The following is a 115,343-nucleotide window of genomic DNA, read 5'->3' on the forward strand; positions in this document are numbered from 1 at the left end:
GGCCGGTAGCTGACTGTCCAATCCATCGGCATTCCATAAATGACTGCTTCACTTTCCTCAAAGCTTGGATGGCTTCTAATAAAAACATTTCCTGAATAAGCTTCATCAAATCGCATGGACATCACCCTCCTGTCTGAAAAAGCAAGAGGCTGATCCCTCTTGCTTAAACTGTATCATGCTATTCGCTTTTTGTTCAGTTTTCCTAAAGGCTATTTAATTATTTCGGAAACAAACTTCGGTAAAGCGAATGCAGCTTTATGAATTTCTTTCGTGTAATATTTAGAATCCAAGTCAAAGAAACGATCGTCACTTACCTCAATTGGATCATATTTCTTCGATCCGATCGTGAACGTCCACAGCCCGCTAGGATATGTCGGGATGTTTGCAGTATATAGCCTTGTAATCGGGAAAATCTCTTTCACATCATGATAGACATTTTTTATCAAATCTGCCTTAAACCAAGGATTATCCGTTTGCGCGACAAAAACGCCGTCCTCCTTCAAAGCTTTGGATATTCCTGCATAAAACCCTTTTGTAAAGAGGTTGACCGCAGGACCGACAGGCTCGGTTGAATCAACCATAATGCAGTCATATTGATTTTCGCTTTGTGCAATGTGCATAAAGCCGTCGCCAACTTTCACTTCAACGCGTGGATCATCTAGTTTTCCGGCAATTTCCGGCAAGTATTTTTTTGAATACTCGATCACTTTGCCGTCAATTTCTGCAAGTGTTACTTTTTTTACACTTGGATGCTTTAGCACTTCACGGATAACGCCTCCGTCTCCTCCTCCGACAACTAGCACATATTCTGGCTTCGGATGAGTAAACAACGGTACATGGGCCATCATTTCATGGTAGACAAATTCGTCTTTTTGCGATGTCATTACCATTCCATCCAAGAAAAGCATGTTGCCGAATTCTTCTGTCTCCACTACCTCCAATTTTTGGAATTCGGTCTGTTCTGTATGTAAAGTGCGTTTAATTTTCATCGTAATCCCGAAATGTTCTGTCTGTTTTTCTGTATACCAAAGTCCTCCCAAGATTTAATCTTCCTTTCATATGTTTTTCCAATATCTTTCCCTAATTTGAACAGACAACACGTAAACCTCAAAAAAAGTATAGTGGAATCTATCAAAATTGCAAAGAATAAATTTCATTTTTCATAGGTGGAAGTTTAAAAACTTGCGAATCACCTCATACTGAATAACAAAACGAACGGGCTTAAGAGGTGATGGAAATGGAAGCGATGACGCCAAAAGGCATTCGTCTTACCATCAAAACAATCCGGGCATTATTTTTTATTCATTTTTTTGTTTTTGCTGCGGCAGCTATTTGTATTGCGGTTGTTTTGATTGCGGCTAAAGTACAAGGCGCTCCTTCCATTGTTGTGCCGCAATCAACTGTATTGTACGCAAGCAACGGAACGAAAATCGGTGAGGAGCATCACGGCGGCCGCCGTTTTTGGGTGGAGCTTGATGAAATTTCACCCTATTTAATCAATGCGACAATCGCTATTGAGGACAAAAATTTTTATGATCATCACGGTTTTGATTTTAAACGAATAGCAGGTGCTGCCGTTGCCGATCTCAAAGCGATGGCAAAGGTGCAGGGAGCCAGCACAATCACCCAGCAATACGCAAGAAATTTATATCTTGGATTTGAAAAAACGTGGGCTCGGAAAATGACAGAAGCTTTTTATACCATTCGGCTCGAGATGAACTACTCGAAAGAAAAAATTTTAGAAGGCTATTTAAATACAATATATTATGGACACGGAGCCTACGGGGTCGAGGCGGCCTCCCGTTATTACTTCGACAAAAAGGCAAAGGACTTGACGCTCGCCGAAGCCGCTCTACTTGCCGGCATTCCGAAAGGACCGTACTCCTATTCACCGATGGTGAACTATGATTTATCAAAAAAAAGACAAGAGATGATTTTGCAGACAATGGTCAAACAAGGGTTAATTACAAAAAAAGAAAGTGAACTGGCTGCAAAGGAAAAATTAACGTTCAAAACGAACGAAAACACCAAAACAGAAAAGTTCGCCCCCTATTTTCAAGATGAGGTTATGAAAGAAGTAAAAGAAATATTGCAGGACCACCAATTAATTGAAACAGCCGGTCTGAAAATTTTTACTACTCTTGATCCAAATCTGCAAAAAATTGCTGAATCGACCGTAGAAAAAGTCATGAGGAAAGACTCGGATATCCAAGTTGCCTTCTCGGCAATCGATCCGAAAACAGGCGAGGTAAAAGCTCTAATCGGCGGACGGAATTATAAAGAGAGCCCTTTTAACCGCATGACTCAGGCAAAACGTCAGCCTGGTTCAACGATTAAGCCGTTTCTATATTATGCAGCCTTGGAAAATGGATTTACGCCGTCCACAATGCTGAAAAGCGAGCCGACAACGTTCCATTTTCAAAATGGAACAAACACATATTCCCCGGGCAACTACAATGGCTACTACGCAAATGATGAAATTACATTAATAGAAGCCCTTGCTTTGTCCGACAATATTTATGCTGTTAAAACCCATATGTTTATCGGTATGGATCAATTAATAAAAATGGGAAAGCTTTTTGGAATCGGAGAAAATTTTAAAATGGTTCCGTCGCTAGCTTTAGGAACTTCTCCCGTAAGGCCGCTCGATCTCATGAACGCTTACGGCATTTTAGCGAACGGCGGTCAAAAAATAAAACCGATATTTGTCCGTAAAATCATTGATAAAAATGGAAAAGTCTTATATGAGGCAAATGTTGAAAAGGAACAAATTCTAAATGAACAAACAGCCTTTATCACCGCACATTTAATGACCGGCATGTTTGATCGAAAGCTAAACAGTTATACAACTGTTACAGGGGAAAACATTATCGATCAACTATCAAGGCCTTTTGCTGGGAAATCCGGGACGACAAAGACTGACAGCTGGATGATCGGATTTGCCCCGCAGCTCGTAGCAGGTGTATGGACAGGTTATGACAAAGGAAAGACGATTGACATGGTCGAGGAACGAGCCTATTCGAAAAAAATTTGGGCCGGCTTTATGGAAGAAGCGTTGAAACATGAACCTGTAAAACAATTTAAGCCGCCTGAAGGAGTTGTCGGCGTTTATGTCAATCCGGAAAACGGGCTTTTAGCGACGAAAGAATGTCCCGTCTCCCGCCTTGCGTATTATGTGAAAGGCACGGAACCAACAAAATATTGCATGGAGCACCTCGACAATATGGAAGAGCCGAAAAACAGCGGGCGGAAAAAAAAGGATGAACCATTATGGAGAAGGCTTATGCCGTGGTTTTAGACATATAGGCAAAATAAGGGTTTGCGCATAGTCTTGACGCAAGCCCTTATTTATTTTTCAAAGAAGATGCAGCTCCTATGATATACTATAAAAAAGGACGATATATATTCAGATGTCATAACAAGAGGCCAGTCCTTGTAGAAATCGACCGATTACATGTATGCTACAGCTCTTATATTTTTCGAAAGCTTCAGCGAAAAATCTGAGGAAAAATAAACGAATAGCCGATTTCTACTATCCTTTTCATGCTTAAAAACACACGACTGAAAGGATTATCACAGCAATGAACGAATTATTAAAACAGCCGGAATGGAGAATCATCGATCATTCAAGCTTAGGACTCTTTTTTGATGCCAAGCAATCATTCGCTTACGATGATACGTTGTGCACGACAGTCGGGAGCGGCATGTCCCCCGCGACAGTCCGCACTTGGGTGCATCATGATACGATTGTTCTCGGCATTCAAGATACAAGAGCCCCGTTTTTAAAAGATGGAGTAGATTTTTTAAAAAAACAAGGATATAAAGTCATCGTTCGAAATTCCGGCGGGTTGGCTGTTGTTTTGGATGAAGGGATTTTAAACGTATCGATCATTTTACCGGAAAAGGAAAAAGGAATTGACATTAACCGCGGTTATGATGCGATGAAGGATTTAATCTGTTTTCTCTTGAAACCGTATGGCGCAGAAGTCGAAGCAGGAGAAATTGTCGGTTCATATTGTCCCGGGAGCTACGACCTCAGCATTCACGGCAAAAAATTTGCCGGCATTTCTCAGCGCCGTCTTAAGAGAGGCGTAGCGGTTCAAATTTATTTATGCATCACAGGAAGCGGAGCAGCGCGCGCAAACGAGATTAAACAGTTTTATGACAAGGCGACAAAAGGACAAGCCGAACATTTCAAGTACCCAAACGTAAATCCGAGCACGATGGCGTCTTTACATGAATTATTAAAGGTGAAGTTAACCGTCCAGGATGTGGTGCACGACCTTTTTGCAGCCTTACAACATTTGAGCGGCCGCATTTATTCCTCCAATTTAACCGACTTTGAACTGGAATTGTATGAAGCAAACTTCATAAGAATGATAGAGCGGAATGAAAAATTTTTGCCTAATATGTAAATCGGGAAGGGAGAAAGTTATGTTTAAAAAAGTAGCTTCTGATGTTTTAGGATTAAGTGATATCGGCACGGTGATCAAGCCGGAGGATTATGATAAAGTGGACGCGGATGATTATGTCATGCATGAGGATGGGGAAAAAATCTACTTCCTCATTAAGTCGAAAACCGACGAGTATTGTTTCACAAACAAAGCGTTAATCCACGTTGACGGCACAAGCGCTGTCAGCAAAAAACGCACTTTAAAGCGGTATGACTACTATGCCCACCGCGTTTCAAACGTTGTGCTTGAAACGGCAGGGACTATTGATTTAGATGTAGAAATCAAATTCCAAATTGGAAACACGCCTTTTTCCATTGATGTTCATAAAAAACATTTAGAAGAGCTAAAAGATTTGTATAAAGCGTTGATTAAAATAGAAGAAATTTCAAACGATCATGACAATTATATGGAGTATGCAAAACAAAGCCTGCAAATGGCCGCCTCTGTATTCACCAACAACCGCATAAATGAAAGCAATATTTCCGAGCAATTTAAAGAAATTAACGATATTGCGTTCAATTGGCTGATGAATGCGAAAAAGCAATACAATTTAAAAGATTACGGGTTTGTGTTTGACCTTTTTATCCAGCAATAAACACTAAATAAATGCTAAAAAATAAATCAAGTAGAGAAAAACAAACCGTTTCTCTACTTGATTTCGTATGTTTGTTTGAAGTAGCTGGCGAATGCCTGCTACTTTCGGACGTTGCGGCTAATGCCGCAATCCCTTTTTATTTTTTGTATGGCTATTATTCAAAATATTGAATAAGATCAGGCTGCCGCTCTTTGTCCTTTAAAAGACGCAGGCGGAGCGTCTTCCGCTATTCCGCCATTTTTTCCAGATTGCCGTTTCGATCCATTTTAAACGTTGTTGTCGGACGTTCTTCTTCCTCAAAGAGAACTAGCTTTCGAGCGCGGTTCATAATCTTCATAAGTGTTTCATAGTCTTCTTGAACTGTTTTCGATTCTTCCTCAAGCTTGGCAACCTTCTTCTCCAACTCTTCGTTTTTCTTAATCAGTTCTTCATTTTCTTTTTTCAAACGCTCGTTTTCTTGCTGCAAAGCCTCGATATGTTCGCTGTTCCCTTGGTAAGTTCTTAAAAATTCAATTACACTATCCATTGTCAGCTCCACTTTTGAATTGGCTGCGAGCTCTGGATGATTATAATTCTTTGAATTTTGCACCGCATTTACTTCAGTAAAATCACCAGGCGACGCTTCAGGCGGCGTATAAAGCAATCGCTTCTTTGCAGTCTGGCCTTTCCCAAGCGCTCTCATTTTCTGCTTTCTCTGTTTTTTTGCAAGCTGCAAAGCTTTTTCATACTTATGGCGCACAACGGCGTTCCAGCGGAAGCCACAGGCGGCCGACGTGCGGTTCAGCTTATCACCAACTTCTTCAAAAGCGTTTAATTGCGTGCTTCCTTCACGGACATGCCGCAAAACGGTTTCTGCTAATAGCAGATCGTTTTCTTCTGTCCAAGCATCCTGTCTTGTTTTCATTCACTCTCAACTCCCTTATTCTTGAATAATACTATTTGTTCTAGCATCATTTTTCCCAAAAGATTAAAAATATATACAAGGATAGTAGATTTTTACAGAAAAGCGCTGTACTTGATTTCAAAAAAAAGACAAGGTATACTACCCGATAGTGCTTATTCATGAAGAAAGGATTGTTCAAAAGGATGGCAAATGAGTTCCGTGTATGCGACGATTGTAAAGCGCCAAATTTAAAATCGCTTATTCCGAAATTAAAGAATTTGGATCCCGATGCTAAAATTGAAATCGGCTGCCAATCGTACTGCGGGCCCGGAAGAAAGAAAACGTTTGTATTTGTGAACAACCGTCCGGTCGCTGCGTTAACGGAAGAAGAGTTAATAGAAAAAGTGAAAGCAAAGCTTAAAAAATAAGAAACCGCCTTTTAAGGAATGAATGCTTCCTGAGGCGGTTTTTTATTTAAGGTTGTTGAACGACATGGACCCGATTTTCCTTTGTGTCTGTTTAGAATCGCACTTTAAAAAACGAGGTGTTCACCTGAATTTAAACAAGTTATAATATAATCATGTCAAAACGGAAGAGGGAAGAAAATGACCTATGCAAGTGAAAAGCTGCCAGAAGAAAAAGTTTTTAAAGACCCGGTTCACCGTTACATCCACGTTCGCGATAAAATCATTTGGGATTTGATCGGGACAAAAGAGTTTCAACGGCTGCGCCGCATCCGCCAGCTCGGGACAACTTTTTTAACTTTTCACGGTGCGGAGCATAGCCGATTCAACCACTCATTAGGCGTTTATGAGATCGTCCGCCGAATTGTTGATGACGTATTTCGCGGGAGACCGGAATGGAACGAAGATGAGAGGCTGCTAAGCTTATGCGCTGCCCTTTTGCACGATGTCGGACACGGTCCCTTTTCTCATTCGTTTGAAAAGGTCTTCCATCTGGATCACGAAGATTTTACCCAAGCCATTATTTTAGGAAATACAGAAATAAACCGTGTTCTCTCAAATGCAGGGGCGGAATTCCCGAAAAAAGTGGCAGAGGTCATTGCGAAAACATACAAAAATAAGCAGGTTATCAGCTTAATTTCCAGCCAAATTGACGCCGACCGAATGGATTATTTGCAACGAGATGCTTTTTACACAGGCGTTCAGTACGGCCATTTTGACATGGAACGCATTTTGCGCGTGATGAGGCCGAGAGAGGATCAAGTCGTCATTAAATACAGCGGCATGCATGCTGTCGAAGATTATATTATGAGCCGATATCAAATGTACTGGCAAGTATATTTTCATCCAGTAACGAGAAGCGCTGAAGTCATTTTGTCCAAAATTCTCCATCGAGCAAAAGCTCTGTATGAAAATAATTATTCATTCCAAGCAGATCCAGTCCATTTTTATTCGATTTTCAAAGGAGATGTCACAGTCGAAGATTATTTAAAATTAGACGAATCCATCATCCTTTATTATTTCCAAGAATGGCAAAAGGAAAAGGATCCGATTTTAAGCGATCTGTGCAACAGATTTATAAACAGGCGCCTGTTTAAATATGTGGAGTTTCAACCGTCCAATGAACAATTGATGAAGCTGATTGAACTAACAAATTTGTTCAAAAAAGCAGGCATTGATCCGGAATATTATCTTGTTGTCGACTCGTCTTCAGATCTTCCGTACGATTTTTACCGACCGGGCGAGGAAGAAGAACGGCTGCCGATCCATTTGCTCATGCCAAACGGGGAAATACGGGAGCTTTCAAGAGAGTCGGAAATTGTGGACGCCATTACCGGAAAGCGGAGAACGGATCATAAATTATATTTTCCTCTTGATTTTTTAAAAGATTTCTCGGAGAAACGAAACTTGAAAAAACAAATTTTAGAAATTTTGCAGCTAACTGACAAAGATGGATTTATTCTGTAGGTGAGGAGATGAAGGGTGTGTTAACCGAACACGCAAAATTAATGAAAGTGCTGTCCGCTTCGAAAGAGATCATCGGACGAAAAAAACTGCAAAAAATTATATTTATAGCAAAAAAACTTAATTATCCCTTTTATGAAAAATACGAATTCCATTTTTACGGGCCGTATTCAGAAGAGTTGACGCTTCGCATTGAAGAGCTTTGCAACATGGGCTTTATCAATGAAGTAAAAGAAAAAAAAGGCGGCTATTATCAATACAAATATTCCCTTACAAAGTCGGGGCAGGAATTTTTAAGCCATTACGATTTGGACATGCCCGAACTGCAGAATTGCATAAATGAATTAAACGCCCAATCAGCACGTTTTTTAGAACTTGTATCAACCATTTTATATTTTGATCATTTGGACAAGGAAGAAGTGAAGGAAAAAGTATTCACGCTCAAAAAAAAGCAGCGTTATACGGATGAGGAAGTGGAGGAAGCTTATCAATTTATTCAACGATTGCAAGATCACAAATTCAGTGCAAAAATCAGCTGAATTTTCCCCTAAAAAAATGAAGAAAATCCTTTTTATGTATTTCAACCTTTTTATAGTATACTGTAAGCAAAGGAAATCGTTAGAATAGGAGGGCGCATTTTTGCCGTTTTTATATTACGATTTAGAAGTTATACCGTTTGTCATTATTGCTTTGATCGTCGGCTTCACTATCCATGAATTTTCACATGCATTTGTTGCCTATAAGTTCGGAGATCCGACAGCGAAAAATCAAGGGAGGCTGACCCTTAATCCGATCTCCCATTTAGATCCGATCGGTACTCTTTTAATATTTTTGGCAGGGTTTGGTTGGGCAAAACCCGTTCCGGTGAATCGTTTCTATTTTAAAAATCCCCGCTTATCCGGGGTATTAGTATCTGTAGCTGGTCCATTGAGCAATTTATTCATTGCCTTTCTCGCTTTTTTGCTGCTGAACTTTCTCTTTTCGTTTGGATTATTTGCTGGCTTATCTTATGATGGAGCCAGAATGGTTGAACAATTTTTTAATATTCTTATATCATTAAATATTATGTTGTTTATCTTTAATTTATTGCCGTTTCCGCCGCTTGACGGTTATCGCATCATTGAAGATTTAGCCCCGCCGGACATCCGCGCCAAGCTTACTCAATATGAAAATTACGGAGTGCTTATTTTTTTAATTATTGTTATCACCCCTTTGGATCAATATATTATTCATCCGATATTTAATTGGGGAAGCCGAGCCGTTATCACTCTTTTTCATTTCGTTTTACAACCGTTCTTTTAAAGGAGGGATGTTTACATGACAGAAAAAAAGAAAAAGGTCGAGTTCCAAATTATTAAAAACGATCCAACTGACGGCCATCGCGGCTTTGGAGCAGGCACCCTTAGCCTGGAAAATGTTTCCCCTGTCTTCATTGACATCGAGGAAAAAACGGCATTTGTAGATATCGGCGCAATGCATGCAAGAAGCCAGGTAGAACGCGGCATTAAATTTACTCATGTGAAAGAAGACGTTCCGAACGGAAAACCGTATTGGCTTGTATGGGTAACAATTGACAGAAAAGAAGATGGGCCATATTATGCCGGGGTTGCTGCCTGTTATATGACTGTTGATCGCGAGGCAAGACGAGGTTATAAATCATTGCCTGAACACGTAAACCGCATGGATAAATCGCTAAAACGGAACATCATTGTCGACCACATGGATGAAAGCTCGAAAAAAGTTCTTTCCGATTTTCTTCGAAACCATGATGAAGGCATGTGGGAGCGCTCAAGCGATGAATTAAAGCAAAGCCTTTCTGTTTAGAAGCGGAAGGTGTTGTTGATTCAGCAAAAAATGTGAAAAGCAGGGAATTTTTGATGGAAAATTCCCTGCTTTTTGTTTATGCAAGCGCCTGAAGGGCTGTGATTATCGCTAATTTATATACATCTTCAGCGTTGCAGCCGCGAGATAGATCGTTCACTGGAGCATTCAATCCTTGGAGAATCGGTCCGATCGCTTCAAAGTTTCCAAGTCTCTGTGCAATTTTATAGCCGATGTTTCCAGCTTCAAGGCTCGGGAATATAAATACATTGGCATCGCCTTTAATTACAGATCCCGGCGCTTTCTTTTCCGCAACAGACGGCACGAAAGCTGCATCAAATTGAAACTCTCCGTCCAATATTAAGTCCGGAGCCATTTCTTTTGCCAATTCAACTGCTTTTGCCACTTTTTCTGTTTCCTGGGATGTTGCTGAACCTTTTGTCGAGAAGCTGAGCATAGCAACGCGAGGGTCGATATCAAACATTTTTGCCGTTTTCGCGCTTTCAATAGCGATCTCTGCTAACTCCTGACTGGTTGGAGCGATGTTGATCGCGCAATCAGCAAATATATATTTTTCCTCACCACGAACCATGACGAATACGCCTGATGTTTTTTTCACGTTTTGTTTCGTTTTAATGATTTGAAGAGCCGGCCGCACTGTATCTGCGGTTGAATGTGCCGCACCGCTCACAAGCCCGTCCGCTTCCCCTTTATAAACAAGCATCGTGCCAAAATAATTTTCATCCAAAAGAAGCTTCCGTGCTTCTTCTTCTGTCACCTTTCCATTACGGCGTTCAACAAAGCTTTGAACAAGCTCTTCTATTCCACTGTAATTGGCAGGATTATATATTTTTGCACCTGCAACAGAAATATTTAAACTCTTTGCTTTTTCTTCAATTTCTGTTTCATCCCCAATTAAAATGGGCTGTAACAAATTTTCCTCTGTTAATCGGGAAACTGCTGTTAAAATTCGCTCATCCAATCCTTCAGGAAAAACAATTTTAATATTTTTTCCCGATATTTTATTTTTCAATGCTGCAAAAATGTCTGCCAAAACAAAGTCAGCCTCCTTAATCTTAAAACATTCTTTTAACATGAATTGTTCCATTCACTTTTAGCATACCCCACCTGCTCTTAAATTTAAAATGAAAAATTTCATCATAGCGCTTTCAACAGCACTTTTTTCTGTCACATAATTGTCATACTGTTTTACCCGGATATTCTCCCCTAAACTGTGGTATAGTAAACTTGTACATAGCCAATATGAGAGGTGACGAAAATGAGTGAAGAAGTTCGTTCAAATGAAGCCGTTGAAACGCTCGATGGTTGGTATTGTTTGCACGATTTCCGCTCGATCGATTGGAGCGCTTGGAAAACTTTATCTAGCGATGAACGCCAGGAAGCTATTCATGAATTTCTGAATTTGTTAGAAAAATGGAGTGCAGTGGAAAAAGACCAACAAGGCAGCCACGCTTTATATACGATCGTTGGACAAAAAGCAGATTTGATGATCATGATTCTCCGGCCAACGATGGAAGAATTGAATGAAATTGAAACGGAATTTAATAAAACAAAACTGGCTGAATATACAAGCCCTGCCTATTCATATGTTTCCGTTGTGGAATTGAGCAGCTACGTAGGCGGCGGAAATGATGAAGATCCGTATCAAAATCCATATATCCGATCTAGACTATATCCTATTTTGCCGAAATCAAAATATGTTTGCTTCTATCCGATGGATAAACGCCGTCAAGGCAATGACAATTGGTATATGCTGCCGATGGAAGAGCGCCGGAGCCTCATGAGAAGCCACGGACTTATCGGCCGCAAGTACGGAGATAAAGTAAAACAAATTATTACCGGTTCTGTCGGATTTGATGACTGGGAATGGGGCGTCACGCTCTTCTCTGATGATGTTTTGCAGTTTAAAAAGCTCGTATATGAAATGCGTTTTGATGAAGTAAGCGCCAGATACGGCGAATTTGGCTCTTTCTTTGTCGGCAACATTTTGCATCCTGAAAAAATTGCAGCATTTTTACATGTATAAACCAGTACTGCTTTCAGTACTGGTTTTTTCTGCTGAAGGGCGCCCATAGTGAGTAAGAAATCCTAGCTGACATGCTTAATGTGTACGGAAAAAGGTCATGTTGTGCAGGAAGTGTAACAAATCACGATTTATCTCTTTCTTACGTGCAACAAAATAAAAGTACGGGGAGATTTGAAGAAAAATTTCAATGGAAAGAATGGGCGAGAGGGTGACTTTTCCCAACACCATGCACCATGCCAAGCGCCATGGATGAATACATATATGCCACTTCTCAAAATATGGGGCTGTCCAGTCAAAATCCACTGAAAATAAAACATCATAAGCATTGATATATCAGTGTTTCTAAAACATTAAAGGGGCGTCTATAAGCCGGAAAATCGACTTATTAGACAGCCCCTCATACTTTATAAGCTTCTTTTTTTCTTTTATACAGAACAAAGATGTCGGAATGGGAATTTTTCCGAATGTCATAAAAAAGGTTTCATCGTCATACATTGGAATGAAAGATTACTATTTAGGCAATGTCTTTTTAAAGAAAAAGGCAGGTGAAAAAATGGCTGTAATTCCCACATACTGAAGAAGATGTAAAGCTATTGGCCAGATTGATGAGAGCTGAAGCAGAAGGAGACGGAGATTTAGGCATGCTTCTTGTAGGCAATGTCGGTGTCAACCGTGTCCTTGCAGATTGTTTAGACTTTAAGGATATACGCACCGTTCGCAGTATGGTGTTTCAAAGCCCCGGAGGCTTCGAAGCCACACAGAAAGGATATTTTTATCAGGCTGCAAGGCAAAATGAAATAGACTTAGCAAGAAAAGTTTTGAAAGGAAACCGCTACAGTCCTGCAGAAACTGCTTTGTGGTTTTTTAAGCCATATGGCGATTGCCCTGCTACATGGTATAACCAATATAACTCAGGACGATATAAATCCCATTGTTTTTATTTTCCTGCACAATCTGCTTGCCCAAGCGTATACAGATTTTAGGAGGTTGAACATGAGCAACAAAAAACAGAACCAACGGCAGCAGCAGGGGTATCCAGTTCCTGCAGTTACTCCTGTACAGCCAACCTATCCGTACGGATTTTACGCGCCCAGCGGGTCTGTTATCGGCGCCCCTCCCTCAGCTCAACCAAGCGGCACCAGCGGTCAAGCTGTACCCGGAATGCTTCCGCTTGAAGAATCCTATGTCGAAAACATTTTGCGCTTAAATAAAGGGAAATTGGCCACCGTATACATGACCTTTGAAAACAATCCTGAATGGCCGGCGAAAGTATTTCGCGGCGTCATTGAAGCTGCCGGAAGAGATCATCTCATTTTAAGCGACCCGCAAACAGGAAGGCGATATTTATTGCTGATGGTTTTTTTGAATTACGTCACTTTCGATGAGGAAATCGTATATACATCCCCTCAAAGTCTCGCTTCTTATCCACCAAGATAAGAAAAACGCTAGACAGAGAGAGGCCGGTAGGAATGCTGCAAGACGCTTACAATTTCTTGATCAATACCCTGCCCTCTTGTCTAGTTCTTGTCAAATAGACAAAAGTCTAAGCATCCTTGCTTCTTTAATGAAGCAAGGTTGTTCAGCTTTTCTATGAGCTTTTATTTTCATTTTGATCTTAACTAGAAAACTTTCAAAAACGACCAATTAAGCTTTTTTATTTTCCCTTCGACTTAAAACGTATAATCGAGATTCTGAAAAAAGCTCCGATTACCTCCCCCATTTCATCTAGGGCATTTTCCGCATCCATAGCAATAATCGAGTAGGAGGGAGCGATTAACTCCCGTCCTCTCACACCACCGTACATACGGTTCCGTATACGGCGGTTCAATTAAGATAATTGACGCAAGTTTTCATAACTTCCGTGAATAGCTGTTCTCTTTATGCCAGTGGTCACTCCACCCTCCAAGAGGTCTCCCACGGGATTCACCGCTTCCTCCCTCAAGTGAGGTACTACGTTTTCTGTGTTCATCATGACTCACTGAATGCCAAGGGCTATTCTCTCTTAATTGTTCGGTCCTTCTTAGTTGTTCTAGACCAACTAATACTATGACCTCTGCTGACTTCTGACGGTTCAGCTACTTATCACTAAGTAGGTTATGAAGCGTACTTCACATATCCACCAGACCTCCCCGGGTAAGTACATGCACTTTCACACCATCTATCCGCCTCATTTACTCGATATGACCTTCGACAGAAAGAGCTTTGTTTTGTTTTGCAAACTCACTCAATCATACCTAGCCTTATATGAGGTTCGTGTTCCTCGGACCGGTGTTTTGCCTCCAGCTTCCTTCAGATTCCGCGTCACCACGGACACCCTTGCGTTAGGCTAACCACTACTTCTGCCTTCGTGGCTCGGGACTTTCACCCTAGAGATTACACCCATGCCGGGCGCACATAAAAAAAACCGGGCGTGAAAATTCAACGCCCAGTTTCTTCTACCAGAATTTAAATCCCGGTGAACTTGGTGCATTTTCAATGATATCGATGACCGGTACTGTATAAGCGATTACAATTAGCACAACAGACAGACCGATCCAAATTTTCCAATTTTCTAGAAGCAATGGTGTTTTTTCCGCATCTTCATGAACTTCACCAACTGGAAATTCTTCCGTTCCTTTTGGAGCAGCCACTGCCAAATTTATAACAATATAAAGAATCATCAAAATGGCAACGAATAAGATGGCTCCGCCAACCGCCATGATAGTTTGATAAGACATCCATTCCAACGCCTGCGGATGGTCTCCATATGTTGTATAAGCGGTCCGCCGAGGAGCTCCAAACAAACCAACTGTATGCATGGCTCCTGACATTAGGAACATACCGATGCACCAGAAAACGGTTTGAATGATCCCTAATTTATTTAATCGCGGTGTTAACGTTCTGCCTGTTAAATGAGGAACCAACCAATAGGAAATACCAAAAAACGTCAACGCTACAGTGGTGGCCACTGTTAAATGGAAATGTCCTGTTACCCATAAAGTGTTATGAACGACTTGGTTCATTTGGTTACTTGCATTAATGATTCCGCCTGCTCCGCCAGGAATAAAAACGAGCATTCCCATAAACGGTGCAAAAAAGCGAACATCTGTCCACGGAAGTTTTTTCACCCAGCCAAACAGTCCGCTGGCCCCTTTTTCTCTTCCGCTTATTTCAAATGTTGCAAACAAAGCGAAAGCTGTCATTAAAGATGGAACAATGACCATAAACGTCAACACAATTTGCAAAAACTTCCAAAACGGAGTGATCCCAGACTCTAGTATTTGATGATGGAAGCCGACTGGGATGGAAAAAAGAACAAACAGTACAAACGCCAGTCTTGCAAGCGAATCGCTGAAAATTTTCCCGCCTATTATTTTTGGAATGATGACGTACCAGCACATATAGGCAGGCAATAACCAGAAATACACTAATGGATGGCCAAAATACCAAAAAAGTGTTCTGCTTAACAGCACATTGATTTTATCGACTAACCCGAAGGACCAAGGAATAAACTGGAATAATACCGTTACTGCTACGCCCAATGTTGCTATGATCCATAAAATCATTGTGGCAACTGCCATAAAGCTTAATAGAGGAGACGGTTTTCCTTCATTTTTCTTTTTCCAGACAGCGTATTGGCTAAACATGCCAGCTCCGCTTACCCAGCTGCCGACTACAACAAGCGTCAGACCGATATAAAACCATGGCGATGCTTTAAGTGGTGCATAAAAAGTGTATAGAACGGTCGCTTTATTTAATAAGATCATAACCGTTGTAATCGCTGTTCCAATCGTCATAAGCCAAAAGCCGATCCAACCCGCCTTTTTGGCAAACGGAGTTAAATCACCTGTCGTCCGACTCATGGAAGCATATAAAAAACCAATGATAAAAAATGTTGTAAAAACAAGTGCCAACAAAACGCCATGAGCAGTCAAAAGCTGATAATACCCGATCCCTGCCGGAAGCTCAAGCGTTCCGCTTCTAACAAAAGCCTGCAATAACCCGGCAATCGCTCCTAAAAACAATGCAATATAACCAACTGCAATATGGGCGAGCGCCAGCTTTCCATCGTTTGGGTGAAGCGCTGTATTTTTCATGCTTTTGTCACCTCAATTTTCGTGCTCATCATTTGGTGCCCAGTACCGCAATATTCGTTGCAAATTATTAAATAGCTGCCGGGTTTATGGAATGTATGTGTAAGCGAATTCACATGTCCCGGGGTCACCATCATGTTGACATTTGTGCCAACGATTTCAAGGCCATGAACAACATCTTTGCTTGTCACGATAATATGAACTTTTGCTCCCTCCGGTATTTTTATGTCATTCGGCATAAAGGCAAAAGCTTGAGAAACTATAACAAGTTCGTATTCGTTGTCTCCAATTTTCTTTAAGCCTGGTTGATTAAACGGCTCTGTCGTATCGACTTTTTGCGGATCCAATGTGGTCAGATCACTCGGCGGATGATGACCTTGTGCAAATGCACTGATGCCCACGATTGTTAAAAACATCACAAGCGTACCTATACCTATTAATAGCCAAACCTTTTCAAGTTTGTGCAAATGCAAGATGATCCCCCTCCTTTATAATCGTTGAATAAATAAGTAGTAAACTCCAAACCAAGAAAGTATTAAAAAAAGAGCCAGCATAAGAACAGATAAAAAAGTGCCAAATAACGAATATTCTTTCTTTTGAGCAATTTCCTGCTCTTTTTTATCGGAGATGAATTCTTTTGCCACCCATAACACCACCTTTTCTTCTTTTAAAAAAATTGTAGTTTAGCTTACGTTAGTCAATCTGTGAAAAAAATCACATTTTCCATAGTACTTTTTGACAGTATGTTGAACAAAAAACATTGCATTCACACTGAATCTTCTATCATTAGGAAGCTAGGAGCCAAAATGAACGGGACACATTTTTGGATGAAGCTCTGGCTATGACCTTTGAATCGGTTAAGAAGGTCACCCTTTCATTTCTTTGCACAAAAAAACGCCTGTCCCGATATAGTAGACAGACGTTTATATTTACATATATTTAACTGCAGCAACAGCAAGAAGAACCCATGCAATTAAAAATGAAATGCCTCCAAGCGGCGTAATTGCACCTAACACTTTGATCTGCGTCACACTTAATATATACAGGCTTCCGGAAAACAGGAGAATACCGATGAGCATCAGCCACCCGGCCCAATTTGCATAGCCTGCCTGCGGATGCTGCTGCAAAAACAGAGCCGTGACAAAAAGGCCTATCGAATGGAACATTTGATATTGTACACCTGTTTGCCATGTCTCCAAATATTTTTGCGGAATTTTCCCTTCCAAACCATGGGCGCCGAATGCTCCTAAAGCTACAGACAAAAAAGCACCGACGGCTCCAAGAATGAAAAATATTTTCATCATCTTCACCCCTTTTTCCCTTCATCTTACCTTATCGTCCGTTTTTTTTAAATGAAGATTTTACAGATGACAAGATTTTGTTAGAAATCAAAAATAGATTCTCCATTTGCATCGTCTTCGACCAACAAACGTTCTTTCATTGTCAGCGTTTTGCTGTTTGCATTTCCGATCATTTTTTCCAGCTCTAATGGAGTTATTTCACTTTCGCTTTTTGGCTCTTGACTAGCTGAAAAATCATAATTTTCCTCTTGTTGATCCAAAATAACATCACATAAAGAACGGATGACAAGAAGCCGGGCTTTTAGATCATGAGGTGTTCCTGCTGCCTTTGCCTTTTTCAGTTCCTCCTCCATTTTTCCTATTATGCTTGAGACCGGTATATTCAACTCCTATCGCTCCTTATTGAAAGATAATGATCTTGCTTTTTTTATCATATTTGATTTTTTCCTTATTGACAAACTTGTCTGCTTCATTCACTTTTCATAACAAACTTGTTACAATAAGTAAGGAATTTTTGAGCACAAGGAGGGCCTGCAGATGGACAATCAATATTTGCAAACAATAAACGGCGATTTATGGTTAACAGAAGATGAAAGAGAAAATTTAAAAATCAGCTATAGAATCAAAGAAGTGCTTTTTTCAAAGCAATCCCCTTTTCAACATGTTATGGTATTGGATTCATATGATTTTGGCCGCATGCTAGTGCTAGATGGAGTTGTGCAAACCACTTCTATTGATGGGCATATATATAATGAAATGATTTCCCATGTCCCGCTCAATCTCCACCCAAATCCGGAAAAAGTGCTGATCATCGGCGGCGGAGACTGCGGTGTTGCCAGAGAAGTGTGCAAATATGATTCAGTGAAGGAAATCGATATGGTGGAAATTGACGAGCTTGTCGTTTCCGCATGCAAGGAGCATCTGCCTGAAGTGTCAGGAAACTTAAGCGATCCGCGCGTAAATTTCTTATTTATTGACGGCGTGAAATATGTAGAAAACAAACAAAATGAATACGATGTGATCATTGTTGACTCTTCTGACCCGATTGGACCGGCAGAACAGCTGTTTTCAAAAGATTTTTATACCAACCTATATAAAGCGTTAAAAGACGATGGCCTCATGGTATGCCAAAGTCAATCGCCTGTTTTCCACTTGGATGTTTTAAAACGGTCTTATAGCCATATTCAATCTTTATTCCCGATTACAAAACTATACACAGCTGTTGTTCCTACATATCCGGGAGGACTATGGAGCTTTACAATCGGATCGAAAAAATATGAAGATGTAAAGTCGGACAATTTTTCGAAAGATACAAAATATGTAAATCAAGCTATTCTCGAAGGGTGCTTTAAGCTTCCTGAGTTTTTGCAGCAAGCATTGAAATAATGGAGCTGGCCCAAAAGTCATTGAAAGTTGGCTTTTTGGGCCTCTATTTGTTTTGACAAAAAAACATACTTTCTAGTAAAAATGCAAGCGTCAAACGAACAATTAAGAAAGAACTGTGTGCTGCAAAATAAAGTACATAATATTGCAATCAGACAAAGACGAGAATTTGCTTAAAGAAACGCAAAAAGTGAGAGGCGATGGTAAAGCACCTCTCATTTAGATAAAATCTCTTTTGCAACTGGGAATTCGCCTATTTGCTCATATTTTTGAAGCAGTTGTTTTGAGATTTGAATTGGATATTCTGCTTTTTCATTTTGGGTAACGCCTAATACCTCAATCAATCTGGAATGAAATTCTTCTAGACTAGGCACTTTACCTTCTTGCATATACTCTTTTTGAATTTTGAGAAGGAAAAATGCGATCTCTGCCCGCTCCTCACCATTTAAATCTTTTTTCAGAGCAACGTAATCAATATTAATAATAAGTCAGGAGATATCTTTTGATTACCAATAATCTTTATTAATAGATTTTTAAAAGCTCTACCTAATAATTTAAGTTATAAATTTCTTTATCTAACCTTTCTACCTGATTCTAAAAAATTTCAATCATTCCGAGCTATTTCTATCATCCATACTCGATCTCCTCCTGTTCTTTTCTTTCAACTGGACGAAAGATCAGAATCACTTCTACAATGGCTTTAGCTCCAATTCTTATAGCTGTGGCTCCAAGCGGCTTCTTCATAGCATCGTATCCGAAAAAAGAGCCTTTTGTCCGACGAGGGTGCACAAATCTATTCTTGAAGAAAAACCGAGGCAGAAAGTGCGCCCCGTCATATTAAAGGCAATCGGTCGTTCCGCAGATTTTCTTTTCAGGGGCTCGACAAGGTACATGTTGAGTTTGGGGTTATAGCTTTATCTCCAACATGTTAAAAATTGCTGGTATTCGCCAGCTACTTTCAAAAATACAAAAGCCAATGAAGAAAAACGAGCTGTTTTCTCCACTTACTTCATTTAGCGACTTTATCAGAAAGTCTAAAATATGATATGTTGCTTATTTTTCAAACAGTTTACAAATAAATGGGATGCCAATCATCAAATGGTATTTTGATAACTTGATGAAACTATTTGTGAAATATACTCACCTACTAAAACAACTAATCCCGCAAAAACTGCGGAAAAAACGGCTTGTTTCATAATAATCATTTCTCCCCCAATTGGGGCAAGATTATAGAATATTTACTATATTTATACTTTCTATACTGGGACGCCAGTTACATATTCAGATAAAATAGCCCCCTACGATAGCTCCTGCAACTGCTCCACCAATTCCACCAAACAAAGAACATAAGTATGTCGCTCCATTTGAAATTCACCTTTAATTATTGCTCGGAAATCAGTTTTAGTTAACCAGAATTCGACTCGGACGAGTGTGCTCTTTTATTATTTTGTTGAAAGAATCTTTTTGCATACTGGAAAAAGGTTATCTTCATCTTTTGCAAATTTTTTTAATAGGTTTTCAGTAACTTCAATTGGAAAACTTTGTTTGTCTTCATCAGTGAGAGAAAGTGTTTCAATGACATACTGATGAAACTCCTGAAGATTTGGAAATTCACCAGTTTTTCTATACATTCTTTCTGTTTTACTGACTAATAAGGTTAATTTATGATACTTAGTTGCATCAATATTTAATTTTAAAAGAACATAGTCTATATCATTTTTATCAATATGTTTGTTTGTTTCAACAAGTTCAACCAATAGTTTCATTACTTTACCCAGTTTTTGTGTTAATTGATATGTTTCTTTATCAAGTCTGTTAATTTGTTCAATTTCTTCTTCAATATGTTTAATTCTATCCTCTAATTCTTTCATTCATACTTCCCCTCCCTACCTATGTGTCTTACACTGGAGCCAAAAATTCAATAGCTTCTCTAATTACGGAGGCTACAATTCTAGCTGTGGTTTTTCCTAGAGGTTTTTTTAATGCTTGATAAACAGCATCTTCTATCTTACCATAGGTTAAATTTTCCACACTTTCTAATTTTCTTAAAGCAGGTTTAACGTAAGTATGCATTAAATTTCCTACTTTAACAGTTGCGTCTTTCCCTAAAGTTTTACCTACAAAATTAGTTATGGTAGTAGTGTTACTAATCGCCCATTTTAAAGCTTTTTTAACTGCATAGCTAGGAACAGAGTTTGTTTGAACGCCGCTAAGTCTAACTGGGTCAGTTACTGTAATAGAACCTGGTCTATCTAATTGATAATTTTTAGCAAAACTATTATAGTCGAGAACTAACTCTTTTTTCTCATTATTTAAAGCATCATAATCATTTTCAGTTGGTAATACAGTAGTTGATTCATTTGTCGCAGCACTTGTTTTATTACCTTCAAATCCTACGAATGTTGTTAATAGTATTGCTGTTTAAGATTAAGATACCTTTTTTTAACATATTTTTCCTCCTTGTAATAAATAAAATTGTTAGGAATGATCGTACTTTGTCAAATCCTCTACTCCGCAAAGAACAAAGCGATGCTTTTGTAGTCTTGAGATATTGGTCATTTGCTTCGAACCTCCTTTCTATTTGAAAGACGTTTTACAAGTCTATATTGCTTCAATATTTCCTAAAAAATCCTTTCATGCGCAAATATGACAGATTCCAATGCAATGACGAGGGTGCACAAATCTATTCTTGAAGAAAAACCGAGGCAGAAAGTGCGCCCCGTCATATTAAGGCAATCGGTCGTTCCGCAGATTTTCTTTTCGAGGGCTTTCGAAAGTCCAAACGGAGTTGGAATTGTGGCCATGGAACACAATCTATTGAAAGCGTCCGGAAAATCATTCACTTTCAACAGAATCTCCAAAAAAAAAGACGGATGAAGAAAAACTTTATGATGTTTCTTCATCCGTTTTATTTTTGGATAGTCCCTTTTTCATGTTTCCACTTATCACGCAAACGGCAGGCAGCAATTAAATGTCATTATCGCTGATGCACCAGTCAATTTCTTCTGATCCGATGGACTTTAAAAATTGATTTGCTTTAGAAAAAGGCCTGCTGCCAAAAAAGCCTCTGTTTGCCGAAAATGGCGATGGATGCGGCGACTCAATGACAAAATGCTTATTCATGTTAATCATTTCTTTTTTCGCCTGTGCATGCCTTCCCCATAAAATAAAGACGACTGGACGCTCTCGCTCGTTTAAACAGCTAATCACTCGATCGGTAAATTGTTCCCATCCTTTTCCTTTATGAGAATTGGCTAGTCCCTGCCTTACCGTCAGCACAGTGTTCAATAATAGAACACCTTGCTTCGCCCATTTGACAAGATGACCGTGGTTTGGAGGCTTGCAGCCGAGATCGTTCTCAAGCTCGATGAAAATATTTTTCAGAGACGGCGGCTGAGCAATCCCCGGCTTTACGGAAAAGCTTAATCCATGTGCTTGATTTGGTCCATGATACGGATCTTGGCCTAAAATGACAACCTTTACTTCTTCATAAGGCGTGTAATGCAAAGCATTAAAAATGTCGTACATATCCGGATAAATCGTATGATGGGCATATTCCTGCTTCAAAAATTCCCGCAGCTCTTTGTAGTATGGCTTTTCAAACTCTTCTTTCAACAGTCCCCACCAATCATTTTTTAAAATCTGCTTCAACGTTTGCCACCCTCTTAGCTTCTACTGATCTATCACTATTTTTAATGTTATGATGATTCGGCTTTTTTTGTCAAAGGGTGACAGCTGTCGCTAATATTTTGCAAAATGTTCCACATGAAACATTAAGGCTTTCGACAGAAGCAAGAGGGCAAAAATCGCAGTAAAGACTGAAATATCAACTTTTTTGCCGTTCCCATTATAAAGTGAGAAGCTTGGTGCCCTAAATGTACGAAAAACATTTGATGCATTTTTATCACGTTTAAACAAGCCGTAATGCTCCAAGATAACGCAAATGTTCTGACGATTCTATTGATTTTCGTCTGTTAGAAACTCGCAGGTAAACGGAATATCCATTCATTTTTAACTATTACCGAATAGCCAAATGAGACAAAGCTCGTCATTGAAAAAATGCTGAAACAGACGGACAAGGCCTACGACATCAAATATGCTGCCCCTCTCGATGCTTTAATGTGGCAGACGCCCATAAGGAAGGCATTTTAGGCGAGGGTCATGATCCTGAGGCACACCTCATCCCAATCATTTGCTAGAAGAGGTTTCTAGCTTGATGTCGATACACACGACGGAAATAATTTTTTTGCTTACTCCTTTATTCAAGTTCACAAAAAAATTATTTATGTTTCTTTTTGATTACAAATTTTTTCGTAATTGCAGCTTTTTTTGAATAGTTCTTTGCATAAGCACATAATTTTATAAAGAGAATGAACAGAAAGGACAGGTTTAAAAACATATGAGCATAAAGAAAATCTATATAGGTATCGCATTTATTTCTTGTTTCTTTTTTATTCTTTCATCACCAGTTGCAGCTGAACAAAAGATTGATGGTCAGCTGATCATAATAAACAAGAGCGTAAATAAACTGGCATTTTTTGAAGACGGAATTCTTCAAAGAGTATTTCATGTCGCAACAGGAAAATATGCTCAGCTAACTCCAGAAGGCATTTTCCCCATTGTCACAAAAATTAAAAACCGCCCTTATTTTAAAGAAAAGATTCCAGGAGGAGACCCGAGAAATCCATTGGGTGATCGCTGGCTTGGTCTTGATGCTTTAGGATATTATGGAAACAATTTTGCCATTCACGGCAATAATAATCCAAGATCGATTGGAACGTATGCAAGCAGCGGATGTGTCCGCATGCATAACGCCGAAATTCGCTGGCTCTTTGAAAAAGTTGAGCTGCATACGCCAGTCATTATTCTAAAATCCAATAAAAGCTTTGACGTTATTGCAAAAGAGCACGGATATTATACTGAACAAGGGGTTCCTGTCACTATTCGGAATGGAAGAGTGCTGTTTGCAAGGGAACAGTTAACGAAATCACCCGAAAATATGTATTCACCGCAGGGAGCTTTTGCTAAACAATAAACCATGGGGCGGAGACGGAGCAAGCAGCTGAATTACTCCGTTCCACTCAAAAGGTTTGCTGAATTAGACGAAATCGGGAAAGTATTGAGCATTTAGTCTCTCCGTTCCATGCGAAGCCAGTTGCAACATCGGGAGTGATCACGCTTCTTCTTGATGTTTCATAAAATCAACAGTTGCGATGATGCCTTGTTCGTAAGGAGTTTTTGGCAGCGGCCCGATTCATTTTTCAAATTTTTCACCCGATAATACGACAGGCGCTTCGACTAAGTACATCATTTCAACCATTTCCTTCATCATCGGGCTGAATAACCCTAAAAAATAAATCATCGATTTCGTGACAACACTTACTTTCTTTTCATATTGAAGCTTTTCCCTCAAGATTTGAATAATTTCCCGTCCGGAAATAACTCCCGCCCCCGGTATATTCCAGTGCTCATGATAGGTATCGTCCCTTAATGCAAGCTCAACTAAAGCTTTGGCACCGTCCGGCAAAAAAATATATTCCCTCGGTATATTTAAATCCCCGATAAATTGAGATCGTTTATTTTGGACAACTTTTTTTAACGTATGATGCAACAATGTTTTTTCCCCACATGGACCGTAAAAATCGGGGAAGTGAGCGATCAAGTAGTCTACTCCGCTCTTTTCCACCATTTCAGCAAGCCGCAATCGTATTTTTCCTTTTTTAGTATGAGGATTTTTCGGATCAGTCTCGGACATTGTTTTTCCATTTGACCGTCCATATGCATAAATATTATCAACGACAACAAGCTTAGCTTTTTCTTTTTTTGCTGCCGCCAGCACATTTTCCATGATGATCAATAGATCTCTCTCCCACTGCGGATACGGTATGTTAATGGCATGGAAAATCCATTCCGCACCTTCGCATGCTTGCAAGATGCTGGATCGATGGAGGGCATCTCCAGCGACAATGCTGACGCGATCGTTCAAACGGTGAAACATTTTTTTCATTTTTTCTGTATTGCGGGCTACGGCGACAACCTCAATATTCTCTCTATTCAGCAATTCATGAACTAAATTGTAGCCCATTCCGCCTGATGCACCTAAAATAACCGCTTTTCTCATCCTTTTTACCTCCGATCTTAAAATTAACCATTGGTCAATAATATGCAAAAAAGTAAATAAGCTTAAGTGCTTATTACTTTTTTCAACTTAAAAATCCTTTGATTAAAAAAGCAACATATTGTTCAGCAAGTCCTTCCATATCTTTATACTCAGCATCGGTCTGTACATATTTCGTTACAAAACCGCTTACTGCAAGAAACAAACACCAAATGACTGTTGGATTTGCTTTATCTGGAGCAAACTGAAAAATAGCCTGCGCAAAACGTTCATATGACTTATTCGGCTCTTGCTCCATCAGCATATCAAGCTCGAGATTTTGTGTTAAAAACATCAGCTTATAATGACTTTTATATGTCAGCCCGAATTCAATAAACTTTAACAAGATCGTTTTTACAGCTTCTTCTTTAGAAGAATACGAGGCTTGCAGCACTTTTTCTAACAGCCCGTCTAAAAATTGAAAATCCGTCTGCACAATTTTATAAAAAAGCTCTGCTTTATTTTGAAAATGATAATAAAGCGCTCCATGTGTGCAGTGCAATTCTTTGGCGATTTCCCGCATGGAAACATGTTCATATCCTTTTATGACAAAAAGCTCTCTAGCAGCATTCATAATTGCCTCTTTCGTTAATTCAGTGTCTTTTTTTCTAGGAGCCAATTGTTCCATTCCTTTCTTAACAACAACAAGCGTGCCTCTGATTTTGGCGTGTTGGCATTTAGCTGCATTCTTATTTATTAACCGATGGTTAATTATATTTTAATCCTTTTTTTGTTTTTAAGCAAATGTTTTTCTATTCTTATGGTACAAACTGCTATAATGTTGTTATAAAATCTTTACAGCTGGATGGAGGTAACAAAATGACAATGAAAAAAGCCTTGACGATCGCAGGTTCCGATTCCAGCGGTGGAGCAGGTTTACAAGCGGACTTAAAAACGTTCCAAGAATACGGAGTTTATGGAATGACTGCGGTCACTACAATTGTAGCAATGGATCCTCATAACGGATGGCAGCATCAAGTATTCCCTATTGAAATCGATACCATAAAGGCCCAGCTCGCAACGATTATAGAGGGAGTCGGTGTAGATGCCATGAAAACCGGAATGCTCCCGACAGCAGAAATTGTCGAGCTGGCAGCAGATACAATTAAAAAATATAATTTAAAAAACACGGTCATCGATCCTGTCATGGTATGCAAAGGGGCAGATGAAGTGCTTTATCCCGACCATGCGGAAGCGATTCGCAATTCTCTGACAAAAGTCGCGACGGTTATTACTCCAAATCTCTTTGAAGCAGGGCAATTGAGCGGGTTAGGTACTATTCAAACGGTCGATCAAATGAAAGAAGCAGCTGCCATTATTCATGATCTTGGTGCAAAATATGTTTTGGTGAAAGGCGGCGGAAAGCTTGAGCATAAATATGCTGTTGATGTTTTATATGACGGAAAGGATTTTGAAATCCTAGAAGGCGAACGAATCGACACAACCTATACACATGGTGCTGGGTGCACATATTCAAGCGCGATTACAGCTGAACTAGCAAATGGCAAAACGGTTAAAGAAGCCGTTTATTCCGCCAAAAAGTTTATTACAGCAGCCATCCGCCATTCCTTTCCTTTAAATCAATATGTCGGCCCAACTTGTCATGCCGCATTAAGATTATACGAATAAATAATAGAGCCGAATCGATTAGCTCACGACCATTGTGGCTGTTCGTTCGGCTCTTTTCATGTTAATAATCCATATTTTTAACTTTTTGCTTTACTTCCTCAATATTTCTCATTTTATTTTCCCAGCACAATTCGCTCAGATCAACAGGGTATTCGGCAGGATTTAAAATGCGTTTATATTCATCCCATAACAGCTCCAAATTTTCTTTTACATATGACCGGATTTCTTCCAATGAAGGACATTCATACGTAAGCTCGCCATCAACAAAAATATCGTGATGCAAATCCTTTGCCGTAAAATCGGTTACATATTTTTTGATAAATGTATGGACAGGATGGAACATTTTCAGCCGCTTTTCTTTTTGCGGCTGTTCAAAATGTAATGTAATATAATCTCCTTCAGCCCTCTTATCCTTGTTGTTGATAATTCGATATACATTTTTCAAGCCTGGTGTTGTCACTTTTTCCGGATTTGATGAAATTTTTATTGTATCGACTAATTTGCCGTCGTCCCCTTCAATGGCAACCAATTTGTACACAGCTCCCAATGCAGGCTGGTCGTAGGCGGTAATCAGCTTCGTTCCAATTCCCCACACATCGATTTTCGCTCCTTCAGCTTTTAAATTGACAATCGTATGTTCATCAAGATCGCTCGAAGCTATAATTTTTGCGTTATGGAAACCAGCATCATCAAGCATTTTTCTCGCTTTTTTGGACAGATAAGCCAAATCCCCGCTGTCAAGGCGAATACCGATAAAATTAATTTTATCGCCAAATTCTTTTGCAACCCGAATGGCATTCGGAACACCGGAGCGAAGCGTATCATATGTATCCACCAAAAAAACGCAGTCTTTATGAGTACTTGCATATTTACAAAATGCAACATATTCATCACGATACGTTTGAACAAATGCATGTGCGTGGGTTCCGGAAACAGGAATTCCGAAAATCTTCCCTGCTCGGACATTGCTTGTCCCATCAAAGCCGGCAATATAAGCTGCACGGGTTCCCCAAATAGCTGCATCCATCTCATGGGCTCTTCTTGTTCCAAATTCAAGCGCTGATTCATTTCCAATAATTTGTTTAATTCTTGAAGCCTTTGTTGCGATAAGCGTTTGATAGTTCACAATATTTAAAAGAGCTGTTTCAATAAGCTGCGCTTCCCCTAGAGGGGCTTCCACACGTAAAATCGGTTCATTTCCAAATACAAGCTCTCCTTCTTTCATGGACCGAATCGTGCCGGTAAAACGAAGGTTCTCCAAGTAACGGATAAAATCTTCTTTGTAATTCAGCTCTTCCCTTAAATAAGCAAGGTCCTCTTCTGTGAAGCGGAAATTTTGTATATAATCAATAATTCGTTCCAGGCCGGCAAAAACAGCGTAACCGCTCCCAAAAGGAAGTCTTCTAAAAAACAACTCAAAAACTGCCTTTTTTTGGTGGATGTCATCCCTCCAATACGATTCGACCATGTTGATTTGGTATAAATCGGTATGGAGCGTCAAACTATCATCATTATACATTTTCATCATCATGAAACCCCCATAATATTTAATCGCTGTCTGTTCCATACGGAATGTTGAAATGTCCAAGAGGCCCATTTGTGTCTAGCGGTGATGACAGATGGATGAAGCCTGTTCAGCAAAAATTTGAAACCTTTCAGAGCAGGCATCCCCTTCAAGCTTCCTTGCAATCTATCAGATCTTTCTAACGGGCTTAATCGTTGAAACAAATCTCAAGGACGAATCTCCATTATATTATGAAAGCACTAACCGTATTGTACTCCTTTCTATACCGTCATTCAATATTTGCCAAAATTAGTGTCCATTTTAAAAGCCGAAATTACCTAATCCTGCTTCTTTTACTATAAGAGGGCGATTTTGGCAAATTTGTCAAATAATCGGGATAATCCGTAATAATTCCATCGACATTCATGGCCATCAAATGTTGAATATCGTGTATATCTCTAGCTGTATAAGGCATAATTTTCATGCCGCTCTGATGAATCATATAAACTAATTTAGGGGTTACAAGCGCTTTATTCGGATTGATATATGTCGCAAATGCTGCATATTGCTGTAAATGCTCCTCCGTAATAGCGCCATGTCTATATCCGATGAGCACTCCAAGAGAAATCGAAGGCAAGACACTGTGGAATTCCTGTAAAAAAGCGGTATCAAAGGATTGAACGACCACATTCAGTTGCTGATCCCCTTTTTCGATCAGTTCTTTTGCCAACCTCTCTACAATGCCGAACTGCTTTTTCGGTTCTTTAACTTCTATTAAAAAATTGATCTTCCCCCTGTATTTCTTAAGGACATCGCATAAAAGGGGTATTTTTTCTCCGGAAAATTTTCGATGAAACCAGGCTCCAGCATCAAATTGTTTTAGTTCTTCATATGTGAAATTTTTAACTAAACCTGACCCGTTTGTTGTACGATCAATCGTTTCATCATGAATAACGGCGAGCAACCCGTCTTTCGTCATCCGTACATCCAATTCTAAATAATCCGCCTTCATGTCAATAGCGAGATCAAAGGCTGCAAATGTGTTTTCCGGAGCATATCCAGATGCTCCCCGGTGTGCGACGGCAATTGTTTTGTTGGGCTCTTTTTGAAAATGAAATATTTTATAAAAAAAGCGGTGAACATAATAACGAACATAATCAAGCATGCATAACCATCCCCGTTTTTTTAGATTTATACTAAATAATAATCACTTACATTAATTTATAACATTTTTTTTACAATTTTATTTTTCTTTTGCAGGATATTTCGTTTTGGAATAGAATAGTATTTAGAATATAAAAAAATTTTTAATTAACGCATCTTACAACACACCATTGTTTCCAGCCTGCACCTCATGATGAGAAGTTTTGGCCAAATCTCCTCTTCATAACACCCATTTCGCTTTTGTCCCGGATTATGCCCTATGCAAAAAATCTTAAGTTCAAGGAGAGTGATGGGATGATTAGAAAAGACGTGATGACAAAAACATGGGGAAATAAAGAAATTGTGACAAGTCCGTTTTATGGTGTCATAAAAAAAATTATGACCGAAGCAAAAAACCGGATTTATGAATGGGAACCGTTGTTTACCATTCAAACGGATGAGGGTACTCTTGTCCAAATCAGCGTCGGTATTGGAGGAATCATTGACAAGCTGTTCGTCAAAGAGGGAGATCGGGTTATTCCTGGAGCAGTCTTAGCATATATTGATGAAGATTTAATAGTCACTGGCAGCGATTAAGAATTAGGACCCCTAAGAAGAAAAAAGGGGTCCAGTAATAGCTACTTGTATTGAGCAACAATTTTTCTCAACCGGTTATTTAACGATTTAAGCATCCAATCCCGAAAGATCTCCTGTTTTTCTTCCAATGTTAAATAATACTCGGCGCCAGCTCTCCCCTTTGCAAGATCCGTTATATGTTTAATTGACAAGGCAGCAGCAACGGAAATGTTTAAGCTTTGCACAAATCCTTTCATAGGAATTACAAACGTTCTGTCAGCCATGTCAACCGCCTCTTTTGAAACACCGCTATGTTCATTTCCAAAAACAAGGACAGTCGGTCTGCTTACATCAAGCTTTTCAAGAGGAACAGCCTGTTCACTCAAATGGCTAACATATATTTGATATCCTTTCTTTTTTAATTGACTGATGGCTGCACTAATATCTGATTGATAATCAATTGTCAGCCATTTGTCTGCACTTTTCGTCACCAATTCATTAGGGGCAAAAGGCGCTCTTCCGGTGACAACCGTTACATTCTGCACGCCAAAAGCTTCGGCAGAACGAAGAACAGCCGCTTGATTATGGCCGTCATCCACCGCTTCCAACAATATGGATACGTAACGAGTCCGTTCCTTCAATACCTCATATAAACGATTCAGCCTTTCCGGCACAATCATATCAAGAATTTGGCGATCCTCATCATTTACAATCTTCTCTTTCAGCAATAATTCCACAATATTATTTTCTTTATTAACATTCACATCCCTTTACCTCCTTGAAAGCACGTGCGGGCAAGAAGATCGAACGTTCTCATTTATTATACGTCTTCTCCAAAAAAAATCTACCTCCTATAGCTGGAAACGTTATAGATCAGGTTAAATATAAACAGTTTATCCACATTATCTTTGTACTGTTTCGTTCGTACTCATTGGGCAAAAACAACAAAGTATCAAAATTTGTTTTTTTAAAAGAAGAGAATTTCCGCAAAGCTTCTTTGTATATATCAACGGATATTCACAGGAAATCCCCCTAATATAAACAGCTTTTACACATATTTTATCCACATATCCACATTAGCTATCCACATTTCGTATTGGCACATTTGTTCCCTACTACATATATGATTAAATAATTCACATTTGTTGATAAACTTATCCACTTATGCACAGCTTACAAACGGAAAACACTCAATTGCTTGTTTTGAACAAAAAAATCCCGAAAAGAGGTTTCGTAACCTTTTTTCGGGACGCTTATGTTAATAGTGATGTTGATGGCCTAAGGACATAACCCATATAGACCCTGCAACAATGACAATTGCGATATAGATCCCGTAATAAATCATTGTTGCCTGCCAAGAACCGCTCTCTCCTTCTTTCATATGCATGAACAGCAAAAGCTGAATAAACGCTTGGCAAAATGCTAAAACGACAATTAATGTAATAATCGTATTTGTCGGCAGATCGGTTGAAAATGTAATCCACACCGCCAATAACGTCAATATTATGGACAACAAAAACCCGAAGACATGCTTCCAAGGAAATCCTTTTTCGTTTTGTGCCAAGTTAACTCACCATCCCTGTCAAATAGACGAGTGTGAAGAGGAAAATCCAAACGACATCAAGGAAATGCCAATATAGACTTGAAATAAACACTTTTCTTGCCGTATCCGCGTTAAGGCCTCTTTTCAGCACCTGCAAAATGATAATCAAAATCCAAAATATCCCGATCGTAACATGAAGCCCGTGCGTTCCAACAAGAGCGAAGAAGGATGAAAGGAACGCGCTTGTTTGCATTGTTGCACCTTCATGAACAGCATACAAAATGAACTCTTCTATTTCAAAGTACAAAAAACCGATTCCCAACAATATCGTAACAATCAGCCAGCCGATCATACCGGCTTGCTTGCCTCTTCGCATTTCATAAACGGCAAGACCGCAAGTGAAGCTGCTTGTAAGCAGAAGAAAAGTTTCAATCAAAACTGTTTTCAATTCATACAATTCCTCGGGACCTGGTCCGCCCGCTGTTCTGGAGACGAGCACAAGATACGTAGCAAAGAGGGTGGCAAACAGGGCAAGCTCTGCCCCGAGAAAAATCCAAAAACCTAAAATATTTAATTGATTTTGTTTCGTTGAATACTCAAGTGGAAGATTCGATTGTTTTGGAGCAATTTCCGACATGTTACTCCCTCCCTGCTTCCGTCTGTTTAATTTCTTCGACCGGCACATAGTATCCATCATCATATTCAAAAGAGCGCAAAATCATGCAGATGATAACGCCGATCAATCCGATGATCGCAACCGGCATCCATTCGAAAACTAAACCGAAGCCGGCTATAAAGAAGAAGATCGACATGATGAAAGGCCGCCCCGAATTTGATGGCATATGGATTGGTTTATATTCCGGCTCCTCTTCTTCTTTTCCTTCTTTCCGTTCCTTCTTCATCATCCACCAAGCGTCAAGACCTTTTACCTGCGGTGTTACGGCAAAGTTGTAATGCGGTGCAGGCGACGGAATAGACCATTCCAGCGTCCGGCCATCCCAAGGATCTCCCGTGAGGTCACGCTCGCCTTTAAAGTACGTGTACACAACATTAATACACAGGAAGATAAAGCCGATTCCCATCATAACTGCGCCAATAGTCGAAATGACGTTTAATTCCGTCCAGCCGGCATCTGCCGGATATGTGTAAATTCTTCTTGGCATGCCCATAAATCCTAAAACATATTGCGGCAAGAAACATACATTAAAGCCAAGGACGAAAAACCAGAACGTAATTTTGCCGAGCTTTTCATTTAAAATGACGCCAAACATTTTCGGATACCAATAATGAAGCGCTGCAAAGACAGCAAAGACCGTACCGCAAATTAACGTATTATGGAAATGGGCTACAAGGAAATACGTATTATGATATTGGTAATCGGCCGCAGCCATCGAAAGCATCACACCTGTAACCCCGCCGATGACGAAAGTTGGAATAAACGCCAAAGACCATAGCATCGCAGATGTGAATTTGATTCGACCTTTATATAAAGTGAAGAGCCAGTTAAAGATTTTTACCCCTGTCGGTATGGCTATCGCCATCGTCGATACAGAGAAAAATGCATTAACCGGGGCTCCTGAACCCATTGTGAAAAAGTGGTGCACCCAAACGAGCATACTTAATACAGAAATCGCCACCATGGACCAAACCATGGCTGTATAACCGAAAAGACGTTTTCTTGCAAACGTTGAGACAACTTCCGAAAAAACCCCAAACGCTGGCAAAATGGCAATATACACTTCCGGGTGCCCCCAAATCCAGAACAGGTTCGCCCAATGCATTGGCACTCCATCGCCTGAAAGCGTAAAAAAGTGAGTGCCAAATATTCTGTCCAACGTCATTAATGCTAAAGCAACCGTCAATACCGGAAAAGCGAAAACAACCAATATAGACGTAATAAGTGTTGCCCATGTAAACATCGGCATGCGCATTAAAGTCATTCCAGGAGCTCTCATTTTTAGAATCGTTACAATGAAATTAATACCGGAGATTAATGAACCGATCCCTGAAATTTGCAATCCTAATAAATAATAATTTTGGCCCGGCCCCGGGCTGAGTTCATTTCCAGCAAGAGGCATGTATGCCGTCCACCCTGCATCCGGTGAGCCGCCGATCACAAATGAAATGTTGAACAGCAAGGCGCCAAAGAAAAACGTCCAGAAGCTGAGTGCATTCAAATACGGGAACGCCACATCTCTAGCTCCAATTTGGAGAGGAACTGCAATGTTCATGATCCCGAATATGAACGGCATTGCCATAAATAAAATCATAATGGTTCCATGTGTAGTGAAAATTTCATTATAATGCTGTGAATCTAAAAACGTATTATTTGGCACTGTCAATTGGGCGCGCATTAAAAGTGCGTCTACGCCCCCTCGGAATAGCATTAATACGGCGGAAATAATATACATAATCCCTATTTTTTTATGGTCAACAGTCGTTAGCCACTCTTTCCACAGCCATTTCCATTTTTTAAAATAGGTTAATACAAAAACGATACCAATAATTGTTAATACAATGGCTGCATCCGCCATATATATAAGGGGTTCGCCGGTAACGAAAAATTCATCCCATTTCACAGCACGTTCCTCCTTCCTTCCGATTAATGTCCTTCGTGCTGATGGCTTTCATGTTCACGATTATCATGATGATCAGATTCAACTTCCTCCAATTTTATGGTACCGTGCTTTTCTTTTGCAGGGATATTGTCTAAATGCTCACCTGGTTTCGCAAAATCAACCCACGCCAAGTGTGTTCCAGAAAAAGTCAATTTATCTTTTAAAACTCCGACTTGGATGATTTCGTTAAATTGTTTTTTCGTCAGCAATGGAGCTGATGCTTGTGTTTCTTTCACCCATTTATAAAAATCTTCTTTTTCCATTGCGTTCACATCAAATGTTTGATGGGCAAATCCTTCTCCTGTAAAATTTGAATTCCGCCCTTTAAACGTACCGACATGATCAGCCTGCAAATAAAGAGTCATTCCCATTCCAGCCATATTATATTTTTGTCCGCCCAACTCTGGAATCCATAAAGCGCTCATCCCGCCGACAGCTGTCAATTTAAATTCAACTGGAACATCTTTTGGAATGTTGACATAATTGACTGTTTCAATATTTTCCTCCGGATAGCTGAAAATCCATTTCCAATCGGCTGCTGTCGCATGAATGACAATTGGTTCAACTCCTCTAGATTCCTTCGGCGGTTTTTCAAGCTCAAAAGTCGCCTTAACCGTTGGTATCGCCAAAGCAATGACAATCAACACAGGAATCGCCGTCCAAACAATTTCAAGCACTGTATTCCCATGCTGTTCGGGCGGTTCATAATCCATATTGTCAGGTCTTTCCCTGTATTTCCACAAAATAATCGCAAACAATGAAAAAATGACGACAATAATCAAAAGCATAAATCCAACAGACCAAAGGATTAAATCTTTTTGAACAGCCGCTACCGGCCCCTTTGGATTTAATAAGACAAACCGTTCGCTGCATCCTGATAGCAGGAGCAAAACGGATAATGGCAAAACTTTCATAACCAACTTCAGCCAACTTGGTTTGGCCGGCATTGTGATCCCCCCTAGGATTTTCAAAAATGTGCCAAAAAACGTCAACCATTCACTTTGAAACAAAAATCATCTGTTGTAAGTGAACTTTATCACAAATTTATGTAAAAAAACTTGAATTCAATAAACAGTCAATAAAAGATTAAAATTTTGTAAAAAAATCGCCATCAATCCGACACAAAACAGGAAATCATGTGAATCGAAAGGAATGATTGCCTCTATTGCTAATAGACGCATAAGAAAAACCGGGCGAAAAACATCAACGCCCGGTTTTTCTATTCGCACACATCGGTCTTTTTGTTTTCTACATACTATACGATCGGAAAATCAGCTAATTTCTAAATCTATCCATTTTTAACAAAAACGGATAATCTCATTGTTTCCATGTTCCCAAAATTGATTTCCATTTATTTCATCAAACAATTTGTCCATACCGCAACAGAGACAACTTGGCAAGAAACTGTTCATATTATTTTAAGTTATAGCCTTTTCTTTCCACAAATTGTTTCATATACATTCTCACCGGATTTGAAAGAGCGCGAGCCATTTGCCCTGTCCAAGTATCTTTGCGGACACCATTTGTACGTTTTTCATAATATTTGGATACTATTTGATTATATTCAAGAAGCCCCTGTTTATATATTTCTTCGTTTTGCTCATATTCTTCCTCATGATAAACATGATGTAAAGGCAATCGGGGTTTTTTTCCGGTATCAACGGCCGGATAGCCGACCGTTATGGCAAAAAGCGGGATGACCCGATCAGGAACTTTTAGCAGCGCCGAAACATCCTCTAAATTGTTGCGAATTCCGCCAATATAACAAATGCCAAGCCCCATGGACTCAGCGGCTAATGCAGCATTTTGCGCGGCCAATGCCGCATCAATAAGCGCAACCATAAATTTTTCTGTGCTTTCCAAGGATACCGTCACGTCTTTATCTTCCATTTCGCCTATTAGTTCGTGCCGGTGCAGATCTGCGCAAAAAACAAATAAATGGCCGCTTTTTTCCACATAGTCTTGGTTCCCCGCCAGTTCCGCAAGTTTTTTTTTCGTTTCCGGATTTTTCACCCCAATGATTGAGTAAGCTTGTATGTAACTTGAAGTCGAGGCCGATTGGGCACATTCCACAATTAAGCGTATTTGTTCATCCGTAAGCGGCCGATCTTCAAATTTTCGAACGGATCGATGGTTTAAAATGGTTTCGATCACTTTATTCATCATCATCATCCTTTCTTTTATATTCTTTTCTCAAAGTTTAACTTTTTTAGACGCCCATTTCATCGATTTTGTTTTTCGGCCAAGCAAAATGTGAAACGTAAGGATTTGGCCGTAATCGAGAGCATTTATAAGGATTTCTTATAAAAAATAAAATAAATTGAATAAAAAAGCTTATTACGACAAATTAATCTGAAAAATTAAACTTTCTATCAATTTTGTTTAAAGATATAATAAAATGTAATCTTTTTTAAAGGGGGATTTGATGAAGAATCGAAACATTATGGATTGGCCGACCTTTATCGGGGCGCTGCTTTTGCTGTTAATTGTAGCCGCTCCATTAGCAGTATTCCCTGAACAAGGCGAAGCCATTGTATTAGCTGCCAGCAGCTTTTTAACACAAAAATTTGGAATATTGTATTTAATCATGGGTGCAGCAGTATTGATTTTTATTCTTTATGTTTCTTTTAGCCGATACGGAAAAATCAAACTGGGGGATCCTTTAGAAAAGGCTGAGTTTCCGACATTATCTTGGGCAGCTATGCTTTTTTGCGCTGGAATTGGATCAAGTGTTCTTTATTGGGGAACGATTGAATGGGCTTACTACTATACGGGACCTCCATTTGGCATCGAACCTAGATCAAAAGAAGCCGTTGAATGGGCGGCCGCATATGGAATTTTTCATTGGGGACCGACGGCATGGGCCATCTATTGCCTCCCTGCCCTGCCAATCAGCTATTTCTATTATGTAAAGAAAAAACCGGTGTTAAAAGTAAGCGAAGCGTGCCGGCCTCTCATTGGCAAAAAAGCAGATGGACCAATAGGCAAAATCATTGATGTCTTGTTTATGTTTGGTTTGCTGGGCGGAGCTGGAACGACACTCGCTTTAGGGACGCCGCTCATTACAGAAGGAATTCATGAACTTTCCGGCATCGAACCTTCGATGACACTCCAAACAGTGGTTTTGCTTATTTGTACATTGATCTTCGCAGCAAGCGCTTACTCCGGTTTGCGGAAAGGCATTAAAATTTTGAGCGACATCAACCTATGGCTTGCCGTATTATTGTTGGTGTTTGTCTTCCTTGCCGGCCCGACCGTCTTTCTGGCGGAAACGGCCGTCAACAGCATCGGCATCATGCTTGATCATTACATGCGGATGTCTTTATGGACTGAACCTTTTAACAGTTTAGGACCGTTTGAACGAACAGGCTTTCCGGAATCATGGACGGTATTTTATTGGGCTTGGTGGCTCGTGTACGCTCCATTTGTCGGCTTGTTCGTCGCTAAAATTTCAAAAGGACGCACTGTCCGCGAAATGACGCTCGGAACAGTAGTATATGGAACGCTCGGCTGCATTCTCTTTTTTGGGATTTTAGGAAACTTTGGATTATTTTTAGAACTGACAGGCCAATACCATGTAACAGCTACATTAGATGAACATGGCGGATCAGCAGCCATTATCGGAATATTGAAACAATTGCCGTTAAGCAACATTGTGATTGCCGTATTTACTGTGCTTGCCGTGATCTTTTTAGCAACAACGTTTGATTCAAGCTCTTATATTTTAGCATCTGTTGTCCAAAAAGAAGTTGCCGATGAACCTTTGCGATGGAACCGTTTATTTTGGGCTTTTGCTCTTTCCGTTTTGCCGCTTATTTTAATGTACCTCGGCGGATTGTCCACATTGCAGACTGTTAGCATTATTGGCGGTTTCCCTTTGTTGTTTATTTTTGTCCTTTTAGCCGGTTCTTTTATCAAAGCGGCAAACCAAGATTTTTATTCCAGTAAATCTCAATTATTTAAAATGTATCCTAAAAAGAAAGGCGTGAAAAGAAACCTTCTCTCGAAATAACTGTTTTCCGGAAAAATCCCAACCGCTGTAAAGACCCGCAGAAAACCTTTATGTTCTGGCGGGTTTTTGTCATGTAAAGCGGAAGAAATCGCAAGCCATCTACTTTCCTAAAAAATTTTTCTTTTTAATTGCAAATGTGGTGTTGAAAAATAAAAAAAAATCCTCTATTCTGATAATTATAGTTTCATATGTGTACCAGCAACAGGTGCGTCATATTGCAGCCGCAATATGCGCTTAAAAGGGAAGTTTGGTGAAATTCCAACACGGTCGCGCCACTGTGATGGGGAGCTTTTGATCATCAGCCACTGTTTCTGCCAGAGAAATGGGAAGGAGATCAAAAGCGTTGAACCTAAGTCAGGAGACCTGCCTGTTGTATGCACTACGACCTACGCGTCATAGGGAGGAGTGAGAAGCCATGTTCATGTTGAAACCATTTGGGTGCCTCAACACGAGCTAGGATATCCAGTCCCTCTTTTATTAGCGTAAAGAGGGCTTTTTTATTGTGTTGAGCAAAAATCAAATGGGAGGTTTTCGTAATGGCAGCCATTAGTTCAAATCTTGGCTATCCGCGAATTGGCGAACGCCGGGAATGGAAAAAAGCTTTGGAATTATTTTGGAATGGAGACATTTCTGAAAGCAGCTTACTGGAAACGTTGAAAAAGATCCGTCTTTCCAACTTAAAGAAACAGCATGAAAGCGGAATTGAGCTGATTCCCATAGGAGATTTTTCGTTTTATGACCACGTTCTCGATACTGCTTTCATGTTTGGATATATTCCTTCGAGGTTCCAGCATATGGATCCCCGTTCCATCAAAACATATTTCGCAATGGCAAGGGGATCCGAAGAAGCCGAGGCTTTAGAAATGACAAAATGGTTTGATACAAATTATCATTATATCGTTCCGGAACTGGAAAATAAGCCGCCTGCTTTTTTGGAAAACCGTCTGCTCAAGCTTTACAATGAAGCAAAAGACGAACTAAATATTGAGACAAAACCTGTTGTTTTAGGGCCGATTACTTTTTTAATGCTGGCGAAAAAATATGAAAAACGAGATTTTTATAAGCATTTATCTGCTTTCATCCCAGTTTATATTCAATTGTTGACAGAGTTGCATCAAGCAGGCGCAAAGTGGGTGCAAATCGATGAGCCTGTTCTCGTTCAGGAAATTGATGAGTCATTGATTCCGTTGTTTAAAGAAGTGTATGAAGCTTTTCACGAAGCGAATCCATCTTTGAACATACTGTTGCAAACTTATTTTGAAAGTCTTTCTCACTATCAACATATCGTTTCATTGCCTGTTGCTGCTATCGGTCTTGATTTTGTACATGATGGGGGAGCCAACAGTGCAAACATCCAAAAATTCGGGTTTCCAAAAGACAAAATATTGGCTGCCGGTTTAATCAGCGGCCGCAACATATGGAGGGCATCATTAGAAGAAAAAGCAAGCAAAATTGATTTTCTCGCTCAGCATGTTGATGTTGATCGATTGATCATTCAACCTTCCTGCAGCTTGCTCCATGTGCCGGTTACCGTAAAAAATGAACACGAATTGCCGGAAATTTTAAAAAATGCTCTCTCCTTTGCAGACGAAAAATTAAGTGAAGTCCATCAGCTGACACAATATGCAAAAGGTGAATTAAGTATAAGCGATTTACGATACGATGACCGTTATTACACGCAATTTATGAATTCTGATTTTCGGACAAACCGAAACGTGCAAGAGGCAGCCGCCAAGATTGAATCCTACCCGACGAACCGTGTGGACTTTTCTGTTCGGCGCAAGCTGCATAAAAATAGATGGAACTTGCCAATTCTACCGACAACAACGATCGGCAGCTTTCCGCAAACGAAAGAAATCCGCCAAACCCGTTTAAAATGGCGGAAAGGCGAATACACAAACGAGCAGTATGAATCGGTCATCAATAATGAAATAAAAAAATGGATTGACATTCAAGAGCAGCTCGGTTTAGACGTATTCGTCCATGGGGAATTTGAACGGACCGATATGGTGGAATATTTCGGAGAAAAACTAAAAGGAATTGCTGTTACCAAAAACGGCTGGGTGCAATCTTACGGTTCGCGCTGCGTCAGACCGCCGATCATTTATGGCGACGTTGCCTTTGATCAGCCGATGACCGTCAAAGAAAGCGTCTATGCCCAATCATTGACGGACAAACCTGTAAAAGGAATGCTGACTGGACCTGTCACCATCTTAAACTGGTCTTTTGTCCGTGATGACATTAGCTATGCGGACGTTCTTCGCCAGATTGCCCTTGCCATCCGCGAAGAAGTATTAGCTCTGGAGAAAAACGGCATAGGAATGATTCAAGTTGATGAACCTGCTATCCGTGAAGGGCTGCCGTTAAAAAGATCGAAGCAAAATCAATACATCGAAAACGCCGTCGAAGCTTTCAAACTTGCCACCAGCTCCGTCAAACCGGAAACACAAATTCATACTCATATGTGCTATTCCCAGTTTGAAGATATGATGGAAGCGATCGATAAGCTTGATGCAGACGTTATCTCGATTGAATCGTCCCGCAGCCACGGAGAACTTGTTCATGCTTTTGAAAAGTACCAATATAAACGGGAAATCGGTTTGGGCGTTTATGACATCCACAGCCCGCGTATACCTTCCGTCCAAGAAATAACCGAAAATATCGACCGTGCATTAAAAGTACTCGATGTACATCAGTTCTGGGTGAATCCTGATTGTGGTTTAAAAACAAGAGCGGTCACCGAAACTGTCAATGCACTCAAAATCATGGTGGAAGCGACAAAAGCGTATCGGCAAGCCATCGCCGCAAAACAAATTTGATCCTATTAAGCAAAAGGTACATTTGCTGACACCGTTTCAGATGTTCCTTAGAAAGGATAAAGACCGCACAATTCAACGATGACTTTCGCTGTATGAAAAATAGCGCAACCATCATTGAACACAGTTTTCTCCAAACATAAACAAAAGGCGCCCGGATTAAGGCGCCTCTTTTGATTTTGCACGCCATTTGCGAATGATTGTTCCTAAAAAAATGATTCTACAGTCTGTTTCAATTTTGCCGCACTCTTCTTGACATCGTCCGCATAACTTATGGCGGATATGACGGCGACGCCGTCGGCTCCGTTTGCAACGACTTGTCCGGCATTTTCACTGTTGATGCCGCCGATGCCGACGATCGGAATCGCAATGCCTTGGTTGCGCATGCTGGAAATGATTTGCGGACCTTGCGCTTTTTTGGCGTCTTCTTTCGTCTTCGTCGAAAAAATGGGGCCGACGCCGATATAGTCTGCGCCTTGCGCAATGGCTCTTTCCGCTTCCTCAAACGTATGAGCCGACACTCCTAAAATTTTATCGCCAATTTTTTGGCGGACAATTTCGGCTGATTCATCCTCCTGACCGATATGAACGCCATCCGCATCAAGTTTCAAAGCCAGATCAACATCATCGTTTACAATAAAAGGAATTTGATGTTTTTGGCATATTTTTTGCAGTTCTTTTCCGAGCTTTAGCTTGTCCTCGCCCGTTAATGCGCCTGTTCCTTTTTCGCGGTACTGGAAGATGGTAATCCCCCCCGCTATCGCTTCTTCAAGCACATCAAGAGGATTTTTCTTGCAATTTACACTGCCCATAATAAAATACACTTTTAAAAGCTTTCGCAGTTCATCTGCTGTCACTTTCGGCATAATCCATCACCTGCGTATTGAGATTTTCCAAAAAAATTGCTGAAAACATTGGCCCCTTATTTTCGGCAAAATGAACCCCTTTTCTTCAAGTCGTCGCTTGTCACTTTTTCCAATTGATTCAAAAACTCGATTTGAAAGCTTCCCGGTCCCCTGCCTTCTGTCACACTGTATGCTATTTCCGCCGCCACACCATAAGAGACAAGGCTTGCCACTGAGGCAACGAGCAAATCTTGTTCAACTGCGGAAAAAGCGCCGATAATGGATGATAACAGACAGCCTGTGCCCGTTACTTTTGTTAAAATCGGATGTCCGTTCTGGACTTGATATGTCGTTTGGCCATCTGTCGCCACGTCTTCTTTCCCGGTTATGACGACAACAGCGTTTAACTGCTTTGCCGCTTTCTCAGCCAATAAAACTGGATCGGCAGCTGAACCAACGGCATCCACTCCTTTCATTTGGAGCTTTTCGCCGATAACATTGGCAATTTCAGGCGCATTTCCGCGAACGATGGAAACACGAACCTCTTTTAATATTTGTTGGGCAGCTTCTGTCCGGTAAGGTGTGGCGCCAGCGCCAACAGGGTCTAAAATGACCGGTACGCCGTTTTCGTTTGCCGATTTTCCCGCAAGTATCATCGCTTCCACGACATCACTTGTTAACGTCCCGATATTTAAGACGAGTGCGCCGGCTATTTTCGCCATATCCGCCACTTCTTCCTTTGCATATGCCATTACCGGTGAAGCCCCAATCGCCAACAAACCATTTGCTGTAAAATTGGTGACAACGACATTTGTAATATTATGAACAAGAGGATTTTGGCTGCGCACCTTCTCCAGTGCGGAACCTAACATTTCAATATTCATCATCTCACTCCTTCCAACATCGGAAAAAAAACGCTTATTTGCAGCATTTTTCCCGAAAGCAAAACGCTGTTAAGGACATTATATCAGATGCAAAACTTTTATCGGCACGCTGCAGTTTCGGTGGTTAAATTATGTTATAATACTATATTATCAAAATGGATTGTAAATCATTTCATATAAAAAATGTGTATGAATCATTATCCAAATTGTTGAAAGAATATACATGTTCATTTATAATGTTTCAGAATAAAGTTGAAAGGATCTTCAAAAATTTGTTTTCTATATTTTTTTTTAGGAGGTACAACATGAATCAATATTTGAGAAAAATAATAGCCTTTGCGGCTATGGCAACTTTGCTGTTTATGCTTTCCGCTTGCGGATCGAACAATTCCGGCAAAAACGATGCAGCCGGCAATGATGAGAAAAAAACATTGAAAGTAGTGACAAACGCGGCATACGCACCGTTTGAATATATCGACAAAGGTGAAGTTGTCGGCTTTGATATCGATTTTATCAACGCAGTGGCGAAAGAGGCCGGATATGATGTAGACATCAAGCATACCGGATGGGATCCAATGTTTGCAGAAGTTCAAGGCAAACAAGCCGACTTGGCAGCTTCTTCTGTGTCCATTACAGAAGACCGCAAACAAACATATGATTTTTCGGTTCCATATTTTGAATCTACACTTATGATTTTAATTCCCGAAGACAGCGATATTCAAAATGCGCTTGATCTGAAAGGAAAAACGGTTGCCGTCCAAAATGGCACAACCGGCCAGACCGCTGCCGAAAAAATACTTGGCGGCGATGGAACGGTTAAAAAATTTGAAGACAACGTTCTTGCGATCATGGAGCTGCTTAACGGAGGCGCCGATGCTGTTGTGGCCGACAACGCCGTTGTCAACGAATATATTAAAAACAATCCTGACAAAAAATTAAAAGCCATTAAAGATCCGGAAAACTTTGATTCGGAATATTACGGTTTGATGTTCCCGAAAGGAAGCAAATTGAAAGCAGAGCTTGACAAAGCGATCAATTCAATATTGGAAAACGGAACGTACAGTGAAATTTACCAAAAATGGTTTGGTGTAGAACCAGATATCGATATATTAAAAAATCAGCAATAATTTTTAGCATTTCGCCGGCATTTTGCTTGTCCGGCAATGCATGCGGGGAGATATATGTATGAATTTTCGTTTTGATCTGATAGCTGAATATGCGCCCTTTTTCTTCCAGGGAATGCTCGTCACAATTGGGCTTTCTCTTGCGGCGATCGCCATCGGCACTGTTTTAGGTCTTTTCATCGGCATCGGGAAAATCGCGCAAAATCCTTACATTCGCTTGCCCTTTACATGGTATGTTACATTTTTCCGAGGGACGCCTCTTTTTGTGCAAATGCTGCTTGTCCACTTTGGCCTCGTACCGCTGATAATCGGCGATACAAATGGAGTTATTGCTGCCATTGTTGCACTTTCCTTAAATTCCGCCGCCTATATAGCGGAAATTTTTCGGGCAGGCATTCAATCGATTGACAAAGGTCAGATGGAAGCGGCAAGATCGCTTGGCATGAGCCATAAACAGGCGATGCGCTACGTTATTTTGCCGCAGGCGACAAAACGGATGATTCCGCCGCTTGGCAACGAATTTGTCGTCCTTATTAAAGAATCGTCGATTGCAGCGATTATTGCCACTCCAGAACTGATGTATTGGGGACGGGCAATGCAAGGGCAATATTATATTGTATGGGAGCCGTACCTCACCGTCGCCCTTATTTATCTTGTGCTGACATTGTCTTTAAGCAAGGTGTTGAGCTTTGTTGAAAGGAGAACAAAATCCGGATGATTCAGGTGAAGCATTTAAAAAAGAACTTTGGAAAAATAGAAGTATTGAAAGATATCAGCGTCGACATTAAAGAAAAAGAAGTTGTCTGCGTTATCGGCCCTTCCGGTTCAGGGAAGAGTACGTTTCTCCGCTGTTTAAACAAGCTCGAGGACATTACTTCAGGACAAGTTATCATCGACGGACAAGATATTACCGATCCACACGTGGACATGAATAAAGTGCGCCAAGAGGTTGGCATGGTATTCCAGCAGTTTAACTTATTTCCCCACAAAACAGTAATTGAGAATATTATATTGGCACCTGTCAAAGTAAAGGGAGTTTCTGAAAAGGAAGCAATTGAAAGAGGGATTTCACTGCTAAAAAAAGTCGGGCTCAGTGAAAAAGCCGACAGCTACCCTGACGAATTATCAGGCGGGCAAAAACAGAGGGTGGCCATCGCCAGAGCGTTGGCAATGAATCCTAAAATCATGCTTTTCGATGAACCTACATCCGCCCTCGATCCAGAAATGGTCGGTGAAGTGTTAACAGTTATGAAAGAATTAGCGGCGGAAGGAATGACGATGGTCGTCGTGACGCATGAAATCGGATTTGCCAAAGAAGTGAGCGATCGAGTGATTTTCATGGACGGCGGATATATTGTAGAGGAAAACACACCTAGCGAGCTTTTTAACAATCCTAAACACGAACGAACAAAAGCTTTTTTAAGCAAAGTGCTGTGAATAAGGCAAGTATCCGGCATGCGGGTTGACTTAAACTCCTTTTCAATCAAATCTCATACGAATTCATTTCGGACAAGCCGAAAAGCTTGTCCTTTATCTTTTTCTCAATGGAGCTTCTCCCCTCTTACGCACTACGCACTCGTTCTTCATATATTATTTGCCATCAGCATCCAAAAGTGTTTGGACGGTAAGCCTTTCGTATATTTCCCAGCCTGAAGTTCCTGCTTGGAAGTACTATTTGAATTGTCGTAGCATCGCGGCTTGTACCAAAGTTGTTCAGCTTTTGAAGACTGACATTTCTCATCTTGGATTAGAAAGCAGAAGGCACAGATGCCGATAACACATCCAATTTTTTAGGTCAGTAACTTTTTTTCTAAAAAAAACAGGGTCTAAGACCCTGTAAGCAAAAAAACATTAAATTTCATATTTAAACTCACGGTATGCATCGATCAAGAGGAAAATTGCCGTTATGATATGCATCACCATTCCAACAATCGGAATCCATGCAATGCAGGAAGTAATAATTCCTAAAATGCTGCCATGTTTGTTTTTATTTGTTATAATGGCAAAAATCAACGTCACAAGGTGCAGTACAAACATAAACGCCAAAGGCGTCCATAGGAAAGATAATATAATCGTTCCACCTATAACTGGAATTCCGAAAAATGCTTCAAGACCCCCGCTTACCCATTTTAAAATGTTGACTACTGACATATAAATCCACCTCTGTATCCGTTTTTTCAATATACGAATTTGCGAATTGAAATGTTTCAAACATTCTTCAGCCCGGCACAAAAACTATTTTTGCAAGACAATTCATCTTGTTAGAGTTTTCACAATTTTTATTTTATGATAAAATCTTACAACAAAATAAATTTTAACGGGAGTTTATGGAGATGACATATAAACTTTTATTTTTGGACATAGACGGAACAATTTTGACACCGGATGATCAAATTCAAGAATCTACGAAAAGAGCTGTAGCTGCAGTTCAGAAACAAGGTGTAGAGGTCTTTCTGGCAACAGGGAGACCTTTGCATGAAATTTCGCATATCGGCAAAGAGCTGAACGTTCAATCGTTTATTGGCTATAACGGCGCATTTACGGTTTATAGGGGCCGCGAGATTTTAAAAGAGCCGATGAATCCAGATATTGTTCAAAACTTTGTGCATACCGCCAAACACCATGGACATGAGCTCGTCATGTATACAAGAGAAAAAAATGTCCTTAGCTCGTTTGATTCCCCTGCTATGAAAAATTTCATTCAAAAATTTCATTTACAAAAAAATGAGTTGTTTTCGTATGATATCATCGATCAAGTTTTAGGAATGACGATATTAAATTTAGCTGATCGCGATGTTTCTCTTTATGAAAAAGACGATCTTATATACTTATCCCAAGTGAATATCGAAGGCCTGGCCCAATGCTACGATGTCATTAGGGAAAAGGTCAATAAGGGCAAAGCTGTCAAAGCAATATTAAATTATCTTGGCGTGCCAAAAGAAAGCGCCATTGCCTTTGGCGATGCCATGAATGATAAAGAGATGCTCTCAATAGTCGGCGAAGGTTTTGCAATGGGGAACGCAGATCCAAACCTTTTGCCATATGCGAAGCACCAAACAACAGACGTAACAAATTCCGGTGTCTATCACGGTTTGAAAAAGCTTGGTCTCGTTGAATAAGTAAGAAGACTGTGTAAATAGTCTTTTCCCTGCCAAATAGACAATTGTAAAAAAAGATTATGCAAAACTGTGTTTCGGTATTCAGCTGGAGCACAATGCAAAAATTGTTCATGATGTTGTATTACAGTGAGAAAAATACAACATTTCTATTTTAAGGTAAAAAAAGGACTCGATGCAGCGTGATCCAAGCAGCTGTCTTTGCCAGAACGGCTGCCATGTGACCGAGTCCTTCTATTCTGCTTAGACGAATACCAGAAAAGAGAAAACTGGCCTTCCCTCATCTTCAAAACGAAGTGAGTCATCTTTGTTCACATTGGAAAGAAAAAACGGGCGATGAAGGTTTTGCGGCAGGGAGAGGACCGAATTAATTTATTTGACGAAATAAACTGAAAGGTCAGGAAATGTGCTCCTAATTATGAGCGTGAACCGATACAATATATATTCCTTTATCCGCATAAAAAGAAACTATTAGACTATTATTGAAATCATGAGCAATCGATTGGTGTTCAGAATTACTGGAACATACTGAGTTAACTTTATTGCATATAGTTTATGAAGGTGTATTTATTTTATCCTCATGAGTGGAAAGGAGAAAAAGCTTTGATAAAAGCAATTATTTTTGATTTCGACGGTTTAATTATAGACACAGAGACTCCCTGGTTTGAGGCTTATAAAGAAACTTTAGGTTATTATAATGTTGATTTGCCCCTTGAACATTATGTAAAAAGCGTTGGGTCAGATAATACAGTACTTTACGAGTTTTTCAAACAACAATTGGGAGAAAGCTGTAATATTGAGGAAATTGATACCAAAGCAGAAAGCATTTATAAAGAAAAGATGAAAACACCTCAGGCACGTGAAGGTGTAAAGGATTATTTGCAAGAAGCAAACGATTTAGGATATAAAATTGCTATTGCTTCAAGCTCCACAAGGGAGTGGGTAACTCATTATTTAGATGAACTTGGGGTGTTAAACTATTTTAATACTATTATCACACAGGATGATGTTGAGAAGGTAAAACCGGCACCTGATTTGTATTTAAAAGCAGTTGATGCCTTAAATATCAGCTCAAATGAAGCATTAGCATTTGAAGATTCTTTAAATGGGCTCCAAGCAGCTCTAGCTGCTGGACTGAAATGCGTAATTGTGCCAAATCCAGTAACGAAGTCTTTACCTTTCGAAAATTATGATTTACGACTTCAATCCATGGCAGAAAAAAGTTTAAGTGATGTCATAAAACTTATTGAACAATAAAGAATTAAAATCTCGTATTAATGCTAAGGCTCTATCAAATAATATTTGATAATCCCGCTAGATAAAGAACCCCCAAGGAGGTCCTTTATCTAGCTGCTTCCTCAATGAACACCACCTGCAAATGTTTTCGTGAAATCATTTACGTGTGCACTCATTTCTTTATAACGAGTCCAATGAAGATAATGATTTCCTTCTAAAGTAACTATTTTACTTGAAAAACTGCGGCTTAATTGCGTTTGATAAAACGTTACCATTGGATTTCCCATCTTCGTTCACTCGATCTTCTTTCGAAGTAAAAATCAAGACAAAGGATACAACAAGAAGCAAATGAAATAAAAAATATATTGAGCAAACAGTCAATTTAACTTTCCCGCCTGATATGCCTAGAAATGGCTTTGGTCATTGTTAAATTCTCTTCGGAATAAGTACCTTTTTCAGCTACTAGGAAGGAAATCATCAGGAATGATATATAATGCCAATCGTGCAATTCCAGTTGGTGAAAACATACTTCATATATTCGGACATTGTTGGAGCTGACTCGCCGAAATACTCTAAAGCCTGCGGCAAGGTGAAATCAATCCCTATAACTGCTTTCACTTCATCTGGGTATGCATTAGCATAATACATGCTGTATATGCCAGAGATAGAGGGCGGCATCAATATGTAAGGACCTTCTATATTTGATTTTAAAGCGGTTCTAATTTCCTCCACTATATTTTCCACTGTTCGTTCCTTATTCGTTACGTTGCTCCAACCATATCCAAAGCTCTCTACTACGACCACTTTATGATTCTTTGCCAATTCATTTACTAAGGGTTCGAAATCTAACACGGGAGCTGCTGTGCCTAAACCGCTTAATAACACAATCGTGTTTTCTCCATCACCTTTTGTATAAACGTGCATATTCTTTCCATCTACTTCAACTAATTGTCCTAATGGTGGATATTTTGCTTATACACTGTCATGATGTGATGGAAAACGCCTCAAATCAGAGCCGCTGTAATCATAAACAAAAAAATATTTTTTGGAATTATCCAAAATCAAGATTTCTTTTTACTGTTCATTCTTTCACTTCTCTCTATAAAACATTCTATTGATCGGCTATGCCAACGCCATTCGAACCATCTCTCCCGCCCTGATTCCTTTGCAATAGGCCAATTGCTTGCAGAGGTTAAACAAAAATAAAGGGTGCTTTTCGTCAATAAGGAAGCAGAGCCTTTTTCTTAATAATGACGAAATGTTTGCTCTTTTCGTTTCAAAAAAATCCCCTCTAAGTATATGGGCCTTGTCCACTGTCTACTTAAAGAAGATCTTATCAAAATTGGTTCTTTTTTCTTTTACCTTGTCAAAAAATATTTATATAAAAATATTTGAATTCGAGATATTTTTCGGTTATGATAATATCAAAACAAAAGGAGGAAAATAAAAAATGGCAAATTTTCAATTAGATAAGGTGCACAGCTCTATTTCTTTCCAAGTAAAACACTTAATGGTTTCCAAAGCAAAGGGAGAATTCACGCAATTTGATGTAGAAGTTGACGGCGATGTCGATCAGCTCGAATCTGCAAAAGTAAAAGTAACAATTCAAGCTTCTTCTATTGACACAAAAAATGAAGACAGAGACAACCATCTTCGTTCCGGGGATTTTTTTGATGTCGAAAACTATCCGGTCATCACGTTTGTCAGCGAATCTATTAAAAAGGTTTCCGACGATGACTATGAAGTAACAGGAAAATTGACAATTAGAAATGTTACTAGAACCGAAACGTTCAAAGTAGAATTCAACGGTCAATCGAAAAACCCGTTGGACGGAAGCATTGTCGCAGGATTTGATGTAGAAGGAAAAATCAATCGCGAAGACTATGGTTTAACATGGAACGCTGCTCTTGAAACAGGAGGATTCCTCATCGGCAAAGATGTAAAATTATTCGGCAGCTTCGAATTTGTCATTAGCTAATCTTTCGCAGGCAAGTGATTTGCCCTTGGCCGCACATGGCGGCTGAGGGCTTTTATTTTATGAAAATTTATCAAAAAATGTCATTCATACCTCTCTAATGAAAAATCCCCCTGCTTATAAAGTTTACTTTTCTTTCATTTTTTGTTATTATTCATAATATTTCAACCGGAGAAGGAGGAAAACAGCATATGTCCAATCAATCATTGCAACGCCACTTGCCGCCTTACCGAGCAGATCATGTAGGCAGTCTGTTAAGAACAGACCGAATTAAACAAGCCCGATTGAAAAAAGCAAATGGGGAAATAACAGCTGAGCAATTAAGAGAGGTGGAAAACGAAGAAATCACACGCATCGTCGAAAAACAAAAGGAAATTGGCCTCAAAGCGGTGACAGACGGCGAATTCCGAAGAGCTTGGTGGCACTTTGACTTCCTTGAAAATTTAGTAGGTGTTGAAGGATACGACACAGAGACCGGAATCCAATTCCATAAAAAACAAACAAAATCTCATTCTATTAAAGTTGTTGACAAACTAGATTTCAATGGCCATCCGATGCTTGAAGATTTCAAGTTTCTAAACAGCATCGCTTCCGGCCATACAGCCAAAATGACTATCCCGAGCCCGAGCATGCTTCATTTCAGAGGGACGATTGAAAAAAGCGCTTATGCAGATCAAGACGAGTTTTTCCACGATTTAGCCCAAACGTATAAAAAAGCAATTCAAGCATTTTACGATGCTGGATGCCGTTATTTGCAGCTGGATGATACATCATGGGCATATCTTTGTTCAGAAGAGCAAAAGGAGCAAATGCGGGCCCGCGGCTTAAATCCGGATACGTTAGGACAATTGTATGCGAAAACAATTAATGAAGCTGTTGCCAATCGTCCTGATGATATGAGAATTACGATGCACATATGCCGAGGCAATTTTCGTTCCACTTGGATTTCATCCGGCGGCTATGAGCCAGTGGCGGAAATATTGTTTGAAGGCGTAAATGTGGACGGCTTCTTTTTGGAATACGACAGCGAAAGAGCCGGCGGCTTTGAACCCCTTCGCTTCGTAAACCGGTCAAATTTATCCATCGTTCTCGGCTTGATCACGTCAAAATTTGGAGAATTAGAAAATAAGGATGAAATTAAACGGCGCATTGATGAAGCATCCCGATTTGTTGATCTCAATCAGCTTTGCTTAAGCCCTCAGTGCGGTTTTGCATCAACTGAGGAAGGAAACTTGCTCACAGAAGACGAGCAATGGGCAAAACTGCGCCATGTCGTAGAAATTGCCGAAGAGGTTTGGAAATAATCGTTTACTAAAGAAATACTTACATAAGTGTGTAATGTTAAGAGCCTGTCGAACGTGAATTTCGTGCAATGAACTATCGATTAAGCGAGGCTTGCGGACAGAATGTGGCGGAATTTCGATAAAGGGCAGCAGCTTGCTTTACCTATATTGATTGGTTTCATCGTTCATTCCGAAGCAATTGCAGCATGTAAGAGTTCCAAATTGAACCTTTTTCTGCTTTGCGAAAGCTCTATTCGGGTTATGCATCAAGAATCAATATTTCTAGAAATGATACCCGTAAATTGCAGCAGCTCTGTTTTTCTTTTGGAAAATTTGATTGCAAATCGCCGACAATTTATTTTTGCAAAATAAGGTGCTGCCCGCTCATCAGTTTATTTAGGAAAATCACCGTAATGACCTGTTTCTTCCGTTCTATTATTCTGGAAAATATGTAAAAAAGGGGGGCTAATAAGTCGATTTTACGGCTTATTAGCCCCCATTAATTTTAGAAACGTTGTTATATCGGTGTTTATGATTTTTTGTTTTCAATGGCGATTTGACTTTCTAAGAGCCCCTTTTTCTTTTTGACAGCATCATCATCAGATGTTTCTGAACAATTTACGAACTTAACAGCAAATATTTATGCTTTACAGCAGAGCTTAATTCGTCGGGAGAGCCTTCAAACACGATCGAGCCTTTGTTTAAAATATATATGCGGTCTGCAAGCTCAAGCGCCATCGATAAATTTTGTTCAACTAAAAGCATTGTAAGACCTTGCTTCTTTAATTCACGAATAATCCGTTTCACTTCCTGAACCATCAATGGGGACAATCCTTCTGACGGCTCGTCAAGCAGCAGTAATTTAGGATTCGTTAACAAAGCGCGTCCAATTGAGAGCATTTGCTGCTCTCCCCCGCTCAAAGCCCCTCCCATCGATGCTTCTCTTTCTTTCAACCTTGGAAACGTGTCATAAATTTGTTCTAATGTCCAGCCATTTTCGGCAGGCCTATAAGTGGTCATTAAATTCTCCTTTACAGTCAAATTCGGAAATATTCTTCTCCCTTGCGGAACAAGAGCAACGCCTAATTTCGAAACCTGGAAGCTCGTCTTTGATTGAATTTCCTGTTCTTCAAACACAATTTTTCCTTTTTTTGATTGAATGATTCCCATGATAGAATGAATCGTTGTTGTTTTCCCCATTCCGTTTCTTCCCAGCAGGACGGTTACCTTGCCTTGTTCAACCGTTAACGAAACATTATGGAGGACGTGGCTGTCGCCGTAAAATGTATTTAAATCTGAAACTTTAAGCATGTGCTGCCGCTTCCTCCTTTCCAATATATATTTCGTTCACCCTCCTGTCGTTTCTCACTTCATTTGGATCGCCGTCAATGAGAATTCCTCCGTCATATAAAACGACCATTCTATCCGCCAGTCCAAATACGACCTCCAAATCATGCTCAATAATTAAAACGGTCAAGTCCTTCGGCAAATTGTGCAGCAAATCGACAATATAATCCGTTTCCGCCTGCGACATGCCGGCAGTCGGCTCATCTAATAATAAAACTTGCGGATTGATCGCAATGCCAAGCAAAATTTCGATTTGCCGCTGTTCGCCGTATGACAGCTTTTTCACTATTTCATTTGCGCGCTTTTCCAATCCCCAAGTTTTGATCAATTGGTTTGCTTCCTCGAAAAGCTTCGGGTATTTTTTTTCGTTTCTCTTTTTAAACCACACGTTTTGCAAATGATGTTTCCGCTGTAAAACTAATAATAAATTGTCAAGCACCGTCAGTTCGTTCAACAAATTGTTTCGTTGAAAGGTGCGAACGATTCCGGCGTTTGTCCGTTTAAAGTTGGCAACATTCGTTATATTTTCTCCTTTATAATAAATGGACCCGCTGCTCGGCTTCAGGTCGCCGGTTAAAATGTTGAAAAAGGTCGTTTTCCCGGCTCCATTCGGACCGATAATGCCTATCCGCTCACCTTTTTTCACTTCCAATGAAACATCCTTAAGAATTTCAAGACCGCCAAAATGCATGCCGACGCGATCAATCTTCAAGATTACAGGATTCTCCATGCCCCATCCCTCAATTCTTCACATCATTGTTATACAACGCATTGGATTTTTTTCCGGAAATAGCTGACAGCTTGTTGGATTTTGAAAATGACTGAAAGAGCAATTTTCCAAGCCCGACAATTCCTTTTGGGAAAAATACGACAAACAAGATAAAGATAATCCCAATAATCATCATCCACATGGTCGTATAAGAGCTGACAATCGTTTCTAAAATGACGATAAATGCTGCTCCCAAAACGGGCCCGATCATTGTTCCAGAACCGCCGATAAGAACCATAATTAAAACAGAGCCAGACATCGTCCAATATACATCGCTAGGCGAAATGAAGCTGTTAAAGCTTGTATATAACGATCCTGCTACTCCGCCGAGCCCGCCGGCTAAAACAAATGCGGCAAGCTTATATAGTGTTGTATGATAGCCCATCGATTTCAATCTTGTTTCGTTTTCGCGAATCCCTATTAATACTTGCCCAAAAGGGGAGTGTACGATGAGGCTTAAACCGCCGTAGATCAATATAAACAAAAGCAATATCAAATAATAAAAGTAAACCGGGTTTGAAAAATCAAGTGATCCAATTAAAGGGCTTGGAATGCCTGATAATCCGTTTGAACCGCCCGTGATAGTCGTTGACTGGTGGACAAATGAATGAATCATTTGCGAAAAAGCCAATGTTAACATAAGAAAATAAAAGCCGCTCACCTTTACGCAAAAAATTCCGATGATGGCGGATGCAATGATTGCAGCCGCAAGCGAGGCGAAAAGAGTAAGGAAAAAGTTTGGAGATATCTCCCTTGCAAGAATGGCGGACATATAAGCCCCGACTCCAAAAAACGCCGCGTGGCCAAGCGAAACCAGCCCGGTATATCCGACCAAAATATTTAAACTAAGAGCGAAAATAGCTAAAATTAAAATTTCAGTTACCAAATTTAAATAAAACAAAGAAAAGATAAAGGGGGAAAAGATGAGCAACATAACTGCGGCAATAAGAACGAAACCTTTTTTGTTCAATGCTTAACCACCTGCCTTCCGAGCAATCCGTTCGGTTTGACGATTAAGACGACCGCCATTAATCCGAAAACGACGAACAAGCTTAACTCAGGAACTAAAAATCGGCAAAAAGTCTCAACAATCCCAATCGTTAAGCTGGCCACAAACGTTCCAGCGATCGACCCTAAGCCCCCTATAACGAGAACAACTAATGCCAAAATAAGCGTTTGGAATTCCATGCTTGGATAAAGCCCGAGGATCGGCGCAGCAATGACTCCGCCAAAACCTGCTAAATATCCCCCTATGAAAAACACGACGGTAAAAACTAGTTGAATATTTACACCTAAAGCACATATCATCTCTTTATCGCTCAGTCCAGCGCGAATGATCGCCCCCCAGCGCGTTTTTTCTTGAATGAACCACAACAGCCCCGCTAAAATTAAACCTATTGCAATTACAGCTAAACGATAGACAGGAAAGGCTTGATTAAATAAGGTTACCGTACCTGATAAACTTTGAGGCAAAGGGATCGATAAAACATCCGATCCCCATATCGCCGCTGTCATATCATGAATGACATACGCAAGCCCAAATGTTAACAATACTTGTGACAGGTGCCCTAGCTGATAAGTCGGCCGCAATAAGATCATTTCAATAATGAGAGAGCAAACAGCTACTGCTAAAGGTGCAATGATTAAGGCAAGCCAAAAATTTTGTCCAGAATGGACGGTAATCGAATATGAGACATAAGCTCCTATCATATACAACGATCCATGCGCCAAGTTCAATACTCCTAAAATGCCAAAGACGAGCGACAATCCGCATGTAATGACGAAGAGCAAAAGCCCGTATGAAATGCTGTTTACTAGCTGCGCCCCGATAATATCCATGATTATCACCTCTTTTTTTATCTATTTTCCTGGATCTCTCACCTCTTCAATAATTTCGATCACTTCGTTTTCCGTCTGTCCATTCACAAGCTTGGTTTCAATGATATACATGTTTTGAATAACGTGGTGGGTCTCCTTGTCAAACTTAATCGGGCCTCTCGGGCTTATGAATTCAACATTAGAAATCGCTTCTACCACTTTATCTGGATCTGAGGCGTCGCCGTCAAGCGTTGTCAGCGCTTCTGCAATAATTTTGGCAGCATCATAGCCTTCCAATGCTTCAATGGTCGGGCGTTCATTATATTTCTTTTCAAAAGCCTCTTTAAACTGTCTATTTTCTTCTGTTTTTATACTATAATCCCAGAAAATAGAGGAAATTGTTCCAACTCCTGCGTTTCCTTGTGATTTCCGCACGTCCTCTGAAACAAGCCAGCCGGAACCAATTAATTTCTTATCTTCTTTTAACCCGAATTGATCGTATTGCTGAACAAATCTCACCGCATCACTTCCTGCGAAAAATGCATATACTGCTTCAGCCTTTGCATTTTTAATCGTGGTCAAATAAGAGGAATAATCATTGTTTCCGAGAGGCGGGTAAACTTCACCGACAATTTTTCCTCCTGCGGCAGTATAAGCTTCTTTAAACGCTTCAGATACTTCCCGTCCAAACGCATAATCTGCTGCTGCAATGTACATTGTCTTTCCTACGTTATGAAACGCCCATTCTCCTAATGAATTGCCAATCTGCCACGAGGAAAAAGAAGAACGCCAAATATAGTCACTTCGTTTGCTTCTCGTTAAATCATTTCCTCCCGCATGCGAAACAAGGAACGGAATTTTTTTCTTATCCACTTCATCGCGAATGGCATAGGCTACCGCCGTGCTTACCGTTCCTGTTAAAATGTCCACTTTATCTTGATCAATCAATTTTCTCGCTTTCCTTAATGCTACTTGCGGATCAGCTTCACTGTCTTCTTTAATAATTTCGATTTTTTTGGATCCAATTTTCCAATCAATGCTGTCAAAATACAGCTCCATACCTTTGTGCAAATGCTTTCCAAGTGAAGCATAAACCCCCGAATCTGGAAGCAGCACACCAATTTTTATTGTTCCTCCGCTTTTGCTCCCGCCTTCTTCTTTTTTCGATGTTGACTGAATCGCGCTGTTGCCACAAGCCGATAAAACGGCTAAGAAAACAACTAGCATAATCAAAAATAACTTCTTTTTCATCAAAATCCCCCCGTACTTGTCAAGTAAAACGCTTTCAAAATTCGCCTCCCCTTTTTTAAAACGCTTTCATTTCCCTGGGTATCTTTTCTCCTCCCTTTTCCTCCGGAACTAATATTTCAAATATTATAATATATCTGAATTTTTAAAATTTCAATATTTTTTATTCATTTCGTCAAAAAAACATATAGTTAATGAAATCTATGATCGACGCAGAAAACGCTGGAAATTCTTGTTTTTCTCATCATTCAATCTTCATTTTTTCTTTAATAACGAAAATTTTATTATTTATTTTTTTTACACTCGTCACACAAACAAATGGCTTAATGAATAAATTTTATTCGTAATTGTTTAAGAAAGACAGATGATTATCCTAAGCTTTTATTTGCAGAGGACTTTCCGCAAAAAAAATTCGCATTAAAAGTGATGCCTACCGTAACCCAAATAAAAAAACCTAGGGACTCTTAAAATTCCCTAGGGATTGCCTTTACAATGTGACTGTTATGCCCACCACATTTCAGCAACTTCTTCTTTAAAAAGAATTTGCTTTAATAAGCTTACTGCCTTTCCTAATCCTTCATCAATGGATGCCAGCATATCCTCATGTTCAATTGAAAGAACATAATCATATCCGGCAGCACGCAAGGCACTTACAATATCCTTCCACACTTTTTCACCTTGGCCATAGCCAACCGACCGAAATGTCCATGATCGGTCCAAAATTTTACTGTAATGCTTTGTATCTAAAACGCCATTCACTTGTATATTTGCTTGATCCAAATAAGTATCTTTAGCGTGTACATGAAATATGGCATTTTCACGTCCTAATTTTTTTATTGCTTCAACAGGATCAATGCCTTGCCAAATGAGATGGCTTGGATCAAAATTCGCTCCAATACTTGGCCCTACATTTTCTCTTAACTTTAATAAAGTTTCAGGATTGTAAACAATAAAACCTGGGTGCATTTCAAAAGCAATTTTATAAAATCCCGTTTGAACGTACAGCTCCCCCGCCGACAACTAGATGATTATAAAGCAATACTTTTTCTACTTTTTTAAAAATTAATTGTTTGTAAAACTTTATTAGCGTTAAAAGGGAAAAAAGGTTTTTAGAATAAAAAACAAATTGTTATATATTCCGAGGCGGCATTTTAAATGATTGACAAAGTCAATTCTTCAAACTACGCAACACATTGTATCCGATGGCAAATATTCCAATCACAGAAATAACTGCGCCAATGAGTGCCAATAGAAAAAAAACGGGTTTCTGGTCATAACAGGTAATCCAATATTATTCATCCAGACAGTTTAGCAGTCTTTTTTTCAGCAAGATGCAGATGTAAAGTGTAAAATATACTGCCAATTGCAAGAGACATCCAGCATACATGCACGTGTACAGAAATGAAATAAAAAACATGAAATATTGACAAACAAAACTCGAACAACTCTCCGATCAAAAAATAGAAATTTTTATTTATGAATGCCCATTGGATCTTATTGTGAAATAATTTGAAATCGACATCGCCTTAATCTGCGATTAAAGCCCCAAATTTATCATTCGATTACCGCTCATTTAACTTCATTCAAATGCTAAATGAACAGTTACGGATAGACGGCTGAATGACTTTATTAAAACAGAAAAGAACCCTTGATGCTTTATAAGCAAGGGCTCGTTTTTCCACTGAATTATGCCGGTACCGCATAAATAATATATCGTTGTGGTGCGTTTCCAATATAACCGAACGGATAGCATGTTGTTAATGTTAAAACTTCGTTAGGAGCAGTGGATCGGATCACTGTTCGATCATCGGCATCTACAATCTCCGTTTCTTGAATCAAATATGTGAAACGGCCATACTCCATTTCGACAATGAGTTCATCTCCAATTTTTAAATCGCCAACATTGCGAAAAACTGTGTCCCGATGTCCTGATAAAACGATTTGGTCGTTTTGCCCAGAAAAAGCAGTCCCTCTGTAATGACCGACGCCTTTCTCCAATTCATCTTCATCCGTCCCTTCAACGATCGGCAATTGTGCTTCAAGTTTCGGAATGTGCAAAATGCCAATCACCTCGTCCATTTTCGGTTGAAAGTCGCTTGGTACAACACCGCTTTTCTCCTTTTTCTCCAGGCTTTCTGCACCAACAAGCTGATGGGCTTCTTTCAATGCTTCATTTTGGGCGCTGTTCATGGACCATAACTTCCATCCGCCATATGCCACACAAAGCAAACCAAAGCCAATAAACAAAATGGGCAGCCAATTTTTCACATGCATCCTCTTCCTTTAACTGAGACTGTTGTTAATTATTTTACCATAAAAAGTCGAGAAGACATCCGCTTCATTTTGCGGAGAAAACCAAAAAATAAAATAATCGGACCCCAGCTACTGTTCTTAGGGAAACCTGTTAAAGCAGCCCATAAATATGCTAGGCGTCGGTCTGTTTTCAATTGATCTGAAATAAGTAAAAAAAGTAAGAACGTCTCAAAGACAGAATTTAAAATTGTTGTGAAGGACAAAGGGGCTTGTCTATAAGACTTTTTCGGCTTATAGACGGCCCCCTTTAATATTTTAGAAACGTCGATATTTGATGTTTTTTGTTTTCAATGGGGATTTGACTTTCTGAACAGCCCCAATATTGTCTATATTTCTTCTAACACACATTAATTAACAAAAATGAAATTTGGCTCGTTCAAATATTTTTTAAGCTCGTTCAATGCTTTTTGTGCCAATACTCCGTCCATTATCCGGTGGTCATAACTGAGCGATAACGCCATCATGGATGCAATTTCAATTGAATCATTGACCACAATAGGCTTTTTCTCGATCCGGCCGATGCCAAGAATACACGATTGCGGATGGTTGATAATCGGTGTAAACCATGCGCCATCAGCTGATCCAATATTCGATATCGTACATGTAGAGCCTGTCATTTCATCCGCTTGAATAGAACCATCTCTTGCCTTTAGGGAAAGCTCGTGAATTTCTTTAGCAATTTGAAATAATGTTTTTTGGTCTGCATGCCGTATGACCGGAACGACAAGACCGCGGTCTGTATCAGCCGCAAAACCGATATGGTATTGTTTCTTCAAAATGATTTCTTCACGTTCTTCATGAAAGGAAGCGTTTAATTGTGGATATTTTTTCAAAACGATCGTCAATGCTTTCACAACATAAGCTAAATAGGTGAGTTTGATTGCTTCCTCTTCCGCAAATGATTTTACGCTTTGCCGATGCTGAACAAGCTTTGTAACATTCACTTCATCAAAATGTGTTACATGCGGAATCGTCTTTTTCGAATGAACCATTGAACGTGCAATGAGTTTGCGAATGTTTGAAAGCGGAATATATTCATCTTGTATCGAATTGATCTTTGTTTCTTCCTTCGGATTTTTTTGCGGACTTTCCATCTCATGCAGCTGATTTTTGCGTCTTTTGATCACGGCCTCAATATCTTCTTTTAATATTTTGCCGTTTGGACCCGATGGAGTTACCTCTTCAAGATTCACTTGATGTTCTCTTGCAAATTTGCGCACGGATGGAGCGGCAACTATGAATGAAGAATTTGTTTGCTTCTCTTTTTCCCTTTTCTTGTGCTCGTTGCGAATATCCTCTTCCGTTACTTTCCCGTTTAAACCAGTCGGCTCCACAAGCCGCCAATCCACCCCTAGCTCTTTCGCTAATTTCTTCACGCGCGGCGTCGCCTTTTTCTCGACTTTTTGCTCCGTCGCTGCTTGTCCTTCCGATCTTTCTTGTTCTTTCAATCTTTCATTCGTTTCTTCTTGTTTGATGTCAGGCTGCCCGTCGCGTTCAGCTGTTTCAATTGTTGCAAGCACTTCGCCAACAGATGCTGTATCTCCTCTTTTTTTGCGGATTTCCTTCACGATTCCGCTTGCAGGTGCATGCAGCTCCGAAACCGCCTTTTCCGTTTGAACTTCAACAAGTATGTCATTTTGCTCCACCGCATCCCCTTCTGACACATGCCAAAATGCAATTAAGCTCTCATTATATTCTTCCGACAATTGCGGCAATTTAATTTCAATAATCATGTTGGCCTCCTGTGAAAGAAATGGTAGATTTATTCATTAACGAGTTTTACAGCTTCTTGATAAATTTTTTCTGCATTCGGTAAAACAAACTGTTCAAGCGGGCGGCTGAAAGGAATCGGCACGTCTGGTACAGCCAATCGTTTGACCGGAGCTTCTAAGTCATACAAGCCTTCCTCTGCAGCTATGGCAGCGATCTCCGCCGTCATGCCGTATGATAAATAATCTTCATCTACTACAAGTAATCGATGAGTCTTTTTAATGGATTGCAGGATTGTTTCACGATCTAACGGGACAAGTGAACGCAAATCGATGACTTCTGCTTCAATTCCTTCTTGCTCCAGCTTTTTGGCAGCCTCCAATGCATGATGAGTCGTCATTTGAATCCCTACAATTGTTATATCTTTCCCTTCCCTGACAACGTTTGCTTTTCCTAGCGGCACCGTGTAAGCTTCTTCCGGCACATGACCGACTGATGCGTCTAATTGATCCATCCATCCTAAGCCTTGCAGCGTTTTATGGAACATAAAGACTACAGGATTATCATCCCGAATGGCTGAAATCATCATCCCTTTTAAATCATATGGAGTGGATGGAGCCACCACTTTCATTCCCGGCAAATGCGCAAACGTTGCATACAAAGTTTGAGAGTGCTGAGCAGCATCACTATACCCTCCGCCAACAGCGGTCATTAACACGATTGGCAGCTTCACTCGGCCGCCCGACATATAAGGGATTTTTGCCATATGGTTATAAATTTGATCCATACAAACTCCGAAGAAATCGACAAACATCAATTCAACGATCGGCCGCATTCCTTCGGTTGCTGCGCCAATGGCCGCTCCAATAAATGCAGTTTCAGATATCGGGGTATCAATCACTCGATCTGATCCAAATTGTTGAAATAACCCTTCTGTCGATCCGAAGATACCCCCGTAAACTCCGACATCCTCCCCCATGACAAACACGTTTGGATCTCGCTCCATCTCCAATTTAATCGCTTCCGCCATGGCCTTATTTCCCGTTAACAAGCGCGTTTTTGTTCCTTGCACAGCTTATAACCCCTTTCCTGTTTATTTACGAAACGTATAAATCTTTTAAAGCATCTTCCGGATTCGGATAATTGCTGCTGCGTGCAAATTGATAAGCAGCGTCTACTTCCTGTTTTGCTTTATTTTCAATGATGTCAAGATCGTTTTCCGCTATGTTTTGTTCAGAGATTAATAGATTTCGAAGGCGTATGATCGGATCTTTATCCCGAAGAAGCGACACTTCATTTTTATCTCTATACAGCTCCGGATCCCCTTGGAAATGTCCCAAGTAACGATATGTTTCAATTTCAATAATCGATGGACCTTCGCCTCGTCTGGCGCGTTCCACTGCTTCTTTTGATACTTCGTACATGCTGATCGGATCGTTGTCTTTGACGTAATATCCTTTAATGCCATATGCAGCTGCACGAACATCATTGGATGCTACAGATGTCGATGCTGTTTTCGGAACAGAAATTCCGTACTGATTATTTTCAATCACCACAATAAGAGGTAAATTCCAAAGTGCTGCCATATTTAATGACTCATGGAAAGCTCCTTGATTGGCGGCTCCCTCTCCGATAAATGAAACCGCAACCCAGTCTTTTCCTTTTTTCTTAGCAGCTAGTGCTGCGCCAAGGGCGTGCGGGATTCCTGCTCCAACAATTCCTCCACAGGAAAACTTGACATCCGGATCAAACAAATGCATATGTCCTCCCTTACCTTTGCCAAGCCCGGTTTCTTTTCCAAAAATTTCAGCCGTCATTTTATTTAGGTCAACGCCTTTGGCGATGGCATGATGATGAGGCCTGTGAGGCGACGTAACCGTATCTTCTTTTTTCAAATGGACACATATGCCGACGGCTGCCGGTTCTTGCCCTGTTGCCAAATGCATTTCGCCAGGAACAGGACCAGCCCCAATATTGAAAACCGGATTTTTCCCTTCAGTATAAGCTTCTGCCATTTTGTCTTCGTAATAACGGATTTTGTACATGTTTTCATACATCCATAAAAGATCATTTTTAGAAATTGCCAATGTATTCTCTCCCTTCTACCAAAATAGAAAACGGTTTCAAATAGTTAAATGCAAAAATTGTGCCAAACTACATTTTTCGTGATTGATATATTTAGTTTCATTGAAAATGAATAAGATTTTCTTATGCTACAAAAAAACGTCCCGTTTTGGGACGCTTTTTAGAGACACAATGATACAATTTGATACGAAATGAAACAAAATGATATTAATAAGGGATTTGAAATCTTTGCATTTGCCGATAAAAAGTGCTTCGTGATATCCCTAAATATTGCGCAGCTTTTGTGATGTTGCCGTTATATAGACGTAAAGCTTGCAAGATCGACTGCTTTTTCATTTCATCTCGATGAATAAACACCGTTTCCGCTTTTGGCTTGGAGTCCGTTTTTATAATTTCCTCAGGCAAATCTTTAATAGTTAAAACAGGCTTCGTCAATTTGTTTAAAGTTCTTTCTACTATGTTTTGCAATTCTCTAATGTTTCCCGGCCAATGATAATGTATTAACGCTTGAAAAAAATCCGGTTTGATTTCAGGAAAAGGCTTATTTAACTTTTCACAATTTTTTTCAATAAAATGATGAACAAGGAGCGGTATGTCTTCTTTTCTTTCTCGCAATGACGGCAAAGTGATCGGCATGACATTAAGCCGGAAAAACAAATCCTCCCGAAAGCTTCCTTTTTCGACCTCTTCCCGAAGATTTTTGTTCGTCGCTGCGATGATGCGAACATCAACAGGCAAAACTTTATGCCCGCCGATTCGCACCACTTCCTTTTCTTGTATGACTCGTAAAAGCAATACTTGCATTTCCAAAGACATTTCTCCAATCTCATCTAAAAAAAGCGTACCGCCATCGGCAAGCTCAAATTTTCCTGCACTTCCCCCTTTTTTCGCTCCGGTAAAAGCACCGTCCGCATAACCAAACAGTTCGCTTCCTAATAAATCTCGAGGAATTCCGCCGCAATTGATGGCTATAAAAGGCTTATGCTTTCTGTCACTTTCATTATGGATCGCTTGTGCAAACATTTCTTTTCCCGTACCGCTTTCTCCTAAAATTAATACATTTGAGTCCGTTTTTGCTGCTAGCTTCGCTTCGTTTACTTTTTGGAGAAACTGGGGATGCTTCCCGATCATATCAGAAAAAGTGATTTTCGCCTGATTGCCTGATAAATGATTAATAAATTGTCTTATCTTTTGAATCTCTTTTATAATCATCATTGAACCGATCCATTGGCTGTCTTTATAAATGGGGAGTTTATCAACTAGAACATGAAAAACTTTGTTTGACTGTTTTATTTTTAAGTGCAGTTCATGATTTTGAAGATGTCGAGGGCGATTGGAAATAATCGATTTGTTGCTAAAAACTTCGCTGATCTTTTTCCCTTCCAGGCAAGAATGATTCAATTGAAGCAGCTTTTTTAATTGATCATTCACTTTAATAATGAGCCCTTCCGTATCGAAAATGAGGATGCTCTCTTTCATATTATTGGTAGTCGCTTCAAGAAATCTTTGCATCATAATGTTTTTTTCTGTCTTTTCAATCAGCTCCAGCTGGTACTCAATCGCTTTCACTGCTGACACTACCATTCCTAAAGTATGTGGATGCACTTTTTCATATGGGCCTGAAACATTTAATACGCCGATTATCTTTCCTTTTGAATCGTGAATGGGCGCAGCCGAGCATGTCCATGCCTGGCAAATTTCCGAATAATGCTCCTCAGCATATATTTGTACAGGTTGATTGATCACAATCGAAGTGCCGATTGCATTCGTTCCCATTGCTTGTTCACTCCAATCAGCACCTTCCACAAATTGAATATCAGCTGCCATCTTTAACGTATCAGCGTCGCCAATTGATTTTAACAACTGTCCCTTTTCGTTGCAAAGAATCACTAAAAAACCCGAGCCCTTTACGATTGAATACAATCCTTCCATAAACGGAACCGAACATTCAATTAAAGGCTTGTAATGGTCTATCTCGATTTTTTTCATTTGACCGTATCGTTGAAAAGGATCAACATTCATTTCTTTGGAACGAATCCATGAATCCTTTACAATGGGAGATAATTTTTCGTCGAGCTTATTTTCAAAAATAAAGCGCTTCCAACATTGTTTGACATACTCTCTTTTCTTCATCATAAAACACCTCCTTCAATTGTTGATTAAAGCTTTTCGTCCAATCGCATCACATGCCAGCTTACAATGTTTATCGAATTTTTCTAATATTCTCCTATATTGTAGCATTACAAAAAAGCTGTGAGAACTAGCGATCCACTGAATGAAGCTCCTTTTATTTTTGAAACTTTTTAAACCAAAAATGCTGGAAACCCCTTTTACTTTTTCAATCATGAGAAATTGGGGCGCCCTTCTTTTGATATCCCGAAAATACAGAAATTTACAGTTGCCGATCGTACTGGACGCATCGACAAAATTGGTCATAAAAAAACCGATTCCAAAAGATTGGAATCAGTCTTTCTTGCTGCTGCACGGAAGGCCAAATCATTCTCTTTTTTCCGTTATGCATATGTTTGGAAATTGTATTACCAGTTATTAACTTGATCGAATGGTGATTTGACAAAGCCTCGTTCTTTCTAAATGAAACGGCTTCATGGCATTTAAACGGTAATTCTTAATGTTTAAAATCAGTGATTTTTTAGTATGTTTCATAAAAAAAGACGAAACGACGTTCCAACGATCACTTTGAAAAATGCCGCCGGTTCTTCTGCATATGTAAGCAGAACTCCCTATTGTGAACAAATATTGATCAGTATGATGATGTTTTTCAAACGTCTTCCTTCATTACATAACAACTGAATTGAGCTGATAAAAAATATATACAATGTAGGAATGTGGGCAGCTATAAAAGAATAAAGGTTTTTGGCAATGGGAAAGAAGTATAATATATTGAAATAATAAAATGCTCTATATTCTGGGAGGATAACATAAAGTTATAACGGGGGAACGTGAATCGTATTAAAACGATCATAAAAAATATTGTGAAAAAATTATCATCGGAGCTGTCCTATTCATTTATATTATGTTTTCTTTCTCCTTTTCTTTCGTTAATTGTTTTAATTTGTTGGACAGCTCCATAAACCAATTTTCATCTTTTGTTAACAAGGCTAAATCAATTAATGCTTTAATCTGCTCTTCATTTTCTATTGGAGATACGGGCAATTTTTTTACCCAATGATTTAATGTTTCAACTGTTTTACCAACGACGATTTCATTGTCGCAAGCCATAACTTTTACTCTTATAATCTTTTGTGATGAATCTATCGTTTCAACATAACCGTAAATAAATTCGCCGCTTTTTGTTTTTCCTTTTACCCAATCCCCTACTTTCACTGGCAACTGATTGATTCCTTCCATTTTATACACCACCACTTGCAGTATTATAGAGATCTGTTTTGAAATACTAAATATCTATGTTGTTAACAGAAATTATTACATGATAATAAAGGGAACGCAAACAATTTAACTTTGAGAATTATATCTTTTTTTATACGAATCATTTACGAAAGAAATATTTAATTATTATTGTACCAAAAAACAACCTTTTTTTGCATTTGATTGAAATTTAACTTTTTGACGGATTGCTATTGCCTAAATAATATGATGATTTTGACAAAATTTTTCAGTAAAAGACATGTTTGACAACCCTGTGTGTGAAAAAATTTTTTCAATGAAATCAAAGCAGGGGAATTAAGATAAGCAAATTGATCTTTTAAATACATGTTTTCCTTTTTATTGAAAATACTAGTTGAAAGATAATATTCTGAAAGGACGTTGGATGAATGGACGATTTATTGATTGCCCGTTCTTTGTTTGGAACCACAATGGCATTTCACATTATTTTTGCCACCATTGGCGTAGGACTGCCTCTCATGATTTTGGCTGCAGAGATCCTTTACCAAAAAACGAAAGACCGTGATTACGCTGTCATGGCAAAGCGATGGACGAAAGCTTTTGCGGTTATACTTGGAGTCGGCATCCCGACAGGAACCATTGCAGGCGTCCAACTTACGCTTCTTTGGCCCGGTTTCATGGAAGTTATTGGGCTCGTTATGCCCCTTCCTTTTCAAATTGAAATATATGCGTTTTTTATAGAGGCTCTGTTTATGTCGATTTATGTATATGCGGCAGAAAGAATTGCCCCATGGCTGAGAATTTTAAGTTTAGTGTTCGTTGGAATCGGCGCCTTATCATCAGCCATTTTAATTACAAATGTCCACGCATTTCAAGGAACACCGGCAGGATTCCGATATGAAAACGGCAAATTTTCTGACATCAATCCGTGGGAAACTTTTTTTAATCCAAGTTTTTTTGTTACGTCAGGACATGTTGCCTTGTCTGCTTATATTGTCGGGGCTTTTGTTGTGGCATCCGTTGCTGCATTTAAAATGCTGAAAAACAGAAGCGATTCAACAGTTTACCGTTTTCATCAAAAAGCGCTAATGATGAGTCTTGCTATCGGCGGAATTTTTTCCTTTTTGACGGCGTTGAACGGTCACGAAACTGCCCAATATTTGCATGAATATCAGCCTGAAAAATTGGCTGCTGCTGAAGGATTGTTTGAAACGCAATCTTATGCTCCCTTGACGATCGGCGGTTTTACGGATCGCGAATCATAATCAGTTAAATGGGGAATTGAAATTCCTTGGGCGTTAGGTTTCTTGGCAGGTAATCGTTTCGATACCGTTGTTGTCGGCTTAAATGATTTTCCCGAAGAATGGTGGCCGCCGTTATTTGTTCATACTTTATTCAATGCGATGGTAGGCATCGGCGTTTTACTTATACTCATTGCACTCATAGGCGTTGGATGGAAAAAAGTATGGAAAAAAGAGCGATTTCCTAAAACACTTCCATGGATTTTTGTTATATCCGGTCCGTTAGCAATTATTGGAATTGAATACGGGTGGATATTTGCTTGCACCGGACGGCAACCATGGGTGATCTATCGGGTTTTGCCTACCGCTGAGGCTGCAACAACCGCTGCAAACTTAGGAATTTTGTTTGTTTTGTTTTTCAGTATTTATGTTATTTTGGGCATTGCTGTCGTTTTCGTTCTTTTATACTACTTTCGAAAACATCCCGTACTTGATGATCTGAAACGAAACGGAACAATGATTTCCCATACAAAGTCATAGGAGGCTGAACAAATGACAAACGCACTCATCGCCATAACGATTCTTTGGGGTTTTGTGTTTATCTATGCCATTATGGCTTCGATGGATTTCGGGGCAGGATTTTGGTCTATGGTGTATTTAAATCGAAAAAAAACAAGAGCGACCAATGTTGCCAACCGCTATTTATCTCCTACATGGGAAGTGACAAATACGTTTATCGTTGCTTTAGTGGTCGCAGTCTACAGTCTTTTTCCAAAAGCAACAAATACTCTTGGAACCATTTTGCTTGTTCCCGGAAGCATTATATTGCTTCTGCTTGCTTTACGCAGTGCCTTTTTAGTTTTCTCCAATATCGCAACAGAATATAAAAAGCCTTTGACTTATATTTCAGGAATTACAGGAATCATCATCCCCGGCCTGCTCATCAGTGTGCTGCCAATTACTCACGGCCAGATGGTTGATTACGAAAACGGAACGGCACAATTAAACTTTGCCAAGTTCTTGACTAGTCCAAATGCATATGCATTTATCTGCTTTGCCATCATCAGCACCTTATTTTTATCTTCCCTCCTATTAGCCGATTACTCCAAAGTATCTGATGAAAAAGAAGCGTATACCGTTTATCTTTTACAAGGAAAAATATTAGGACCTCTTTCATTATTGACGGCTTTTCTGATTATGCTGACGTTAAAAAGGGAAGCTTCCTGGTTGTATGATCGCATGATGGAAGATCTCCTGCTTTTATTGCTATCCACTTTATTGTTTTTTATTGGCTGGGCAAGCTTATTCTTTCCAACTTCCAAAAAAGGGGGAAAAGGCATGCCAAGAATAGCTGTTGTTACCGTTACAGCCCAATACTTACTAGCCAGCTATGTGTACGGAAAAGCGCATTTGCCTTACATTGTTTATCCTAATGTGACGATTCAGTCCGCTTTTACTGATCCCATTACTTTTCGAGCCGTATTTTTCACTTATGTGGTTGGGTTTGCCATCCTTTTTCCAGGCTTTCTTTATTTCTGGAGTTTGTTTATGAATGATAAACGTTATTTGCGGCAACAATGAACAACATATCGATTGGCTACGATCTAGATTGTCTTAAAATGCGGGAAGAAAGCATTTTTCCACCCATTATTTTTCTTGTGCTGCTTCTCAAACGATCCCGTTTGATATAACCCCCCGGCGGGAAAGATTTGGCAAAAAATGTTTAGTTGCCTCCCTCTATAAATGTTGATATATCAACGGTTGTAGCCGTTTCAGGGGTGTCAAAAAAATATTTTTCGACAAAGTTTCTAACATTATTTCTTAAATATGTGTATATCTTACATTGACTGGGTACGCTTCGCGGCCACTACTGGTTAAATTTGGTTGTAGTGGGGGGAAGCGTATGGGATGCACCGTGGATCTCTGCATCGCTGATGATGACGAACCCTCCCATGTCTCTTGGCATCCTTGTGCCTACATTCCTTCGTTCGGTCTAGTCATCAGGCAGAGGCCGGCTAAGCTCCTTTAGGGACTCAAGGTCGAATGGATGATATCGCGCCAGCTTCTCCGTGTCATCCTTGTTGTCTAGAGAATCGAGACTATAGGCATCAAGCAGCCGTTTCGAGGCCAAAGATGTCCTGCATCATTCGCTTCGCATCGAACGCTTGGTGCTTCGTACATACAGCGTGCAATACCTTCAATAATTTTCCGCATAACACCACAATCGATTGCTTCTTCCGCAACGGATTATCAGGACGTGTCGTGTAATAGTCGTGCAGCTGCCGAAACGCTTCGTTGTGGCGGATCATCGGCATCATCACGCGGAAGAGGAGGGCGCGCAACCGCCTTCTTCCACGCTTGGAGATCCGTTTTTGCCCTTTGTGTTGGCCGGAGGAATGCTCCCGCAGTGTCAGGCCCGCAAGTTTCAATAATTGGCGCGGATCCTGATAGTGGGAAAAACTCCCGATTTCCGATAACAGTTCCACGATCGTCGCATCGCCTAAGCCCGGAACGGTCTTCAACCATTCGTACTCGACCGATGTCTGTACGAGTTCGATCAGCTGCTCTGTCAGTGCCTCGATTTCTTCTTCCAGTTGGCGGTACCGGCGGACAAGCGTGGCAATTTCGATACGGGCCATCTGTTGTCCTTCCGTTACGCCAATGGAGTGTTGGGCCAATTCCATCAACTTCTTCGCTTTCGGCTTTTGTGGCGATTGTAATCCCTCACTTTGCCGGTAAAGGGCCAGCACCTCTTCCAGCTCTTTTCCTGCCAGATCACTCGGAAATGGCGTATATTCCAGCACCGCGAGCGCCATTTTCCCAAATGACGGGAAGACTTGGGAAAACTCCGGAAAATATCGATCAAGCCAGCGAATCATTTGATTTCGAATCGCTCCCTGTTCTTCCACCAATTTGGAGCGAAATGTCGCTCCCACGCGCAGCTCCGCCTCCATCCCTTTCAGAATACGCGGATAGCTGAATCGGCCGTCTTTCACTAACCGGGCAATGACGAGCGCGTCTTTCGCATCATGCTTGGTTGGAAGGTTATCGTCCAGCTCTTTGGATCGCTTCACGTGCATCGGGTTTGTCATGACGAGAGGGATGCCTTTCTCATCAAGAAAATAGGCGAGATTCAGCCAATAATGTCCTGTTGGCTCGATGCCAACGATCACCTCGGTTTTTCCAAATTCCTTCATGGCTTCCACGATGCACTGGTACAACCATTCCAATCCTTCTCTCGATTGCAGAACGGGAAACGGCTTTTTTAACACCCTCCCTCGCTCATCCACAAAGCAGGCATAATGTTTTTTCTTTGCGATATCCATCCCAACAACCAGCGTTTGATCGGTGACTTGATTAATCTTCTTGTTTGAGATAGAATTCATGTATAGTCCTCCTTGGTATCCAAATTAGGGGTCAATTCGGTTGATTGACACCCCCGAATCATACCAAGAGGGCTTTTTTTATTCAAGTCCCCGAAAAAACTTCTAACAGGAATGCTCCTTTGAAAATTTTCTGAACACCAAAAAGCGACAAGCTTAATCTGAATACACAAAAAGGGCGGTTCCTTATGAGGCAGCCCTCCATTCAAAATTTTGTGCATGATCTTAATATACCGTCTCCCTCTATAAATGTTGATATATCAACGGTTGTAGCCGTTTCAGGGGTGTCAAAAAAATATTTTTCGACAAAGTTCCTAACATTATTTCTTAAATATGTGTATATCTTACATTGACTGGGTACGCTTCGCGGTCACTACTGGTTAAATTTGGTTGTAGGGGGGAAGCGTATGGGATGCACCTTGGATCTCAACATCGCTGATGATGACGAACCCTCCCATGTCTCTTGGCATCCTTGTGCCTACATTCCTTCGTTCAGTCTAGTCATCAGGCAGAGGCCAGCTAAGCTCCTTTAGGGACTCAAGGTCGAATGGATGGTATCATGCCAGCTTCTCCGTGTCATCCTTATTGTCTAGGGAATCACAAGGCATGCAGGCATCAAGCCGCCGTTTCGAGACCAAAGATGTCCTGCAACATTCGCTTCGCATCGAACGCTTGGTGCTTCGTACATACAGCGTGCAGTACCTTCAGTAATTTCCCACATAACACCACAATCGATTGCTTCTTGCGCAACGGATGATCGGGTCGTGTCGTGTAATATTCATGTAACTGTCGAAACGCTTCGTTGTGGCGGATCATCGGCATCATCACGCGGAAGAGGAGGGCGTGCAATCGCCTTCTTCCACGCTTGGAGATCCGTTTTTGCCCTTTGTGTTGGCCGGAGGAATGTTCCCGCAGCGTCAGGCCCGCTAATTTGATAAGCTGCCGCGGATCCTGATAGTGGGAGAAACTCCCGATCTCTGATAACAGTTCTACGATGGTCGCATCGCCTAAGCCCGGAACGGTCTTCAGCCATTCGTATTCGACGGAGGTTTGAACTAGTTCAATCAGCTGTTCTATCAATGCCTCGATCTCTTTTTCCAGCTGGCGATATCGGTGGACAAGCGTGGCAATTTCGATACGGGCCATCTGTTGTCCTTCCGTTACGCCAATGGAGTGTTGGGCCAGTTCTATGAGCTTCTTCACTTTCGGCCTTTGCGGCGATTGTAATCCCTCACTTTGCCGGTAAAGGGCGAGAACCTCTTCTAGCTCTTTTCCTGCTAGATCACTCGGAAATGGCGTATATTCCAGTACCGCGAGCGCCATTTTCCCAAATGACGGAAAGACTTGCGTAAACTCTGGAAAATACCGATCGAGCCAGCGAATCATCTGATTTCGAACTGCTCCCTGTTCTTCCACCAATTTGGAGCGAAATGTCGCTCCAACGCGCAGCTCCGCCTCCATCCCTTTCAGAATACGCGGATAGCTGAATCGGCCTTCTTTCACTAACCGGGCAATGACGAGCGCATCTTTCTCATCATGCTTGGTTGGAAGGTTATCGTCCAGCTCTTTGGATCGCTTCACGTGCATCGGGTTTGTCATCACGAGAGGGATGCCTTTCTCATCAAGAAAATAGGCGAGATTCAGCCAATAATGTCCCGTTGGCTCGATGCCAACGATCACTTCCGTTTTTTCAAATTCCTCCATCGCTTTCACGATGCACTGGTACAACCATTCCAACCCTTCTCTGGATTGCGGAACGGGAAACGATTTTTTCAGCACCCTCCCTCGCTCATCCACAAAGCAGGCATAATGCTTCTTTTTCGCGATATCTATGCCAACGACGAGCGTTTGATCGGTGACTTGATTAATCTTCTTGTTTGAGATAGAATTCATGTATAGTCCTCCTTGGTATCCAAATTAGGGGTCAATTCATCCGATTGACACCCCCGAATCATACCAAGAGGGCTTTTTTATTCAAGTCCCCGAAAAAACTTCTAACAGGAATGCTCCTTTAAAACTTGCATAAATTGTTCATATGATTTCGTTTTTAACAAATTCTGAACCATTGAGCTATTGTCAATTAATCTTGCCAACAAACCGTACATTTCCTGCAAATTTTCCTCGCTGTTCTTTTTCACACATAACATACAGACCAATTGAACAGGCTTATCCTTCCATTGAATTGGCTTATCTAGTGTGCATACAGCGATAAATGTTTGATTCGTTTTTGGAACGATAGGATGCGGAACAGCCACTAAATTTCCAAAAGAGGTAGGTGCCACTTTTTCTCTTTCGAATATTGCTTCTAAAAAAGTATTATCTACTAAGCCTTTTTCAAGCAATGCAGTGTGGAAAAACGTTAAAACTTCTTCATACGAATGAAAATTCTTTCTTAAAAACATTAGATCTTTTCGAAAATAAGTATTAATTGGCGGCTGATTATCAATAATTAATTTTTCTATTTGTTTTAAATCACTTTCCCTTAAGATCGCATTCACTTCTATGACAGGAATATTTAATTTTTCGGGAATCGATATCGAACTTACAATAAAATCAAGATCAGTCAGTCTGAACTGTTTTAATTTATAATATTCGGTGATACCTACTACTTCCAGATTGTTTCCAAAATATGATTTCAATTTATAATAAATTAATTGTGCGGTTCCCAAGCCTGATGCGCACACAACTAAACACCGTTTGGGCCCGGATTTTAATTTCTTACGTTCCATTGCTGCACCAATATGAAGTGCCAGATAACCGATTTCATTTTCATCAATTTCCGTTTTTGTGTATTCTCCAATTGCTAATCCTGCAACAACAGCTGCATCAAAAGCAAGCGGATAATTCTTCTTGATATCTTGAAGCATCGGATTTCGTATATTCATCCCGTATTTATATCGATTAACAGCCGGTTTTAAATGCAAGCTTAGCCCGAGAATTAATTCTTCATCGTCTTTTATCCCTAAATGAAATCTCTCTTCAATTTTATCAAGAGCAAGTTTCACTATTTGAATAATTTCATTTTCGATAACCTGTTCTGCTTCTTCAATCGTTTGTGAAAGCATTTTGGTGCCAAGCAAATGAATGGCAATATACGCCACCTCTTGTCGCGGGAATTGAACATGGAATCTTTCTTCGACTTCTTTGACAATTTTTTCTGCCACCTGATATTCTCTTTGTTTTTTAATTTCTTGCATCTCTGATTTAATTAGTGTAACATGATGGCCATTTTTTATTCGTTCATAAGCAATGGCGATATGAATTAACAAGTTATGAATGGCAATATCAGATATCGTAATTTCATTTGCTTTGATTTGTCTCATAATAATATCTAAAAATTGATCCAAATCATCTTGATTTGCTAAATGGGTGTCATAAAGCTTCTCACCTCTCTCCTCATGACGGTCAAAAATATATTCAGACATACAAAAACGCAGCTTAAGCTCACTGCCGGAGACCTTTATTCCGTAATTTGGACGCGATTCTAATTGAATATCATATTTATTCAATATTTGTTTTACATGCTTTAAATCGTTTTGAATTGTCGATTTACTTATATACATTTCATCGGCTATGTCTTCCAGCTTTAAATAGTTTTCACTTAATAAAAGCCGTCTAATTAAATAACTAACGCGTTCTTTTGGTGTTTTGGGGATAAAGGAATTGCGGGGTGATTCATCATAGGAAACTGTTTGCAAAAATTTTTTGAATTTAGCATCATCTTCGATTGTTAATTTATATCCTTTACCCATCACAGAAATAACATTTGCGCCATTTTCAGCAAGTATCCCATCAAGGCTTTTTATATCTTCCCTTGTAGTTCTTGAAGTCACTTGATTTAAATTAGCTAAGTAGGCTCCTGTAATGGGGCTTTCAGCAGCCATCAGTTCGCGCAAAATCGTTTTCATTCGTTGATTGAACATAAGATTGCCCCCTCTCTTGCAATAATCCAATTTACCACAGTAAAAATGATTTAAAAAGGTTCTGATCCTCTAGACCAGAACCTAAAAGTTAAAATCCGTTGTTTTTAGAAACTTCTTTAAACCAATGAGCGCTTTTCTTCGGTGTTCTTTCCTTTGTAACAATATCAACGGAAATGAATCCGTATCGATTTTTATAGGCGTTTGTCCAGGACCAGTTATCCATAAATGTCCATAAATGATAACCCTTTGCATTACACCCTTCTTCAATCGCTTTATGAAGCCATTTCAAATGCCCTTTAATAAATTCAATTCGATAGTTATCTTCAATCACACCGTTTTTCATAAAACGCTCCTCATTTTGAACACCCATCCCATTTTCTGAAATAAACGACTCGATATTGCCATAGTTTTCTTTTAAATTCATCATAATATCGTAAATGCCTTTTTCGTAAATTTCCCATCCGCGATAAGGATTCATTTTTCTTCCCGGCATTTCGTAGTTGTCAAAAAACCACTCCGGCATAAACGGGCTGTAGGGGTTAGGCAAGTGCTCTTTCACTTTCACTCTTCTCGGTTGATAATAATTTACCCCAAGAATATCAACGGTATTATTTTTTATGAGTTCAAGGTCACCTTCTTTTGTTATAGGCAACTGGCCATGCTCCCTTAAAATTTCAATCAGTTCTTTTGGATATTCTCCTAAAACAGCTGGGTCTAAAAAGCTTCGATTAAAAAATAAATCAGCAATTCTCGCAGCCTTTAAGTCATACGGATTTTGACTTCTAGGGTACGAAGGAGTTAGATTTAAAATAATACCAATTTTCCCGTCATGAATATTCATATCGCGGAATGTTTTGATCGCCTTTGCATGAGCAACAATGGTATGATACGCCACTTGTGCCGCCCGTTTAAAATCAACGATATTCGGATAGTGAAAATCGTATAAATATCCACCCTCAACAGGCACGATTGGTTCATTGAAAGTAAACCATTTTTTCACTCGATCCCCAAATAATTTAAAGCATTCACTCGCATAATGTTGGTAAGCATCTACAACCTCTCTGTTTTCCCAACCGCCTTCATGTTGCAATTCCAACGGCATATCGAAGTGATAAAGATTAATAAACGGTTCGATATTATTAGCGATTAATTCATTAATGACATTATTGTAAAAAACCACTGCCTCTTTATTCACTTCTCCTCGGCCGCCAGGAATTAGGCGCGACCAAGAAATAGAGAAACGAAACGTATTGTGGCCGATTTCTCTCATTAACTTAATGTCTTCTTTATATAAGTGATAAAAATCAGAGGTTGTTTCGGGACCAACATGATCAAAAAATCGATGCGGCTCAATCTGATACCAGTAATCCCAAATATTTTGGCCTTTTCCACCTTCTTTTGCGGCACCTTCAATTTGTGTTGCTGAAGTTGCACTTCCCCACCAAAAACCTTCGGGAAAACGATATTGCAGGGACATTGTATTACCTCCCATTGTTTTTATTTCTGTATAGATCAATGAATTCGATTGCAAGGTCTCTAACAGTTATAGCTGTCATTAAATGATCCTGTGAATGGACTAAAATAGCATTCATTTTCGTCTCATTCCCGTTTGCTTCCTCTTGAAGGAGCTTTGTTTGAAATTTATGAGCTTTCCCAAGTTCAGCACTTGCTCCTTCTATCAGTTGATCAGCCTTTTCAAAATCCCCCTCTTTTGCTGCTTGAATGGCTTCCATGGCGCTGGATCTGCCATTTCCAGCATATAAAATAATTTGAAAAGCAATCTCTGTTATAGTATCCATGACCAGTCCTCCTGACATATTTGCTGGACATCATTTAAAATCACAGCACCTTTTTAGGGCCGATATCGTAATCTTTTTTAATCCGCTTGTTGTTTTTCCTCTTCGTAATATTTTTTATCAATGATTTTTAAGAACGGCCACCATATAGCCATTACAACCAGCAGATTAAAGATTTGTAATACAGCACCTCTCCATGAGTTGCCCGTTGCTAAAAAACCATTTAATCCAATTGGAGTTGTCCAAGGGACAATAATTCCAGCAGGTTTTGGTACTAATCCTGATGACATTGCAAAAAAAGTAATAATTGTTACAACAACAGGCGCAAGAATCCAAGGAATAATAACTAAAGGATTCATTATAATTGGAAGACCGAAGATAATTGGTTCATTAACATTGAAAATTCCAGCCGACCCTCCTAATTTTCCTAGCTCTTTTAGCTGTCTGCTACGCCCAATAAGAAAGATTAAAACCAAGATCGCTAATGTCATGCCGGTGCCACCCATACCGACTAAGAATGAATCAATAAATTGTTTTGTAATGACATTAGGAAGTTCTTCCCCAGATTGAAAGGCCTTTAAGTTTTCATCATTTAATGCGTACCAAATTGGATCGAATACGGAATTTACAATAATTTGTCCATGTAAACCGAAGAACCAAAAAACTTGAATAAGCAATACCGCAACAAGTGTAGCGATTAAACCGCTTCCTAGATTTGTTAAAGGTTGTTGCAAAATTGTATATATAAAATTTTGTACTGTTTCAAAAGGTGTATAGCTGAAAACAATACGGATGAATAAAAATACCGACAATGTTAGAGTGATTGGGATGAGTGCGCTAAATGATCTGGATACGGCGGCCGGGACGCCAGCCGGCATTTTAATGGCCCAATTCTTATTTACAAAAAATCGATAAAGTTCAGCGGATATAAACGCTGTTAATATTCCTAAAAACATCCCTTGTGCACCTAGGCTTACTGTTGGGATAACCCCCGATACACCTTCTAATGATTGCGGTGTTAAAATAAGGAATGCCGCTAATGCAACAACGCCACCATAGATCGCTTGTCCACCATAGTGTTCTGTTAATTTATAACCGATACCAATGATGACAAATAACCCCATTATACTAAGAGTAGCGGCAGATGCTGATCCTAGTGCATTTTGATATGCCGCATACGCATCTTCACTTAACAGCCTATCTAAAAACGGGAAGTTAGCGATTACAACAAATATAGACCCAAAAATAATTAGCGGTAATGCAACCATAAATCCATCTCGTAATGCAGTTAAATAACGGTTATTATTCAACTTATCTGCAATAGGCAATAGAATATTTTCTAAAACCTCTATAAACTTGTTCATGATTCCCCCTCCTCGTTGTTGTGCAAAAGAGGCACTCTAATACTCTTCAATTAATTGTATGCCACTAAGTTTTCAAAAGCTTGCAGCCTAAAATTATTTACCAATTAACTCCAGTGCTTTATTTAATACAGCTTCTCCGTCAATTCGGCCATAAGCAACGGGATCAATAACGTCCAAGGGAATTCCTTTTTCCTTTGCTAAAGCCTCAAACTTCTTTTTTAGAAATCGCATTTGCGGGCCAATTAAAAGGACGTCGGCTTTGTCCATTTCTTTTTGTGCTTGATCTTGAGCAACTGCCCAAATTTTGGCTTCAATCCCTTTATTTTTTGCAACTTCCTCCATTTTTGATACTAGTAAACTCGTTGACATTCCTGATGAACATGCTAATAAAATACGCTTCATATATGAATCCTCCCTATGTTTTCATTAAATAATAATTTTAATAGTTCAAATTATATTTTTATAATAAATAATAAACGTTTTCATCTAAACATATTGTTTTTCCTTTATATAGCGGAAATGAGTAATGCGCTTACAAATTATTTTTATTTTAGTTTAGAAAAATACTAAAAAGAAACATGATTACGAACAAATGAAAGTGAGCGTTTTACGTTTTCCATTTTGCGGTTTATTCCCCTTAACCTTTTGTGTTACGATACGTTAAGCCCATCTGTCCATGATGTCCAGAGGGGAATTACATAATTGATGGATTTGTTGCGGTACCGTCCGCATGGGCAATGGTAAATAAAGTATGTAAACTAATCTCTTTTCCGTTAAAAAAAGACTGCTTCCAAATCATTTGAAAGCAGTCTTTTTCCATATTTGCCGCTATTTCACTCTTATTACTCTTGTTCTGCTTTTATTGCCGGCTTTATCTTTGGCAAATACTTTCAATACCGTTCCTTTCCGTTGGGAAGGTATGTTGATTTTGAACTTCCCGTTGCTTGCCGCGGTTCCTTTCCCGATTTGTCTTGAACCTTTGTATAAGTAAACGGCGGCTCCTCTTTCCGCTTTACCTGTTATCGTTTTTGTTTTATAGGTGACCTTATTGACCACCGGCGTTCCCGGAAGAATTTTGTCCACCACTTTCACCGTTCTTGCCGCACTTATGTTCCCGGCTAAGTCTCTTGCATAGACCGAGATGCTTGTCCCTGCTTTTTGTTTCGCTATCCTAATGCTATAGCTGCCTTTGCTGTTCGCTCTCGCTGAGCCGATTTGCTTTGCATCAACTTTTGCATAGACCGTCGCATTCGCCTCTGTTTTCCCTCTGATCGCTGTCGAGTTATTGGCTATTGTATAGACGGTTGGAGCAGCCGGAGGGGTTTTATCCTTTACAGTTATGGTCACTTCCCTGCTTTGCAACTTATTTTGATTCTCTGCAAATATCGTCAATACTGTTCCTGCCCGCTGCTTTGGTACGCTGATTTTAAAAGTGCCGTCGCTGCCCGCTGTTGCTTTTCCTAAAAGGGTGTTCCCTTTTTTAACAATGACTATCAAACCTTTAGCTGCTTTTCCGGTTACGTTTACATCACGATCGCTTACTTCATTCACTACAGGCTTTTCAGGCGGCAAAGTCACCTTTCCATTTATAATGAATGTATAAGTAATATCTTTTCCTTTATCAGAAGGTTCCTTAAAGCCTGATGACAAATCCATTTGTTTAACGATCGCTCCACCGCCTCTTAAATAGGCCGAATGATCGCTGAAAAGCTTTGGCTGCAGGGCATTGAAATTAGGATCACCATTAAATCCATATAATCCTGAACGTTCTTTTAATAAAAGAGCGATGCGGAAATTTGTTAAAAACTTCCCGAAAGTCATATCAGAACGTATATATTTTTTTACCGCGTTTTCTACCGCCCGGTAATCATTGAAGCGATCTGCCAATATTTCTTTGAAAATACGATCTCCTTGACCAGTTTGTATTTTGACATACTGGCCAAATAAATAAGATAAAGAGTAGTTTGCTAAAGTATCTCCGTATTCATCCCAATACAATAATGAATGCCCGTTTGCGATAGAAGGTGAATAGTTATAATAATCTATTCTATCTGTCAAAACTTTTCCGGAGTATATTTGCTCAGCCGCCATCGCCAGTATTTCATCCAGCCAAACGTCCATGCCGTCCGAATCACCCTCAATGATTACATTCCGGTTCACATTTACCATGTGCTGAAACTCGTGCGCCAGTGTTTCATAAGCACGTGCAACATCTTTTGAATCCATGCCCATGGCAGGATACGTATCAATATAAAACAGCTCAGAATGATTGGAATGATAAACATCAAATAAATCGCCGGGGTAAAAATAACCGGCAATATATCCGCCAAACCCATCAAATCCGTCTTGTATATCAAAACATAAAATATGAATCTTTCCATCCCCGTCTACATCTGATTCATTGCCGAAATAATTAACAATCGTTGAATAAATACTGTCATCAAATTCTTTTCCTATTTTTTCAGCATCAGATAATGTAATTTCATTGTTATGAACCCAAACATTCGCTTTTTTTCCGCTATACATGAGCTCGGCATCTATTTGATAATCGAGCCCTGTGTCAAAATTAGTAACCCAAAACGTTTTTTTATCGCCGACTTGATAAGACGGCGCTATCGCAAAACGGCCCTTTTTTAATAATTTGTTTTTATATTTGAGCATTTTGCAAAATTAGATTTTTTGGATAAAAGTATAAAAAATAAAGCACTCGACAAATAGCTACCAGCATGTTATTTTACAAAATATTACAATAATCTTGTTTTCGGGCATACCTACAGAATTTTTCACATTGAATTTTTTTAAGCGGCTTTCTTCCCTTTATTTTCCTTTGCCATCGCTAGCGCTGAAACAAGTAATACAATAGCGTTCAGGTAAATATGGGTCTTTACTTTTTCAATTCCCCATACATGTAGGGAGTTCGCCGTAAGGTAGCTTTTCATTCTTGAATTACAGCGTTCTACACTTGTCCTCTCGTTGTAAAGCTCTTTCCAACGTTTTGTATCACGGTGCGGATTGGAATATCGGCGCACATCCTTTTTGATGTCGACTTTTACCACCATTCCATAGTTGGAAGATGAACAGGCTGCCATTCCTAATGGGCAATCCACTTTGCCGGTTGCGTGAGGACATCTGAACTTGAGCTGGTCCTTATCAGCTCCCCAATAAGTCATTTCATAACCCATGGAACAACGCGGAGTTCCATTGGAAGAAATCCCTTCAGGAGGCTCTTTTTCGTTGCGCAAATTGAGCGGGATAATGGCTTGCGCTCCAATGTTTTTGGCTGATTCATAGTTTTTTAGTTGGTCATATCCGCCATCCATGATCAGAAATTCAATTTTGGATTTGGTACGCTCTGCCACTTGCTCTATTAATTCTGGTGCGACTTCTCCATCGTTCACATGGGCAGGGGTTACTTTTATGGCTATTGGCAGTTCGCTTGCGGTATCGACTGAAAGATGCATCTTATAGCCAAACCAGGTAATTTTATTGCCGAAGGAATCATATTTTGCGCCCCAATTGGCATTACCCGTTTGTTCACTACGCTTTTTGGGCTGTTTCTTTTCATAGGCATCAATGGCGGCACTGTCGATGGCCTGGTGGCTGCCGTCAATTATTCCTTCCTCCTGAGCTAACTGTACCAAGTCAAGGAAGATCTTTTCAGCCAGCTTTTTTTTGGTAAGTGCCGCAAAAACCCGGCTGAGAGTGGAGATAGACGGTGCGGGGCGATCAATCGATAAACCGCATTGATAACGGAAACGAAGGTCTTTATCCAATCGATGATGAAGGGCGGTAAAGGTGTCGATGCCTTCGAGTGGGGCAGCGATGAGAGCTCTTAGAATCCCTTCTCTGGAATGACCGTCAGCCCCTCGGGGTGAAGAACTTCTCAACTGTTTAGCATAAGGGCGTAAATCAAGCGAGCTAAAAAAGATAGGTAATTTCTCTTTTGACTCTAATTTTTGCAGTTCTTCAAAGGAAAATAGGCTTTCTTGTAGAATATACAAAGTGACTTCCTCCTTTTGAATTTTTGTGGTTTCGTCACTTCAAAAATTCTACATTTTAGGGGTGAAGTCCTTTTTTATGTCTTTGAAATCCTTATGGCTCTTGGGTCAAAAAATATGCAAAATGCTCATTTATCAAAATTAAATGGTTTAACCGCATCTAACCGATAGTCCTCTAGATCTAAATTGGGATTCTTGGAATATTGGCGATCATTTACTTGAAATACGCCTGTGTATTGTTTTTGATAGACGTTAGTAGATTCATTGCTTATGACAACATAACCGCCAGAATTTGTTTCATTAAACAGACTTGACGACTTTGAAACGACAACATTTGAAGAATGACTTATACTGCCTGTCGACTCTTCTGCATAAACAGACGTCGGCAGATAAGCAAACAATCCCCCTGTGGCGATGAATAAAAGAGCGATGTATGTGATGACTTTTTTCAAGCAGCATTCCCCATTACATGGAAAGTTTGTAAAAAACTATGAGAAAATTGACTAACATAATAGAAAATAAGAGATATACATTAACCCGTGGTGCTAGATAAAATCTCGAGACATAAAAACAGCCCTTGCATGAGGATCTCCTTTAAAATGAAAGTGCGAACAAACATTCAAAAGGAGAAGTTCCATGCAAGAGCACTTTCATTTTACAATAAACCAAGCAAAAATTCAAAAGCAATATACCGCGATCTTATTCGTTGTATCAGCACAACTGTCTTGTATTCAGATGTATTTGCAACGTCGAAATCGTCATTTGTTGAAGCAAGAGGATGAGGTTATCATCGCCATTCACGTTCTTGGAAAATTGCTGGGTTTTACTTCGGAACGGGCTTGGCATCGATTTGTCATTGGAAACCTGTTCACCAAGGAAAAGTTCCTAGAGCGCTCTCGATACAACCGTCGATGCCGTTCTTTGCGTTGGGCGATCAAATGGATTCGTCACCAACTCGCCAAACGTGGACAACATCACGCTTATGCGGTAGTGGACAGCTTACCCATTGAACTCTGCCACCACGCACGAATGTATCGCGTCAAACGATTTCAAGGAATCGCAGATATTGGGTATTGTGCATCCAAAAAGATGGTTTACTATGGGTTTAAGCTTCATCTTCAGATTACCGACCAAGCGCTTCCGATGGGATATGTCCTGACCGAGGCATCCTGCCACGATCGGACAGCTGCGGAAACAGTGATGACTCAACTTCCTCATCCGTATACACTTGGCGACAAAGGATATGTGAGCCAAGCCCTGCAAAAGAAGCTGTACGATGAATACAAGATCGCTTTTTGGACGCCTGCCCGAAAAAATCAACGTGTGGTGCAATCAAAAGAATGGAAACAATGGATGAAACGAAAACGCAAAATCGTCGAAACCGCGTTCTCGGTTTTAGTGGATTCATTTCGGATCACGAAAATTCGCGCCAATTCGATCTCTGGATTTGAAACGGCGCTTGATGCCATTTTATTGGCCTATTCGCTCGTTGTTCTTGGGCTAGTTGAGCGTTGACGTTCAACTAGCACCATGGGTATACATTATTATAATAACAACAATACAAGGAAGACGCCCTAATCAAAATAAAAAAATTTTATACCAAATAGGTAAATTGCTAGCACCGTCCAGTGAAACGGCTGCTTTCTTTTTGTTTCTTCATTTTACAATACGAGCAATAAAATAGGTTCTATCAATCTTCTAAATGCAAATCTAGCAATTATTTATTTTAAATCACCTTTTTGGATGTTGTCGGCGATGTTGGAAAAGGAGGAACAAATTCGCTTTGCAAATAGTCATAGATTGCTTTTTCTACAGATAATCCCCTTTCGGCAATGCCTTGATTGCCAAAAAGAACATTAAACTCGAGAATATAAAGATGCCCTCCGCTTATTAGCACATCAAAGCCGGCATGATTAATATTCAATTGTTTTGAGACATTCAACACAAGCTCGCAAGCCTCTTGCGGTATAAAATCAAAACAGAGGCTGCCTCCTTGGGCAACATTGTGGAGAAACTCCCCTTCCGCCCCAACCCGCCAATAGGCGGTGAAAATATCTTTTCCAATGACACAAATGCGTAAATCTTTTCCGTCGTTTTCTAAATATTCTTGTACGTACAAAACATCATTTTGATTAGCATATTGATAAAAATCATACTCATTTTTTATTAAAAAAGTCCCCTGCCCCATTGAATTCCGGGCTTCCTTTGCAACAAATGGGAATGGGAACGTTTCTAATACTTTTTCGATATTGCTTGGGGTGCTCGCCAATATTTCCGTATATGGAACATGCTCTGGCGCCACCGTCCACAGCGCTCTCGTCATTTCCACCTTGCTGAAGCCCAATTGCAAAGATTCAATGCTCGGAAAAATTTTTTTCTTTAATCCGTATACAAGAGCAGGGGCTTGCCACGTTTCAGGAAAAAGAACAATATCCGCTTGTCGAATGGTTTCTAATTCTTTAAACATATTATCAGGTTTTATATAGTGAACACCTGGAATTCCGATAGTCCGGTATGCATTAAAAGAAACCATTTCCATAAATATGCGACCACACTCCAAAACATATAGCGATTTTCTAAATAAATAATAGAATCTTCATGAAATTTTCGCAAATACTATTTTATATTTTACCCTGTTCGGTGCCGTGAGAAATTTTGTGCGATGCATATGATAGATAGGTCGCGCTCTGAAATAAATTTAGAACGGAGAGAGGACCGTTTGAATGCAAAAAGAATGAATATACAGTTTATTTCAATCCTTATCAAAGAAACGCAATTTGTCTTTTAATCCTTGCTTTTTCGTGTTAAGGAGTTTTATTCGGACATTTGAATTAAGAAGATTTGCGATTTTCCTAATCTTCTTTTTGCATGAAAGTATATTTCACCATTCCCCTGAACAGGACATGGATTATTTAAGCAGCTGTCTTAACTCTTCGGTCATTTGTTCAACCAATTCAGGTCTGCCATGAAACTGGGCTGGAGTATTTTGAAAAAGTTGAATACGCCAAATTCCTTCCGTTTTCACTGCAACAAGTGTATGATGAGTGTTCACATCAGGATTTAAATCGGACTGGCCGTGAGGAACCATACCGGCAATCGCTCGTAAAATAGCGATATCAGGAGCTAGAAACCGGACATTTTTCACTTTGCTGACAAATTTAGCTGTCTGGTGGTGTTCAAAGACGGACTGGAGATGTGCGAATATTTCATCGCGTCCAATCGACTGACTGCCATCGAAACCAATGCTTTCGCCATCCTTAGTAAACAGATCCGTCATTCCGCTAGCAGTTCGATTGTTCCACGCATTGATTAGTTGCTGGTACAGCTCTTGAACTTCATTTATTTGAGAATTTTCCATCGTTTATCACTCCGAAATGTAATTCTTTGTTCTATGATAGCCAATCAACTGAAAAATTATTTTTTATAAAATGTTGCCGATTTAATATTTACGTGCAGTTTTTTCTTTTGAAACCTCTGCTTTGAAACGCTGAGACGAATGATCAAAAGCATTTTTTATAGAAGCTTGACAGCGTATAATACTTCAAAATGAAAATTTTCTTCTTTTTTCACTTCAAACGGCATTTATTTGATGTGCAATCACTTTAAAAGGGCATTATTTTTCCTTCTGTTATTGTAAGAATATGTTTGTTCTTCAATTAATCTGTTGGAGATGAATGCCTGAGACAGTCTGCAAATACCTTCCGATCCTCTAAAGCCACTACTATAATCAGCAAACAATCATTCTTTCAATCATATTGCCATTTATTTACTGGGAGTGTTGCTACTGACGGCTCTTTTTTTCTATTTCCATACTGCTGCATATTTTTTTTGATATTTCGGATCTTCTTCCTTTTCAATTAAATCGAAGGCAAGCTGCTTGATCGCTTCATCCTGCACTTTATCATACAAGTTTCGCAGCCCTTGAATAATATCGAACCGAATAAGTGTCGCATGTTTTTCGTCAACACAGTTGTCAAACCGAGCTGCCAAATGACGGATAACCATCTCTTTTTGCTTTTCCCCAGCTAAACCAATCCTCCAAATAGCCTGCAAACTATGTCTGGCAGTTACAAACTTTTTATCATAGGTTACTTCCCAAACTTGAGGAAAATCCTCCAACATTCGCTGTTCGGGATCGCTGATCGCTAAGCGGCTTAAAAACTGAGCAGCACGCGAGCGCTTATGAGGGTCTTTACTTGTCAGCTCTTCCTTCAGCTGATCCCATACTTCATACGCCCAATCGACTTCTTCTTCAGTGATCTTCATAATGCTGCTGTACGCTTCGTACTGCGCATTTTTATCACTTGACTGCAATTCCGCAAAATAATGCTTCGTTCGTTCATCCACTATTTATCGCCCCAGTCATGCCTTATTATGTTTGATTTTACCTTAGGCAAAAGTGAATAGGCAATGGCTGCAATATGTAAATACCGAACGATCATATCGGAGGTACAGATCCAAAAAGCCGAAGTTTGATATGGAAACTGGCTCATATTCCATGTGAAAGCAAGTTTAAAATATTAGCAGAGAGCGAGCATGAAAAAAAAGCCGCTGTATCACCAATAATTGGCGTTCAAGCAGCTTTTTTCAATTACTTATTTAAACGGATTTTTCCATTCCATTAGAACAGCATAGTTACGGGATTCCTCATCCTCCAAATAATTAGCCACAATTCCAAGAGGCGTCCGTCCGCAACGGAGGAGAAATGAAATAACCGGGTCTTTTAAATCTCCGCTGACGACAGCATCGACATATTGTTCAGCTGACATCTCATCCGCATATTTATAATATCCCGGCATTCTGCCGCCGCCGAGCAAGCGATCCAATCCTTTATGGACAACTACTTCGTACATTGATTGCATAAGCCATTTTCCTAAATCCAGCTTTCTGTGGGACGGACGGATGCAAATATCCACAACATATAAAGTGTTGCCATTCGGATCATGGTTACGGATATAGCCGTTGTCCGTTATCTCTTCCCAAGTATGATCAGGATGGGCGGGATCAAAATTCACGATTAAAGATGTCATCGATCCTGCTAACGTTCCTTCTACCTCAACACATAAAGCGCCTTCCTGAAACAATGTCACGTGATTCGTTAATTGCTCTTTATTCCACCAAAGTTCTGATGGAAAAGGCGGCGGAAAGCTTTCCTTTTGAATTTCAATTAATTCATCAAAATCTGCTTCATTATAATTCCTTATCACCACTTCGACATTGCGGCCTTGATTATTCAGATAAAATCTCTTTCTGTAACGGCTCATCTCCATTCCCCTTTCGTCCATGAACACTTAAATCAGGATACAAATCAAAACGGCGGTCTCTCCAAGTGGTGACAGATCCGTTTTCTCTCACTTTGTATAAGAGAGATAAATCAAGATCCGCCGTAATAATCATATCGTGGTTTATTTCCCCCTCCATCAAAATCCCGTTTTTCGGAAATGGGACGTCGTTCGGAGTAATGACCGCTGCCTGGCCGAAATTTGCCCTCATAAAATCAACGGTAGGAAGCGAACCTACTGTTCCTGTTGTCACCACATAGATTTGATTTTCAATCGTTCTGGCGTGGCTTGTATACCGCACTCGTTGAAATCCGTGGCGGTCATCTGTACAAGACGGACAGAACACAACGTCAGCTCCCATTCCTCGTACAATTCGAACGATTTCTGGAAATTCGATATCATAACAAGTCAACATGGCAATTTTTCCTTTTTCGGTTTCAAATATTTGAACCGTTTCTCCGGGAGTCAAATGCCATTCTTTCACTTCCGTCGGCGTCAAGTGAAGCTTCGCTTGTTCAGCTATCCGGCCATCGGGATAAAATAAATGGGCTGTATTATACAATCGTCCCTCTTTTTCGATAATATGAGTGCCTCCAATAATATGCATGCCCGTTTCTTTAGCAAGCGATGTAAATAGTGAATAATATCGGTCCGTATAATGAGGTAAATTTTGAATCGTCTGCTTTTGATTCGGAATGGACAGCAATTGAGTCGTAAAAAATTCAGGAAAAAGAACAAAATCAGCATCAAACTCTTCTGCGGTTTTCACATAATGCGTTACTTGGTTTGCAAAATCTTCAAAACTCCCGATGGAATGAAGATGATATTGAACAGCAGATACACGTATTTTCATGTAGCCTCTTTCCCTTCATCATAATCTGTTCCCCGCTTATTACTGAACAAAGTATAACATAAAACCAGTTTATTTTAATTTAATTTGATTTTGTGTAAAGCATTTTGCTGGAACAAAAGAGAATACTTGAACTATTTATTTAGAAGTGAAATAATTCATTAAAAATTAACAGACAAAACGAAAACAAGCCGTTTGACTGCCGGTGATTTGGCGTTCAAGCGGCTTGTTTTATTCCATTTTTAAATGCTTTGCTCGTATTTGGCAATAAGTTCTTCGTTTTTTCCGACTAAACCGAGTTTAAATGCTTTTTGAATAATTTTTGCTACTTCTGCATTGAAAAATGGATCTCCACCATACCTCATCTTATCATCCAAAATTTTATTATGGAAATGAGACGTTTCTCTGGCTAAATCTTCATTTACAATTTTCCCTTCCTTTATTGCGTCCATAAATTCATAAAAATCCATTTTGCTGTTGTATTCTTCTCTTGTCTCGTTGCCATAAGGGCTGCCTGTTTCCAAATGTTTTTTGAACGGAGCTACAAGCGTCAATTGCGTATAAGCAGCAAAATATTGAGTTTCAGTAATATTCATATAAGATCACTCCCTAACAATTGTAAAATTTATGTGATCATAAAGTGTTTTATTTGAAAAATAATCTAACGCTGAAATGCTGATCGATTCTGTAGTCAATAGCCTCATAGGTATTTCATAATATTTGATCCACCCATACACAATTTTGTCAGATCCTGATAAAGGTTCATCCGCTAAAGGTTTACGAGTTTGAGAAGTAATATCCCTTCCACCATTATATATTCTAAGAAAGCCTGGACGCTCAGTACCTTCAACATAAATGGCAATTCTTATGTTTCTCCCTTTTAAAGGAGTGATTGCCGACAATTGATTTGTGAAATGATTTCCCATTCATTATCGTTTCCATCCGACGTAATACCAATTATCTGTAAATCCGTTAATGGTGGTGCGGATGCAGCTGAAGTTTTTGCAGGAAAGAATGCAAATACGAACGAAAATGATAGAACAGCCAGCGTAAAAATAACTCCGACAATTTTTTTCATAATAACCTCCTCCATATTTTATAAAATTTCCATTTTTTATATCGGTATAAACTGGAATATTTTTAATATAAAAACAAAATTTAACAATAAGTATTCTGACCTCACATCCGCCTTTAATAAACCTTTAAAACTCTTAAACGAGTTGAAAAACGGCTCATCGCAACATTAAACCGTTTCAATTACCTTGTAAAATCAATTATAATAAGGGCAAAGATCATTTTTTTCCCTCGGGAACAGCAATCTTCAGAAAGCCGGAAAATGATTTATACAATCAATTATAGAAAAATCGCAAAAAAACACCGCTATCCGCTCAATCATGCACAATATAGGACAGCGGGAAAGTCTAACAAACATAAGTGAAAAAAGTGTGGTGAAAGCATTGTTTAAAATTTTGCTCATTGAAGATGACACCACCCTGTTTCATGAAATAAAAGAACGGTTATTACAATGGTCTTATGATGTATACGGCATTACTGACTTTGGAAAAGTGATTGAAGAATTTACAGCCATCAAGCCTGATTTGGTCATCATTGATATTCAGCTGCCAAAGTTTGATGGATTTCATTGGTGCCGAATGATCCGCTCCCATTCCAACGTTCCGATTATTTTTTTATCATCGCGGGATCACCCGACCGATATGGTGATGTCAATGCAGCTTGGAGCGGATGATTTTATACAAAAGCCGTTTCATTTCGAGGTGCTTATCGCAAAAATACAAGCAATTCTCCGCCGAGTATACAACTATAATACAGAACGAATAAAGCTGAAGGCATGGTGCGGGGCGACGGTCGATTATGAGAACAATACGGTCACAAATGATAAAGGAACAATTGAACTAACTAAAAATGAACTATTGATATTAAAGCATTTGCTTGAGAAGAAAAACAAAATCGTCAGCCGGACAGAATTAATCAAAAGCCTGTGGGAGGATGAGCGCTTTGTCAGCGATAATACATTAACGGTCAATGTCAATCGTTTGCGAAAAAAATTGGATGAGCTCGGGTTGGGACGCTTTATTGAAACGAAAGTCGGCCAAGGCTACATGGCAAAGGAAGAGGCAGCCGTATATGATTAAAAAATATATTATTGAAAGAAAGAGCTGGATCCTTCTCTTTTTATTCATGCAGCTGTTTATCCTTTTTATTTCTTATCTTGATTCAACCATTTCATTAAAGTCCGTTCTCTATATTGTCTTTTTATTGATGATTATTTTTTTCATTTTTGTCATCATCCGCTACAATAAAGAAACAAAGTTTTATAAAAGCTTGGAAGGATGGGAAAACAGCCTTGATTTAACAAGTATAGCGAATGCTGAAAGCCCTTTTGAAAAAATGATTGAACAGCGGATAATAAACCAAACGAAGCTTTTGAAACAAGAGGCTTCGCAAAATCGAATTGCGCTCGAGCAGGAAAAAGATGAATTGCTGTCATGGATTCATGAAGTTAAAACACCGCTGACAGCGATGCATTTAATCATTGAACGATTAGATGATGAAGTTATCAAAGCACAATTGACATATGAATGGCTGCGCATTCATCTGCTGCTTGACCAGCAGCTTCATCAAAAACGGATTCCTTTCATGGAAAATGATTTATATATTGAAAATGTTGCACTGGAACCACTCATTTTCAAAGAGATAAAAGCTTTGCAATCATGGTGTATGCAAAAAGGAATTGGGTTTGAGGTCGAGCTAGAGGCTGCCGAAGTGCTAAGCGATGCGAAATGGCTCGCCTTTATCATGAGACAGCTGTTAACAAATGCGGTAAAATACAGCGATTCATCCGATATCATCATTCAAAGCTATCGGCAAAATGATCAAACAATGATCAAAGTGAAGGATTTTGGCCGTGGCATTGACCCGAAGGATCTGCCGCGCATTTTTGACAAAGGCTTCACATCCACGACCGCACATCAGGACAATGCCTCAACAGGCATGGGATTATACTTGGCGAAAAAAGCCGCCGAAACATTGCTGATAGATATTAAAGTAGAGTCAAAGCTTGGAGAAGGAACGACTGTTACCTTAACCTTTCCAAAGAAAAATGAATTTGTCCGCATTACAAGCATGTGACAATTTTGTCACATGCTTTTTCATTTTGTTCGCTGAATCGAAGGAAAAATACAAGAAGGACGATTATGATAAAAATATCAAGGAGGGACGCGATATGTATATTTTAGAGGCAACAAAAATTTACAAAAGCTATGGAAACAAATTTAATAAACAAGAAGTGTTAAAGGGATTGGACATTCGTGTAGAAAAGGGAGAATTCGTCAGCATCATGGGGCCATCCGGCTCAGGGAAAACGACATTGCTCAATGTTCTATCCTCAATTGATCAAGTCAGCCAAGGAACGATCAAAATAGAAGGAACAGACATTGTCGGCATGAAAGAAAAACAGCTGGCGGAATTCCGCAAAAGACATTTAGGATTCATCTTTCAAGAATACAATTTGCTCGATACACTGACAGTGAAGGAAAACGTCCTGCTGCCTTTATCCATTACAAAAACAGCAAAAAAAGAAGCGGAACAAAAATTCAATGAACTGGCAACAGAACTGGGCATTTATGAAATAAAGGATAAATATCCAAACGAAATTTCCGGCGGCCAAAAACAGCGCACCTCAGCAGCAAGGGCATTTATTCACGAGCCGAGCATTATCTTTGCCGACGAGCCAACAGGCGCCCTTGATTCAAAATCGGCATCTGATCTGTTAAACAAGCTGCAAGAATTAAATCAAAAACGAAAAGCCACCATTGTCATGGTCACCCACGATCCGGTCGCAGCCAGTTTCTCAAGCAGGGTCATTTTCATAAAAGACGGGCAAATTTATACCCAATTAAATAGAGGGGAAGAAACAAGACAAACGTTCTTCCAACATATTATGAAAACCCAAGGGGTATTAGGCGGGGTGCAACATGAACGTTAAGCAGCTGATATTCCGTAATTTGAAAAAAAATCTGAAAAACTACTATTTATATGTATTTGCCTTAATGTTTACAGTAGCCCTTTATTTCGCGTTTGTCACATTGCAATATGATCCGTCAATGGATGCAACAAAAGGGTCGATTAAAGGGGCTGCTGCCATTCGAACAGCATCCGTATTATTGATTGTCATTGTGACTGTCTTTCTCTTGTATGCCAATAACATCTTCATTAAACGGCGCAGTAAAGAAATTGGCTTGCTTCAATTAATCGGCATGACAAAAGGGAAAATATTCCGCATTCTTACGGCTGAGAATTTTATCATTTATTTCAGCTCATTATTCATTGGAGTCTTTATTGGATTTGCCAGCTCCAAATTATTCATTATGATTTTGTTTAAAATTACCGGCGTCAATGCCATTGCAACGCTTACTTTTTCACCTAATGCTTTGATCCAAACAGTGATCGTTTTTAGTGCGATTTATCTTTGTATCATGTTGTTGAATTACGTATTTATTAAAAAGCAGAACATTTTATCTTTATTTAAAGTTGCTTCCACTACAGAAGTAAAAAAAGTATCCCTGTTGGAAATGATTATCGGGATTCTCGGCATATTCTTCATCATTATAGGCTACTATATTTCGTCTAAGTTATTTGGCGGCGATTTTACTACGATGAATGAGCTATTCCTTGCGATGATCTTTATACTAGGATCTGTCATTATCGGAACCTATTTATTTTATAAAGGGTCTGTCAGCTTTATTTTTTATCTCATTAGAAAAAAGAAGGATGGTTATTTAAATATTCATGAGGTACTATCTCTTTCATCGATTATGTTCCGAATGAAGTCAAATGCTTTATTATTAACGATCATTACAACCGTCTCTGCTCTTGCCATCGGATTGTTATCTTTAAATTATATTTCCTACTATTCATCGGAAAAATCCGCTGAAAATTATGTCGCCGCCGATTTTGCTCTGACGAATGCGGAAGATGCAAAGCATTTTAAAGAAGCATTACATGCGCATCACATTCCATACAGTGAAAAAATGATTGATGTGATCCACGCAAACATCAATATGGAGAAAATATTAGATACAAAGCTGAAGGAATTGAAAGTTGACCCGGCATCCATGCCTCTCCCAATCATTAGTGACGACGATGTAGAAAAGATCAATCTGTCTCCAGATGAAACTCTTTTTGCAGGGTATAACGATATGATGCAGAAGTTTATGCCGCTGAAAAGTTCCGGTCAAATCGAATTAAAAGGCCGGCACGAAGTCATACCGCAAAAATATTTAGGTTTACAAAAGGAATACTACATTTCCTATTTTTTCACAGGCGGCGGCCTGCCTGTTGCCATTGTCGACGAAACGATATTTGACCGTTTACAAAAGGACATGGACATGAAACCGTCTGTTCATATAGGAATTGATATTCAAGATGAAGCTAAAATACAGGAAGCTAATGAAATCTTTCAAAAAACGACGTTTAGCGGCAATCATGATTCACGGCTCGCCATGAGCAGTAATCAAAAACGATCTATGGGGCTCAGCATGTTTATTGTCGGCTTTTTAGGTTTAACTTTTCTGATTACATCCGGCTGCATTCTTTATTTCAAACAAATGGATGAGAGCGAAGATGAAAAGCTAAATTATACCATTTTAAGAAAACTCGGCTTCACACAAGGCGACTTGCTCAAAGGAGTTCAAGCCAAACAAGCTTTTAATTTTGGGATTCCTTTGATCATCGGACTTTTCCACAGCTACTTTGCCGTTCAATCAGGATGGTTTTTATTCGGCACAGAGCTCTGGACGCCAATGATTCTCGTCATGCTGCTATATACAGCTTTGTATTCGATTTTCGGCTTTCTCTCCGTACTTTATTATAAAAAAGTAATAAAAGCGGCTCTTTAATATTAAGGAACTGTCCAAAAAGTCAGTATAAGTTGACTTTTGGGAACCCCCTCTTTATTTTTAAAAAAACCGCCCGTGTGAAAAACGGGTAGTTTGTTCAACTTTATAGAAAAATATAAGCCTCAGCTCCCCACAGGGTGTCTGAGGCTTATATTTCATTATATGAATAACCCCCGAAATCCTCCCAAATCTCAAGCCGTAAAAAAATAAGAAAATCTGCACCGCTCGGCAATCAAGCTTTTATTTGGATACGACGGAAAAACGTTTATTAATGTGCTTACGGTTTTCAATTTCATCTACAAGTGCTATCGCATAGTCTCTATAACTGATGTAGCTTTGACCTTCAGAGTTGACAGCAAGCACATCGCCTGAAACTTTATATTCACCTGTGCGCGGACCTTGCGGATCAAAAAATGCAGCTGGGCTAATATAAGTCCATTGAATCCCTTCAGAGTTTTCAAGATCTTGCAAATTTTGAGCTGAGCTTTTCGCTACCGGCAAATATTCTTTCGGAAAATCCGGTGTGTCAAAGAGGCGGGTTGTTTTCGCTTCATCGACAAACAGGCTGCCCGCTCCGCCTACAACAATAAGCCGCGTATTAGGCGCTCCTTTCAAGGCATTGATTAATACTTTTCCTGCCTCCACATGTTTATGCTCTTCACCAGGTGCAGTGCCAAATGCATTTACAACAACATCAAAATCTTTTATATCCTCTGATGTAATATCGAAAATATCCTTTTCAACAGCTGGTACATCAGTCACTTTAGAAGCATTGCGGACAATAGCCGTAACATCATGTCCTCGTTCCTTTGCTTCCTTTACTATTAAACTTCCTGCTTTTCCCGTTGCACCAATAACGGCAATTTTCATTAACAATTTTCCTCCCTTTATGTAACTAATTCAGTTACAAATTATATGTAACTATTATAGTTACAAATATAAATCCCTGTCAACTTATTGATTGAAGCTGTCATCCGGAAATCATTGCCTGCCAACCTGTTTGACAAAATTTCAAATTTGTCACTAAAATAGTGACAAATGGTGGTGGAAACTTATGATTAACAGCCGTTTAGCAGTGGCGATTCATATTATGATCTTAATAGCATCAAATCCCCTTGAGCATGTGTCTTCAGAATTTATTGCCAAAAGCGTCAACACGAATCCTGTGGTGATCCGGCGAATTACAAGCATGCTCAAGAAAGCGGGACTATTAACTTCCCATGCCGGCAGAACCGGAGCAAAATTAACAAAAAACCCTGAAGACATAACACTTTTGGATATTTTTAAAGCGGTCGAACCGAAAGACGAATTATTCGCCATTCACGAAAATCCGAACCCCAATTGTCCCGTTGGAAAAAACATTCAATCCGCCCTGGACAGCACATTTACGCGCGTTCAAAAAGCGATGGAAGACGAGCTGGCCAGCCAATCCCTAAAAGACGTAATGGGCCATTTCTTACAATAAGAATGGCCCATAAAAAATGAAGTGGTAGTTATTTCCTCTTTTTCGGCACTTATGACCGTTTCGCTGTTTTGAATAAGGTGAATGATTCATTTTTACTTTCATAAGTTTGCACGCATGCAGGGAATCTTTGAAATCGATTTTATTCCTCCATCAAGTGCTTGATTTCAAAATAAAAAGCATGGATAAATTTTTTCGTATTGATTCGTATAGACGATGCAGCTGCAGGCCGATCGGCTTTTAATTCCTCCATTTTTTGACGAACAGCAGTGAAATCAAAAAATTTGGATGAGTAATTTTCAAACTTTGGATGGATGAAGTCTGTGAGCCCAAGTGACGCTAAGTTGTTCAAGGAATGATAGATCGCCCTCCGCACACGTTGTTCAGACGCTTTAATTTCCCTTTTCAGCTCCTCTTCACTGGCTGCTTCTCCAAGCTTCTTCAACGCAATATTTCTAAATATCTCCTTTAATGAAGGAAATCCGCCGGCAAATGTTTTCTCTTGTTCGTAATCATATAAAAACTGCATGATTTCAATGAGATCTTTACTGCCGCTTTCTCCGGCAATGCCTAGTTCTGAAAGGAGGAATCGTGCACTGGCAGAAAGAGAATTTTCTTTATAAGGATTTACATTTTGCTTTAGAAGATGATCAACGTTCATAACACTATATAAAGAGTGATGGATATCCTGAATGGTTTTTTCCAAACGTATATGACCCATCACCTTCTTTAAGATTGACAATACTTCAATTTTATTAATCGGCTTCGTTATATAGTTTTCGATTCCGTATTCATAAGCTTGGCCGATCATATCCTTTGATTCCACCTGCGATATCATAACAATTTTTCCTTTAAAAATCGGCTTGATTTTCTTAATCGTTTCAATGCCGTCCTGAACGGGCATTAACAGGTCAACTAATAAAATATCGACTTTCTTCAAATTTAAAAATTCACCGCTAACATCAGCACCGTCTGCTGCTTCGCCGACGACCTCACCAAGTTCCTCGTCTTCAATGATATGCCATAGCATAGTACGAATTGACTCATCGTCATCTATTATAAAAAACCTCATAAAATCACCTTTTTTGGGTTAAATTTCCAATTGGCAGACGAACGATAAATGTTGCCCCTTTGCTATCTTCCTGATGCGCAATCATTACTTCCCCGTTAAGCTTTTCTGCCAATTCTTTCACATATGAAAGCCCAATACCTGTTGATGAATTGCCCGTGCTGTCGAATTTCAAGGTGAATCCTGGTTTAAAAATAATATCTTTATATTGATCGGGAATTCCGGGACCATCATCATGAACGCGTATTTGGAGCCAATCATTTTCCCGCTCCACTGCAATCTCAATGCTGCCAGTTCCTTTGATGGCCTCCACTGCGTTAGCGACAAGGTTATTCACAATGGAAATAAACGTATACACATGATACTCAGGATGTGACCCATTATATGCAATACTGAATTCAATGTTTTTCCCCAACAGCTCAGCATACTTCTCATGTGTTCGAACAATGATTGATAAAAGTGATCGGACATCTAAATAATCAAGGGAGCTTTCTTCTGAAATTACTTTTGAAAGTCCAGACAAAATGCGTTGATTATCTTTTTTGATCTCATGAACCTCGCCGGCAATCCTCAAGGCATGCCGTGAAAGCTCCTCCAGCGACAGCCTTTTCTTCCCTTTCCTGATCTCCTGCAATTTTTGATACAGGTTGTAAGATTGCCTCGTAATTTCCTCAGCATCTTGAACGGATTTTTTTAATAGCACCGACTCTTCGTAAAGGTTCGATACAAGCATGATCATATGTTCATTGCGTTTTTGAATTTCCGCTTCCCTTAGCTTAGATTCATGCAATTTTATCATACTAAATAAACCGATCACAAAAAAACTTCGGAATATGGCAATAATCATAATTTTATTAAAGGCATCTAAAGTCATTACCGTTCCAATCATAATATTTTCAGCGAGTAGCTCGACAATCCCGGCTGCCAATTCTATCACAATCCCCAAAAGGCCGATCACCCATGGTCGATTGTAAAATCGGTGAATTCTTAAAACAGAAAAAACAAGCGCATACGTGAAGTAATAGAAAAAATAAGGGGAATTTGTATGAATGGAAGCCATCCAATCAACAGATGTAAGGGATATCAAATCGAGAAGAACCCGAAATGTCACAATTGATAAGCCTGCAAGAACACCACATATAACAGCTGGTACCTTTCTCAGCCACAATAAAAAAATAAACAATGTTGGAGGTCCAAAACTCACCCGATAAACTTCATTAAATGGATAAAATTTAATTTCGCCAGCGAGCGGAACCAAAATGATCATTGCAACCAATAATTGAAGTTCTTTTTTTTCAAGAGAGTGCAAGTTCAATATTACCACAACCTTGTTATAATGGTTCCTCTTAAAAAATTGAATAAAAGTTAGAATTTTAAAAACGAAGTAAATAATCAATTTGTAGAATTTTGTAGATTTATCGTCTGATCTTGTAGTTTCAATTTTAAATTAGATGAGATAACTCGTAAGCGCTCTCGCAAACAACTCTACTAATTATTATAGCTTATTATTTCGACGAGTAATCATTTAAAAGATAATGATAATCAATTTTGTCATCCATTCGTTTTGGAGGCAATTATAAAAGAAAAGAGGTGCTATGATGAAAAGAATAAGCTTGGCTTGGCAAATTTTAATAGGTCTTGTACTAGGTATTGTTGTTGGTACTATTTTTTATGGTAACCCAGATGTTGCGAAATTTTTGCAGCCAATTGGGGATATATTTTTACGATTAATTAAAATGATCGTCATTCCAATTGTTATTTCCAGCTTAATTGTCGGTATTGCAAGTGTAGGTGATACAAAAAAGCTCGGAAAGCTTGGCGGAAAAACAATTTTGTATTTTGAAATTATTACAACTGTCGCCATTATTGTCGGACTTTTAGCAGCTAACATTTTTCAGCCTGGTTCCGGCGTCGATATGAGCTCATTAGAGAAAACAGATATTCATAGTTATGTCGATACGGCAGAAGCAGTTGAAAGCCACGGAATAGCTGATACATTTGTCAACATTGTTCCACCAAACATTTTCCAGGCATTTGTTGAAGGAAATATGCTGGCGATCATTTTCTTCTCTGTATTTTTCGGACTTGGAGTCACAGCCATCGGAGAGCGTGGAAAACCGATCATTGCCTTTTTCCAAGGTACAGCTGAAACGATGTTCTGGGTGACGAACCAAGTGATGAAATTTGCACCATTTGGTGTGTTTGCCCTTATCGGTGTGACTGTGTCTAAATTCGGTATCGAATCATTGGTGCCGTTGGGTAAATTAGTAATTGTCGGCTATGGAACAATGTTATTCTTCGTTGTCGTCGTTCTTGGATTTGTTGCAAAATTAGTCGGTCTAAACATTTTTCACATCATCCGTTTACTTAAAGAAGAGCTTATCCTTGCCTATTCAACCTCAAGCTCAGAAACAGTTATGCCAAGAATAATGGAGAAAATGGAGAAATTTGGATGCCCAAAATCCATTACAGCATTTGTCATTCCAACAGGTTATTCCTTTAACTTAGATGGTTCAACCCTATACCAAGCATTAGCAGCACTGTTTATAGCACAAATGTATGGCATTGATTTGTCCATCGCTGATCAAATTTCATTGGTGCTAGTATTAATGTTGACCTCAAAAGGAATTGCAGGCGTTCCAGGCGTTTCATTTGTTGTATTGTTGGCTACGCTGGGAGCAGTAGGCATCCCGCCTGAAGGTCTTGCATTTATCGCAGGTATTGACCGTATTCTCGATATGGCTAGAACAGTGGTCAATGTCATTGGAAATTCATTAGCCGCTGTCGTTATGTCTAAATGGGAAGGTCAGTTCGATGTTGAAAAAGCTATTTCATATATCAATTCTTTTAAAAATAATAAGCAATCCGCAGCTTAATATAACCGATATAATTCCAAAAACTTTGCAATCAAAAAGCCGGAGTGGTTATGATACCATTCCGGCTTTTGCTATAGATTGAAGATAATGATTTCAACAGCTTTGTTAGATTCATTCGTAAAAGATGATACTTCTGATCTTGATCGTTTTCTACATAGTTAAACGTTAAGAAAAAACAGAGCGTATTTTCCATCATTTCTGTCATTTCCTATTATTTCTTTATCTTTGTTTGTTCCAAAGTGCAATTCTTTCCCAAAAAGCTTTTCGCATGTAGAATGATTTTTCACAGGAATAAGCAGACAGCTCAAACTCGAAAAAAAGGTGTCACCTATAATGATTATTAAATAAAACTTGAAACTGTTTCCAAATTCAAGTATTATATAGAAAGACTTAGAAATAGGCACGTTTGAAAAAGTGAAAATTAATAATTTTATAGTGGGCGGATGTTTATTATTTTCTTGTTGTCTTCAACACAAAATCACAATAGCCGAATCTGAAATAATTGGTGTATCGCTTAATTTTGCAAAATTACCATAAAACAACTTCTTCGTTTATTAGAGAGATAGAAACTTAAAAAACTTTGAACATATTTTTAAAAAGATAAATCAGGAGTTCCATTGCTTTCAATTCATTTCAGATTAGAAAAACCGTAAATTAAATTTATGGTATCTTAGGCTATTTAACTTATATAAGTTAGGGCCTTTGTTCAATCTAATTTTGAATAGTGGACGTGGTGAGCCGTCCGCGATTGCAAAAGTGAGCATTGCCTTATTTGCGCCATTTGCAAAAACACCACGTCCACAAAAGTTAAATCTCAAGGGAGTACTGTTTTCATATCTCTAATCTCCTAATGATTATTTTTCTTTTTAATACTAATATCTATAAAATTGTTGATAACGTTTGCAAGCAAAGAATCTCCAATTACACAAAACCATTTGTTTACCTTTTCCCTAATTCATCAATTAATTTTAATAAATTAGGATCTTCTATATAATTTTCTATAGTGATAATTCTTTTGTTTTTATGAGATAATCTTGCTCTTTCTAATAAATCTTTATGAACGACGATAATGTCAGTGTCTTCTGGAACATCCTCTATTCTATAATGTTTTACTTCAATACCGTCAATATTTGCTTTTTGCAGTCTTTTTCTAAATGTGGTTGCACCTAATGCACTGCTGCCGGCACCTGCATCGCAAGCAAATGAAATTTTACTTATTTTTGTATTAGACAGTTCATTAGATGGATTTAAAATTTGTTTCCCTTCAGATTTCATTGCTTTTGACTTTTCGATTGAACTTGTAAAATCTTCTTCATCTGTTTTTTTATCAAACTTTAATATTATTGCAGTAACGATGAAGGATACTACCGCAGCTACGATTACACCTGAAATGATTCCTAGGAAATTACCTTTAGGGGTTAAAGCTAAATAAGATATTATGGATCCCGGACTAGGTCCAGCTACAAGACCCGCATCGAAAAGATAAAAAGTTGTAATACCTGACATCCCGCCGGCAATCATTGCTAAAATTGTTAATGGTTTCATTAATACATATGGGAAGTATAACTCATGAATGCCTCCGAAGAAATGAATTATTATAGCACCCGGAGCAGTCCGCTTAGCAGCCTTTTTGCCGAAAAAGCTAAAAGCTAATAATAATCCAAGACCAGGTCCTGGGTTTGACGCAACGGTAAAGTAAATTGATTTTCCTGCTTCAAGCGTTTCTTGCATACCTAAAGGATAATATATTCCTTGATCAATGACGTTATTTAAAAACAATACTTTAGCTGGCTCATTAATAAGAGATAATAATGGTAAGTACCCTGTATCCACTAGAGATTTAATAGCGGATGAAACAACATTATTTGCCGCTTCAATAACCGGTCCTATAAAATAAAAGGAGAAAATCATTAGAAAGAAGCCTAAAATACCAATTGAAAAGTTATTAACAATCATTTCAAATCCTGCAGGTATTTTACCATCTATCAATTTATCAAATTTCTTTATAAGCCAGCCTCCCAAAGGACCAATAATCATCGCGCCTAAAAACATTGGTATATCGGATCCAACTATTAGCCCTATGGCTCCGATGGTACCCATTACAGCGCCCCTTTGGCCGGCAACCATTCTCCCTCCTGTGCTTGCTAAAAGCAAAGGCAATAAATACTTGATTGCCGGATCAACTATACTAGCAAGATTCTCATTTGGAAACCAGCCAGAAGGTATAAACAAAGCTGTTAATAACCCCCATGCAATAAAAGCTCCAATATTCGGCAAAACCATATTGGTCAAGAATCCTCCAACAGCTTGGATGCGTGCACGAAAAGATGGGGTTTTGGCTTTAATTACATTTTCCATGTATAACACCCTTTCTTCATATCAATATTTATAGAAGAAATTTCTATACTTTTTTGAAAAAAAAAGATGTTTAAATTTTAAATTTAATCAAAAAAACATTTTTTATTCTACCATTTTAATAACATTCATTATTTCTTCTTCATTGCTTGAATTTCTAAACTTATTTACAACATCTTCATCAATTAGTATAGAAGATAAGTCGGATAGCAAACCTAAATGACTTGAATTGTCTTCAGCCGCTAAGACGATAATAATATTCACTTCTTTTCCCTCTGGGAACTGCACGTTGTTTTGTAATTTCAAAAAAGAAATGCCTGTTTTGATTACTCCTCCTTCGTTTCTTGCATGCGGCATGGCAATTCCCGGAACAATTACTATATATGGACCATTTTTATTGACATTATCAATCATATCTTGAATATATTTAGGAGTAATATTACCTTTTTTTAATAAAGGATCGGAAGCAACTCTTATAGATTCCTCCCATGAAGATACTCTATTCAAGAAATTTATATTACCTTTTAAATATTCACTTAACACACCGTTTCACCTTTCTTCATGATTCTATTTACAATACCATTTCTGTATTTTTAGTTGATAATAAATTTCTTTAATTTTTTCTCTAATTGTTTTATTTTCTAACTCTGTAAAATGTAAAATGGCTTGTTCGATCCCATTTTCACAAATGTAGTTTTGCAAAATTACAGACTCTTCATCATCAGGGTTATCGAATAAAAATGCAGCAGCAACGGCAACTGATAAATATTCTATTGAAAGTCCTAAATCAAAAAGTTCTCTAGTGGGTTTAATTAATCGTTCATTATAGCCCAGTTTGCGAATCGGCGATCTTCCTACTCGCAAAATCGAGTCGCTAATATTTTTGTTTTTAAAGCGCTTTATAATTCTTTCAATAAAATCACTCATATCTTTTGGGTCCATATTAAATTTCCTTAAAATATATTGGGAAGCTTCATTTAGCGTTTCCCGTACAAGATGTTCAATTTTTGCATTTCTCAAAGCGCTCTGTATTGTAGATTCTCCTGCTAAAAACCCAATATAAGCAGTTGCCGCATGACCCATATTCACTAAATATAATTTTCTTTCAATATAAGGCTGTAAATCTTCAACATAGATTGCGTTTTTTATAATAGGCGAATCTGCATTAACGATTTCTGATTTGTTAATGATCCATTCATAGAACGGTTCTACAAGAACACTCTCACCCCCTTCGCTATGTTTTGATAAAGCTAGGCGATCAATAGCTGAATTAGGAAAGCCAACAAAAGTACATATATTTTCCATTTCTTTATTTGAAACATATCTCTTTATCTCACGTTTCAAACTGGAAGAAGCGTTAATTGCATTTTCATTTGCGATAATGTCGATCTTCTTTTTATTTTCTTTTGCTCTTTTCAAAAGGCCTTGAGCTAATATATTAGCAATTTTAGGTATGTTATTGATGCCGACAGATGTTGTAATTAAATCTGCATTCACAATAGCATTGATCACTTCTTCTTCTTGTGTTACACTGTTTAATGCTGAAACCGGAGAGATAGTCTCTATCGTATGATTATCATCTAATATCTCAACCTGATAACTATTGTAATTGTTAAATTTATCAACCGTTTTTTGATTTATATCCACGAAACAAACTTCATACCCAGTTTTGTTTAATAAGTAACCAATTAAACCTTTCCCTATATTCCCTGCACCAAAATGCAACGCTAGCATAATATTATCTCCCTTTACAATACTTAAAACTCTTTATCAAAGAATATCCAATCCAGCGAAGCTATTAACTTTTTACTCTAAATTCGCGTGATATTGCCAAAGACTAGACATATCAATATTTTGCTCTCTAATCATCATTAAGGCTAACGCGTCGCCTAATAACAATAAGCTTTGTTCAAATAAGCTTGTCATTGGTTGTACAGATTTCACTTCATTTGGCAGCTGTAGTTTTGTACCTACTGGTATCCTTACGAAACAATCTGAATACTCATTCATTGAGCTATTTGGATTTGCACCTATATGAGCAACTTTTGCTTTAAATTGCTTTGCCTTCTTTGCAATGATTAATGGAAAAGCCGTTTCTCCGCTTCCCGATCCCACTATCAACAAGTCTTTTTCAGTTATTGCAGGCTCAGTGATTTGGCCGACAATATAAGTTTTAATACCAAGATGAGCTAATCGTTTAGCGATAGCTTTCAAAGATAATAGAACTCTTCCAACCCCGACAAAAAATACTTTATCTGCTTTTTTTATCTCGATTAACAATTTATTGACTTCATTCATATCAATTTGGTTTAAAGTAGTGGTGAGTTCGTTTGTAATTTCCTTTACAATATCATAGTAATTAACCATTATTTCCCCTCTTTTCACAATAAACCTTCTATGATGCATTTTTCCATCGCTTTTTTATTCTCAGCTAAACTTTTGTCTCGAATAAATAAGCTTGTACTCCCGGCAACTAGTATGTCGGCCCCAGCTTTTACTAAGCTTGGTATTGTGTCTAAAGATACTCTGCCATCAACCTCAATATTTGTATCCAATTCTTTTTCTTTTATTAATCGCGCCAAATCTTCTACTTTTTTTATTGCATAAGAAACTTGCTTTTCATTTTCATCAGTTGCAAAGCCTGGATTGATTAACATTAACAAAATGGTATCGCACTGCGGCAAAATATAATCCAGGACAGACAGGGGAGTTGCTGGGTTGAGTGCTAAACCTGCTTTAATTCCATTGTTTTTTATTAAGTTAATGTATCGATCAATATGAGTGCTCGTTTCATAGTGAAATGATATTTGTTGTACATCAATTTTGATCATCTCTTGTATAAAAAATTCATTATTATTGGACATAATGTGGACATCAAAATTCATATCAGTTATTTTTCGTAATTGCTTAATAGTATCTATTCCCAATGGCATACTAGGGCTAAAGTGTCCATCTATAATATCAATATGTAAAGTATCCAGTCCTTCTTTCTCAATTTCTTTTACACTTTTTTCTAAATTACATAAGTCAGCACACATTATAGAAGGTGCAATCGTTATTTTTTTATTATTTTGCATGTTTGTGCCTCCATTTGCATGTGTTTGCATGTTTTCCTTTATTATAAAACGCATACAATGAAAAGTAAAGCATGTTTTTGCGTTTTCATGCCATTATTTGCGCGAATGCGTTTTGATCAATTGTTGAAATTATGATAAACTATAAGAAAGACTTAAAGGAGTAAAGTCACTATGCTAAAGGAAGAACGTCAACAAAAAATCTTGCAGATTTTAAATGAAGAACATAAAGTTATTGCAAGCGATTTAAGTAAACGCCTGTCAGTTTCGGAGGATACAATTCGAAGAGATTTAAAGGAGCTTGATAACCGCGGACTTATTAAAAGGGTTCATAGCGGAGCTTTGAGGATAGGGCCTCCTGTTGTTGATTTTTCAACAAGGCAGCACATGTTTAATGAAGTTAAAATTAAATTAGCTAAAAAAGCTTTATCCTTTATAAAAGAAGACATGGTTTTATTAATTGATGGAGGAACGACTAATTTACATCTAGTAAACCAATTACCTTTAACATTAAAAGCCACCGTCATTACAAACAGCCCGCCAATCGCTATGGCTCTGACTAATCATCAACATATTGATGTTATTATGATCGGCGGAACTTTATTCAAACAATCAATGGTTAATTTAGGAATAGACACTGTCGAATCTTTAAGTAATATGAGAGCAGATTTATATATCATGGGAATTTACAAAATTGATCCTTATATAGGAATCAGCGTCCCAAGCTTATCAGAAGCATTAGTAAAGCGGAAAATGGCTTCCATCTCTTCTGAAATATTAGGGATGGCAACATCTGATAAATTAAGCACTGTTTCCAATCACATTGTATGTCCTACTAAAGATTTAACATACTTAATAACAGAAAATATTAGTCCTAACATTAAAAAGATATATGGCAGCCAACAAGTAGTGGTGGTTGATTGATAATGCATTAACAAATTTGATAATCAGCAGTTTGATGAGAAAAAACGAGGGTAAATGAAATCAGATTCAACAAGCCGCTGGTATTGCTAATATATACCATATTGCTAAATTTCGAAGACCGCTTGGTTAATTCCAATTTAATTAAAAGAGGATAGTCTTCCTTCAGGGTAGACTATCCTGCAAAAAATCATGTATCTTTGATGATTGATTAAGCCGTCAAATCCCCTTTAACCCGTTTCGAATAAATTGGACCGTGTATTCCATTTCTTTCTCGTCATCCCATGGATAATCCGGCATGACCAAAAAGCGGGTAATGAAAAACCCAACGATCGCGTTAATCGTTAAACGAATGACAGTCTCGGTGGGAAAATCACCTATTTGCCCATTTTGTTTAAAATGGTTGACAACTTTTATAAACTGAGGCAAAACTTTTTCAGTAAAAACCGCGCTAAATTTTTCTTGAATTTCTGCATGGAACGCTATTTCCTGAAAAAAAATTTTTAACAATGGGACATTGTTTTTGACAAATTGATAGCGGTTGCGGATGATTTTCCTTAACAGATCTTCAAAATCATCAAGTCGTTGATCCTGGAAAACTTCATTGATAAACCTTTCAGCAAATAAGGGAACGGCAAATTCTATAATGATCGGTGAAACGATGGATATCAGCAAATCTTTTTTTGTTTTGTAATGGCGAAAAATCGTTCCTTCCGCTACCCCGGCTCTTTTCGCAATTTCGCTCGTGGATGTCGCAGCATACCCTTTTTCGGCGAAAATTTCGACTGCCGCTTGAAGAATTTTTGCCTGCTTCGGCGTTAAATCTTGATTCGCTGCCTTCATGAACTCGTCCATAAAATTTTTCTGGTCCATACACTTTCCTCCTTATTTCTCTCTTTTATTGTTATAACCTGCGATGTTTTTTCAATGCAAATATATTTAAGACATAGAAAAGCAGCGCAAAGCCGAACAATATTAGCAAATCCTGCCAAAGATCGACCAAGTCTTTTCCTTTAATCATGATTTCTTGAATGGCGTCCGCTCCATAAGTAAGCGGCATAAATTTACTCAACACTTGCAACCACTCTGCCAATGTCTCCAAGTTAAAGATTCCCGAAAAAAATGCTTGTGGAATGATGACAATCGGAATAAACTGCATGATTTGCAGCTCATTATTTGCAAAGGCTGATAAAAGGGTAGCAAGCGCCAGCGCAGTGATGGCTAATAAAAATGTAACTACTAACAGCTGCCAAAAATCCCCTGCCATCCAAATATCAAGTACATATACGCAATACGTGACAATAACGAACGATTGAATAATCGTGAATAAGCCAAATCCTAGCAAATAGCCTGTTACAATCTCCCATCTTTTAATCGGCGTCGACAGCAATTTTTCTAATGTTCCTTGTGTTCTTTCCCGCAAAAATGAAATACCGCCTAGCACAAAAACAAAGAAAAAGACAAAAAAACCGATTAGTACTGAACCCGTCTGATCAAAAAGATTGATTTTGTCAGAGCCATAATAATATTCGACATCAGGCTGAATATTTTTTTGGTCTGACAGGGAGCTGAAGGCGGTTTGAATCACCTTCATAACCGCTGAATTGGCTGTCGGGTCGCTTCCTTCCAGCAAAACATACGGAACATGATTTTTTATCGTTATAAATGCATCTAAATCCTCTTTTTGAAAAGCCTCCTTCGCTTCACTTTCGGACATGTGAACAACATCTTTCTCCAATTCATTTTGCAATACTTGCTCAAGCGGCGCCGGTATATTTTCTGCTGCTATTTTCGGTTCGTATGGGTCGCCGTCTAATACAAGCCATACAAGAGTGATAACTAAAAGCGGCGCAAAGATCAATAAAGCAATCGACCGTTTATCCCTTAACAGCTGTCTTATAATTCGGATGACAACAGCTCCTATTCTCATTTCTCATTCCTCCCGTATGCTAAAAATGCTTCTTCAAGTGAATCGACCTTTTGGTTTTCTTTTAGCTTTTCCGGCGTATCACAAGCAATGATATAACCGTTTCTTAGCATGGCCAGACGATCACACTTTTCCGCTTCATCCATGACATGTGTCGTAACTAAAATGGTCATCCCGTTGTTTTTTAGTTTTCTTAATTCACTCCATATCGATTGGCGAAGCACTGGATCGATTCCAACCGTCGGTTCGTCTAAAATTAATAGATCCGGTTTATGCATGAGCGAAGCAGCTAGAGACAACCGCCTTTTCATCCCACCTGAAAAGTCCTTGACAACTTTATCCATATGATCAGTTAAATCGACAATTTCCAAAACTTCCTGAATCGCTTTCTTCCGTTCTTGGCGTTTTAGCCCGTAAATAGCGGCTATAAATTCCAGGTTTTCTTTCGCGGTCAACTCCTGATAAAGAGCATCCGATTGCGCCATATAACCGATTGATTTCATTAGCTCGAGTGAAGGAACTTTTTGATCTTTGATGGAAATTTTCCCTTGATCTCCCTCTAAAATTCCTGTGATCATTTTGACCAACGTCGTTTTCCCGGAGCCGGATGGACCAAGAAGCCCGAAAATCTCTCCCTCATTTACGTCCAAATCAATATTTTTTAGCACTTTTTCCTTCCCAAATGAAATCGCAGCTTTACGGACAATAATCATTGAGGCCATTTTTTCCCATCCTTTCGTATAAAATGAGTGAGTACTCACATACATTATAGTTGTGCAAACGAATTTTGTGAAGTGAGTAATCACTCATTTTTTTGCGAATGATAGGAAAATTTTTTTAACAGATTCGGCTTTAATAGTTATCGTCTTAAAAAAGCTGACCGCTGCGGATTTATACAAAAAGCAACAATAAGCATTTGAACTAGAAAAAACATCCACACAAATTGACTGAGGAATGAACATCAGAAGATGCGCTTTTTTGCACAAATTATGCCCATTTATTAATAGGCAGGAGAAATCGGGGCAATCGGTTAGCTATTGGCTCATTAGGAGTGTTTTACAGGAACGACTAGATGAAGATAGCTTTGGTATTCGTTCCTTAGAGGAAATTAAACAAGCATTTTTAGTTATTTTACATAATGATTAAAGGAGATTTTAGATACAATACACATTCAATAAAAATGGTTGAAGTGATACTATATGGGCAAGTGGTACTGTAAAACAATAATGATTGATTCAATATAATAATTCTTCTCATGCGGATTTCTGTTTACGGATAAGGCTGACATATGTGACTTTCAAATTCTTACAGTTGAAAGAAGTGAAAAAAGATGAGCTTAGAGGCATTAAACAAACAAGTGAAAACCGATCTTTCCTATCTCGCCTTCGGAGGTCCAAGCTGGGTGCGAACGCTAAAAAAACCTGAAGGGCATGTCTACGATGTCGTGATCGTCGGCGGCGGCCAAAGCGGCTTAGGTGCGGCTTTCGGTCTTCTACGCGAACGGATATCCAACATTCTTGTCATTGATGAAAACCGAGAGGGCTGGGAAGGACCGTGGGAAACCTACGCCCGTATGGTGACCTTGCGAACACCTAAACATTTGACCTCCATCGACCTTGGGATTCCTTCCCTAACCTTCCGCGCTTGGTGGGAAGCACAATTCGGACCGGAAGGCTGGGAAGCGCTAGACAAAATTCCTCGGGGAGATTGGATGAATTATTTGCGCTGGTTTCGGAAAGTTCTCAATCTGCCCGTCATCAATGAAGTAAAGTTGAAGTTGATAGAGCCGACTGATGAAGGGATTCATCGGCTTCATATTGAAGGAACGGGTGCACCATCTGACATATTGCTCGCACGAAAGGTTATTTTAGCCACGGGAATTCAAGGCGGCGGCGAATGGCATGTTCCTCCTTTCATTGCTGAAAAATTGCCGCATCATCTCTATGCCCACTCCTCAGAAGCAATTGATTTTACAGCACTACAAGGGAAAAAGATCGGAATTTTGGGCGGCGGCGCATCTGCCTTTGATAATGCCAATTTTGCCTTATCAGAGGGTGCTGCCGAAGTTCATGTCTTTGTCCGCCGCAAGAAATTGCAGCGTATCAATCCGATCCGCTATATGGAAGTTTCCGGTCTAATTGAACGTTTCCAAGCTCTATCGGACGCTGATAAATATGCAATCATCGCTCATTTCTTTAAATATAATCAGCCGCCGACCAACGATACCTTCGGACGCGCAGCCTCATGGCCCGGTTTTCACCTGCACTTAGGAGCACCATGGCTTGATGTTGAAGCTGCAGATCAAGGTGCAGTAGTGACCACACCTCAGGGCAAGTTCACCTTCGATTTTCTGATCATCTGCACCGGACTCGTCACTGATCCTGCTTTGCGTCCGGAGCTGAGACTTGTCGAAAGCCACATTGCTCGTTGGGGAGACCGCTATCATCCCCCGAAGGAGCTGGCCAATCCAATGCTTGATGCCCATCCTTATCTCAGCCCTGGTTTCGCTTTTATAAGCCGCGATGAAAAGGGCAAAAAGCTTCTGTACGGAATTTTCGCTTTCAACTATTCGGGTTTGATCAGCTGCGGCATTACAGCAGCTGCTCTTTCCGGCCTGAAATACGGGATACGCAAGCTCGTGTCAGAAGTAGCGGATCAGCTTTTCTTAGATGATCGCGAAAAGATATTGAAAGACTTCTATTCCTATAACGAAATCGAATTTGTCGGTGAATGGACTAAAAAGGAGTAAGGCCTTAGAATAACCGTTGGTGGTGTGGGGGCTGTCTCAAGCTGATTTTTCAGCTAAGAGGCGCCCCTTTTTCAAATAAAAATAACGTTTATATTTTTTTCGGACAGCTGTTTGTAATGCAAGGAATTTATGGTCTGAGAAAGCGGCCTTTTAACACTCTTTAAAAATAAATAAGGTGAATCGAATCAAAGTTCGATCCACCCAATTAAATTTTTTCAGTTTCCTTCGAACAATTAATGGACCACAGCTGGACCAATTAATGCTGCTGGTTTTTCCCCTAAAGCCAGCTTGCTAATGTTTGTATAGCTAATATGTTTATATGATTGCAGCAATTGTTTTAATTCCGGAAATCTTTTATCTTTTTTTAGTTTTTCGATTTCCTGATGATAGATAGACAATACATAATCATCCTGAAATTTCGGTTGGAATCGATCCGGGTCTTCATCCATTAGTAAAGAGCCCATATATTGATATCCATATTGTAATTGACGAGTCAAATGGACGATATTTAAAAATTTACGATAAATAGTTGGTGTTGTTGCCTTTAAGTTTTCGATAGCGGTTTGTGCATTTTTCAACTCATCGTAACTAGAGTCTATTATCACACTATATCATTCCTTTGTTCCGTATTAATCCCACGGTTTATTCAGTGAAAGTCTGGACACGAGTTCTTTATTTTGTTGTCTTTTTAACTTGCGAATGCTTTCACGTTCTTTTCCTGTTTCGTAGAGATATTTTTCTTCCTCTGTTTCTGGAATAATAGGCGGTACTTCCAACGGTCTTTTATTCTCATCCAAGGGAACAAAAGTGAAAAATGCAGTAGCTGCAATTCTTCGTTTCCCAGTTTCTAGATCTTCTGCAATCACTTTACAGAAAATCTCCATGGATCTTTTACCTGTATAGCTAACAAATGATTCAATACAAACCGAATCACTTACCCGGATCGGTTCAAGGAAATTAACGGAGTCGGTCGACGCCGTAACACATTCCTTTACCCTTGTATGTCTGCGGGCGGAAAGCGTCGCACATGCATCCATCTTCTTCATTAAAACTCCGCCAAATAATGTATGATAATTGTTCAAATCATTAATGAGCACTTGATCTGTTTGAACAACACGTGTTTCTTTAACTTTTTTTGCTTCCATCATGATCACCTTACGTATAAAAATACTTTTGAAGCGTACGCTTCATCCGTATTAAAATTTTTACAAAGAGAATTATAATATAGCTGGTTTGCAAAGATACAATGCCAATCCTATATACAATTCATAACAAAATAGTATGGAAGCGCTCTTTAACCTAAACAAAAAACCACCCGTGTGATGAGCTGTCCCCAGTCAAGTAGACAGGAATAAAAAAGCACATATAGAAAAATCCCTCCATAATAGACAGATGAACAGGCTTTCTTTTTCCTGTCTACTATAAAGGGATCGTATCATTGAGCTTGGCCGTGTGTTACATTCTATTCCAAATAAACTTTTATTTCATCATTTGCTTTATCAATTCTCGGTTGAGTTCTTTAAAGATTTCGTTATGGGATGATACCATGCCAAATTTATCAGCCTTAGGTTCAATAAATTGTTTAGCGCTATTTACCGCATTTGCGGCATCCTGAAAGGCCCCCGCAATCAAATGCAATTTCCCATCGTATTTTAGAATATCCCCCGCTGCATAAAGTCCCGGTACAGAAGATTCGCTATGGGCGTTGCCCGCAATGTAGTGATTGTCAATCATTTGAATATTCAGCTCGCTTTTTTCCAGCAAGGAGGAATCGCGCTCATAGCCATGATTCACAATTACTTCATCAATCGATAAATAGGTGATCTCTCCTGTTTCACGGTTTGTTAGCTCGACTCGTTCAATCCGTTCATGGTCCTCGCTGGCAATCAATTTGGTAATCGAGGTATGAAAATAACAAGTAGCCGAGCTGTTTAGAAGCTGCGTCACCTGCGATTCATGACCTTTTAACATCTCCCCTCGATACGTCAAATACACTTTTTTAGCAATCGGCACTAATTCATTCGCCCAATCAATAGCCGCATTGCCTCCTCCTGAAATGATGACCGTTTTATTTTTGAAGAGCTTTAACGATTTCACTGTATAATGCAGATTAGCCACCTCAAACTTTTCTGCACCCTCGATCTCCAGTTTTTGCGGCTTCAATATACCGCTTCCCACTGCGACAATGACCGTCTTGGAAAAATGCTGCCGTCCAGAAGCGGTCTGCAATATAAAAGTGCCATCTTCCTTTCGTTTCATCGATTCAATCTTTTCATTTAGAACCACTGTAGGATTAAATGTTAATCCTTGCTTGACAAGCTGCTTAATTAATTGCTCTCCTGTAATCGGTGCATGTCCTCCAACATCCCAAATCATTTTCTCCGGGTAAACATGAAGCTTGCCGCCCAATTGCGGCTGATACTCAATCAGCTTTGTTTTCATTTCCCGCAATCCGCTATAAAATGCCGCATACAACCCCGCTGGTCCGCCGCCAATAATCGTCACATCGTATAATTCGTCATGTTTCATCTATTTCCACCTCTCCTAGAACTCAGGAAATGATTATCATTCTCAATTAAATATACATTGTTTTTACCTCTTTCACAACGAACAGTGATTGACTATTGAAAAAAATGTTTACACCATATAGAGCTCGTATTGTTTATGGACGGTCGGACCACTGTCTCGCAATCGCACAACGAGAGCAAGTCCCAGACGGTTTCTAACCGTTGGAAACATCCGTCTTTCTTCAAGCTATCTATGAATCGTTTGTAGATGCAGGAAATCAACGGACATCTAGAACCTCTATCTATTTTTCATGAAAAGATAGCGGCCGCTTCCACGAACATATGAAACATGATATTCAAATGAATCCTTCCTAACCCCTGCTTAAGTACAAGAGACGGCTCCACACAAAAAAGACACTTTTTTCTTGTTTCTGCTTCAAGTAAAAAAAGGGGCTGTCCAAAAAGTCAGGGTAACTGACTTTTTGGAGCCCCTCATTTTTTCACTTTTTAAAAAAAATGCACAAAAAAATCGTCCTTTCTAGTAAAATGAAGTTACCACACAACATTACAGAAAGGACGATTTTTTATGAGCAATCAAATGATTACTCGTGAAAATTATAACACACAAATGACACTTCCTCTAGATGGAAAAGAAGAAAAAACTCCTGCCAAAAGAAATTTAGCCCCTACTTTCAAACCATATGACAACCGTCAAGTTCAAATGATTTATGATATTGAATCTCTTATACCCGAACATCACGTGGCACGTGTCGTGGACGAAATGGTGGAGGCGATACCAGATAAACAATTGTTTTCTCATTATAAAGGCGGCGGCAGAAGTTCCTATCATCCCAAAATGATGCTGAAAATCATTCTGTATGCTTATTCTCAAAAGGTTTATTCCTGCCGAGGAATCGAAAAACTCGTTAAAGAAAATATTCCTGCCATGTGGCTTTCAGCGATGCAACAACCAGATTTTCGCACCATTAATGAGTTCCGAGGGGAACGGATGAAAGCTTTCATGGATGAGCTCTTTGAAGTCATGATTCTCAAATTGATAAAAGAACATTACATCACGATGGAAAACTACTTTTTGGATGGCACTAAGATCGAAGCCAATGCCAATAAGTATTCTTTTGTGTGGAAAAAATCCACTTTGAAATTAGAAGAGAAATTAAAAGAAAAAATCCAAGAAACACTAAAGCACATTCATGAATTAACCCAATTAGAAGCCGGAACAGGGCAAAAGGAAAGCGATCAACATACAGAGATCACCGAACAAAACATGGAGGAAATCGCAAAAGAAATAGAAGAAAAAGTTGAAACGCTAACGGAAGAAATCGAAAAGGAGACCGATACATCCATTCGGAAAGAGAAGCGAAAAAAACGCAGTCAATTAAAGAAATCGGTGAAACAAATTCGTGAAGATTTCCTGCCCCGAATGGCAAGATACAAGGAACAAAAGGAAATGTTCGGTGACCGTAACAGCTACTCGAAAACAGACAAAGACGCAACCTTCATGCGCATGAAAGAAGACCATATGAAAAACGGTCAGCTCAAGCCCGGATACAACGTGCAAATGGGGACAGAGAATCAGTTTATCTTGTTTTATACCATTCATCAACGACCGACCGATACACGTTGCTTTATCCCACATATGGAGAAGCTAGCCTCCAGTTCATTACCGATGCCCAAAACGGTCATTGCGGATGCAGGCTATGGTAGTGAAGAAAACTATGTATATGCAGTTGGTGATGAGAAAGAGCCCCGTTTTGAGTTTCTAATTCCTTATGGGAGCTATGTAAAAGAACAAACACGTACATACAAAAAAGACATTAAAAATGCCAAAAACTGGACCTATTGTGAAGAGGAAGATTGTTTTATTTGCCCGAATGGAAGGAGAGTAACGTTTAAAAAATACCAAAACAAAAAGAATCCATCTGGCTATGAACAAAGCTTCAAAATATACGAATGTGAAGATTGTACCGATTGCCCATTGAAAGCGAAATGCACAAAAGCGAAGGGAAATCGTCAAGTTCACTGGAATCCCATCTTCGAAGAAATGAAAGCAAAGGCCAAAACAGCCCTTGAATGTGAAGAGAAAGCCGCCATCTACGCTCGACGCAAAGTCGAGGCAGAAAGTGTGTTCGGTCACATCAAGGGCAATCGGTCGTTCCGCAGATTTTCTTTGCGGGGCCTCGACAAGGTACATGTTGAGTTTGGGATTGTGGCATTAGCCCACAACATACTGAAAGTAGCCGGCATCCGCCAGCTACTTTCAGATAAAAATCGAAAAAATATAAAAGCAAGTGGAGAGAAACGAATTGTTTTTCTCCACTTGCTTCATTTTAGGGACTTATCGGACAGCCCCCTTCTTATAGTTGACTCAATCGGATTTAGAATCCTGGCCGGGATTAGCCGTCGACAGCTTTTCTTTTGCAAATCGTATAAATTCCTGCGCAATCTGTGATAAGCTTGCATCCTTTCTCCAAATCATTGCCAGATTCCATTCGATTTCCGGATTAGTGACGGTGATCGTTTTAAAATCATCTGTTAGTTCTATACACGTACTTTCAGGCAGCAAAGTAATACCTATATTGTAGGCAACCAATTCTTGAATAAACTCCAGTTGTGATGTTTCCGAAATAATTTTCGGTTGAAAACCGGCTTCTTTACAAGAATTGATGACAAGATTTCTTAGCACAAAATCCCGGTCGAACATAATAAAGTCCTCTTTTTTTAGCTCCTGCAAAGACACTTCTTGTTTTCCCGCCAGACGATGAGACGAAGAGACAACTAGTTTTAATTTCTCATTCACAAATATAATACTGTCAAGATTTTCATTTTCCTCAGAAAGAACAACGACCCCAAAATCCAATAAATTATTGAGAACCTTCTCTTCAACTGGTTTGGAACCATCCTCTTCTAGTAGGAAAATCACCTCTGGATATTCTTCATGAAACGATGCAATCAATTTTGAGAAGAAAATGGAATTCGTAATCGTAGGTAGCCCGATGCGAATTTGTCGTTTTCTTTGCATAAACAT

106 protein-coding genes, 3 pseudogenes and 1 riboswitch (2 of these 110 only partly in view) are annotated in these 115,343 nt (G+C 39.3%); of the genes and pseudogenes, 36 read left to right on the forward strand and 73 right to left on the reverse strand.

What is annotated here, in order from left to right; all coding sequences use genetic code 11:
* Together speB and speE (NSS70_RS19640) are read right to left on the reverse strand one after the other, a co-directional pair.
* Positions 1-116 carry the 5' end (the start) of an agmatinase gene (gene speB / locus NSS70_RS19635; protein WP_063389049.1) on the reverse strand. The gene continues 766 nt to the left of window position 1, outside the view, so 116 of the gene's 882 nt are visible here — the first part of the coding sequence; its start codon is at positions 114-116; the stop codon falls past the left edge of the window.
* Between the two features lie 93 nt (positions 117-209).
* Positions 210-1,040: a polyamine aminopropyltransferase gene (gene speE / locus NSS70_RS19640; protein ID WP_082829608.1), complete on the reverse strand. Its 831-nt coding sequence runs from the start codon at positions 1,038-1,040 to the stop codon at positions 210-212.
* Positions 1,041-1,237: 197 nt separating this feature from the next.
* Here speE (NSS70_RS19640) and NSS70_RS19645 point away from each other — a divergent pair, with 197 nt between their 5' ends.
* The 3 genes from NSS70_RS19645 (at position 1,238) to NSS70_RS19655 (ending at position 5,049) form a co-directional block, all read left to right on the forward strand.
* Positions 1,238-3,298, forward strand: coding sequence for a transglycosylase domain-containing protein (locus NSS70_RS19645; RefSeq protein WP_340882369.1), 2,061 nt, complete (start codon positions 1,238-1,240; stop codon positions 3,296-3,298).
* A 283-nt stretch (positions 3,299-3,581) separates the two neighbouring features.
* Positions 3,582-4,415, forward strand: a complete 834-nt coding sequence (locus tag NSS70_RS19650) for a lipoate--protein ligase family protein (protein WP_063389051.1) — start codon at positions 3,582-3,584, stop codon at positions 4,413-4,415.
* 19 nt (positions 4,416-4,434) lie between these two features.
* Positions 4,435-5,049, forward strand: coding sequence for a PH domain-containing protein (locus tag NSS70_RS19655; protein WP_063389052.1), 615 nt, complete (start codon positions 4,435-4,437; stop codon positions 5,047-5,049).
* A gap of 226 nt (positions 5,050-5,275) precedes the next feature.
* On the opposite strand, the gene NSS70_RS19660 is transcribed toward NSS70_RS19655, so the two are convergent.
* Positions 5,276-5,953 (reverse strand): RsfA family transcriptional regulator, encoded by a 678-nt coding sequence (locus NSS70_RS19660; protein ID WP_066251351.1) that lies wholly within the window; start codon positions 5,951-5,953, stop codon positions 5,276-5,278.
* 182 nt (positions 5,954-6,135) lie between these two features.
* Between NSS70_RS19660 and NSS70_RS19665 the strand changes: the two genes are divergently transcribed.
* The 5 genes from NSS70_RS19665 (at position 6,136) to NSS70_RS19685 (ending at position 9,684) form a co-directional block, all read left to right on the forward strand.
* Positions 6,136-6,360, forward strand: a complete 225-nt coding sequence (locus tag NSS70_RS19665; RefSeq protein WP_063389054.1) for a DUF1450 domain-containing protein — start codon at positions 6,136-6,138, stop codon at positions 6,358-6,360.
* Positions 6,361-6,537: 177 nt separating this feature from the next.
* A complete protein-coding gene (locus NSS70_RS19670) occupies positions 6,538-7,863 on the forward strand; it encodes an HD domain-containing protein (RefSeq protein WP_063389055.1) in 1,326 nt (441 codons plus the stop codon).
* Positions 7,864-7,880: 17 nt separating this feature from the next.
* Positions 7,881-8,399, forward strand: a complete 519-nt coding sequence (locus tag NSS70_RS19675) for a YwgA family protein (RefSeq protein WP_063389056.1) — start codon at positions 7,881-7,883, stop codon at positions 8,397-8,399.
* Between the two features lie 100 nt (positions 8,400-8,499).
* Entirely contained in the window at positions 8,500-9,162 is a 663-nt protein-coding gene (locus NSS70_RS19680; protein ID WP_130156419.1) for a site-2 protease family protein, read from the forward strand.
* A 15-nt stretch (positions 9,163-9,177) separates the two neighbouring features.
* Positions 9,178-9,684: a YwhD family protein gene (locus NSS70_RS19685; RefSeq protein WP_063389058.1), complete on the forward strand. Its 507-nt coding sequence runs from the start codon at positions 9,178-9,180 to the stop codon at positions 9,682-9,684.
* A 76-nt stretch (positions 9,685-9,760) separates the two neighbouring features.
* On the opposite strand, the gene pta is transcribed toward NSS70_RS19685, so the two are convergent.
* Positions 9,761-10,735 carry a phosphate acetyltransferase gene (pta, locus tag NSS70_RS19690; RefSeq protein ID WP_063389129.1) on the reverse strand — a complete coding sequence of 325 codons (975 nt, stop codon included), beginning with the start codon at positions 10,733-10,735 and terminating at the stop codon, positions 9,761-9,763.
* Between the two features lie 225 nt (positions 10,736-10,960).
* Here pta and hemQ point away from each other — a divergent pair, with 225 nt between their 5' ends.
* The 3 genes from hemQ to gerQ all read left to right on the forward strand — a co-directional run bounded on the left by hemQ (position 10,961) and on the right by gerQ (position 13,165).
* Positions 10,961-11,728 (forward strand): hydrogen peroxide-dependent heme synthase, encoded by a 768-nt coding sequence (gene hemQ / locus NSS70_RS19695; protein ID WP_063389059.1) that lies wholly within the window; start codon positions 10,961-10,963, stop codon positions 11,726-11,728.
* A gap of 605 nt (positions 11,729-12,333) precedes the next feature.
* Entirely contained in the window at positions 12,334-12,711 is a 378-nt protein-coding gene (locus NSS70_RS19700) for a cell wall hydrolase (RefSeq protein WP_144597646.1), read from the forward strand.
* 10 nt (positions 12,712-12,721) lie between these two features.
* Complete coding sequence (gene gerQ / locus NSS70_RS19705) at positions 12,722-13,165, forward strand: spore coat protein GerQ (protein WP_063389060.1); 444 nt, start codon at positions 12,722-12,724, stop codon at positions 13,163-13,165.
* A 998-nt stretch (positions 13,166-14,163) separates the two neighbouring features.
* On the opposite strand, the gene NSS70_RS19710 is transcribed toward gerQ, so the two are convergent.
* The 5 genes from NSS70_RS19710 to NSS70_RS19730 all read right to left on the reverse strand — a co-directional run bounded on the left by NSS70_RS19710 (position 14,164) and on the right by NSS70_RS19730 (position 17,488).
* Positions 14,164-15,804 carry a b(o/a)3-type cytochrome-c oxidase subunit 1 gene (locus NSS70_RS19710; protein ID WP_094244736.1) on the reverse strand — a complete coding sequence of 547 codons (1,641 nt, stop codon included), beginning with the start codon at positions 15,802-15,804 and terminating at the stop codon, positions 14,164-14,166.
* Complete coding sequence (locus NSS70_RS19715; RefSeq protein WP_094244737.1) at positions 15,801-16,274, reverse strand: cytochrome c oxidase subunit II; 474 nt, start codon at positions 16,272-16,274, stop codon at positions 15,801-15,803. The genes NSS70_RS19710 and NSS70_RS19715 overlap by 4 nt, the downstream gene beginning before the upstream one ends.
* Positions 16,275-16,289: 15 nt before the next feature.
* Positions 16,290-16,445, reverse strand: coding sequence for a cytochrome c oxidase subunit 2A (locus NSS70_RS19720; protein ID WP_117016867.1), 156 nt, complete (start codon positions 16,443-16,445; stop codon positions 16,290-16,292).
* Positions 16,446-16,730: 285 nt separating this feature from the next.
* Complete coding sequence (locus tag NSS70_RS19725) at positions 16,731-17,102, reverse strand: DUF423 domain-containing protein (RefSeq protein WP_063389063.1); 372 nt, start codon at positions 17,100-17,102, stop codon at positions 16,731-16,733.
* Positions 17,103-17,182: 80 nt separating this feature from the next.
* A complete protein-coding gene (locus NSS70_RS19730) occupies positions 17,183-17,488 on the reverse strand; it encodes a YwdI family protein (RefSeq protein ID WP_144597606.1) in 306 nt (101 codons plus the stop codon).
* 151 nt (positions 17,489-17,639) lie between these two features.
* Between NSS70_RS19730 and speE (NSS70_RS19735) the strand changes: the two genes are divergently transcribed.
* Positions 17,640-18,488: a polyamine aminopropyltransferase gene (speE, locus tag NSS70_RS19735; protein ID WP_094244739.1), complete on the forward strand. Its 849-nt coding sequence runs from the start codon at positions 17,640-17,642 to the stop codon at positions 18,486-18,488.
* Positions 18,489-18,700: 212 nt separating this feature from the next.
* Here speE (NSS70_RS19735) and NSS70_RS19740 read toward each other — a convergent pair whose 3' ends face one another.
* The 4 genes from NSS70_RS19740 to NSS70_RS19755 form a co-directional block, all read right to left on the reverse strand.
* The gene (locus NSS70_RS19740; protein ID WP_235600485.1) at positions 18,701-18,874 is read right to left on the reverse strand and encodes a hypothetical protein; all 174 of its coding nucleotides are present in this window, start codon (positions 18,872-18,874) and stop codon (positions 18,701-18,703) included.
* A 1,053-nt stretch (positions 18,875-19,927) separates the two neighbouring features.
* Positions 19,928-20,356: a hypothetical protein gene (locus NSS70_RS19745; RefSeq protein WP_063389066.1), complete on the reverse strand. Its 429-nt coding sequence runs from the start codon at positions 20,354-20,356 to the stop codon at positions 19,928-19,930.
* A gap of 28 nt (positions 20,357-20,384) precedes the next feature.
* The gene (locus NSS70_RS19750) at positions 20,385-20,558 is read right to left on the reverse strand and encodes a hypothetical protein (RefSeq protein ID WP_161939832.1); all 174 of its coding nucleotides are present in this window, start codon (positions 20,556-20,558) and stop codon (positions 20,385-20,387) included.
* Positions 20,559-21,452: 894 nt separating this feature from the next.
* Positions 21,453-22,136, reverse strand: coding sequence for a uracil-DNA glycosylase (locus tag NSS70_RS19755; protein WP_063389069.1), 684 nt, complete (start codon positions 22,134-22,136; stop codon positions 21,453-21,455).
* Between the two features lie 748 nt (positions 22,137-22,884).
* Between NSS70_RS19755 and NSS70_RS19765 the strand changes: the two genes are divergently transcribed.
* Entirely contained in the window at positions 22,885-23,520 is a 636-nt protein-coding gene (locus NSS70_RS19765) for a L,D-transpeptidase (protein WP_339198048.1), read from the forward strand.
* A 222-nt stretch (positions 23,521-23,742) separates the two neighbouring features.
* Here the strand turns inward: NSS70_RS19765 and NSS70_RS19770 are convergent.
* Positions 23,743-24,606, reverse strand: a pseudogene (locus tag NSS70_RS19770) (SDR family NAD(P)-dependent oxidoreductase); the annotation flags it as partial.
* An 82-nt stretch (positions 24,607-24,688) separates the two neighbouring features.
* The gene (locus tag NSS70_RS19775; protein ID WP_157727879.1) at positions 24,689-25,261 is read right to left on the reverse strand and encodes a TetR/AcrR family transcriptional regulator; all 573 of its coding nucleotides are present in this window, start codon (positions 25,259-25,261) and stop codon (positions 24,689-24,691) included.
* Positions 25,262-25,461: 200 nt separating this feature from the next.
* On the opposite strand from NSS70_RS19775, the gene NSS70_RS19780 reads away from it, so the two are divergent.
* On the forward strand, positions 25,462-26,271 hold the full coding sequence (locus NSS70_RS19780; RefSeq protein ID WP_066251370.1) for a bifunctional hydroxymethylpyrimidine kinase/phosphomethylpyrimidine kinase: 810 nt from the start codon (positions 25,462-25,464) through the stop codon (positions 26,269-26,271).
* A 61-nt stretch (positions 26,272-26,332) separates the two neighbouring features.
* Here the strand turns inward: NSS70_RS19780 and NSS70_RS19785 are convergent, their stop codons facing one another.
* Together NSS70_RS19785 and NSS70_RS19790 are read right to left on the reverse strand one after the other, a co-directional pair.
* Positions 26,333-27,799: a nicotinate phosphoribosyltransferase gene (locus tag NSS70_RS19785; protein WP_144597608.1), complete on the reverse strand. Its 1,467-nt coding sequence runs from the start codon at positions 27,797-27,799 to the stop codon at positions 26,333-26,335.
* Positions 27,800-28,109: 310 nt separating this feature from the next.
* A complete protein-coding gene (locus NSS70_RS19790) occupies positions 28,110-28,940 on the reverse strand; it encodes a glycerophosphodiester phosphodiesterase (RefSeq protein WP_240326740.1) in 831 nt (276 codons plus the stop codon).
* 293 nt (positions 28,941-29,233) lie between these two features.
* Here NSS70_RS19790 and NSS70_RS19795 point away from each other — a divergent pair, with 293 nt between their 5' ends.
* Entirely contained in the window at positions 29,234-29,515 is a 282-nt protein-coding gene (locus tag NSS70_RS19795; protein WP_235600486.1) for a biotin/lipoyl-binding protein, read from the forward strand.
* A 41-nt stretch (positions 29,516-29,556) separates the two neighbouring features.
* Here NSS70_RS19795 and NSS70_RS19800 read toward each other — a convergent pair whose 3' ends face one another.
* The 6 genes from NSS70_RS19800 to nfsA all read right to left on the reverse strand — a co-directional run bounded on the left by NSS70_RS19800 (position 29,557) and on the right by nfsA (position 35,818).
* A complete protein-coding gene (locus tag NSS70_RS19800) occupies positions 29,557-30,258 on the reverse strand; it encodes a TrmH family RNA methyltransferase (protein WP_327856162.1) in 702 nt (233 codons plus the stop codon).
* 494 nt (positions 30,259-30,752) lie between these two features.
* Positions 30,753-31,058, reverse strand: a complete 306-nt coding sequence (gene qoxD, locus NSS70_RS19805) for a cytochrome aa3 quinol oxidase subunit IV (protein WP_063389077.1) — start codon at positions 31,056-31,058, stop codon at positions 30,753-30,755.
* A gap of 1 nt (position 31,059) precedes the next feature.
* Positions 31,060-31,674 carry a cytochrome aa3 quinol oxidase subunit III gene (qoxC, locus tag NSS70_RS19810; protein WP_063389078.1) on the reverse strand — a complete coding sequence of 205 codons (615 nt, stop codon included), beginning with the start codon at positions 31,672-31,674 and terminating at the stop codon, positions 31,060-31,062.
* A gap of 1 nt (position 31,675) precedes the next feature.
* Positions 31,676-33,616, reverse strand: a complete 1,941-nt coding sequence (qoxB, locus tag NSS70_RS19815; protein ID WP_063389079.1) for a cytochrome aa3 quinol oxidase subunit I — start codon at positions 33,614-33,616, stop codon at positions 31,676-31,678.
* A 23-nt stretch (positions 33,617-33,639) separates the two neighbouring features.
* Positions 33,640-34,602, reverse strand: coding sequence for a cytochrome aa3 quinol oxidase subunit II (gene qoxA, locus NSS70_RS19820; RefSeq protein WP_339198058.1), 963 nt, complete (start codon positions 34,600-34,602; stop codon positions 33,640-33,642).
* Positions 34,603-35,068: 466 nt separating this feature from the next.
* A complete protein-coding gene (gene nfsA, locus NSS70_RS19825) occupies positions 35,069-35,818 on the reverse strand; it encodes an oxygen-insensitive NADPH nitroreductase (protein WP_339193629.1) in 750 nt (249 codons plus the stop codon).
* Positions 35,819-36,080: 262 nt separating this feature from the next.
* On the opposite strand from nfsA, the gene NSS70_RS19830 reads away from it, so the two are divergent.
* Together NSS70_RS19830 and metE are read left to right on the forward strand one after the other, a co-directional pair.
* The gene (locus NSS70_RS19830; RefSeq protein WP_339193631.1) at positions 36,081-37,667 is read left to right on the forward strand and encodes a BCCT family transporter; all 1,587 of its coding nucleotides are present in this window, start codon (positions 36,081-36,083) and stop codon (positions 37,665-37,667) included.
* A 186-nt stretch (positions 37,668-37,853) separates the two neighbouring features.
* Positions 37,854-38,052: riboswitch (cobalamin riboswitch) on the forward strand.
* A 151-nt stretch (positions 38,053-38,203) separates the two neighbouring features.
* On the forward strand, positions 38,204-40,486 hold the full coding sequence (gene metE, locus NSS70_RS19835; RefSeq protein WP_340882381.1) for a 5-methyltetrahydropteroyltriglutamate--homocysteine S-methyltransferase: 2,283 nt from the start codon (positions 38,204-38,206) through the stop codon (positions 40,484-40,486).
* 203 nt (positions 40,487-40,689) lie between these two features.
* Here metE and thiE read toward each other — a convergent pair whose 3' ends face one another.
* Together thiE and thiM are read right to left on the reverse strand one after the other, a co-directional pair.
* Positions 40,690-41,349, reverse strand: coding sequence for a thiamine phosphate synthase (thiE, locus tag NSS70_RS19840; protein WP_339198064.1), 660 nt, complete (start codon positions 41,347-41,349; stop codon positions 40,690-40,692).
* Between the two features lie 56 nt (positions 41,350-41,405).
* Positions 41,406-42,212: a hydroxyethylthiazole kinase gene (thiM, locus tag NSS70_RS19845; RefSeq protein WP_339198067.1), complete on the reverse strand. Its 807-nt coding sequence runs from the start codon at positions 42,210-42,212 to the stop codon at positions 41,406-41,408.
* Between the two features lie 305 nt (positions 42,213-42,517).
* Between thiM and NSS70_RS19850 the strand changes: the two genes are divergently transcribed.
* Genes NSS70_RS19850 through NSS70_RS19860 form a run of 3 tightly spaced genes read left to right on the forward strand, consistent with a single transcriptional unit; the run spans position 42,518 to position 44,773 of the window.
* Positions 42,518-43,339: a basic amino acid ABC transporter substrate-binding protein gene (locus tag NSS70_RS19850; protein WP_340882387.1), complete on the forward strand. Its 822-nt coding sequence runs from the start codon at positions 42,518-42,520 to the stop codon at positions 43,337-43,339.
* 58 nt (positions 43,340-43,397) lie between these two features.
* The gene (locus tag NSS70_RS19855; RefSeq protein ID WP_340882388.1) at positions 43,398-44,054 is read left to right on the forward strand and encodes an amino acid ABC transporter permease; all 657 of its coding nucleotides are present in this window, start codon (positions 43,398-43,400) and stop codon (positions 44,052-44,054) included.
* Positions 44,045-44,773: an amino acid ABC transporter ATP-binding protein gene (locus tag NSS70_RS19860; RefSeq protein ID WP_340882589.1), complete on the forward strand. Its 729-nt coding sequence runs from the start codon at positions 44,045-44,047 to the stop codon at positions 44,771-44,773. Before NSS70_RS19855 ends, NSS70_RS19860 begins: the two co-directional genes overlap by 10 nt.
* A 414-nt stretch (positions 44,774-45,187) precedes the next feature.
* Here the strand turns inward: NSS70_RS19860 and NSS70_RS19865 are convergent, their stop codons facing one another.
* Positions 45,188-45,487, reverse strand: a complete 300-nt coding sequence (locus tag NSS70_RS19865; RefSeq protein ID WP_063389087.1) for a hypothetical protein — start codon at positions 45,485-45,487, stop codon at positions 45,188-45,190.
* 182 nt (positions 45,488-45,669) lie between these two features.
* Between NSS70_RS19865 and NSS70_RS19870 the strand changes: the two genes are divergently transcribed.
* Together NSS70_RS19870 and NSS70_RS19875 are read left to right on the forward strand one after the other, a co-directional pair.
* Positions 45,670-46,455: an HAD family hydrolase gene (locus tag NSS70_RS19870; protein WP_066251396.1), complete on the forward strand. Its 786-nt coding sequence runs from the start codon at positions 45,670-45,672 to the stop codon at positions 46,453-46,455.
* A 603-nt stretch (positions 46,456-47,058) separates the two neighbouring features.
* Positions 47,059-47,709 (forward strand): HAD family hydrolase, encoded by a 651-nt coding sequence (locus tag NSS70_RS19875; protein ID WP_339195854.1) that lies wholly within the window; start codon positions 47,059-47,061, stop codon positions 47,707-47,709.
* A gap of 101 nt (positions 47,710-47,810) precedes the next feature.
* Here the strand turns inward: NSS70_RS19875 and NSS70_RS19880 are convergent, their stop codons facing one another.
* Positions 47,811-47,963, reverse strand: coding sequence for a hypothetical protein (locus tag NSS70_RS19880; protein WP_339210672.1), 153 nt, complete (start codon positions 47,961-47,963; stop codon positions 47,811-47,813).
* Between the two features lie 202 nt (positions 47,964-48,165).
* Entirely contained in the window at positions 48,166-48,612 is a 447-nt protein-coding gene (locus NSS70_RS19885; RefSeq protein ID WP_340882390.1) for an alpha/beta fold hydrolase, read from the reverse strand.
* 526 nt (positions 48,613-49,138) lie between these two features.
* On the opposite strand from NSS70_RS19885, the gene NSS70_RS19890 reads away from it, so the two are divergent.
* Both NSS70_RS19890 and NSS70_RS19895 read left to right on the forward strand, forming a co-directional pair.
* Positions 49,139-49,666 (forward strand): YceI family protein, encoded by a 528-nt coding sequence (locus tag NSS70_RS19890; protein ID WP_066251402.1) that lies wholly within the window; start codon positions 49,139-49,141, stop codon positions 49,664-49,666.
* Between the two features lie 188 nt (positions 49,667-49,854).
* Complete coding sequence (locus NSS70_RS19895; protein ID WP_340882393.1) at positions 49,855-50,967, forward strand: cobalamin-independent methionine synthase II family protein; 1,113 nt, start codon at positions 49,855-49,857, stop codon at positions 50,965-50,967.
* Between the two features lie 597 nt (positions 50,968-51,564).
* On the opposite strand, the gene NSS70_RS19900 is transcribed toward NSS70_RS19895, so the two are convergent.
* From NSS70_RS19900 to NSS70_RS19955, 12 genes and pseudogenes are all read right to left on the reverse strand, one after another.
* Positions 51,565-52,257 carry an ABC transporter ATP-binding protein gene (locus NSS70_RS19900; RefSeq protein ID WP_066251407.1) on the reverse strand — a complete coding sequence of 231 codons (693 nt, stop codon included), beginning with the start codon at positions 52,255-52,257 and terminating at the stop codon, positions 51,565-51,567.
* On the reverse strand, positions 52,250-53,023 hold the full coding sequence (locus NSS70_RS19905) for an ABC transporter ATP-binding protein (protein WP_117016884.1): 774 nt from the start codon (positions 53,021-53,023) through the stop codon (positions 52,250-52,252). Before NSS70_RS19905 ends, NSS70_RS19900 begins: the two co-directional genes overlap by 8 nt.
* A gap of 10 nt (positions 53,024-53,033) precedes the next feature.
* Positions 53,034-54,032, reverse strand: coding sequence for a branched-chain amino acid ABC transporter permease (locus NSS70_RS19910; protein ID WP_340882394.1), 999 nt, complete (start codon positions 54,030-54,032; stop codon positions 53,034-53,036).
* Positions 54,029-54,901: a branched-chain amino acid ABC transporter permease gene (locus NSS70_RS19915; RefSeq protein WP_063389096.1), complete on the reverse strand. Its 873-nt coding sequence runs from the start codon at positions 54,899-54,901 to the stop codon at positions 54,029-54,031. Before NSS70_RS19915 ends, NSS70_RS19910 begins: the two co-directional genes overlap by 4 nt.
* A gap of 21 nt (positions 54,902-54,922) precedes the next feature.
* Positions 54,923-56,131: an ABC transporter substrate-binding protein gene (locus tag NSS70_RS19920; RefSeq protein WP_063389097.1), complete on the reverse strand. Its 1,209-nt coding sequence runs from the start codon at positions 56,129-56,131 to the stop codon at positions 54,923-54,925.
* A gap of 498 nt (positions 56,132-56,629) precedes the next feature.
* Positions 56,630-57,118 (reverse strand): annotated as a pseudogene (locus NSS70_RS19925) (sugar phosphate isomerase/epimerase family protein); the annotation flags it as partial.
* A gap of 696 nt (positions 57,119-57,814) precedes the next feature.
* Entirely contained in the window at positions 57,815-58,396 is a 582-nt protein-coding gene (locus NSS70_RS19930) for a class D sortase (protein WP_445290593.1), read from the reverse strand.
* A gap of 392 nt (positions 58,397-58,788) precedes the next feature.
* Entirely contained in the window at positions 58,789-60,174 is a 1,386-nt protein-coding gene (locus NSS70_RS19935) for a 2-oxo acid dehydrogenase subunit E2 (protein ID WP_340882397.1), read from the reverse strand.
* A 29-nt stretch (positions 60,175-60,203) separates the two neighbouring features.
* Positions 60,204-61,223, reverse strand: coding sequence for an alpha-ketoacid dehydrogenase subunit beta (locus tag NSS70_RS19940; protein WP_144597637.1), 1,020 nt, complete (start codon positions 61,221-61,223; stop codon positions 60,204-60,206).
* A gap of 25 nt (positions 61,224-61,248) precedes the next feature.
* Positions 61,249-62,238 carry a thiamine pyrophosphate-dependent dehydrogenase E1 component subunit alpha gene (locus NSS70_RS19945; protein WP_144597639.1) on the reverse strand — a complete coding sequence of 330 codons (990 nt, stop codon included), beginning with the start codon at positions 62,236-62,238 and terminating at the stop codon, positions 61,249-61,251.
* Between the two features lie 205 nt (positions 62,239-62,443).
* Entirely contained in the window at positions 62,444-64,372 is a 1,929-nt protein-coding gene (locus tag NSS70_RS19950) for a sigma-54-dependent Fis family transcriptional regulator (protein WP_340882400.1), read from the reverse strand.
* A gap of 891 nt (positions 64,373-65,263) precedes the next feature.
* Complete coding sequence (locus NSS70_RS19955; RefSeq protein WP_063389111.1) at positions 65,264-65,605, reverse strand: IDEAL domain-containing protein; 342 nt, start codon at positions 65,603-65,605, stop codon at positions 65,264-65,266.
* Positions 65,606-66,030: 425 nt separating this feature from the next.
* On the opposite strand from NSS70_RS19955, the pseudogene NSS70_RS19960 reads away from it, so the two are divergent.
* Together NSS70_RS19960 and NSS70_RS19965 are read left to right on the forward strand one after the other, a co-directional pair.
* A pseudogene (locus NSS70_RS19960) lies at positions 66,031-67,383 on the forward strand (cytochrome ubiquinol oxidase subunit I).
* A gap of 12 nt (positions 67,384-67,395) precedes the next feature.
* On the forward strand, positions 67,396-68,424 hold the full coding sequence (locus NSS70_RS19965; RefSeq protein ID WP_340882402.1) for a cytochrome d ubiquinol oxidase subunit II: 1,029 nt from the start codon (positions 67,396-67,398) through the stop codon (positions 68,422-68,424).
* Positions 68,425-68,951: 527 nt separating this feature from the next.
* Here NSS70_RS19965 and NSS70_RS19970 read toward each other — a convergent pair.
* The 10 genes from NSS70_RS19970 to NSS70_RS20015 all read right to left on the reverse strand — a co-directional run bounded on the left by NSS70_RS19970 (position 68,952) and on the right by NSS70_RS20015 (position 81,759).
* Positions 68,952-70,229 (reverse strand): IS110 family transposase, encoded by a 1,278-nt coding sequence (locus NSS70_RS19970; RefSeq protein ID WP_340881924.1) that lies wholly within the window; start codon positions 70,227-70,229, stop codon positions 68,952-68,954.
* Positions 70,230-70,841: 612 nt separating this feature from the next.
* Positions 70,842-72,119 carry an IS110 family transposase gene (locus tag NSS70_RS19975; protein WP_340882404.1) on the reverse strand — a complete coding sequence of 426 codons (1,278 nt, stop codon included), beginning with the start codon at positions 72,117-72,119 and terminating at the stop codon, positions 70,842-70,844.
* Between the two features lie 101 nt (positions 72,120-72,220).
* A complete protein-coding gene (locus NSS70_RS19980; protein WP_340882406.1) occupies positions 72,221-74,149 on the reverse strand; it encodes a BglG family transcription antiterminator in 1,929 nt (642 codons plus the stop codon).
* Between the two features lie 88 nt (positions 74,150-74,237).
* Entirely contained in the window at positions 74,238-75,626 is a 1,389-nt protein-coding gene (locus NSS70_RS19985; RefSeq protein ID WP_340882408.1) for a glycoside hydrolase family 1 protein, read from the reverse strand.
* Positions 75,627-75,630: 4 nt separating this feature from the next.
* Complete coding sequence (locus NSS70_RS19990) at positions 75,631-75,948, reverse strand: PTS lactose/cellobiose transporter subunit IIA (protein WP_340882409.1); 318 nt, start codon at positions 75,946-75,948, stop codon at positions 75,631-75,633.
* Positions 75,949-76,025: 77 nt separating this feature from the next.
* Positions 76,026-77,309 (reverse strand): PTS cellobiose transporter subunit IIC, encoded by a 1,284-nt coding sequence (gene celB, locus NSS70_RS19995; protein ID WP_340882411.1) that lies wholly within the window; start codon positions 77,307-77,309, stop codon positions 76,026-76,028.
* Between the two features lie 93 nt (positions 77,310-77,402).
* Positions 77,403-77,711 carry a PTS sugar transporter subunit IIB gene (locus tag NSS70_RS20000; protein WP_340882413.1) on the reverse strand — a complete coding sequence of 103 codons (309 nt, stop codon included), beginning with the start codon at positions 77,709-77,711 and terminating at the stop codon, positions 77,403-77,405.
* A gap of 426 nt (positions 77,712-78,137) precedes the next feature.
* Positions 78,138-79,970: an Ig-like domain-containing protein gene (locus tag NSS70_RS20005; protein WP_340882415.1), complete on the reverse strand. Its 1,833-nt coding sequence runs from the start codon at positions 79,968-79,970 to the stop codon at positions 78,138-78,140.
* A gap of 137 nt (positions 79,971-80,107) precedes the next feature.
* Positions 80,108-81,310, reverse strand: a complete 1,203-nt coding sequence (locus NSS70_RS20010) for a transposase (protein WP_339192838.1) — start codon at positions 81,308-81,310, stop codon at positions 80,108-80,110.
* A 125-nt stretch (positions 81,311-81,435) separates the two neighbouring features.
* Positions 81,436-81,759, reverse strand: coding sequence for a hypothetical protein (locus NSS70_RS20015; protein WP_340882418.1), 324 nt, complete (start codon positions 81,757-81,759; stop codon positions 81,436-81,438).
* A 184-nt stretch (positions 81,760-81,943) separates the two neighbouring features.
* Between NSS70_RS20015 and NSS70_RS20020 the strand changes: the two genes are divergently transcribed.
* A complete protein-coding gene (locus NSS70_RS20020; RefSeq protein ID WP_327848482.1) occupies positions 81,944-82,822 on the forward strand; it encodes an IS982 family transposase in 879 nt (292 codons plus the stop codon).
* A 211-nt stretch (positions 82,823-83,033) separates the two neighbouring features.
* On the opposite strand, the gene NSS70_RS20025 is transcribed toward NSS70_RS20020, so the two are convergent.
* From NSS70_RS20025 to NSS70_RS20060, 8 genes are all read right to left on the reverse strand, one after another.
* Positions 83,034-83,846: an ATP-grasp domain-containing protein gene (locus tag NSS70_RS20025; RefSeq protein WP_340882420.1), complete on the reverse strand. Its 813-nt coding sequence runs from the start codon at positions 83,844-83,846 to the stop codon at positions 83,034-83,036.
* Between the two features lie 369 nt (positions 83,847-84,215).
* On the reverse strand, positions 84,216-84,665 hold the full coding sequence (locus NSS70_RS20030) for an SgcJ/EcaC family oxidoreductase (RefSeq protein WP_063389118.1): 450 nt from the start codon (positions 84,663-84,665) through the stop codon (positions 84,216-84,218).
* 443 nt (positions 84,666-85,108) lie between these two features.
* On the reverse strand, positions 85,109-85,654 hold the full coding sequence (locus NSS70_RS20035; RefSeq protein ID WP_063389119.1) for a hypothetical protein: 546 nt from the start codon (positions 85,652-85,654) through the stop codon (positions 85,109-85,111).
* Between the two features lie 248 nt (positions 85,655-85,902).
* Positions 85,903-86,571 carry a GNAT family N-acetyltransferase gene (locus tag NSS70_RS20040; protein ID WP_232515623.1) on the reverse strand — a complete coding sequence of 223 codons (669 nt, stop codon included), beginning with the start codon at positions 86,569-86,571 and terminating at the stop codon, positions 85,903-85,905.
* Complete coding sequence (locus NSS70_RS20045; protein ID WP_339229813.1) at positions 86,537-87,442, reverse strand: carbon-nitrogen hydrolase family protein; 906 nt, start codon at positions 87,440-87,442, stop codon at positions 86,537-86,539. Before NSS70_RS20045 ends, NSS70_RS20040 begins: the two co-directional genes overlap by 35 nt.
* Before the next feature lie 239 nt (positions 87,443-87,681).
* Positions 87,682-88,035 carry a hypothetical protein gene (locus NSS70_RS20050; RefSeq protein WP_066251453.1) on the reverse strand — a complete coding sequence of 118 codons (354 nt, stop codon included), beginning with the start codon at positions 88,033-88,035 and terminating at the stop codon, positions 87,682-87,684.
* A gap of 6 nt (positions 88,036-88,041) precedes the next feature.
* A complete protein-coding gene (locus tag NSS70_RS20055) occupies positions 88,042-88,365 on the reverse strand; it encodes a hypothetical protein (protein ID WP_327873542.1) in 324 nt (107 codons plus the stop codon).
* On the reverse strand, positions 88,320-88,517 hold the full coding sequence (locus tag NSS70_RS20060; RefSeq protein ID WP_327873541.1) for a hypothetical protein: 198 nt from the start codon (positions 88,515-88,517) through the stop codon (positions 88,320-88,322). Before NSS70_RS20060 ends, NSS70_RS20055 begins: the two co-directional genes overlap by 46 nt.
* Before the next feature lie 379 nt (positions 88,518-88,896).
* Here NSS70_RS20060 and NSS70_RS20065 point away from each other — a divergent pair, with 379 nt between their 5' ends.
* The 4 genes from NSS70_RS20065 (at position 88,897) to NSS70_RS20080 (ending at position 93,357) form a co-directional block, all read left to right on the forward strand.
* Positions 88,897-89,592 (forward strand): response regulator transcription factor, encoded by a 696-nt coding sequence (locus NSS70_RS20065; protein ID WP_339195863.1) that lies wholly within the window; start codon positions 88,897-88,899, stop codon positions 89,590-89,592.
* The gene (locus NSS70_RS20070; protein ID WP_063389122.1) at positions 89,585-90,589 is read left to right on the forward strand and encodes a sensor histidine kinase; all 1,005 of its coding nucleotides are present in this window, start codon (positions 89,585-89,587) and stop codon (positions 90,587-90,589) included. Before NSS70_RS20065 ends, NSS70_RS20070 begins: the two co-directional genes overlap by 8 nt.
* Positions 90,590-90,683: 94 nt before the next feature.
* Positions 90,684-91,445 carry an ABC transporter ATP-binding protein gene (locus NSS70_RS20075; RefSeq protein WP_339193663.1) on the forward strand — a complete coding sequence of 254 codons (762 nt, stop codon included), beginning with the start codon at positions 90,684-90,686 and terminating at the stop codon, positions 91,443-91,445.
* A complete protein-coding gene (locus NSS70_RS20080) occupies positions 91,435-93,357 on the forward strand; it encodes an ABC transporter permease (RefSeq protein ID WP_340882422.1) in 1,923 nt (640 codons plus the stop codon). Before NSS70_RS20075 ends, NSS70_RS20080 begins: the two co-directional genes overlap by 11 nt.
* A 240-nt stretch (positions 93,358-93,597) precedes the next feature.
* On the opposite strand, the gene NSS70_RS20085 is transcribed toward NSS70_RS20080, so the two are convergent.
* Complete coding sequence (locus tag NSS70_RS20085) at positions 93,598-94,227, reverse strand: NAD(P)-dependent oxidoreductase (RefSeq protein WP_094244775.1); 630 nt, start codon at positions 94,225-94,227, stop codon at positions 93,598-93,600.
* A 184-nt stretch (positions 94,228-94,411) separates the two neighbouring features.
* On the opposite strand from NSS70_RS20085, the gene NSS70_RS20090 reads away from it, so the two are divergent.
* A complete protein-coding gene (locus NSS70_RS20090; protein WP_327873539.1) occupies positions 94,412-94,822 on the forward strand; it encodes an Rrf2 family transcriptional regulator in 411 nt (136 codons plus the stop codon).
* Positions 94,823-94,961: 139 nt separating this feature from the next.
* On the opposite strand, the gene NSS70_RS20095 is transcribed toward NSS70_RS20090, so the two are convergent.
* Complete coding sequence (locus NSS70_RS20095; RefSeq protein WP_339193666.1) at positions 94,962-95,891, reverse strand: response regulator; 930 nt, start codon at positions 95,889-95,891, stop codon at positions 94,962-94,964.
* 4 nt (positions 95,892-95,895) lie between these two features.
* Entirely contained in the window at positions 95,896-97,203 is a 1,308-nt protein-coding gene (locus tag NSS70_RS20100) for a sensor histidine kinase (RefSeq protein WP_082829613.1), read from the reverse strand.
* Positions 97,204-97,486: 283 nt separating this feature from the next.
* Between NSS70_RS20100 and NSS70_RS20105 the strand changes: the two genes are divergently transcribed.
* On the forward strand, positions 97,487-98,764 hold the full coding sequence (locus NSS70_RS20105) for a cation:dicarboxylate symporter family transporter (RefSeq protein ID WP_066251467.1): 1,278 nt from the start codon (positions 97,487-97,489) through the stop codon (positions 98,762-98,764).
* Positions 98,765-99,703: 939 nt separating this feature from the next.
* Here NSS70_RS20105 and NSS70_RS20110 read toward each other — a convergent pair.
* The 5 genes from NSS70_RS20110 to NSS70_RS20130 all read right to left on the reverse strand — a co-directional run bounded on the left by NSS70_RS20110 (position 99,704) and on the right by NSS70_RS20130 (position 104,196).
* Entirely contained in the window at positions 99,704-101,122 is a 1,419-nt protein-coding gene (locus NSS70_RS20110; protein WP_066251470.1) for a PTS mannitol transporter subunit IICB, read from the reverse strand.
* 102 nt (positions 101,123-101,224) lie between these two features.
* Positions 101,225-101,662 (reverse strand): PTS sugar transporter subunit IIA, encoded by a 438-nt coding sequence (locus NSS70_RS20115; protein WP_066251473.1) that lies wholly within the window; start codon positions 101,660-101,662, stop codon positions 101,225-101,227.
* Positions 101,663-101,686: 24 nt separating this feature from the next.
* Positions 101,687-102,853 carry a mannitol-1-phosphate 5-dehydrogenase gene (locus NSS70_RS20120; RefSeq protein ID WP_340882425.1) on the reverse strand — a complete coding sequence of 389 codons (1,167 nt, stop codon included), beginning with the start codon at positions 102,851-102,853 and terminating at the stop codon, positions 101,687-101,689.
* 72 nt (positions 102,854-102,925) lie between these two features.
* Positions 102,926-103,486: a 6-phospho-3-hexuloisomerase gene (hxlB, locus tag NSS70_RS20125; RefSeq protein WP_066251479.1), complete on the reverse strand. Its 561-nt coding sequence runs from the start codon at positions 103,484-103,486 to the stop codon at positions 102,926-102,928.
* Positions 103,487-103,500: 14 nt separating this feature from the next.
* On the reverse strand, positions 103,501-104,196 hold the full coding sequence (locus NSS70_RS20130; RefSeq protein WP_066251481.1) for a ribulose-phosphate 3-epimerase: 696 nt from the start codon (positions 104,194-104,196) through the stop codon (positions 103,501-103,503).
* Between the two features lie 171 nt (positions 104,197-104,367).
* Between NSS70_RS20130 and NSS70_RS20135 the strand changes: the two genes are divergently transcribed.
* Positions 104,368-105,117, forward strand: coding sequence for a DeoR/GlpR family DNA-binding transcription regulator (locus tag NSS70_RS20135; RefSeq protein WP_066251483.1), 750 nt, complete (start codon positions 104,368-104,370; stop codon positions 105,115-105,117).
* Positions 105,118-105,333: 216 nt separating this feature from the next.
* Here the strand turns inward: NSS70_RS20135 and NSS70_RS20140 are convergent, their stop codons facing one another.
* From NSS70_RS20140 to NSS70_RS20150, 3 genes are read right to left on the reverse strand one after another with little or no spacing between them, the layout of a single operon-like run.
* Positions 105,334-105,987, reverse strand: coding sequence for a TetR/AcrR family transcriptional regulator (locus tag NSS70_RS20140; protein WP_339193670.1), 654 nt, complete (start codon positions 105,985-105,987; stop codon positions 105,334-105,336).
* A 31-nt stretch (positions 105,988-106,018) separates the two neighbouring features.
* The gene (locus NSS70_RS20145; protein WP_339193672.1) at positions 106,019-107,044 is read right to left on the reverse strand and encodes an ABC transporter permease; all 1,026 of its coding nucleotides are present in this window, start codon (positions 107,042-107,044) and stop codon (positions 106,019-106,021) included.
* On the reverse strand, positions 107,041-107,763 hold the full coding sequence (locus NSS70_RS20150) for an ABC transporter ATP-binding protein (protein ID WP_339193674.1): 723 nt from the start codon (positions 107,761-107,763) through the stop codon (positions 107,041-107,043). Before NSS70_RS20150 ends, NSS70_RS20145 begins: the two co-directional genes overlap by 4 nt.
* Before the next feature lie 608 nt (positions 107,764-108,371).
* Between NSS70_RS20150 and NSS70_RS20155 the strand changes: the two genes are divergently transcribed.
* A complete protein-coding gene (locus tag NSS70_RS20155; RefSeq protein WP_339210690.1) occupies positions 108,372-109,790 on the forward strand; it encodes an NAD(P)/FAD-dependent oxidoreductase in 1,419 nt (472 codons plus the stop codon).
* A 233-nt stretch (positions 109,791-110,023) separates the two neighbouring features.
* Here the strand turns inward: NSS70_RS20155 and NSS70_RS20160 are convergent, their stop codons facing one another.
* From NSS70_RS20160 to NSS70_RS20170, 3 genes are all read right to left on the reverse strand, one after another.
* The gene (locus tag NSS70_RS20160) at positions 110,024-110,395 is read right to left on the reverse strand and encodes a hypothetical protein (RefSeq protein WP_063388277.1); all 372 of its coding nucleotides are present in this window, start codon (positions 110,393-110,395) and stop codon (positions 110,024-110,026) included.
* A gap of 24 nt (positions 110,396-110,419) precedes the next feature.
* Positions 110,420-110,935, reverse strand: coding sequence for an acyl-CoA thioesterase (locus NSS70_RS20165; protein ID WP_082829614.1), 516 nt, complete (start codon positions 110,933-110,935; stop codon positions 110,420-110,422).
* Positions 110,936-111,269: 334 nt separating this feature from the next.
* Positions 111,270-112,319 (reverse strand): NAD(P)/FAD-dependent oxidoreductase, encoded by a 1,050-nt coding sequence (locus tag NSS70_RS20170; protein WP_144598304.1) that lies wholly within the window; start codon positions 112,317-112,319, stop codon positions 111,270-111,272.
* 606 nt (positions 112,320-112,925) lie between these two features.
* Here NSS70_RS20170 and NSS70_RS20175 point away from each other — a divergent pair.
* Positions 112,926-114,767 carry an IS1182 family transposase gene (locus tag NSS70_RS20175; RefSeq protein ID WP_445290605.1) on the forward strand — a complete coding sequence of 614 codons (1,842 nt, stop codon included), beginning with the start codon at positions 112,926-112,928 and terminating at the stop codon, positions 114,765-114,767.
* Here the strand turns inward: NSS70_RS20175 and NSS70_RS20180 are convergent.
* Positions 114,684-115,343 carry the 3' portion of a LysR family transcriptional regulator gene (locus tag NSS70_RS20180; protein WP_066251505.1) on the reverse strand. 252 nt of this gene lie beyond the right edge of the window, so 660 of the gene's 912 nt are visible here — the last part of the coding sequence; its start codon lies beyond the right edge, outside the window; the stop codon is at positions 114,684-114,686. The genes NSS70_RS20175 and NSS70_RS20180 overlap by 84 nt on opposite strands.

Source organism: Aeribacillus sp. FSL K6-2848, from assembly GCF_038004325.1.
GTDB classification, from domain to species: Bacteria; Bacillota; Bacilli; order Bacillales; family Aeribacillaceae; genus Aeribacillus; species Aeribacillus composti.

What these genes read in the sequence shown, in the direction of transcription:
- NSS70_RS19645 (WP_340882369.1), top strand. Translation starts at nt 1,238, where the DNA reads ATGGAAGCGATGACGCCAAAAGGCATTCGTCTTACCATCAAAACAATC.
- NSS70_RS19650 (WP_063389051.1), top strand. Translation starts at nt 3,582, where the DNA reads ATGAACGAATTATTAAAACAGCCGGAATGGAGAATCATCGATCATTCA.
- NSS70_RS19655 (WP_063389052.1), top strand. Translation starts at nt 4,435, where the DNA reads ATGTTTAAAAAAGTAGCTTCTGATGTTTTAGGATTAAGTGATATCGGC.
- NSS70_RS19660 (WP_066251351.1), bottom strand. Translation starts at nt 5,953, where the DNA reads ATGAAAACAAGACAGGATGCTTGGACAGAAGAAAACGATCTGCTATTA.
- NSS70_RS19665 (WP_063389054.1), top strand. Translation starts at nt 6,136, where the DNA reads ATGGCAAATGAGTTCCGTGTATGCGACGATTGTAAAGCGCCAAATTTA.
- NSS70_RS19670 (WP_063389055.1), top strand. Translation starts at nt 6,538, where the DNA reads ATGACCTATGCAAGTGAAAAGCTGCCAGAAGAAAAAGTTTTTAAAGAC.
- NSS70_RS19685 (WP_063389058.1), top strand. Translation starts at nt 9,178, where the DNA reads ATGACAGAAAAAAAGAAAAAGGTCGAGTTCCAAATTATTAAAAACGAT.
- hemQ (WP_063389059.1), top strand. Translation starts at nt 10,961, where the DNA reads ATGAGTGAAGAAGTTCGTTCAAATGAAGCCGTTGAAACGCTCGATGGT.
- NSS70_RS19700 (WP_144597646.1), top strand. Translation starts at nt 12,334, where the DNA reads ATGAGAGCTGAAGCAGAAGGAGACGGAGATTTAGGCATGCTTCTTGTA.
- gerQ (WP_063389060.1), top strand. Translation starts at nt 12,722, where the DNA reads ATGAGCAACAAAAAACAGAACCAACGGCAGCAGCAGGGGTATCCAGTT.
- NSS70_RS19710 (WP_094244736.1), bottom strand. Translation starts at nt 15,804, where the DNA reads ATGAAAAATACAGCGCTTCACCCAAACGATGGAAAGCTGGCGCTCGCC.
- NSS70_RS19725 (WP_063389063.1), bottom strand. Translation starts at nt 17,102, where the DNA reads ATGAAAATATTTTTCATTCTTGGAGCCGTCGGTGCTTTTTTGTCTGTA.
- speE (WP_094244739.1), top strand. Translation starts at nt 17,640, where the DNA reads ATGGACAATCAATATTTGCAAACAATAAACGGCGATTTATGGTTAACA.
- NSS70_RS19740 (WP_235600485.1), bottom strand. Translation starts at nt 18,874, where the DNA reads ATGCAAGAAGGTAAAGTGCCTAGTCTAGAAGAATTTCATTCCAGATTG.
- NSS70_RS19745 (WP_063389066.1), bottom strand. Translation starts at nt 20,356, where the DNA reads ATGAAAGAATTAGAGGATAGAATTAAACATATTGAAGAAGAAATTGAA.
- NSS70_RS19750 (WP_161939832.1), bottom strand. Translation starts at nt 20,558, where the DNA reads ATGCATACTTACGTTAAACCTGCTTTAAGAAAATTAGAAAGTGTGGAA.
- NSS70_RS19765 (WP_339198048.1), top strand. Translation starts at nt 22,885, where the DNA reads ATGAGCATAAAGAAAATCTATATAGGTATCGCATTTATTTCTTGTTTC.
- NSS70_RS19780 (WP_066251370.1), top strand. Translation starts at nt 25,462, where the DNA reads ATGACAATGAAAAAAGCCTTGACGATCGCAGGTTCCGATTCCAGCGGT.
- NSS70_RS19785 (WP_144597608.1), bottom strand. Translation starts at nt 27,799, where the DNA reads ATGATGAAAATGTATAATGATGATAGTTTGACGCTCCATACCGATTTA.
- NSS70_RS19790 (WP_240326740.1), bottom strand. Translation starts at nt 28,940, where the DNA reads ATGCTTGATTATGTTCGTTATTATGTTCACCGCTTTTTTTATAAAATA.
- NSS70_RS19795 (WP_235600486.1), top strand. Translation starts at nt 29,234, where the DNA reads ATGATTAGAAAAGACGTGATGACAAAAACATGGGGAAATAAAGAAATT.
- qoxC (WP_063389078.1), bottom strand. Translation starts at nt 31,674, where the DNA reads ATGTCGGAAATTGCTCCAAAACAATCGAATCTTCCACTTGAGTATTCA.
- qoxA (WP_339198058.1), bottom strand. Translation starts at nt 34,602, where the DNA reads ATGCCGGCCAAACCAAGTTGGCTGAAGTTGGTTATGAAAGTTTTGCCA.
- nfsA (WP_339193629.1), bottom strand. Translation starts at nt 35,818, where the DNA reads ATGAATAAAGTGATCGAAACCATTTTAAACCATCGATCCGTTCGAAAA.
- NSS70_RS19830 (WP_339193631.1), top strand. Translation starts at nt 36,081, where the DNA reads ATGAAGAATCGAAACATTATGGATTGGCCGACCTTTATCGGGGCGCTG.
- metE (WP_340882381.1), top strand. Translation starts at nt 38,204, where the DNA reads ATGGCAGCCATTAGTTCAAATCTTGGCTATCCGCGAATTGGCGAACGC.
- thiE (WP_339198064.1), bottom strand. Translation starts at nt 41,349, where the DNA reads ATGCCGAAAGTGACAGCAGATGAACTGCGAAAGCTTTTAAAAGTGTAT.
- thiM (WP_339198067.1), bottom strand. Translation starts at nt 42,212, where the DNA reads ATGAATATTGAAATGTTAGGTTCCGCACTGGAGAAGGTGCGCAGCCAA.
- NSS70_RS19850 (WP_340882387.1), top strand. Translation starts at nt 42,518, where the DNA reads ATGAATCAATATTTGAGAAAAATAATAGCCTTTGCGGCTATGGCAACT.
- NSS70_RS19855 (WP_340882388.1), top strand. Translation starts at nt 43,398, where the DNA reads ATGAATTTTCGTTTTGATCTGATAGCTGAATATGCGCCCTTTTTCTTC.
- NSS70_RS19865 (WP_063389087.1), bottom strand. Translation starts at nt 45,487, where the DNA reads ATGTCAGTAGTCAACATTTTAAAATGGGTAAGCGGGGGTCTTGAAGCA.
- NSS70_RS19870 (WP_066251396.1), top strand. Translation starts at nt 45,670, where the DNA reads ATGACATATAAACTTTTATTTTTGGACATAGACGGAACAATTTTGACA.
- NSS70_RS19880 (WP_339210672.1), bottom strand. Translation starts at nt 47,963, where the DNA reads ATGGTAACGTTTTATCAAACGCAATTAAGCCGCAGTTTTTCAAGTAAA.
- NSS70_RS19885 (WP_340882390.1), bottom strand. Translation starts at nt 48,612, where the DNA reads ATGCACGTTTATACAAAAGGTGATGGAGAAAACACGATTGTGTTATTA.
- NSS70_RS19890 (WP_066251402.1), top strand. Translation starts at nt 49,139, where the DNA reads ATGGCAAATTTTCAATTAGATAAGGTGCACAGCTCTATTTCTTTCCAA.
- NSS70_RS19895 (WP_340882393.1), top strand. Translation starts at nt 49,855, where the DNA reads ATGTCCAATCAATCATTGCAACGCCACTTGCCGCCTTACCGAGCAGAT.
- NSS70_RS19900 (WP_066251407.1), bottom strand. Translation starts at nt 52,257, where the DNA reads ATGCTTAAAGTTTCAGATTTAAATACATTTTACGGCGACAGCCACGTC.
- NSS70_RS19905 (WP_117016884.1), bottom strand. Translation starts at nt 53,023, where the DNA reads ATGGAGAATCCTGTAATCTTGAAGATTGATCGCGTCGGCATGCATTTT.
- NSS70_RS19915 (WP_063389096.1), bottom strand. Translation starts at nt 54,901, where the DNA reads ATGGATATTATCGGGGCGCAGCTAGTAAACAGCATTTCATACGGGCTT.
- NSS70_RS19920 (WP_063389097.1), bottom strand. Translation starts at nt 56,131, where the DNA reads ATGAAAAAGAAGTTATTTTTGATTATGCTAGTTGTTTTCTTAGCCGTT.
- NSS70_RS19935 (WP_340882397.1), bottom strand. Translation starts at nt 60,174, where the DNA reads ATGATTATTGAAATTAAATTGCCGCAATTGTCGGAAGAATATAATGAG.
- NSS70_RS19950 (WP_340882400.1), bottom strand. Translation starts at nt 64,372, where the DNA reads ATGATGAAGAAAAGAGAGTATGTCAAACAATGTTGGAAGCGCTTTATT.
- NSS70_RS19955 (WP_063389111.1), bottom strand. Translation starts at nt 65,605, where the DNA reads ATGGAAGGAATCAATCAGTTGCCAGTGAAAGTAGGGGATTGGGTAAAA.
- NSS70_RS19965 (WP_340882402.1), top strand. Translation starts at nt 67,396, where the DNA reads ATGACAAACGCACTCATCGCCATAACGATTCTTTGGGGTTTTGTGTTT.
- NSS70_RS19970 (WP_340881924.1), bottom strand. Translation starts at nt 70,229, where the DNA reads ATGAATTCTATCTCAAACAAGAAGATTAATCAAGTCACCGATCAAACG.
- NSS70_RS19975 (WP_340882404.1), bottom strand. Translation starts at nt 72,119, where the DNA reads ATGAATTCTATCTCAAACAAGAAGATTAATCAAGTCACCGATCAAACG.
- NSS70_RS19980 (WP_340882406.1), bottom strand. Translation starts at nt 74,149, where the DNA reads ATGTTCAATCAACGAATGAAAACGATTTTGCGCGAACTGATGGCTGCT.
- NSS70_RS19985 (WP_340882408.1), bottom strand. Translation starts at nt 75,626, where the DNA reads ATGTCCCTGCAATATCGTTTTCCCGAAGGTTTTTGGTGGGGAAGTGCA.
- NSS70_RS19990 (WP_340882409.1), bottom strand. Translation starts at nt 75,948, where the DNA reads ATGGATACTATAACAGAGATTGCTTTTCAAATTATTTTATATGCTGGA.
- celB (WP_340882411.1), bottom strand. Translation starts at nt 77,309, where the DNA reads ATGAACAAGTTTATAGAGGTTTTAGAAAATATTCTATTGCCTATTGCA.
- NSS70_RS20000 (WP_340882413.1), bottom strand. Translation starts at nt 77,711, where the DNA reads ATGAAGCGTATTTTATTAGCATGTTCATCAGGAATGTCAACGAGTTTA.
- NSS70_RS20005 (WP_340882415.1), bottom strand. Translation starts at nt 79,970, where the DNA reads ATGCTCAAATATAAAAACAAATTATTAAAAAAGGGCCGTTTTGCGATA.
- NSS70_RS20020 (WP_327848482.1), top strand. Translation starts at nt 81,944, where the DNA reads ATGCAAGAGCACTTTCATTTTACAATAAACCAAGCAAAAATTCAAAAG.
- NSS70_RS20025 (WP_340882420.1), bottom strand. Translation starts at nt 83,846, where the DNA reads ATGGAAATGGTTTCTTTTAATGCATACCGGACTATCGGAATTCCAGGT.
- NSS70_RS20030 (WP_063389118.1), bottom strand. Translation starts at nt 84,665, where the DNA reads ATGGAAAATTCTCAAATAAATGAAGTTCAAGAGCTGTACCAGCAACTA.
- NSS70_RS20040 (WP_232515623.1), bottom strand. Translation starts at nt 86,571, where the DNA reads ATGAGCCGTTACAGAAAGAGATTTTATCTGAATAATCAAGGCCGCAAT.
- NSS70_RS20045 (WP_339229813.1), bottom strand. Translation starts at nt 87,442, where the DNA reads ATGAAAATACGTGTATCTGCTGTTCAATATCATCTTCATTCCATCGGG.
- NSS70_RS20050 (WP_066251453.1), bottom strand. Translation starts at nt 88,035, where the DNA reads ATGAATATTACTGAAACTCAATATTTTGCTGCTTATACGCAATTGACG.
- NSS70_RS20055 (WP_327873542.1), bottom strand. Translation starts at nt 88,365, where the DNA reads ATGGGAAATCATTTCACAAATCAATTGTCGGCAATCACTCCTTTAAAA.
- NSS70_RS20060 (WP_327873541.1), bottom strand. Translation starts at nt 88,517, where the DNA reads ATGAAAAAAATTGTCGGAGTTATTTTTACGCTGGCTGTTCTATCATTT.
- NSS70_RS20070 (WP_063389122.1), top strand. Translation starts at nt 89,585, where the DNA reads ATGATTAAAAAATATATTATTGAAAGAAAGAGCTGGATCCTTCTCTTT.
- NSS70_RS20075 (WP_339193663.1), top strand. Translation starts at nt 90,684, where the DNA reads ATGTATATTTTAGAGGCAACAAAAATTTACAAAAGCTATGGAAACAAA.
- NSS70_RS20080 (WP_340882422.1), top strand. Translation starts at nt 91,435, where the DNA reads ATGAACGTTAAGCAGCTGATATTCCGTAATTTGAAAAAAAATCTGAAA.
- NSS70_RS20085 (WP_094244775.1), bottom strand. Translation starts at nt 94,227, where the DNA reads ATGAAAATTGCCGTTATTGGTGCAACGGGAAAAGCAGGAAGTTTAATA.
- NSS70_RS20090 (WP_327873539.1), top strand. Translation starts at nt 94,412, where the DNA reads ATGATTAACAGCCGTTTAGCAGTGGCGATTCATATTATGATCTTAATA.
- NSS70_RS20095 (WP_339193666.1), bottom strand. Translation starts at nt 95,891, where the DNA reads ATGAGGTTTTTTATAATAGATGACGATGAGTCAATTCGTACTATGCTA.
- NSS70_RS20105 (WP_066251467.1), top strand. Translation starts at nt 97,487, where the DNA reads ATGAAAAGAATAAGCTTGGCTTGGCAAATTTTAATAGGTCTTGTACTA.
- NSS70_RS20110 (WP_066251470.1), bottom strand. Translation starts at nt 101,122, where the DNA reads ATGGAAAATGTAATTAAAGCCAAAACCCCATCTTTTCGTGCACGCATC.
- NSS70_RS20120 (WP_340882425.1), bottom strand. Translation starts at nt 102,853, where the DNA reads ATGCTAGCGTTGCATTTTGGTGCAGGGAATATAGGGAAAGGTTTAATT.
- hxlB (WP_066251479.1), bottom strand. Translation starts at nt 103,486, where the DNA reads ATGGTTAATTACTATGATATTGTAAAGGAAATTACAAACGAACTCACC.
- NSS70_RS20130 (WP_066251481.1), bottom strand. Translation starts at nt 104,196, where the DNA reads ATGCAAAATAATAAAAAAATAACGATTGCACCTTCTATAATGTGTGCT.
- NSS70_RS20135 (WP_066251483.1), top strand. Translation starts at nt 104,368, where the DNA reads ATGCTAAAGGAAGAACGTCAACAAAAAATCTTGCAGATTTTAAATGAA.
- NSS70_RS20140 (WP_339193670.1), bottom strand. Translation starts at nt 105,987, where the DNA reads ATGGACCAGAAAAATTTTATGGACGAGTTCATGAAGGCAGCGAATCAA.
- NSS70_RS20145 (WP_339193672.1), bottom strand. Translation starts at nt 107,044, where the DNA reads ATGAGAATAGGAGCTGTTGTCATCCGAATTATAAGACAGCTGTTAAGG.
- NSS70_RS20150 (WP_339193674.1), bottom strand. Translation starts at nt 107,763, where the DNA reads ATGGCCTCAATGATTATTGTCCGTAAAGCTGCGATTTCATTTGGGAAG.
- NSS70_RS20155 (WP_339210690.1), top strand. Translation starts at nt 108,372, where the DNA reads ATGAGCTTAGAGGCATTAAACAAACAAGTGAAAACCGATCTTTCCTAT.
- NSS70_RS20165 (WP_082829614.1), bottom strand. Translation starts at nt 110,935, where the DNA reads ATGGAAGCAAAAAAAGTTAAAGAAACACGTGTTGTTCAAACAGATCAA.
- NSS70_RS20170 (WP_144598304.1), bottom strand. Translation starts at nt 112,319, where the DNA reads ATGAAACATGACGAATTATACGATGTGACGATTATTGGCGGCGGACCA.
- NSS70_RS20175 (WP_445290605.1), top strand. Translation starts at nt 112,926, where the DNA reads ATGACACTTCCTCTAGATGGAAAAGAAGAAAAAACTCCTGCCAAAAGA.